Annotated in this window: 101 protein-coding genes and 1 pseudogene; 45 read left to right on the top strand and 57 right to left on the bottom strand. The window is 47.9% G+C overall.

Going from position 1 to position 104,834, the window contains the following annotated elements; translation table 11 throughout:
* The 6 genes and pseudogenes from BIZ37_RS01020 to BIZ37_RS00995 form a co-directional block, all read left to right on the top strand.
* A pseudogene (locus tag BIZ37_RS01020) lies at positions 1–265 on the top strand (3D-(3,5/4)-trihydroxycyclohexane-1,2-dione acylhydrolase (decyclizing)); the annotation flags it as partial.
* A gap of 124 nt (positions 266–389) precedes the next feature.
* A complete protein-coding gene (locus BIZ37_RS01015; protein WP_107298719.1) occupies positions 390–1,565 on the top strand; it encodes a Gfo/Idh/MocA family protein in 1,176 nt (391 codons plus the stop codon).
* A gap of 12 nt (positions 1,566–1,577) precedes the next feature.
* The gene (gene iolC / locus BIZ37_RS01010) at positions 1,578–2,573 is read left to right on the top strand and encodes a 5-dehydro-2-deoxygluconokinase (RefSeq protein WP_187459939.1); all 996 of its coding nucleotides are present in this window, start codon (positions 1,578–1,580) and stop codon (positions 2,571–2,573) included.
* A gap of 205 nt (positions 2,574–2,778) precedes the next feature.
* Positions 2,779–3,648, top strand: a complete 870-nt coding sequence (locus BIZ37_RS01005; RefSeq protein WP_187459938.1) for a 5-deoxy-glucuronate isomerase — start codon at positions 2,779–2,781, stop codon at positions 3,646–3,648.
* 17 nt (positions 3,649–3,665) lie between these two features.
* The gene (locus BIZ37_RS01000) at positions 3,666–4,493 is read left to right on the top strand and encodes a class II fructose-bisphosphate aldolase (RefSeq protein WP_187459937.1); all 828 of its coding nucleotides are present in this window, start codon (positions 3,666–3,668) and stop codon (positions 4,491–4,493) included.
* Between the two features lie 63 nt (positions 4,494–4,556).
* Positions 4,557–5,390 (top strand): MurR/RpiR family transcriptional regulator, encoded by an 834-nt coding sequence (locus tag BIZ37_RS00995; protein ID WP_187459936.1) that lies wholly within the window; start codon positions 4,557–4,559, stop codon positions 5,388–5,390.
* A 41-nt stretch (positions 5,391–5,431) separates the two neighbouring features.
* Here BIZ37_RS00995 and BIZ37_RS00990 read toward each other — a convergent pair whose 3' ends face one another.
* Positions 5,432–6,226: an aminoglycoside 6-adenylyltransferase gene (locus BIZ37_RS00990; protein WP_187459935.1), complete on the bottom strand. Its 795-nt coding sequence runs from the start codon at positions 6,224–6,226 to the stop codon at positions 5,432–5,434.
* A 291-nt stretch (positions 6,227–6,517) separates the two neighbouring features.
* Here BIZ37_RS00990 and BIZ37_RS00985 point away from each other — a divergent pair, with 291 nt between their 5' ends.
* The 3 genes from BIZ37_RS00985 (at position 6,518) to BIZ37_RS00975 (ending at position 9,591) form a co-directional block, all read left to right on the top strand.
* Complete coding sequence (locus BIZ37_RS00985; protein ID WP_187459934.1) at positions 6,518–7,180, top strand: CatB-related O-acetyltransferase; 663 nt, start codon at positions 6,518–6,520, stop codon at positions 7,178–7,180.
* 350 nt (positions 7,181–7,530) lie between these two features.
* Entirely contained in the window at positions 7,531–9,144 is a 1,614-nt protein-coding gene (locus BIZ37_RS00980) for an ATP-binding cassette domain-containing protein (RefSeq protein ID WP_187459933.1), read from the top strand.
* A gap of 147 nt (positions 9,145–9,291) precedes the next feature.
* The gene (locus tag BIZ37_RS00975; RefSeq protein ID WP_107298711.1) at positions 9,292–9,591 is read left to right on the top strand and encodes a hypothetical protein; all 300 of its coding nucleotides are present in this window, start codon (positions 9,292–9,294) and stop codon (positions 9,589–9,591) included.
* Positions 9,592–9,792: 201 nt separating this feature from the next.
* Here BIZ37_RS00975 and BIZ37_RS00970 read toward each other — a convergent pair whose 3' ends face one another.
* A complete protein-coding gene (locus BIZ37_RS00970; RefSeq protein WP_370577283.1) occupies positions 9,793–10,470 on the bottom strand; it encodes an IclR family transcriptional regulator in 678 nt (225 codons plus the stop codon).
* A 109-nt stretch (positions 10,471–10,579) separates the two neighbouring features.
* A complete protein-coding gene (locus BIZ37_RS00965; protein WP_187459932.1) occupies positions 10,580–11,482 on the bottom strand; it encodes a LysR family transcriptional regulator in 903 nt (300 codons plus the stop codon).
* A gap of 133 nt (positions 11,483–11,615) precedes the next feature.
* On the opposite strand from BIZ37_RS00965, the gene BIZ37_RS00960 reads away from it, so the two are divergent.
* Positions 11,616–12,566 (top strand): ankyrin repeat domain-containing protein, encoded by a 951-nt coding sequence (locus BIZ37_RS00960; protein ID WP_187459931.1) that lies wholly within the window; start codon positions 11,616–11,618, stop codon positions 12,564–12,566.
* Positions 12,563–13,231: an NAD(P)H-dependent oxidoreductase gene (locus tag BIZ37_RS00955; RefSeq protein WP_187459930.1), complete on the top strand. Its 669-nt coding sequence runs from the start codon at positions 12,563–12,565 to the stop codon at positions 13,229–13,231. Before BIZ37_RS00960 ends, BIZ37_RS00955 begins: the two co-directional genes overlap by 4 nt.
* A gap of 156 nt (positions 13,232–13,387) precedes the next feature.
* Here the strand turns inward: BIZ37_RS00955 and BIZ37_RS00950 are convergent, their stop codons facing one another.
* Complete coding sequence (locus BIZ37_RS00950; protein ID WP_187459929.1) at positions 13,388–13,762, bottom strand: helix-turn-helix domain-containing protein; 375 nt, start codon at positions 13,760–13,762, stop codon at positions 13,388–13,390.
* Positions 13,763–14,336: 574 nt separating this feature from the next.
* Here BIZ37_RS00950 and BIZ37_RS00945 point away from each other — a divergent pair.
* The gene (locus BIZ37_RS00945; RefSeq protein WP_255526639.1) at positions 14,337–15,212 is read left to right on the top strand and encodes a YadA-like family protein; all 876 of its coding nucleotides are present in this window, start codon (positions 14,337–14,339) and stop codon (positions 15,210–15,212) included.
* A 146-nt stretch (positions 15,213–15,358) separates the two neighbouring features.
* Here BIZ37_RS00945 and BIZ37_RS00940 read toward each other — a convergent pair whose 3' ends face one another.
* Genes BIZ37_RS00940 through BIZ37_RS00915 form a run of 6 tightly spaced genes read right to left on the bottom strand, consistent with a single transcriptional unit; the run spans position 15,359 to position 20,645 of the window.
* A complete protein-coding gene (locus BIZ37_RS00940; RefSeq protein ID WP_187459928.1) occupies positions 15,359–16,105 on the bottom strand; it encodes a phosphatase in 747 nt (248 codons plus the stop codon).
* 38 nt (positions 16,106–16,143) lie between these two features.
* Positions 16,144–16,878, bottom strand: coding sequence for a nucleoside/nucleotide kinase family protein (locus BIZ37_RS00935; protein WP_187459927.1), 735 nt, complete (start codon positions 16,876–16,878; stop codon positions 16,144–16,146).
* Between the two features lie 9 nt (positions 16,879–16,887).
* On the bottom strand, positions 16,888–17,406 hold the full coding sequence (locus BIZ37_RS00930; RefSeq protein ID WP_187459926.1) for an MltR family transcriptional regulator: 519 nt from the start codon (positions 17,404–17,406) through the stop codon (positions 16,888–16,890).
* A gap of 58 nt (positions 17,407–17,464) precedes the next feature.
* Positions 17,465–18,736 (bottom strand): zinc-binding dehydrogenase, encoded by a 1,272-nt coding sequence (locus tag BIZ37_RS00925; protein ID WP_187459925.1) that lies wholly within the window; start codon positions 18,734–18,736, stop codon positions 17,465–17,467.
* A 45-nt stretch (positions 18,737–18,781) separates the two neighbouring features.
* Positions 18,782–20,188: a PTS mannitol transporter subunit IICB gene (locus BIZ37_RS00920; RefSeq protein WP_370577282.1), complete on the bottom strand. Its 1,407-nt coding sequence runs from the start codon at positions 20,186–20,188 to the stop codon at positions 18,782–18,784.
* A 13-nt stretch (positions 20,189–20,201) separates the two neighbouring features.
* Complete coding sequence (locus BIZ37_RS00915) at positions 20,202–20,645, bottom strand: PTS sugar transporter subunit IIA (protein ID WP_187459924.1); 444 nt, start codon at positions 20,643–20,645, stop codon at positions 20,202–20,204.
* Positions 20,646–21,194: 549 nt separating this feature from the next.
* Between BIZ37_RS00915 and BIZ37_RS00910 the strand changes: the two genes are divergently transcribed.
* Positions 21,195–21,929 (top strand): glutathione S-transferase family protein, encoded by a 735-nt coding sequence (locus tag BIZ37_RS00910; protein WP_187459923.1) that lies wholly within the window; start codon positions 21,195–21,197, stop codon positions 21,927–21,929.
* A 62-nt stretch (positions 21,930–21,991) separates the two neighbouring features.
* Here the strand turns inward: BIZ37_RS00910 and BIZ37_RS00905 are convergent, their stop codons facing one another.
* A complete protein-coding gene (locus BIZ37_RS00905; protein WP_187459922.1) occupies positions 21,992–22,864 on the bottom strand; it encodes a LysR family transcriptional regulator in 873 nt (290 codons plus the stop codon).
* A gap of 310 nt (positions 22,865–23,174) precedes the next feature.
* Between BIZ37_RS00905 and BIZ37_RS00900 the strand changes: the two genes are divergently transcribed.
* Together BIZ37_RS00900 and BIZ37_RS00895 are read left to right on the top strand one after the other, a co-directional pair.
* Positions 23,175–24,782, top strand: coding sequence for a BCCT family transporter (locus tag BIZ37_RS00900; RefSeq protein WP_187459921.1), 1,608 nt, complete (start codon positions 23,175–23,177; stop codon positions 24,780–24,782).
* Positions 24,782–26,218: a lyase family protein gene (locus BIZ37_RS00895; protein WP_187459920.1), complete on the top strand. Its 1,437-nt coding sequence runs from the start codon at positions 24,782–24,784 to the stop codon at positions 26,216–26,218. Before BIZ37_RS00900 ends, BIZ37_RS00895 begins: the two co-directional genes overlap by 1 nt.
* 127 nt (positions 26,219–26,345) lie before the next feature.
* Here BIZ37_RS00895 and BIZ37_RS00890 read toward each other — a convergent pair whose 3' ends face one another.
* Complete coding sequence (locus tag BIZ37_RS00890; protein WP_222939536.1) at positions 26,346–27,200, bottom strand: patatin-like phospholipase family protein; 855 nt, start codon at positions 27,198–27,200, stop codon at positions 26,346–26,348.
* Between the two features lie 381 nt (positions 27,201–27,581).
* On the opposite strand from BIZ37_RS00890, the gene BIZ37_RS00885 reads away from it, so the two are divergent.
* The gene (locus BIZ37_RS00885; protein WP_187459918.1) at positions 27,582–28,190 is read left to right on the top strand and encodes a GNAT family N-acetyltransferase; all 609 of its coding nucleotides are present in this window, start codon (positions 27,582–27,584) and stop codon (positions 28,188–28,190) included.
* Between the two features lie 110 nt (positions 28,191–28,300).
* On the opposite strand, the gene BIZ37_RS00880 is transcribed toward BIZ37_RS00885, so the two are convergent.
* Positions 28,301–28,801, bottom strand: a complete 501-nt coding sequence (locus tag BIZ37_RS00880; RefSeq protein WP_187459917.1) for a GNAT family N-acetyltransferase — start codon at positions 28,799–28,801, stop codon at positions 28,301–28,303.
* Between the two features lie 90 nt (positions 28,802–28,891).
* Complete coding sequence (locus tag BIZ37_RS00875) at positions 28,892–29,977, bottom strand: aminotransferase class I/II-fold pyridoxal phosphate-dependent enzyme (RefSeq protein ID WP_187459916.1); 1,086 nt, start codon at positions 29,975–29,977, stop codon at positions 28,892–28,894.
* 401 nt (positions 29,978–30,378) lie between these two features.
* On the opposite strand from BIZ37_RS00875, the gene BIZ37_RS00870 reads away from it, so the two are divergent.
* The 4 genes from BIZ37_RS00870 (at position 30,379) to BIZ37_RS00855 (ending at position 33,800) form a co-directional block, all read left to right on the top strand.
* Positions 30,379–31,050: a hypothetical protein gene (locus tag BIZ37_RS00870; protein WP_187459915.1), complete on the top strand. Its 672-nt coding sequence runs from the start codon at positions 30,379–30,381 to the stop codon at positions 31,048–31,050.
* 59 nt (positions 31,051–31,109) lie between these two features.
* Positions 31,110–32,483, top strand: coding sequence for a serine hydrolase (locus tag BIZ37_RS00865; protein WP_187459914.1), 1,374 nt, complete (start codon positions 31,110–31,112; stop codon positions 32,481–32,483).
* Positions 32,484–32,688: 205 nt separating this feature from the next.
* Positions 32,689–32,943, top strand: a complete 255-nt coding sequence (locus BIZ37_RS00860) for a hypothetical protein (RefSeq protein ID WP_187459913.1) — start codon at positions 32,689–32,691, stop codon at positions 32,941–32,943.
* 224 nt (positions 32,944–33,167) lie between these two features.
* On the top strand, positions 33,168–33,800 hold the full coding sequence (locus BIZ37_RS00855; protein ID WP_187459912.1) for a LysE family translocator: 633 nt from the start codon (positions 33,168–33,170) through the stop codon (positions 33,798–33,800).
* 20 nt (positions 33,801–33,820) lie between these two features.
* Here the strand turns inward: BIZ37_RS00855 and BIZ37_RS00850 are convergent, their stop codons facing one another.
* The gene (locus tag BIZ37_RS00850; RefSeq protein ID WP_187459911.1) at positions 33,821–34,336 is read right to left on the bottom strand and encodes a hypothetical protein; all 516 of its coding nucleotides are present in this window, start codon (positions 34,334–34,336) and stop codon (positions 33,821–33,823) included.
* A 242-nt stretch (positions 34,337–34,578) separates the two neighbouring features.
* Between BIZ37_RS00850 and BIZ37_RS00840 the strand changes: the two genes are divergently transcribed.
* Positions 34,579–34,896, top strand: coding sequence for a DUF4144 family protein (locus BIZ37_RS00840; RefSeq protein WP_187459910.1), 318 nt, complete (start codon positions 34,579–34,581; stop codon positions 34,894–34,896).
* A gap of 104 nt (positions 34,897–35,000) precedes the next feature.
* Positions 35,001–35,336: a hypothetical protein gene (locus BIZ37_RS00835; RefSeq protein WP_187459909.1), complete on the top strand. Its 336-nt coding sequence runs from the start codon at positions 35,001–35,003 to the stop codon at positions 35,334–35,336.
* Between the two features lie 232 nt (positions 35,337–35,568).
* Here BIZ37_RS00835 and BIZ37_RS00830 read toward each other — a convergent pair whose 3' ends face one another.
* The 4 genes from BIZ37_RS00830 to BIZ37_RS00815 are packed head-to-tail and all read right to left on the bottom strand — an operon-like array spanning position 35,569 to position 38,844.
* Positions 35,569–36,198, bottom strand: a complete 630-nt coding sequence (locus tag BIZ37_RS00830; protein ID WP_187459908.1) for a bifunctional 4-hydroxy-2-oxoglutarate aldolase/2-dehydro-3-deoxy-phosphogluconate aldolase — start codon at positions 36,196–36,198, stop codon at positions 35,569–35,571.
* 1 nt (position 36,199) lies between these two features.
* Entirely contained in the window at positions 36,200–37,129 is a 930-nt protein-coding gene (locus BIZ37_RS00825) for a sugar kinase (RefSeq protein WP_107300704.1), read from the bottom strand.
* A gap of 56 nt (positions 37,130–37,185) precedes the next feature.
* Positions 37,186–37,842 carry an RraA family protein gene (locus BIZ37_RS00820; RefSeq protein WP_187459907.1) on the bottom strand — a complete coding sequence of 219 codons (657 nt, stop codon included), beginning with the start codon at positions 37,840–37,842 and terminating at the stop codon, positions 37,186–37,188.
* Between the two features lie 42 nt (positions 37,843–37,884).
* Positions 37,885–38,844: a C-terminal binding protein gene (locus BIZ37_RS00815; RefSeq protein WP_187459906.1), complete on the bottom strand. Its 960-nt coding sequence runs from the start codon at positions 38,842–38,844 to the stop codon at positions 37,885–37,887.
* Between the two features lie 214 nt (positions 38,845–39,058).
* Between BIZ37_RS00815 and BIZ37_RS00810 the strand changes: the two genes are divergently transcribed.
* From BIZ37_RS00810 to BIZ37_RS00795, 4 genes are all read left to right on the top strand, one after another.
* Positions 39,059–40,030, top strand: a complete 972-nt coding sequence (locus BIZ37_RS00810) for a TRAP transporter substrate-binding protein (RefSeq protein WP_187459905.1) — start codon at positions 39,059–39,061, stop codon at positions 40,028–40,030.
* A gap of 48 nt (positions 40,031–40,078) precedes the next feature.
* A complete protein-coding gene (locus BIZ37_RS00805; protein ID WP_187459904.1) occupies positions 40,079–40,651 on the top strand; it encodes a TRAP transporter small permease in 573 nt (190 codons plus the stop codon).
* A 1-nt stretch (position 40,652) separates the two neighbouring features.
* The gene (locus BIZ37_RS00800; protein WP_187459903.1) at positions 40,653–41,963 is read left to right on the top strand and encodes a TRAP transporter large permease; all 1,311 of its coding nucleotides are present in this window, start codon (positions 40,653–40,655) and stop codon (positions 41,961–41,963) included.
* A gap of 103 nt (positions 41,964–42,066) precedes the next feature.
* Positions 42,067–42,714 (top strand): GntR family transcriptional regulator, encoded by a 648-nt coding sequence (locus tag BIZ37_RS00795; RefSeq protein WP_187459902.1) that lies wholly within the window; start codon positions 42,067–42,069, stop codon positions 42,712–42,714.
* A gap of 86 nt (positions 42,715–42,800) precedes the next feature.
* Here the strand turns inward: BIZ37_RS00795 and tcuB are convergent, their stop codons facing one another.
* Genes tcuB through BIZ37_RS00775 form a run of 4 tightly spaced genes read right to left on the bottom strand, consistent with a single transcriptional unit; the run spans position 42,801 to position 48,384 of the window.
* Positions 42,801–43,940 (bottom strand): tricarballylate utilization 4Fe-4S protein TcuB, encoded by a 1,140-nt coding sequence (gene tcuB, locus BIZ37_RS00790; protein WP_187459901.1) that lies wholly within the window; start codon positions 43,938–43,940, stop codon positions 42,801–42,803.
* Entirely contained in the window at positions 43,924–45,321 is a 1,398-nt protein-coding gene (gene tcuA, locus BIZ37_RS00785; RefSeq protein ID WP_187459900.1) for an FAD-dependent tricarballylate dehydrogenase TcuA, read from the bottom strand. Before tcuA ends, tcuB begins: the two co-directional genes overlap by 17 nt.
* A 12-nt stretch (positions 45,322–45,333) precedes the next feature.
* On the bottom strand, positions 45,334–47,289 hold the full coding sequence (locus BIZ37_RS00780) for a tripartite tricarboxylate transporter permease (protein ID WP_187459899.1): 1,956 nt from the start codon (positions 47,287–47,289) through the stop codon (positions 45,334–45,336).
* A gap of 9 nt (positions 47,290–47,298) precedes the next feature.
* Entirely contained in the window at positions 47,299–48,384 is a 1,086-nt protein-coding gene (locus BIZ37_RS00775) for a tripartite tricarboxylate transporter substrate binding protein (RefSeq protein ID WP_187459898.1), read from the bottom strand.
* Positions 48,385–48,642: 258 nt separating this feature from the next.
* On the opposite strand from BIZ37_RS00775, the gene BIZ37_RS00770 reads away from it, so the two are divergent.
* Positions 48,643–49,404 (top strand): sulfite exporter TauE/SafE family protein, encoded by a 762-nt coding sequence (locus BIZ37_RS00770; RefSeq protein WP_107300693.1) that lies wholly within the window; start codon positions 48,643–48,645, stop codon positions 49,402–49,404.
* Between the two features lie 44 nt (positions 49,405–49,448).
* Positions 49,449–50,156, top strand: a complete 708-nt coding sequence (locus tag BIZ37_RS00765; protein WP_187459897.1) for a GntR family transcriptional regulator — start codon at positions 49,449–49,451, stop codon at positions 50,154–50,156.
* A 68-nt stretch (positions 50,157–50,224) separates the two neighbouring features.
* On the opposite strand, the gene BIZ37_RS00760 is transcribed toward BIZ37_RS00765, so the two are convergent.
* Positions 50,225–51,190 (bottom strand): NAD(P)H-dependent oxidoreductase, encoded by a 966-nt coding sequence (locus tag BIZ37_RS00760; protein ID WP_187459896.1) that lies wholly within the window; start codon positions 51,188–51,190, stop codon positions 50,225–50,227.
* A gap of 145 nt (positions 51,191–51,335) precedes the next feature.
* Between BIZ37_RS00760 and BIZ37_RS00755 the strand changes: the two genes are divergently transcribed.
* The gene (locus tag BIZ37_RS00755; protein ID WP_187459895.1) at positions 51,336–52,238 is read left to right on the top strand and encodes a LysR family transcriptional regulator; all 903 of its coding nucleotides are present in this window, start codon (positions 51,336–51,338) and stop codon (positions 52,236–52,238) included.
* 10 nt (positions 52,239–52,248) lie between these two features.
* Here BIZ37_RS00755 and BIZ37_RS00750 read toward each other — a convergent pair whose 3' ends face one another.
* The gene (locus BIZ37_RS00750; protein ID WP_187459944.1) at positions 52,249–52,581 is read right to left on the bottom strand and encodes a DUF4156 domain-containing protein; all 333 of its coding nucleotides are present in this window, start codon (positions 52,579–52,581) and stop codon (positions 52,249–52,251) included.
* A gap of 247 nt (positions 52,582–52,828) precedes the next feature.
* Between BIZ37_RS00750 and BIZ37_RS00745 the strand changes: the two genes are divergently transcribed.
* Positions 52,829–53,047: a hypothetical protein gene (locus BIZ37_RS00745; protein ID WP_255526638.1), complete on the top strand. Its 219-nt coding sequence runs from the start codon at positions 52,829–52,831 to the stop codon at positions 53,045–53,047.
* A 3-nt stretch (positions 53,048–53,050) separates the two neighbouring features.
* Here BIZ37_RS00745 and BIZ37_RS00740 read toward each other — a convergent pair whose 3' ends face one another.
* The gene (locus BIZ37_RS00740) at positions 53,051–53,773 is read right to left on the bottom strand and encodes a sulfite exporter TauE/SafE family protein (protein WP_370577281.1); all 723 of its coding nucleotides are present in this window, start codon (positions 53,771–53,773) and stop codon (positions 53,051–53,053) included.
* Positions 53,774–54,086: 313 nt separating this feature from the next.
* Between BIZ37_RS00740 and BIZ37_RS00735 the strand changes: the two genes are divergently transcribed.
* Complete coding sequence (locus BIZ37_RS00735) at positions 54,087–56,573, top strand: response regulator (RefSeq protein WP_187459893.1); 2,487 nt, start codon at positions 54,087–54,089, stop codon at positions 56,571–56,573.
* Positions 56,574–56,633: 60 nt separating this feature from the next.
* On the opposite strand, the gene BIZ37_RS00730 is transcribed toward BIZ37_RS00735, so the two are convergent.
* Together BIZ37_RS00730 and BIZ37_RS00725 are read right to left on the bottom strand one after the other, a co-directional pair.
* Positions 56,634–57,152 carry a MerR family transcriptional regulator gene (locus BIZ37_RS00730; protein WP_187459892.1) on the bottom strand — a complete coding sequence of 173 codons (519 nt, stop codon included), beginning with the start codon at positions 57,150–57,152 and terminating at the stop codon, positions 56,634–56,636.
* 14 nt (positions 57,153–57,166) lie between these two features.
* Entirely contained in the window at positions 57,167–58,102 is a 936-nt protein-coding gene (locus BIZ37_RS00725) for a DMT family transporter (protein ID WP_187459891.1), read from the bottom strand.
* Positions 58,103–58,257: 155 nt separating this feature from the next.
* On the opposite strand from BIZ37_RS00725, the gene BIZ37_RS00720 reads away from it, so the two are divergent.
* On the top strand, positions 58,258–59,082 hold the full coding sequence (locus tag BIZ37_RS00720; RefSeq protein ID WP_187459890.1) for a class I SAM-dependent methyltransferase: 825 nt from the start codon (positions 58,258–58,260) through the stop codon (positions 59,080–59,082).
* On the opposite strand, the gene BIZ37_RS00715 is transcribed toward BIZ37_RS00720, so the two are convergent.
* The 3 genes from BIZ37_RS00715 to BIZ37_RS00705 form a co-directional block, all read right to left on the bottom strand.
* Positions 59,075–59,971 (bottom strand): GNAT family N-acetyltransferase, encoded by an 897-nt coding sequence (locus tag BIZ37_RS00715; RefSeq protein WP_187459889.1) that lies wholly within the window; start codon positions 59,969–59,971, stop codon positions 59,075–59,077. The genes BIZ37_RS00720 and BIZ37_RS00715 overlap by 8 nt on opposite strands.
* A gap of 86 nt (positions 59,972–60,057) precedes the next feature.
* Positions 60,058–61,020, bottom strand: a complete 963-nt coding sequence (yidZ, locus tag BIZ37_RS00710) for an HTH-type transcriptional regulator YidZ (protein WP_187459888.1) — start codon at positions 61,018–61,020, stop codon at positions 60,058–60,060.
* Entirely contained in the window at positions 60,995–62,236 is a 1,242-nt protein-coding gene (locus BIZ37_RS00705; RefSeq protein WP_187459887.1) for an MFS transporter, read from the bottom strand. The genes yidZ and BIZ37_RS00705 overlap by 26 nt, the downstream gene beginning before the upstream one ends.
* A gap of 257 nt (positions 62,237–62,493) precedes the next feature.
* Here BIZ37_RS00705 and BIZ37_RS00700 point away from each other — a divergent pair, with 257 nt between their 5' ends.
* A complete protein-coding gene (locus BIZ37_RS00700) occupies positions 62,494–64,260 on the top strand; it encodes an alkyl sulfatase dimerization domain-containing protein (RefSeq protein WP_187459886.1) in 1,767 nt (588 codons plus the stop codon).
* A gap of 54 nt (positions 64,261–64,314) precedes the next feature.
* Here BIZ37_RS00700 and BIZ37_RS00695 read toward each other — a convergent pair whose 3' ends face one another.
* Complete coding sequence (locus BIZ37_RS00695; protein WP_187459885.1) at positions 64,315–65,238, bottom strand: LysR family transcriptional regulator; 924 nt, start codon at positions 65,236–65,238, stop codon at positions 64,315–64,317.
* A 78-nt stretch (positions 65,239–65,316) separates the two neighbouring features.
* The gene (locus BIZ37_RS00690; RefSeq protein ID WP_187459884.1) at positions 65,317–66,165 is read right to left on the bottom strand and encodes an SIS domain-containing protein; all 849 of its coding nucleotides are present in this window, start codon (positions 66,163–66,165) and stop codon (positions 65,317–65,319) included.
* 301 nt (positions 66,166–66,466) lie between these two features.
* Between BIZ37_RS00690 and murQ the strand changes: the two genes are divergently transcribed.
* Positions 66,467–67,372 carry an N-acetylmuramic acid 6-phosphate etherase gene (gene murQ, locus BIZ37_RS00685; protein WP_187459883.1) on the top strand — a complete coding sequence of 302 codons (906 nt, stop codon included), beginning with the start codon at positions 66,467–66,469 and terminating at the stop codon, positions 67,370–67,372.
* A gap of 26 nt (positions 67,373–67,398) precedes the next feature.
* Entirely contained in the window at positions 67,399–68,841 is a 1,443-nt protein-coding gene (murP, locus tag BIZ37_RS00680; RefSeq protein ID WP_187459942.1) for a PTS N-acetylmuramic acid transporter subunit IIBC, read from the top strand.
* A 133-nt stretch (positions 68,842–68,974) separates the two neighbouring features.
* On the opposite strand, the gene BIZ37_RS00675 is transcribed toward murP, so the two are convergent.
* Entirely contained in the window at positions 68,975–69,970 is a 996-nt protein-coding gene (locus BIZ37_RS00675) for a sugar-binding transcriptional regulator (protein WP_187459882.1), read from the bottom strand.
* 132 nt (positions 69,971–70,102) lie between these two features.
* Between BIZ37_RS00675 and BIZ37_RS00670 the strand changes: the two genes are divergently transcribed.
* The 7 genes from BIZ37_RS00670 to BIZ37_RS00640 all read left to right on the top strand — a co-directional run bounded on the left by BIZ37_RS00670 (position 70,103) and on the right by BIZ37_RS00640 (position 77,380).
* Positions 70,103–70,534: an RbsD/FucU family protein gene (locus BIZ37_RS00670; protein ID WP_187459881.1), complete on the top strand. Its 432-nt coding sequence runs from the start codon at positions 70,103–70,105 to the stop codon at positions 70,532–70,534.
* Positions 70,535–70,665: 131 nt separating this feature from the next.
* Positions 70,666–72,219, top strand: coding sequence for a sugar ABC transporter ATP-binding protein (locus BIZ37_RS00665; RefSeq protein ID WP_187459880.1), 1,554 nt, complete (start codon positions 70,666–70,668; stop codon positions 72,217–72,219).
* Entirely contained in the window at positions 72,203–73,186 is a 984-nt protein-coding gene (locus tag BIZ37_RS00660) for an ABC transporter permease (RefSeq protein ID WP_187459879.1), read from the top strand. Before BIZ37_RS00665 ends, BIZ37_RS00660 begins: the two co-directional genes overlap by 17 nt.
* An 18-nt stretch (positions 73,187–73,204) precedes the next feature.
* Positions 73,205–74,233, top strand: coding sequence for a substrate-binding domain-containing protein (locus BIZ37_RS00655; RefSeq protein WP_222939534.1), 1,029 nt, complete (start codon positions 73,205–73,207; stop codon positions 74,231–74,233).
* 75 nt (positions 74,234–74,308) lie between these two features.
* On the top strand, positions 74,309–75,577 hold the full coding sequence (gene mtnK, locus BIZ37_RS00650) for an S-methyl-5-thioribose kinase (RefSeq protein WP_187459878.1): 1,269 nt from the start codon (positions 74,309–74,311) through the stop codon (positions 75,575–75,577).
* Between the two features lie 9 nt (positions 75,578–75,586).
* Positions 75,587–76,693, top strand: coding sequence for an S-methyl-5-thioribose-1-phosphate isomerase (gene mtnA, locus BIZ37_RS00645; RefSeq protein WP_187459877.1), 1,107 nt, complete (start codon positions 75,587–75,589; stop codon positions 76,691–76,693).
* Positions 76,694–76,735: 42 nt separating this feature from the next.
* Entirely contained in the window at positions 76,736–77,380 is a 645-nt protein-coding gene (locus BIZ37_RS00640; protein ID WP_187459876.1) for an L-fuculose-phosphate aldolase, read from the top strand.
* Positions 77,381–77,439: 59 nt separating this feature from the next.
* On the opposite strand, the gene BIZ37_RS00635 is transcribed toward BIZ37_RS00640, so the two are convergent.
* From BIZ37_RS00635 to norV, 8 genes are all read right to left on the bottom strand, one after another.
* Positions 77,440–78,522: a permease gene (locus BIZ37_RS00635; RefSeq protein ID WP_187459875.1), complete on the bottom strand. Its 1,083-nt coding sequence runs from the start codon at positions 78,520–78,522 to the stop codon at positions 77,440–77,442.
* A gap of 241 nt (positions 78,523–78,763) precedes the next feature.
* On the bottom strand, positions 78,764–79,507 hold the full coding sequence (locus BIZ37_RS00630; RefSeq protein ID WP_187459874.1) for a GntR family transcriptional regulator: 744 nt from the start codon (positions 79,505–79,507) through the stop codon (positions 78,764–78,766).
* Complete coding sequence (locus BIZ37_RS00625) at positions 79,508–80,776, bottom strand: OFA family MFS transporter (protein ID WP_187459873.1); 1,269 nt, start codon at positions 80,774–80,776, stop codon at positions 79,508–79,510.
* Between the two features lie 98 nt (positions 80,777–80,874).
* Positions 80,875–81,828, bottom strand: coding sequence for a PfkB family carbohydrate kinase (locus BIZ37_RS00620; RefSeq protein WP_187459872.1), 954 nt, complete (start codon positions 81,826–81,828; stop codon positions 80,875–80,877).
* Positions 81,818–82,840: an ADP-ribosylglycohydrolase family protein gene (locus BIZ37_RS00615; RefSeq protein WP_187459871.1), complete on the bottom strand. Its 1,023-nt coding sequence runs from the start codon at positions 82,838–82,840 to the stop codon at positions 81,818–81,820. The genes BIZ37_RS00620 and BIZ37_RS00615 overlap by 11 nt, the downstream gene beginning before the upstream one ends.
* Before the next feature lie 62 nt (positions 82,841–82,902).
* The gene (locus BIZ37_RS00610) at positions 82,903–84,183 is read right to left on the bottom strand and encodes a nucleoside permease (RefSeq protein ID WP_187459870.1); all 1,281 of its coding nucleotides are present in this window, start codon (positions 84,181–84,183) and stop codon (positions 82,903–82,905) included.
* A gap of 417 nt (positions 84,184–84,600) precedes the next feature.
* A complete protein-coding gene (gene norW / locus BIZ37_RS00605; protein WP_187459869.1) occupies positions 84,601–85,749 on the bottom strand; it encodes an NADH:flavorubredoxin reductase NorW in 1,149 nt (382 codons plus the stop codon).
* A complete protein-coding gene (gene norV / locus BIZ37_RS00600; RefSeq protein WP_187459868.1) occupies positions 85,749–87,263 on the bottom strand; it encodes an anaerobic nitric oxide reductase flavorubredoxin in 1,515 nt (504 codons plus the stop codon). Before norV ends, norW begins: the two co-directional genes overlap by 1 nt.
* Positions 87,264–87,676: 413 nt before the next feature.
* On the opposite strand from norV, the gene BIZ37_RS00595 reads away from it, so the two are divergent.
* Positions 87,677–88,117, top strand: coding sequence for a hypothetical protein (locus BIZ37_RS00595; RefSeq protein WP_187459867.1), 441 nt, complete (start codon positions 87,677–87,679; stop codon positions 88,115–88,117).
* Positions 88,118–88,302: 185 nt separating this feature from the next.
* Here BIZ37_RS00595 and BIZ37_RS00590 read toward each other — a convergent pair whose 3' ends face one another.
* Positions 88,303–88,782 (bottom strand): hypothetical protein, encoded by a 480-nt coding sequence (locus BIZ37_RS00590; protein WP_187459866.1) that lies wholly within the window; start codon positions 88,780–88,782, stop codon positions 88,303–88,305.
* 126 nt (positions 88,783–88,908) lie between these two features.
* On the opposite strand from BIZ37_RS00590, the gene BIZ37_RS30235 reads away from it, so the two are divergent.
* Positions 88,909–89,103, top strand: a complete 195-nt coding sequence (locus BIZ37_RS30235; RefSeq protein WP_222939533.1) for a hypothetical protein — start codon at positions 88,909–88,911, stop codon at positions 89,101–89,103.
* 484 nt (positions 89,104–89,587) lie between these two features.
* A complete protein-coding gene (locus BIZ37_RS00585; RefSeq protein WP_187459865.1) occupies positions 89,588–91,021 on the top strand; it encodes a cytochrome-c peroxidase in 1,434 nt (477 codons plus the stop codon).
* Positions 91,022–91,223: 202 nt separating this feature from the next.
* Here the strand turns inward: BIZ37_RS00585 and BIZ37_RS00580 are convergent, their stop codons facing one another.
* The 14 genes from BIZ37_RS00580 to BIZ37_RS00515 all read right to left on the bottom strand — a co-directional run bounded on the left by BIZ37_RS00580 (position 91,224) and on the right by BIZ37_RS00515 (position 104,296).
* Positions 91,224–91,862, bottom strand: coding sequence for a DUF1190 family protein (locus BIZ37_RS00580; RefSeq protein WP_187459864.1), 639 nt, complete (start codon positions 91,860–91,862; stop codon positions 91,224–91,226).
* A 10-nt stretch (positions 91,863–91,872) separates the two neighbouring features.
* Positions 91,873–92,289 (bottom strand): DUF350 domain-containing protein, encoded by a 417-nt coding sequence (locus BIZ37_RS00575; protein ID WP_187459863.1) that lies wholly within the window; start codon positions 92,287–92,289, stop codon positions 91,873–91,875.
* Positions 92,290–92,322: 33 nt separating this feature from the next.
* The gene (locus BIZ37_RS00570) at positions 92,323–92,955 is read right to left on the bottom strand and encodes a YjfK family protein (RefSeq protein ID WP_187459862.1); all 633 of its coding nucleotides are present in this window, start codon (positions 92,953–92,955) and stop codon (positions 92,323–92,325) included.
* Positions 92,956–93,003: 48 nt separating this feature from the next.
* On the bottom strand, positions 93,004–94,038 hold the full coding sequence (locus BIZ37_RS00565) for a potassium channel family protein (protein WP_187459861.1): 1,035 nt from the start codon (positions 94,036–94,038) through the stop codon (positions 93,004–93,006).
* A gap of 23 nt (positions 94,039–94,061) precedes the next feature.
* On the bottom strand, positions 94,062–94,748 hold the full coding sequence (locus BIZ37_RS00560) for a PspA/IM30 family protein (protein WP_187459860.1): 687 nt from the start codon (positions 94,746–94,748) through the stop codon (positions 94,062–94,064).
* Positions 94,748–95,146: a DUF2170 family protein gene (locus BIZ37_RS00555; RefSeq protein ID WP_187459859.1), complete on the bottom strand. Its 399-nt coding sequence runs from the start codon at positions 95,144–95,146 to the stop codon at positions 94,748–94,750. The genes BIZ37_RS00560 and BIZ37_RS00555 overlap by 1 nt, the downstream gene beginning before the upstream one ends.
* 287 nt (positions 95,147–95,433) lie before the next feature.
* A complete protein-coding gene (locus BIZ37_RS00550; RefSeq protein ID WP_187459858.1) occupies positions 95,434–96,180 on the bottom strand; it encodes an ABC transporter ATP-binding protein in 747 nt (248 codons plus the stop codon).
* Entirely contained in the window at positions 96,180–97,271 is a 1,092-nt protein-coding gene (locus BIZ37_RS00545) for a FecCD family ABC transporter permease (protein ID WP_370577280.1), read from the bottom strand. Before BIZ37_RS00545 ends, BIZ37_RS00550 begins: the two co-directional genes overlap by 1 nt.
* The gene (locus BIZ37_RS00540; protein WP_187459857.1) at positions 97,268–98,476 is read right to left on the bottom strand and encodes an ABC transporter substrate-binding protein; all 1,209 of its coding nucleotides are present in this window, start codon (positions 98,474–98,476) and stop codon (positions 97,268–97,270) included. Before BIZ37_RS00540 ends, BIZ37_RS00545 begins: the two co-directional genes overlap by 4 nt.
* A 220-nt stretch (positions 98,477–98,696) precedes the next feature.
* The gene (gene ptsP / locus BIZ37_RS00535; protein ID WP_187459856.1) at positions 98,697–101,198 is read right to left on the bottom strand and encodes a phosphoenolpyruvate--protein phosphotransferase; all 2,502 of its coding nucleotides are present in this window, start codon (positions 101,196–101,198) and stop codon (positions 98,697–98,699) included.
* A gap of 19 nt (positions 101,199–101,217) precedes the next feature.
* Entirely contained in the window at positions 101,218–101,529 is a 312-nt protein-coding gene (locus tag BIZ37_RS00530; RefSeq protein WP_107300651.1) for a PTS fructose transporter subunit IIB, read from the bottom strand.
* A gap of 286 nt (positions 101,530–101,815) precedes the next feature.
* Positions 101,816–102,658, bottom strand: coding sequence for a helix-turn-helix transcriptional regulator (locus BIZ37_RS00525; protein WP_187459855.1), 843 nt, complete (start codon positions 102,656–102,658; stop codon positions 101,816–101,818).
* 239 nt (positions 102,659–102,897) lie between these two features.
* Positions 102,898–103,212, bottom strand: coding sequence for a PTS fructose-like transporter subunit IIB (locus BIZ37_RS00520; RefSeq protein ID WP_044620522.1), 315 nt, complete (start codon positions 103,210–103,212; stop codon positions 102,898–102,900).
* Between the two features lie 22 nt (positions 103,213–103,234).
* Complete coding sequence (locus tag BIZ37_RS00515; protein WP_107300649.1) at positions 103,235–104,296, bottom strand: PTS fructose transporter subunit EIIC; 1,062 nt, start codon at positions 104,294–104,296, stop codon at positions 103,235–103,237.
* Between the last annotated feature and the right edge of the window lie 538 nt (positions 104,297–104,834).

The raw sequence follows: 104,834 nt of genomic DNA, 5'->3' as shown, positions 1-104,834 counted from the left end.
TTTTGCCAAGCACGCAGAAGCACAAGGTGCGATTTCCGAGAAGCTGACGTCTGTCGACGAGTTTGATGCAGCATTCGCCCGTGCCAAAGAAGCTGACCGTACTTACGTGATTGTGGTTGATATCGACCCAGTATCACCAGCGGCATGGTCTAAGTGTGACTGCTGGTGGGAAGTCGGGCTACCTGAAGTGACTCGCAATGAGCACACCGCGAAGAAAGTCGCGGATTGGGAAGAAGGCCGAGCAACCCAGCGACGCGGTGTATAGGGACGTGGCGTTTAATACCGGTTCCTAACATAAACGAATTCCGAACATTTAAATCTTAATATTTCCAATAATTTATCCGCAGGTATCACATTCTGATGTTGTGATGCCTGCCAAGGAGTGAACCATGTTTAATGAAGAACGTCATTTTGACCAACCAATCCGCTGGGCAATGGTAGGCGGCGGCCGTGGTAGCCAGATCGGTTACTCACACCGCAATGCTGCACAGCGCGATGGTTTGTTCAAGCTGGTAGCCGGTGCTTTCGACCTAGACCCAGCACGTTGCCGTGATTTCGGTGAGAACCTAGGCCTTGACGGCGACCGTTGCTACGCCAACTACAAAGAGATGTTCGAGCAAGAAGCCCAGCGCGAAGACGGTATTCAAGCTGTATCTATCGCAACGCCAAACTCTACCCACTACGAAATCTGTAAGGCAGCGCTAGAAGCCAACCTTCATGTGGTGTGTGAAAAGCCAATCACGTTCACTACGGAAGAAGCGGAAGAGCTAAAAACAATCGCTGCGCAGAACAACCGTGTTATCGGCGTGATGTATGGCTACAGCGGTTTCCCAATGGTCCAGCAGGCGCGTGAAATGGTTCAGCGTGGTGACCTAGGTGAAGTTCGTGTGATCAACATGCAGTTTGCCCACGGCTTCCACAACGAAGAGTATGAGCTAAACGATCCGGGCCTGAAGTGGCGTGTAAGCCCAGAAGTTTCTGGTCCAACTTACGTGCTAGGTGATATCGGTACTCACGCCTTCTACCTATGTGAAGTGATGACAGGTCTTGAGGTTGACCGTCTATCTTGTATGCGCCAGAGCTTCATCAAGTCTCGTACGCCGCTAGAAGATAATGCTCACGTGATGATGGAATTCAAAGGCGGTGCAGTCGGTACGCTATGGGCATCAGCGGTTAACTCTGGCTCTATGCACCAACAGAAGATCCGCATCGTGGGTTCTAAAGCGTCTATCGAGTGGTGGGACGAGCAGCCAAACCAGCTTCGCTACGAAGTTCAGGGTGAAGCACCACGCATTCTAGAGCGCGGTATGGGCTACCTGCACCAGGACGCACCGGGTGTTGCCGCTAACCGTGTTGGTGGTGGCCACGCAGAAGGTTACTTCGAGTCTTGGGCAAACCTATACCACCGTTTTGCACTGGCATTCGACGCGGCTGACCGCGACGACCAGGCAGCGCTGGCTGATATCTGGTTCCCAGGTATCGATGCCGGTATCGAAGGTGTACGCCTGTGTGAGAAGTGCGTTGAGTCAGCAGACCAAAACGCAGCTTGGGTTGATTACGAGTAATAGGAACGGACCATGACAAAGATTGCACTTCAGCAAGACCGCAAGCTGGATGCCATCGTGTTGGGACGTGCGGGCGTAGACCTCTACGCCCGTGAATCAAACACGGACATGGCTGATATTTCAGGCTTTGAAAAATTCGTCGGTGGCTCGGCTGCCAATATCGCAGTCGCAGTGAGCAAATTGGGTGGCAAGGTCGGCTTTATCGGCTGTGTTGCGGATGATGCCTTCGGCGGCTACGTGAAACAGTACATGTCAGGCCAGGGCATCAACCTGGACGGCATGATGACAGACAACTCGGGCTCTCGCACTTCTGTCGCGTTTACCGAGATGAAGCCAAGTGATTGTACGGTTTTGATTTACCGTAACAACGCTTCTGACTTGACCATCAAGCCAGAGCAGGTAGACCCAGAGTACATCGCGAGCTCGAAAGTGTTGGTGGTAACCGGAACGGCGCTTTCTGAAAGCCCAAGCCGTGAAGCAACATTGATTGCGATGGAACATGCGCGCCGCAGCAACACACTGGTTGTGCTTGACGTTGACTACCGTCCTTACTCTTGGCGTACCGATGTCGATGCCTCTATCTACTACGGCATCGCAGCAGGCTTGTCCGACATCGTTATCGGCAACCGCGAAGAGTTCGACATGATGGAAACCGTGCTGGCACCGGGTAACAAGGATGACGATGCAACGGCAGAGCGCTTCCTGCGTGCCAATACCCAGGTTGTCGTGATTAAGGCCGGTGAGTTTGGCTCTAAAGTCTACTGCCGCGACGGTCACAAGTTCCAGCAAGGTATCTTCCGCGTTGAGGTTCAGAAGCCATTTGGCTCGGGCGACTCATTCGCTGGCGGCCTGATTTGGACACTGGTAAATGGCGGCGAATTGGAAGATGGCGTCAAGCATGGTTCAGCGGCTGCAGCGATTAACGTTAGCGGCAACAGCTGTACCGAAGCGATGCCAACCAAAGAGCAGTTATTCGACTTTATTGAGACCAGAGAGCAAAGCCTTTAACTAGCGCCAAGCGTTAAGGAAGGGTCATTTTGGTCAGCCGGGCCAGTATCGTATGGCTTATCAGTCTTCCATCGGTACAAACCATCGAGGTCCGGCTTTTTTATTCCCCCAAGCCTATAGCGATAGGCGCCGATTAACAGAATCAGATAATTAAAAGGCTGCACTGACTAATCAAAATAATAGGTCGGGCAGTGAGGAGAGAGCCATGGGTAAGCATATCCCGCCGTTTGATAACAAGAACCAACCAATCATCGATATTAACGACGAAGTGACACCACTATGTTACTTCAACCAAGTTCGCCTAGCGCAGGGCGAACAACACCAGCATGTTGTCGAGGGCTATGAATCTGTCATCGTCCTGGCTGGCGGTACCTGTTCAATCACAGTGACCAATGGCGAGAAGACCGAAGTATACGACAACATCGGTAAGCGTAAATCGGTGTGGGATGGTAATCCTGAAGCGGTATATGTCCCGCTTGGCTATAGTGCAACCGTTGATTGTGTCAGCGACACCGCTGATGTGATGATTGCGGGCGGTAAGTTCGAGCAGTCTCTGGAACCTTTCTGCATCCGCGAAGAGAATGTCGATATTGTTCAGTACGGTTCCGACGACACCAAAACCCACCGTAAGATCAAACACGTACTGGGCCAGTCAAACTCTGACAACCGTGGCCGCCTATTGGTGAGCGAGTTGTTCACAGTCGGTGCCGGTGGTTGGTCGGGTTTCCCTCCTCACAAGCATGATGAAGACCGCGTTAAGCCTGACGGCAGCAAAGAAACCTTGTACGAAGAAGTATACCAGTTCCGTTTCAACCCAGGCTTCGGCTTCGGTGCCCAGTTCCTGTACGAGCACGAAGACGACTTCGGCCCGGTTTACCACGTACGTACCGGCTCTGTGATTGCTATCGACAAAGGCTATCACCCAAGCGTCGCGGCACCTGGCTATGAAATGTATTACTTCACCATCATTGTGGGCAAAACAGAAAAGTCGTTGATCCAGCACTTTGACCCGCACCACGAATACCAAGTAGAGACGATCCCTGGCATCAAGGACATGATCGCCAAGTTTAAATAACACGGAGGCTTACTAATATGCTCGTTAATCTAAAAGACCTTTTGCCTGAGGCTGCAGCCTCCGATTATGCCGTACCTTGCTTCAACGTGTTCGGCTACGAAGATGCCCGTGCCGTGGTAGAAGCGGCAGAAGAAGTGAACAAGCCGGTGATCCTCGCTTGCAACAAAGATGTGGCTGATTTCTACGGTGTTGAGACCGCTGCGGCGATGTTCCTGACCTTGGCGAAAAACAGCACGGTACCAGTGTGCTTGCACCTAGATCATACCTACGAAGAAGAGATCGTCTACCGCGCCCTGAAAGCAGGCTTCAGCTCAGTGATGTTCGATGGCTCGCAGCTATCGCTGGAAGAAAACATTGCCCGTACCCGTGCGGTGGCAGATGTAGCCCACGCAATGGGCGCATCGGTTGAAGGTGAGATTGGTTCAGTGCCTTACGATGAGGGTCGTGACCACATCAAATCTATTTATACCGAAGCAGAAGAAGCGGCCCGTTTTGCCAAAGAAAGTGGCGCTGACTGTGTGGCTGTCTCTGTAGGTAACGTACACCGTCTGACCGAGCCGACTTGTACTATCGACTTTGGCCGTCTGGACAAGATCGCCAGTATGGTAGATGTGCCATTGGTTATCCACGGTACCAGCGGGATCCGTAACGAAGACATGGAAGTGCTCAAGCGCACCCGTGTATCGAAATTCAATATCGGTACTTGTCTGCGCCAAGCGCTAGGCCATGGCTTGCGTGATTTCATGAATGAAGAGCCTGAGAAATTTGACCGCATTTACTTCATGAAGAAGGCCATGCCGGCGGTGAAGGAAGAGGCGATTCGCAATTTCAAACTACTGTCGTAATAAATGTCGTGACCATTTGCCCTGTTAATACAGGGCATTTTTTTCCCAGGAGAGCATCAATATATGGAAGTAGCCGAGCTTGTTCCCACTGATTTAGACACCCTCAAAGATCACATTGTCCGCCGCTATGACGACTTGAGTCCACGCCTGCAACAGGTGGCTGACTTTGCCATGGCGCAGCCAATGTTAGTTGCGGTCGAGACCATGGTGACGATTGCCGAGCAGGCCAATGTGCCGCTGTCTACCCTTAGCCGTTTCTCCAATGCTATGGGTTTCTCTGGATTCAGTTCGATGCAAGCGGTCTTCCGTAATCACTACTTCAACCGCCCTCGGGATTATAAAGAGCGGGTACGTAGGGCAAAAAACGAGGCTGAATTTGGTCCCGATTCCGCTGCAGCTATCTTCCATGATTTTGGCGCGGCAAATATCGAAGCCATGGAGCAGCTGCAAATTACGGTTTCACCACAAAAGTTGGATAGGGCTGTCGCTTTGCTTGAAGGGGCCGAGACGATATATATCCAGGGAATGCGCCGTGCGTACCCTGTCGCCTTTTATCTCTGGTATGCCTTGATGAAATCAAACAACGACGTGGTGTTGGTTGATGACAATGGCGGCATGCTCTCGCCAATGACTCGCATGATGAGCGAGAAAGATGTCTTGGTCACTTTCACCTTCAGCCCTTATGCGGCGGAGACCACAGACGTTATAGAAATGGCTCACCAGAAGAATGTGCCGATTATTGCCATTACCGATAACCAGATGATGGAGCAGGGCAATAAGCTGGATGTCTGCTTCGAGGTACAGGAAGGGGATAATTTAGGTTTCCGCTCACTGAGTTGTTCGGTCTATCTGGCCCAGACCCTTGCGGTTAGCCTGATGTGTAAAGATACACAATAGAGCCTCGCTTGAGGCTCTATTTCATTTCAAGGGTTTTACCCTTACTCGCCACATTCTTTGTTGAGGTAGGCCATGGCAACCGCTTGGGCTTCGCTGTTGGTGTTCACTGTTTCTTTCTTACGTAGCTCTAGGTAGAGCTCGACACACTTTCTCACCGCTTTGGTTAGCGCGACCGGTTCAGGTATCGCTACCGTTTCTTCGAGTTGCTTGGCAAACTCCGGTAAATACTTTTCAACTTTGCGCACCCCGAATGGGGTAAAGCCACCTTGTCTTAACGCCAATGGCGACAACACGACCTGACGGATAAAGGAAATAAACTCCAAGGTTTCAAAATACTCACCCCGGGCAATTTTGGTTGCCGCATAGTGGGTCCAGATCCAGAAACGATCCTCGATCCATTGTGGATCCGGCTGCGGAAAATGATGCTGGGAGTTTTGGAATACATCCGAGAGGTAACTTTCCCGTTCCCACACTACTTTGGTCTCATCAACACGGGTAGCGGCATCCGGCAGGGCAACGAATTTGAAGTCGACATGTATCGTATTTGGCTCGAACAGGGCGATAACCAAGCGGGGTTCACCGACGTGTTCACCGGTAAAGGCGGCGAGTTTGCCTTCAACGCGGTCAATGATCTCGAAACGTTCTGTCATGATGGTGTCGAAAGCTGATGGTTCAACCGCAATAACCAGGTCGAGATCGCTGTACTTGTCCATGGAGTCAGAAGCAAACGAGCCACTGGCACCAATGCCGAGAATGCGGGGATCCTGCGAGAAAGCCGCAATGATTTTGTCTAGAAGCTGCTGATGAGTGCTTGGAAGTGTTTGTGGAAACTTCATATTTTACCTATTTAATTTATTGAAACTGCTGGCGCAGCCACTGCGGTAAAATGAGCGCAGCATTACAGAATGCCAAAGAATAAAAGATTTTACTAGTGGTGAGATAGCCTGATTAATAGGCAATGAAAAAAAGCTCGCAACAGCAAAGTGTTACGAGCTAAACAACGGACTAATAGTGGTTATGATTTTCCGAATGCGCGAATAATCATGCCCGCGTTATATGACAAATCCACTAAGGCATGATGACGTTTTGGGTTATGATCGAGTGACTTAATTTGATTGCGAGCAAATATGAATCCAGAAAAGCTGTATCCCATTGAAGGTTTTACCAACACACTACTCCTCAAACCGCTATTGGCCCAGAGTGATATCGACAACATAACGGTTGGCGATTACACCTATTACAGTGACTTTGACGACCCGAGCAAGTTCTTTGCTGAAAATGTGTTGTATAACTTTGGCTTTTCTGGCACTTCCCTACATATCGGCAAGTTTTGTGCGATTGCCCACGGCACCAAGTTCATCATGGCCGATGCCAATCATGCTACGTCTGGGGTGACCACCTTTCCCTTTGCGGTATTCGGTGGAAAGTGGGCCGACTCATTGCCACTTGGGGAGTACCCGTTCAAGCATTACAAGGATATTCAGGTTGGCAATGATGTCTGGTTTGGGAACGAAACCACTGTGATGCCCGGTGTGACCATTGGCAATGGCGCTATTATTGGCTCGAAAGCCGTCGTTACCAAAGACGTACCGGCCTATGCCATTGTGGGAGGCAATCCAGCCAAAGTGATCCGCCAGCGTTACTCCGCTGACGAAGTCGCCAAACTAGAGCAACTTGCCTGGTGGGACTGGCCTATCGAACACATCGAGCAGGCTATCCCTCTGTTGGTAAAAGGCGGTGTTGCAGAGCTGTCAGACTATGCTGAGCAACATAACCTGTCGTCTTTATAGTCATTGCCAATAGTTGAAGTGACCCGACACTTTTGGCGCTAGGCATGTGATTCGCTTGCTAAGCGCCAACTACTATGTGTAAAATTTATCCAACATTTCTTTAGGAGCTAACGCCGACATGAACAACTAACTTCCTGACAGCCAGTTTTTATTATCTTGGACTCTCGGGGTTAGTGGGCGTTACCTCGTCGTACCTTCTCTATCAACATATCTATTTGCGCTTGTTCACCTGGCTTTTTGCCAGCACTTGAGTATTCAATCGAGCGTACAGTAGGATCAAAGTAACTGCCTAGTCACTCTATTGGCGTAGAAAGACATAACCCCTTTATTCGTTTTAAAGGGAGGTATTTATGCCTGCATTAATCGCCCATCAATTAGCTTTTCAGTTAGATACTGGAGAGTGGCTATTTCAACACATAAACATTAGCTTGAATGACGACCTGACCGGCTTGATAGGCCGCAACGGTGTAGGTAAGTCGGTCTTGTTATCGCTCCTGCTTGGTAAATTAACGCCGACAATAGGCAGTGTGTCCTGTCAGGGGCAGGTCGGTCATTATTCCCAGCAACCTTCCGAGTTGCTGGGAGGCACTCAGACTGTTGCTGATTTTCTAGGTGTCAGCGAAAAACTGGCCGCAATTAATGCCGTTGAGCAAGGCCGGTGTGATGCCCAGTATTTTGACATCATCGCTGATGACTGGGAGGTCGCTACGCGGACCCAGCAGGTGCTGGTCGATCTCGGGCTACCTGAGTCACCAGATGTTTTGTGCCGTGACCTGAGTGGTGGGCAATTGGCACTGCTGCAGCTATATCAGCTGTTTAATTCAGGAGCTGATATCTTGCTGCTTGATGAACCCTCCAACCACCTGGATGCAAGAGGGCGCCAGTGGCTTATCAGTCAATTACGGCAATTCGCCGGGAAAGTGTTAATAGTCAGCCATGACCGGGCATTGCTCCGTTATGTGGGGGGAGTTTACCACCTGACCAGTTTAGGAATGCAGTATTACCAAGGGAACTATGATGAGTTTTTTAGTCAGCATACCCTGAAGGAAAACGCTCTCGAGAGACAGATCACCCAGCTCAAATCAGAGCAGAAAAAAATCGAGCGCCAACAGCAAGCGAGCAAGGAAAAGGCCCAGCAGCGCAGGGCGCAAGGTGCTCGGCTCAGAAAGTCAGGTAGTCAGCCCAAAATTCTACTTGATGCGATGAAAAACAAAGCGGAGCAAAGCCAATCTGCGGCTGCAATCAACCAACAGAATCAGCTTAGGCGTAACCAGCAAAAGCTCTCTGCCATGCGGCAGCAGCAGGAAGCAATCAAACCACGCCATTTACATTTGGCGGAGTTCGGACAGGCGAAAAAGAATACCGTATTGAGGCTTGAAGGTTATAAGTTGCCATATGGTAGCAAGGAGCCTATCAACCTATTGCTGATGCAATCTGAACGTTGCTATCTAACGGGTGGCAATGGCTGCGGGAAATCAACCCTGCTCAAGAGCATTCACCAGCAGGCGATAAAGCCAGCGAGTTCAAATGTTTCAAGCCCATTATCGTCAACCAAGATGTTGGCCAATGTAATGACAGAGTATCTCGATCAGCACTTCAGCCTACTCAGCCCTGACAGCAACATGCTGGACTGCTTGATGGAATACTGTAAAGGGCTAAGTGAGAGTGATGCCAGAACCTTGCTCGCGGGGATTGGTTTTCGCCGTGGCAGTGTCTACCGCCAAGTCACACATCTTAGCGGCGGGGAAAAGATGAAGCTGGCGATATTGATGGTGAGCCATCTTCCCGATCAGCCTTTGCTGCTGCTCGACGAGCCTGACAATCATTTGGACATCGATGCCAAGCTGCAACTCGCTAAGGCGCTGAATCAATATAGAGGGGCATTTATTTTGGTGAGCCATGACGAGGATTTTGCTGGGGCCATTCAATTTGATCGCCAGCTGAGTTTATCTGTAAGTCAATAAATCGGAATTTTTAAAAAAGTGCGTTGACTCTAGCATTGTTCCAGAGTCTATATTGCATCTGTCAAAGGACATAGTGGGATAGAGGGTAATTTAACTCTCACACCATAATTATTTGGGGGGATGTGAGAGTCAAATTGAAGGGTATATATGGATTTTGATTTTGCAGTTGAACAAATTAAGTTAGTCGGCCTCGAGCAAGGCTATGAGGTCGGCGAAGGTGAACGGACTTTCGAGTTGTTCATCGATAACCACCATGCTGTGGCATATAAAATTGTTGCCAATAACTCATCGGGATATATCCAGGTCCACCAGTGGGAATGTGGTGAAGACGGCAGTGGTGGCAAATATGGCCGTGGTGTCTATTCATTGCGTAGCTATAGCGATGTTGCCCATTTTTGCCAAATTTTAGTTGCCAGTGCATTTATTCGTGCACGGCGCAGAGACTAGTGTTTTTTTAACCTTGTAAACCTTGTAAACCTTGTAAACCTTGTAAACCTTGTAAACCTTGTAAACCTTGTAAACCTTGAACTTTTTACTCCTTGTAAGTTCATCCAGTAAACATTCACTTTTTCAGATTTTGTCATTAGCAATTAGCCGGCACCCTGACTATTTCATTAGGAAGGTAGTGCCGGTATTTTTTTATTTAAATCAATGCTTCAAAAATATCCCTGCAAAATGCACCAGCCGCGCTTGGTTTAGCTCATTGGCTGCACCGCTGACCCCTGCCACCGCCGTCAGTTTACCCTCGAGGTACAAAGGAATAGCAAGGCAGTTGAGGTTGGGCTCTGCTTGCTCCAAATCCAAGGCATAGCCTTGTTCTTTCACTTGGTTAAGCTCTTGTTCCAATGCCGGGCTGATTTGTCCGCCCAAACGCTGCGAGCGTTTTAGTTCCTCATCAAAAGCGAGGAATACCTTGCCAATTGCCGAGGTCGCCAGACCCTCCCTACGACCTCGAGGACTGCGGATCGTCAGGGGGTTGGCACGTTCAATCGCATCAATATAGAGGTATTCCTGGCTCCCGCTTTGTACGGCGAGGTAAGCGGTATTATCGGTCAGTAGGGCCATGTGTTTGAGCAAAGGGGCGAAGTGCTGGCGGATAGATTCGTCATTTTGTTCTAGCGGTTTGGATAACTCCCTCAAGCGTAACCCTAGGGTATACCCTTGCTTGCTGCGGTTGATATAACCAAGGTGGCTCATGGTGGCAAGGATGCCGTGGGCTGTGCTTTTGCTCAGTGCCAAGCCCTCGCTGATTTCTTGCAGGGATAAGGGTTTGCCTGCTAGTGAGAGCAATTCAAGCATAGCAAAACCACGCTCAATAGATTGAATCGTCTTGGGCTCTTTAGCATTTCGCTCTTTTGTTTTGGTTTTTTGGGTACTAGCTTCTTTGGTTTTAGCTTTTTTGGTATTAGCTTCTTGGGCCAAAATGTGTCCTTAGCTACAGCACTTTATCTATATTGCTGACCAGATAATCGATCAGTGTCCTGACTCTGGTTGGGAGGTACTCCCTTGATGAGTAATAAACCCAAACTTGGATAGGCTCCCCCCAGTAACTTTCTAGCAGAGGCACTACTTGGTTTTGCTCCAGCTCTTGATTGAACATCCAACTCCCCAAGCAACTGATGCCTGCGCTGGCCAATGTCGCCTGCTTAGCAGCTCGGAAGTGGTTGACGATTAGCTTGCCTTTGGGCTCGTAGAGCTTGTTTCCTTCACCATCGTTTAACCGCCAACCATGAAACCGCCCTGAGGTGGTAGAGCGCACAGGAATACACTTGTGCTCATCCAAGGCTTTGATGGTGGTGGGCTTGCCATAGCGTGCCAGATAATCGGGGGTTGCATATACCCCGATACCCACTTCAAAAAGCCGTCTAGCTATAAGGCGTGAATCTTGGTTGATAGCGGTACCGATACCCAAATCAAAGCCGTGTTCAACCAGATCCACCACACGATCATCAAAATGAAGATCACAGGTGATCTCCGGATAGGCTTCCATGAAGTCCAAGATCAACGGCAGGATATGTTCTTGACCGATGGAGCTTGATGGCAGGTTGATCTTAAGTTTGCCACTGAGGCTTTGCGAGTCATCGGTGATCCGCTCTATGGTGTGCTGGATAGACTCGACAGAAGGCGTGAGGCTATCAAACAGCTGTTCGCCCATTTGGGTCAGGCTCAGTGAGTGGGATGAGCGGTGGAAAAGCTTGACCTGCCATTCTTCCTCCAATTTACCGATGGCCTTGCTGACGGCAGGTGCGGAGATCCCCAACGCCCGTGCAGCCTTGGCAAAGCTGCCTGTTTTGGCAACCTGAATAAAGATAGGAAGTTGGGTGGGTAATGCTTTCATTAACTTATGGTTACCTTGCTAATAACTCAACAAACACTACAGGTTAATAAGGTTTTGTTCAATACTGTACCTAACGCAGCGAAATCCAACACAGCATAGTTCAACGTAACAGCCAAGATGAGCGAGATAGATTATGACCATGCCAACCCTACACCAACTTATTATAAACGGCGATCTTGACGGTTTTCGTCAAGCTATCGAGATGAAAGCTGATGTCAACCAGCTTGACCCAGTAATGGGCAACTCACCGATGCATATTGCCGCGCAGCAAGATTCTCCAAGTTGGGTAGAGGCACTGTTAAAGGCAGGGGCATTTATCAACTTGCAAACACCTAAGCATGGTGTGACCCCGCTGATGGTCGCGGTGTGGCACCGCAAGCCAGTTGTGGTCGAGGCATTGCTCAAGCAAGCAGAGGTGAATATTGAGATTGTTTCTACTTTTGGCCTCAAAGCCGAACAGCTGGTGGACTTTGGTGCTTCGGAGAAAGATGCTTTCGGCCTGCAGCAGGCCGATCAGCTTCGCCAGCTATTTGATGCCTACCGCGATCAGCTATCTCGTTCTCAAACTCAGTTAAGTGCCTACCAGATAGTCACGGATAGTAGTTTGGATGATGGGGAAAAGGCACGCCAGCTCAAGGAAATAGCAGAAAACGCCATGCTCAACACCCCTTCGGCGATTACTAGCTCGGGTAATGATGAGCATACCGCGGTGATGGTCGCTGCCCGTGACGGTTTGGTGGTAAGCCTCAAGGTGTTGATGGAACAAGGTGGCGATCAGACAGTACCGGATCATTACATGAAAGCTATTCCGCTGCATAAAGCTGCCTATAACGGCAGGCCTGATGTAATTGAACTGCTGTCGCACTACCCTGGCTTCAAGGAGACCCTCGATGCACAAGGGCCAAACAATGGGTATACCCCGCTGCATGATGCTATTTGGCACGGCCATACTGAAGCAGCAGCGAAGCTCATTGCATTTGGTGCAAGAACAGATTTAACCGGTTTTGACGGTAAAACGCCGCTCGAGCTGGCAAGAGAATATCAGTATTCATCTATTGTTGAGATGTTGGAGAAGAAAGCATGAAAGTCCTCGTTGTTTACTGGCACCCAGAGCCAAAAAGTTTTAACGGTGCAATGTTCAACCAAGCGGTGTCAGCATTGGAAGCGGCTGGTCACGAGGTTAAAACTTCTGATCTTCATGCCATGGACTTTAATCCGGTTTCTGGTCGCCATAACTTCCAGACGGTTAGAGATCCCGAGTTCTTCAAACAACAACTTGAAGAGATGCACGCAAGCGATAACGATAGCTTTGTGCCTGAACTTGAGACGGAAATTCAGAAGGTCGAGTGGTGTGATTTGCTAATTTTCCAATTCCCGCTGTGGTGGTTCAGCATGCCGGCGGTGATGAAGGGCTGGGTAGAGCGCGTATTTGCCATGGGGCGGACTTATGGTGGTGGCCGCTTCTATGATAACGGGGTGTTCAAGGGCAAGAAAGCCATGCTGAGCCTGACCATGGGCGGTGGTGAAGACATTTACGTCAAAGGTGGCTGGAACGGTGATCTGGAAGGTATCCTCCGTCCGATCCATCGCGGTATTCTGGAATTCAATGGCTTTGAGGTGCTGGAGCCTTTCTCGGTATTCGGCCCTGCCCGAATGAGCCAAGAAGAACGTATCGCTGAACTTGATAGGTACAGTAGCAGATTACAAAACGTCTTTACTGAATCAGCAATGGTGGTGGGTGAGTATTAGGCAGAAAGTGTCTAAAGAAGGTTGCTGCAGAGCTGGCACACAAGAGATATTTGTTGGTATCTAATAAAATTAAAGGCTTAGTCGTTTTGTGACTAAGCCTTTTTAATTCATATCAATTACAGAAAGGCTCTTCTAAACACTCACCATTGAACTGTTTTACCTTCTTCCACGTTCAATTAGCCTTGATGTAATTTCATAAATGTCGCCGTTATTACTAATAAACTTACCATTTAAGACACCCGGCATCAGTTGCCCATCAGTGCCATCTTCGGGGTAAGGCCTTACCTCTACATTATCTGGATTGTCAGTTATACCAACGATCCATAAAGGGGAAACATTAAAAAAATTGGCAATTGTGACGATGGAGTCGAGCTTTGGAAAGCGATAACCGTTTTCGTATTTGGCCCAGGTTGTAAGTGGAATATTTATCGAACGACAAAGTTCAGGTTGCGATTTATAGCCTGCATTGATTCGAAGATGCTTAATCCGAGCTCCGAAAGTTTCCATGTTGGGCATTTGATAAGTAGACATTGGTTATGGCCTGAAAGTAATTGATTTGAAAATAATGCCCTAAAAGGGTTGGATGTTCAAATTTGGTGAGCTTTTTTTCTTAGTATAGGTGAATACTATGAGGTTAATCTGTCTTTTTTGGTTTTAGGTATTTGATTTATAAGTTTTTTGAGCATTTGCGGCCTATTGTTACCTAGCCTTGTACTGTTCTCTGATTTGGAGAAGTGAGAAGCAGTCAAATGAATCCCCCTTCGTATTGATACTCGCCTTGCTGTTATATCGCAACAAAGATAAGTGATAAGTCCTATTTGTGATTGATTTTCTTTTTTGGGTTTTTATTTGGTTTGTTTTTGTACGTTAAGTGTGTGAAAAAGCTATTTTTTGCTTCTTGCATATGACTTACGGCTGTTTTTCATTTCGCTTTTGGGGTTGTCATTCCTTTTTAGGGCTTGTATAGTGCGCCCCCGTTGAGACGAGTGCCGTCATAAAACGACTTCGTTTCGACAATAAAAAAGCGGTTTCCCCGTCCGTCAAAACAAAGGAAACCGCCCCTACGCCCCAAGGGGCATAACAAACTTATTGTAATGGTCAAAACATGAAAAAATCAATTATTGCTTTATCACTTGTTTCGGTATTTTCTACACAAGCCTTTGCTGGTGAGCCAATTAATCTAGATGATGTACAGATTATGGGTAATGGTGACATTATGGTTAAAGGCGATCACGAGTACCGAGAAATTGGTAACGTGAAAAATGGTGTCATTCGAAACAGTAAAGGTGACGTTGTAGGTACGGCATTTAAACAAGAAGACGGTTCTTACAAGATCCACTACTCAAAGAAAGTTGATGGAAAAGGTTCGGCAAAAGTCCATGTTGGTAATGATGGTTCTGTAACTACTGCTGAAATGGACAACGAACTACCAAACCAAGGCAAACTTCCTTCGAATGAGATTGAAGCGCCAAAACTAGGTGGTAGTGAAGATTCTCCGATTCAAGATCCGGGATCTGAAGACAGCGAAATTTCAAACGACAGCGGTAACAAGATCAACGGTAAAGTTGATGATAACCGTGACGCTATCAAATCTATTGGTGGACGTGTAATCAAAGCGGAAGATAACATCGTTAGTAACACTTCTCGCATTGAAGAGAACTCTGAGCGTATTGATACGCTAGAGCAGGATCTTTTTAACTTCCAAACGCAAGCAGAACAGCAGCTTCGTGAATTAGACGACCGCCTTGATATGACTAACGCAAGTCTACACGCTGTGACTAACGCACGCCCAATGGTTGCAAGTGGTCAAACGGCATTCGGTGCCGGTGTTGGTTTTGCTGGTGGTGCAGAAGCAGTGGCGGTTGGTGTTGCTCACTCTTTTGAAGACAGCAACTGGAGCGCAAGCGCGACTATGAACTACGCAAACGGCGATTACTCCAACGATTTCTCGGCGGGTGCGGGTGTTCAATACGCATTCTAAGTAATGACCATTACTAGGATAAGGGCGGCCGGGACGGGTCGCCCTTTTTTGTAGACTTGTGTGTCTAACAGATAAGATCCAATAAAATTGTATAGTCTTTAGTTTTTCAATTTGTTGCTGCTAGTAGTTTGTACTAAGAATCAGCATTAATACAAAGCGGCGAATTCTGTGATTTCTGGTTTGCCGCGAAGCAATAGGAAGTTGAGGAAGCGGCTTGTCGATGTAGTCAGTACCTTGTCTTCACTGACACCGTGTTTTTCCAGCAAGGCGATGGCGAGATCAAGCCGGGCAATTTCTTCGCTAAAGTGGGCATCAGAGCCGGTGGTGAAATACACGCCGATTTCTTTGCCGATTTCGACGATTTTGCTGCAACGCACATCGCTGCCTTTGCGGCTCTTGCCGGTCAGCGAGGTGTTGTTGACCTCAACCGCCACGTTATGCTCTTTGGCACAACTTAGCACCTGCTCAATATCGAACGGGTAATTGGGGTTGCCCAAGTGCCCTAGGACATCGACCCGGCCACTCTTGATGACATTGACCAGTGCTGCTGTATGCTCTGCTTCTGTTGCAGGCTTGAATACGGGCTCATGGAAACTGGCGATAACCCAATCCAAGTGTTGGTCTGTCGAAGGCGGTAGGTCGATTTCACCCTTCACATTGAGGGTATTGGCTTCGACACCACGCAAGATGCCGACATCATGCAGGAAGCGGGGCAAAATCCGCTGGTTATTGAAATGCCAATAGTGGGGAGCACCTGGCATCTCTGGGGCATGGTCGGTGGTGCAAAGTAATTTCAAATTTTTGCTTTTTGCGGCCTGGGCATTTTCGATAATGGTGCTGTAAGCATGTCCACTGGCGATGGTGTGGGTGTGGGTATCTATCACGATATCCATAGTGATCTCCTAATTCAGATCCTTCAGAAGTGGACAGCTTATTGGATTTCAAATGATCCGTCGCGGTTCATAAACAAATTCAAATCGGCTTTGATGGAATGGTTGAGGACTTTCTCGACGTTGACCGCATCAGACTTGTGGTAAAACGCCAATGCGTCTTCTGATGAACTGCCGCCTCGGATCTTCCTATTGACCAAGCGCTCTTGGAGGAACTCAGCCTCTGTGTCGAGGAAAACAGAGAAGTCGGCGAGCTTGTGCAGCCCTTGCCATACCGGCTCATCGAGTAATAACCAGTTCCCTTCCACCACTACGATATTTCGTTTGACCTCAATGGCATCATCAACCGGATCATGCAGGTTCCTGTCGTAGTAGGGCCACTTGGGATCTTTGATTTTGAGCTGTTTCAATTTGGCAATAAGCTCAGTCAAATTGAAGGTTTCGTATGAGCCTTTAATACTGCGTAGGGAAATGGTTTCTCCATTTCGTTCGGTGGTGTTGCTGTCGAGGATCTCATTGGGGTAATGAAAGCCATCAAAAGGCAAAACTTGCAAGGGTTCCAGGTATTCATCCTGTTCTGATAAATATTCCCAAAAGGCGGCAAGTGTTGATTTCCCACTGCCAGGAGGCGCACTGAGAAAAATAACCACGCGTTGTTGCGTCTCTTTATAAAGGCGGGTGAATTTTTCAACCAGTGGCTGGTGGATAGTTTCGATATCTTTATCGGGAAATATGGCTTCGCTATCAAATCCACTGATATTTAAATTAACTCTCATCGTGAGGCCTCACTGTTTTATCTCTTTTTCGATATTTTCAATCAACAGCTCACAAGAAAGGTTAAGCACTGTTTTAATCAGAGACTCATATCTCATCTGTGAAAACGCTTCGAAAGAAGAAAACTTTAATTTGTTTATGGACTCAAGATAAAAGCCATCTTGCTGGGTTGAAATCACCGATTGGCTTTTTATGAAGTCGTAAATGACATCATCACCGTAAGAGATCTTGTCTGAAACAGACGCGGCATACTCTAAAGTTTGGTTGTACAAACCAATATCAGCATAGGTTTCCATCGAGATTTTACCCATAGCGAACATCAGTTTAGAGACGACATCAGTGGTTACCAACGGGCCGTCTTCCCGTAGTAATGGCTCCACAGCATACTCCATCACTAGTTCGTCCTGGACGAAGACTTTAGGAAGTAATGCTTTTAACTTGAGGTTTATTATTTTGTTCGAAATCTGAAGAAACGAAGTGGCGTTATCGCACTCTTCCAGTTTCTTCAGTAATTCATGTTCACGTGACAACGTTTGTGACCTCTTCATCATGTGGCAGCGCAAAGGCTACCACACAATTTCGTTGTAACTAAACCGCTAAGCTCACGTCATAAAACTCTAGTAACGCTTTTTCTGCGTCTACGTTCCACACATAGTTGTTGGCTTTCAAAATAGCGTCCAACTCAGCGAAGAACGGGTCTTGATCAGCAAGTGACATAAAGTCATCAATAGCAGTCAGGGGAAGATCAATGTGCGGGTAAATCAGCTTCTTGCCGCCAGGGATCTCCAGTTGGTTCAAAATCGTATGCGGTGCCGCTTGCAGGCCGCCCACATGGGTGATCATGTAGGATGGGTTGATAAGGTGATCAGATGACAAGTCGAGTGACTCGATCATATCGCCAGTCGAACCGCCCGAGGTACCTACAATGTGGGTTGCTTCATAGTGCACGTTGTAGAAGTTGAACGGCACTTTGAATTTCTTGTCGGTAGGACCGGCAAAAAAGTTCAGGCAGCCATCGTTGCCCAAAAGCTCATCGGCTTGTTCCAGTACTTGTGAAACGGCGGCATATACCATCACATCATCATAGCCCTGGCCTTCGTTAAGAGATTTCAGGTACTCAACCGGAGAGTCTACTTTTGCCGTGTTCACATAGTGCAGCGCAATGCCTTTTTCGTGCGCTACGCTTACAGGGATCAGGCTCTCTGCGCGGTCAAGACGGGCTTGGTCAATGTCGGTCACGACAATGATGCGTGGTTTAACCGGGCCATTGATGGCGTAATCAATCGCACCGATACCCATAGGGCCGGCACAGGCTAGCAGGGCAAGTGAACCGCCTTCTTTGATACCCATCTCGTGTTCGTAAACATACGGTGTGGTGTGGTAGCTGGCGTGGTAGGCACCGATGATGCAGGACATAGGCTCAGCCAGGGAAGCATCGGCAAAGTACTCGCCTTTGTAAGGCAGTACACAGCCTAGGTCGATAGCGATTTTAGGGATGATAGAGTAGGTGGCGTTGCCGCCGAAAGTCTCGTAGCTGTAACCGGCAGAGTAGCCTGATGGTAGGCCCATCGCAGGTTGCAGAACAAAGGACTCACCGGCAGTAAATTTGTCTTTCAGGTTCTCACCCACTTCAACAATGATGCCTGCGTATTCGTGGCCTGTCATGACGGGTACTTCAGCAATATTTTCTGGTACACGCTTGTGCTTAGTACCTAGTAGCGCCGCTTTGTAAGTGGATAGACAGATGCTGTTTGAGATGTTCTTCACCAGTAGTTCGTCTGGTGAAATTTTTGGCAGTTCGAAGGTTCTTAATTGAACATCTTTCTCGCCACAGATAACCGCTGCCGTTGTTTGTACCATGATTTCTCTCCAAAGTAGGGCGGCGGACCGCCCTATAATGCAATTTTAAGCTTGTTGTTCGATAGTTACCATCAGCTCATCAAGAGCAGGGTCGTGCAGGAAGTTTTTGATAGTGATGACCGGTAGTCCTGTTGCGTTCACCGCTCGGTTCTCGAGGCTCTCGTGGGTCACCACGATGTCAGCGTCACTTGGGACTTTTTCTATGGCGAAGTTCTTCACTTCAATATCAATCCCCGCTTTGGTCAGTTTGCGTTTGAAGGTTGAGGCACCCATCGCGCTGGAACCCATTCCCGCATCACAAGCGAAGGCTACGAATTGGATTGGTTTAGCATTTGCTTCAGTGGTTGCCGCTGTTGCTGCTGGTTTTACAGTACCCTCAGCTTTCATGTCTTTCATATCAGTCACAGATTGCTCGAATTCGGTTTCTTTATCCTCTGACTTGCTCATCTTCAGAATCGCACTGGCGACAAGGAAGGATACGACTGTTGCTGATACCACACCGGCAATAGTTGCGATGAAGCTGCCTTTTGGTGTTAGTGCCAAGTAAGAGAAGATAGAGCCAGGGCTAGGACCCGCTACCAGACCTGCATCTAGTAGGTTGAAGGTTGCGATACCGGTTGCCGCACCTGCAATCATCGCCACAATCATGATTGGCTTCATCAGCACGTACGGGAAGTAAAGCTCATGGATACCACCGAAGAAGTGGATGATGATGGCACTTGGTGCTGAGCGCTTACTTAGACCTTGGCCGAATTTTGCGTAAGCCAGTAGCATACCAAGACCCGGACCAGGGTTAGATGCCACCATGAAGAAGATAGACTTACCGGTTTCAGCGGCTGCCTGCAGACCTAGCGGGTAGTAGATCCCTTGGTCGATAGCGTTGTTCAGGAACAGTACCTTGGCAGGTTCGTTGATAATTGCCAGTAGCGGTAGGAAGCCAGTAGCAACCAATGCTTCGATGCCTGACTTAACGAACAAGTTGGCTGCGGTTACTGCTGGGCCAACAACCTCGTAGGCAAACAAGCACAGGATCATGCCGACAATACCTAGCGAGAAGTTGTTTACCACCATCTCGAAGCCAGAAGGAATACGGTGCTGGATACGCTTATCCATCTGCACCACCACCCATGCACTCAGTGGACCCATGATCATCGCACCGACAAACATTGGGATATCTGCGCCGACGATAACACCCATGGTACCGATAGCACCGGCTACCGCGCCTCGCTTGTCACCGATAATTTGACCACCGGTGTAACCAATCAGTAGGGGAAGCAGGTAGGTGATCATTGGGCCAACAAGTTCACCAAAAGCTTCGTTTGGCATCCAACCTGTCGGGATAAAGAGGGCGGTAATAAAGCCCCAGGCAATAAAGGCCCCGATGTTCGGCAGTACCATGGCGGTCAAGTGACCCCCAAAGGCCTGCACATTTGCTCGCATGTTTGCTTTCACGTTATATTCCTTCTTAGTATGCTTTTATTATCTCTAGCACTTGTTCTTTAGAAGATGCTTGGGCTAGTTTTTCAATGTTCTCTTCGTCCACAAACATCTCGCTCAAGGCTTGAATCACTTCAATGTGGGTATCAGAGTCTTTTGCAGCTAAAGTGATAAGGACATTGGCTGGACCGAGGTCAGAGCCAAAATCAACAGGGGATGGGAAGACATGAATACCAAGGCCAGTTTTCAATACCCCTGTTTCTGGTCGTGCATGAGGCATAGCAAGGCCTGGGCATAATACGTAGTAAGGGCCATTTTCTTCGGTTGATTGGATAATGGCGTCGGCATATTTATTCGATACGTAGCCACGTTGCTCAAGGTAGTCAGTTGTTTTTCTTACTGCTTCTTGCCACTGGTATGTTCCGTCATTGATGACATCTACTAAATCGTGATCAATTAACTCGTATAGCATGTCTTTAACCCTGTTGTTCGTTGTTGGGGTTATTATCAATACAAGCGGAATAAAGAAGCAAATGGCCAATTTTTGTGATCAAAATCTAATTAAAAATGCTGTCAAGCGGGCTTTTAGCTGTTGGATCTCAATTTAACTAAGTAACTTTTTTTCATTATTCTTCTAAATTACAAATCAATAGGTGAAATTAGAAGTTGATCAAATTAATGGAAATTTAATTTATTTTGCTTAGTGTGATTGATATCTATTTTTGCTAATTGCATGGGTTAAAAGTATGAGGTAGATCGATTTGTATTTTGGCGGATTTCACAAGCTATCAACGGCTTTCATATGGCGTTTAGCTCAGGTTCAGCGGGGAAATTATCACCTGTAATTTAGTAACGGTATGGGTGAAATTTACTGAGTGTTTGGTTGATGAGAAACGGTTGAATCATTACTGAGCGACATTGCTTGACTTGAAGGGCTTATCCTATGATTCTGTAATGCTGCGTTAATTTTACCGCACTAACTGCGCATGCAGTTTTCACTTAGAAAAGAGAAAAGGTAAAAATGAGCAAGCCTACAATTTTCCATGACCCAACATCTGAGCCTAGCCGCGCAGTTCACTGGCTGTGTCTTGAGGCTGATCTTCCCGTCGATATTCGCCTTACTTGGTTAACCCGAGGGCAGCATGTCTCGCCTGAGTTCATGCAGGTAAACCCTTTCCATCAAGTCCCAGCCTTGCAGCATGATGATTTCTGCTTGTCGGAAGCAACAGCGATGATGAACTACTTAACCGACATCAACGGGTGTAGCGATAATTGGTTTGGCGGTGATATCAAAACCAAGGCACAAATCAACAAGCACCTGTCTTGGTATCACACCAACTTAAGGCGGCTGTTGACCTTGGATTACTTCCTTCCTGTTCTGCTGATGCCGGTGTACTTAGGCTTTGCCAAACCATCAGATGATGATATTGCGCAAAGGAAAGAAGCAATGGATGGCATGTTCAAGCAGTTGGATAGTCTGCTGGTGGAAGGGCCTTTCCTATGCGGTGATCAGATCACAGCCGCCGATATTCTGTATGCATCAGAGATAGTTTCCCTGAAAATCGACCCAGATTACGCCAGTTATATTGCCAGCTATCCTCATATGGCCCGCTGGCTGGAGATATTACAATCCCGCCCGGCCTACCAAGACTCCCATAAGGCATGGGATCATGTTTACCCAATGATCGTAGCGGCTGGTGGCGAGCAACAAGGCAGCCCTGATTGGGTGGCTGCTGCGTGTGAGCAGGTTATTTAATCGCTCATTCATTCTATCGAAGCCGTAAACCAAGAAGAGTGGGTTATGGCTTCGATCCAAGTTTATTTGGTTAAAGCCGTAAGGCTTTGGTTGAAAAGCTGGCTGAATTTGTCGGCAAACTGATAATGGCTGTCGTTGAAATACATAGACCTACCGAGCTCACGTTCTTCAACGCCTATGTCTAGATAGACCAAGTCGCCAGAGAGGATATATTGGCTAAGTAGCAATTCACTGGCGTAACAGATGCCGTTGCCAAATTTGGCTGATTCAATGGCAGGATAGCTAAGGTCATAATGGACAAAGTCACCATCGATATCGGGAAAATCGGTGCGGATTTTGGGGTAGGAGTCGCCTTTGAGCCTTAGCGTTCCGTCGATAAAGGAATGGCCGTTGAGGTCTGCAAGGCATGTAATGGGCGCTGACTTTCTGAGGTATTCTTTTGATGCCGCGAAGAAAAAACGTTCTTTGACTAAGGCGACCCTATGCTTGAACATCGTTAGGGAGTCGTCATAGGTAATCACAATATCTGCATTGGAATAGGATTCTCCCTCCATCAACCCCTTGGCGAGAATATTGATTTGGTATTCATTGCTATCTTGTATGAAAGAGCGGATCTTTTTCTCTAAATATAAGATGTTGAATGAAATATCCGCACAGAGATTAATACTGGGTTTGGCATTGGTTAATTGAGAGAAATCATTCTCTATACCGGCCATTTTATTGCATAAACTCTGAATTAATTCAGTGTATTTAGGTTTAACCTGCAGCTTGCCATCCAACTTAAATAGAACCGGCTCTGAAAGCTGGCTGTCAATTTTTTTAAGGTGAAAATTCACGTTGCTAATTGTCGTACAGAGGTCGTCGGCAGCATCTTTTATGTCACCGTGCCTAACGACATGTGAAAGAACCAAAATGCTCTGAAAGGGGATTTTCACGCTGTCCTCGGTGCTGATGGCAAAAAATTATTGTGACGAATATAACAGATTGCATTTTTGACAAAAACACACCCTACCTGTATTGCATATCAAATATTTTATGAACTTTGATACCTGTCACTGAGAATGTTCAAAATGATAAAAATAAGGTGAAACAGCTCAAGTTTGACATTGTGCCGGTGAAAGTTTTTTTGTGAAAAAACGAAAAATTTTTCAAAAACACTTTATTGTCGGCTTGGCTTTCTTTCCTAATAATTGCTTCGTCAGTAGTACTTCCAATAGTGTTACGAATGAATGTATGGAGAGGTTTATGAAAACAAAAGCGACACTAAGGATGTCCGTGTTCATTCCTGCCGTTGTGCTGGTGAGCGTATTTATGCTCCTTATCAGTCTCGGTGGGGATGTTTATGTTGATGTTATCACACGTTCATACCGCGCAGTAATGGACAAGATAGGGTGGACCTTTGGACCAGCAACCCTCGTCTTTGTCGGCATTATGTTTTATTCCATTTTTGGCAAAGTCGGTAAAATTGTCATTGGCGGGAAAGGTGCCGAACGTATCTTGGACCCGGTTAGTTTCTATGGTGTGGTCGTAACCGGCTTAACCGCAACCGGCTTGATTTTCTATGGTGCTACTGAGCCGGTCTATCACTTCATGAACCCACCGGCTCACCTTGGGGTAGAAGCTGGAACGGCGGAAGCTATCCGGGCAAGTATGGGGATCACTTTCCTGCACTGGACCATCAATGTCTTCTCCATTTATTCCGTGCTGGCACTGGCCGTAGCGCTGGGTGTCTACAACTTGGGCTATAACTTCTCCGTCAGCTCAATCCTAAGGCCGGTGTTTGGCAAGTGGATGGATGGTGCCCTAGGTAGTGTTCTTGATGTTTTCATTTTGTTCTCCATGGTACTTGGCAATATTTATTCGCTGGGCCAGTTGATGATCTCAGTGAGCTCAGGCGTCAATACATTATTTGATATCCCACGCAGCGGATTGATTTATATGTTAATTGCCGTTTTGGTTATTGTCGCGAGCTTAATCTGTATCAATGGTGGTATTGCTAAAGCCGTGAAGAAGATTGCCAACCTGAATATGTATGTCTTCTATTTCATGGTGGCCTTCTTTGTCCTGCTCGGCCCTATGGCTTTTTCTTTCGGGATAGCAATGGATGGCCTGTCTTATTTCTTCGATAACTACCTGACACTGTCTCTAGCAAACGGTCAGGCAGGGTCTGATTCTTGGCCAAGCATGTGGACGATTGCTTACATCGGTGGCTGGGCGGGCATTGGTCCGATTATGGCTTTGTTCTTAGGTAAAATTGCTAGGGGTTACACAGTCCGCCAATTTGTAAATTGTATCTTTGTTGGTGGTAGCCTGTTCTATTTCTTCTGGTTCGTGATTTTCGGCGGCAACGGTATTGCAACTGAAATGGCACATGGCGATATCTTCTCGACGATTTCCGAGAACGGTTTTGAAAGTGGCATTTATGTGTTCTTCGAGCATTATCCTTTGGCTACGCTCATGAGCTTGACCTATATCTTTGTTTCCCTGCTTTCATTTGTCACGACCATGGTTGCCAAGCTGGATGGCCTCTCGTCACTATGCTGCCAGAACGTCAATGCCGAGCAAATGAGTACACCTTTCTGGCTGAAGCTGATGTGGGGTGTGGTTGCTGGCGTGCTTGGATGGGCATGTGCCACCTATTTAGGATTCCAGGGCGTACGGATGTTTGCAGGTTTCTCTGGCTTAACCGGAATGATTGTCACCGTGCTGTCGAGCATTAGCTTGATTTGGATGTTCATGCATGTGCAGGAAGATGAAAACGGAGAGCCAATTTTATCTCAAGAAACAATGAAACAAACTTTGATTGAAAGAATATCCACGGTAAGGCGAATTAAGCGTGAGGAGGTTGCTTAATGTTAGAGCGTGATGCCATCGGCGAATTATATGTAGACGATAATGTTTATTACGGAATTAATGCGGAAAGAAATAAACAGCTCAGAGTCTCGAACTACCAATTGATGCAAACATCAAAAGAGTATGTTCATTACTTCTTCAAGTTTAAAAAAGCGGCCGCCAGCGCTAACCTGCAGCTCGATGCTTTGCCGAAGGAATATCATGATGCCATTCACCAAGCGTTAGACGAGTGCTTGGAAGGTCAGTTCGATCAGCATTTTGTTGTTGACCCAATCCAAGGCAATGGTGATGTAGCCTTGAATATGAACATCAACGAAGTTGTCGCCAAACGAGCCAGTGAAATATTGACAGGCGACAAGAATAGCGGACTGGTAGCGGCAAATGATCATGTTAGCTGCAACTACTCAACAACGGATATTGGCCTAACAGCGATCAGACTTGCCTGTTACGACAAGCTTGAGCAATTTGAACGTCGCTTACAGTACTTCTCTAACGCGTTAGGAGATGTCGCAGCTAAATATTGTGATGATGTGAAGCTGGCAAGGCCGGTCATGCGTGACTCTCTGCCGATAACCTTTGGCCAGGTCTTTGGCGCTATGCAGGCAAACATTGAGCGCTTGCTTAAGCAAATCCCAGCGATTAAAGATAATTTATTAGTTGTGCCTATTGGTGCCACCATGTTCGGAAGTGGTATTGGCACTATACGTGGTTTCAAGCAAGGTTGCTTGAATGAACTGGGTAAGTTGAGTGATAAAACCCTACGCGAACCTGAAAACATGTTTGATATTGTCCAGAACCAAGACGATATGTTAACTGTTGCTAATTTCCAGGCCAGTGCCAGCTCCTGTATCCAGAAGATGGTGAGGGATATTCGCTTGTTCTGCTCTGGGCCTAAGTCAGGTTTTAATGAGCTGTTTTATCAGCCTGTAACTCCAGGCTCGTCAATTATGCCGGGTAAAACCAACCCTGTGATTGAAGAGTTGGTGATCATGGTCAATATGAAAGTGCTGGCGAATCAGCAATTGGCAATTCTGGCTGTCTCTGAAGGTGAACTGGAATGCAATCCATGGACAGGTATGATGGGGCTCGGCATATTTGAGTCCTTCCAGCTGATGGATAATGCATATCGCATCTTTAGCGATAAAATCCTGGCGACACTGGATGTTAACCGAGAGCAATGTCAATACTATACCGAATCCAGCCTAGGGTATGCGGTGATGCTGAGCTCAATCTTCGGCTACAAGAAAGCCTCAGAGGTATCACTTCGCAGTAAGGCCAACGATGTTTCAATTTGCCACACCGTGATTGAAATGGGGCTGATGGAAGAAAGTGATGCCAAGCAGTATTTTGAGCCAATTAACTTTACCAGCGAAGAACGTTACTACACGGTGCTTGAAACAGCCCAAAACAAATACGGTAAGCGTAACTTTGGCTAGATGGTATTGATAAACAACTAAATACACTGATTAGGTTACCGGACTAAACGAGTCAGGTGTTTAAGATAAAGAAAAAGGGCCAGAGTGATTCTGGCCCTTTTACGTTTATCGCGGCTTTAGAAAAGCGCTATCCGGTCAAATTATCCAAAAATGACTTCTTACTTAGATCTTTCTTTAGCTCCTGCAGCCACTCGGCGCCTTCACCTTCGAAGTAATCCCGGGTCGTTTCGTAGCCCAAGGTAAACATAGTATTCAGGCTGTCATTGTTGACGTTGAATGCGCCCCATTGGTCGATACCTTCCGGCGCAAGGCTGATATCGGGTAGCTTGATGCTTTTTAGCAGGTGGGCGGAGCTATAGATCTCAAATACCCGGTCGAGTACATCGAAAGCATCGGAGAACTCATGGTTGGCTTTGTGCTCCAGTGGGCTGAGGTACATACCTAGATGGGCACGGCACTGTTCGTGGATCAAGTCGGTCGGGTAGTTATTGGTGATCCCTCCATCGGCAAACAGCTTGTCGCCGATTTTTACTGGTGTGAACATGCCCGGATAAGCGGCAGAGGCCAGTAGCGGCTGAATGAGCTCTCCCTCATGGAACACGACTTGCTGTGCGGTATTGAGATCGGTAGCTGCAACAAAGAGCGGGATCTCAAGGGCATCGAAGTTGTCTCGCTTTAGCCAGCCGTGGAAATGGCGGTTGAGCTTTTCCGAATTAATCAATCCCAGTTTGTTGAAAGAGAAGTTACTGGCCTTGAACATCTGACTGTCAATGAAAAAGGAAAGGATATTTTCTGGGCTATGGCCTGCCGCATAAAGCGCCCCAACCAGTGCGCCGCCACTTGCACCAGAAATGACATCCGGCTTCACACCTTGCTCATCAAGGTATTGCAGCATGCCGATTTGCGCCATGCACTTAGCGCCACCCCCAGAAAGGGTAAGGCCAAATTTATAGGGTTTTGGGTTGAAGAATGATGATGGCAAAGCGTCTATCCTATAATCGCTCATTTCATGAGGTTCAATATACCACTAAGTACCCTTGATAGATGCTGGCTACTAATCAAAAAAAATCATTTTTAGTAACTGCGTATGTATTCAGGTGTTTGAGGGATAAATATCAAGCTGATATAAAAATGACATAGCGCATCCTCGTACCTAAATTGAATGGTTTAAAAATAATTATTGATTGATTTTGTATCAGACTTACGAGCAGGTTTTTAAAACACGTCAATAAAATCAACATGTAAAGTGTGAGTTATTATGGTTAGCAATTTCAATTGCTAACAAAAACTGAAAAAAGTCAATAATTGACATATATCAGTGTGCTGAATAATATTTTATCTCTCTTGTTTATGGGTATGATCAATGAGTGACATAACGCTTGATAAAATACAAAACTCTGATGTTGAAGACATTGCGATGCTTATTTCATCCGAGTTTATGAATAGGCAGGTTTCTACCATTGAACCTGAATCTGATGACGGCTTCGTTTATACGGCTCAGCAGTGTGTTGCATCAGGGTTGGGCTTTGTTGCCAAATCGGATGGGAATATTGTTGGTGGCCTGTTATGCGTTGATCTTCAAGAGAGCTTCGGCTCTGAAGAGTTTATCGAATCAGCGAAGCATGAACCTATGTTGGCAATGATTTATGCTCTTAACCAAAAGTACTTTCCTTCAATGCAAGTGAACACTGGAGAGTACCTTAACTTTAAGTTTATTGCTGTTCATGAAGACTATTCTGGCAAAGGTATTTCTCAGTCGTTGATCCAGTTAGCATTGAAAGAAGCTGAGCTTAATGGTTTTAGCTATGTGCATACAGAATCAGCAGGGTTTGCTTCACAACATATATTTAAAAAAGCAGGCCTAACAAAAAGAGCAGAAATAAAATATGATGAATTCACTTTTGGTGGTAAGGAGTATTTCAAGCCATCAAGTGAGCATCAATCTATCCAGTTACTGATTGCAGAGCTTTAATAGAAAAAATATAACAACGAGCTGAATGTAAGAATAAGATAAGCAGGCGAAACTATTTGTAAATGGAGACGCCTGACTCTTGCTGCTCAGTCTCTTTTATTGCGTTTCGATTACAAAAACTTCTCAATCAGCACTTCGTCAACATACTCACCGCGTACTTTGGCATGCTTTTTCGCTGTGCCGATCACTTCAAAGCCTTGGCTCAAGTAGGTAGCCAACGCCCTTTCATTATCGCTGCGCACATAAGCAAATAGCTTCTCGTAACCTTTGGTTTTTGCTATCTCGAAGGTTGTCTCGAACAAACGCTTGGCGACCCCTTGGCGGCGGAAACTGGCATCGACAAATGTACCGATAATGCCGACATGGTCAAACACACGGGTGTAGTTGGCAAAAGGCTCGACAGCCTGGAATCCAGCAATCTGAAGGCTTTCGTCATGCTGGGCAACTGTAAGGATGCCTTGTTCAGGGAAGTTACAGATAAACTCTTGTTCTTCCTCTGGGGTGAAGGTGGTGTCCAATACAGTGTATAAACCTTCTTCCACTATTGGGTTGAGGACATGGGTCATGCCCTCGGCATCATCAATACGGGCTAGGCGAACATTAAAACTCATTGCTGGTTACTCTTTTTTGCTTTTAGTGCAAGATGTTACATCAAGCAATAACCAGTTGATATAGCGTAATTTTGATCGTGGTGAGAAAAATCACTGGGTGCTCTGCAGCCTAATATCTAACTGGTGCAGATCCCTTTCATTTCCCACAATACGTAATCGAGCATATTCTTCGTCCATGGTTGGACTGGTAATGTCAAAGTGCTTACCACAGCATGACAGAATACCTATCTGCTTAAGTGCTTCTGCCATTTTAACCCCAGATTTATGGACCAGCATGATTGGGGTCTGCTCTGATGTCGGCACGATATTGAAGCCATGGGAGTGGAGAATATCCATTATGGCGTGCTTGAAAGCGATGGTCTTTGCTTGGTTTTCAGCAACAAAGGCATTGGCTTTTGGCAAAATATGGCAGGCGATCTTTAACGCAGGCAACGACGGGGTAAATACCGTAACCGCAGTTTGAAGGTAGGGGGTAAGCGTAGGCGACGAGACAATATAGCCAAGACGCAATCCAGCCAAACCAAGCCCTTTGGAGAAGGTTCTGAGCACCACCAGATGGCTGTAGTGTTTGCACTCCTTTACCATCGATTGTTCTTGGGTTAGGAACTCGCCGTATGCCTCGTCGATGATCAGCAAGCTGCCAGCTTGTTCGCACACCTGGCATAGCGACAGTAAATGCTTTTTGTCGTAAATCCGGCCTGTGGGATTGTTCGGGTTGTCGATGTACACCAAGGTTGGCTTCTCGCGCAGGATCTTATTCTCTACCGCGCCAAACAAGTCATTGTCGCTGTTAAAATCAAACATGTTCAGGGCTTGGTAACTTCCGCCTACCAGTTGGAACTCAGACACAGCTTCGACGAATTGGGGGCCGATACCCATCATTGTTCTATGTTGGTGGTCGATCAGTTTATTGAATATCAACTCCAAACCGCCCAACGATCCAGTCGTGAAGGTGAGATCATCACTGCTTACCCCAAGGTATCGTCCAACCAAATGGCTTAATTGCGCGAGATTGCTGAAGTTATAGTACTCGTTGATTTCATCGAGGATCTCAAGCATTTGATCGGGCGAAATATCCGGTGCGCCGAAAGGGTTTGAACCCAGTGCACAATCAATGGTGTATATCGGGGTGACATACGAAGCCTGATCGCTTTCCAACTTGTTGTTTAAATTCACGCTCAATGTCCTTGGTTTTCCAGCGCAGTGATACCTGCCCGGTACCGCTGCCGATTAGCATTCACAAAATCTAGCCTTAGGGTGTCCATTCTTACGTCTTATCAATAGGTCAATTGGCGACAAATGATCTATTTTTTCGCCATGTTGTTATGTCGCGAAATGACCTATTTGTGCCGATGAGCGGTGGGTAATATCTGCGCAGAATTTCAAATGCCTGTTTTGTCCAGTACCTGCAAGAGCTGGATATTTACCATCTTAGCCACCTCAAGAGGTGGCCCTTTTTTTGTTGTTGCCGTTGTTCTTGTGACTGGCTTTGGCCATAGGCATTGAGCAATGGCAAATCGAAGGGTATGTGGCAATAAGCATTTGGAGATGGGTGTTTTTTACCTCTGGAACCTTGAATGAAAAAAATATTGCTAGCTGCGGTCACTATTGCAGCTACTGCCACTGCCCACGCTGATGTAACCGGCGGTGAAGAAAAGAATGCTGAAGACCCAACTAAGATCATCACCCGAGTCGGTGCTGGCTGGACCAATTCTGGTATTCGATTTAACGGATCACTCGGCCTTGATGAAGCACGAATGATCAATGTCTCCATTACCGATGACGGTGATGAGTGGAGTGTTGGCGGATCTTGGCTGTTCGATATCGGCATCTTAAATGTCGATGTGCGCAAGTCGGACTTCGGCGATGGCAACATCAACACTTCCTACAGCGCGGGCACTTACCTACCGCTTGAGAGCCAACCCTGGGGCTGGATGCCGTTTGTTACTTTTGGCTATAGCTACAACGACGGTGAAACCACAGAAGATGGCGTGAAAGAGAAAGTTCGCAGCCACGCGGGGTATCTCGGCATGTTTGCGATTAAGCCGATAAACGAGAAATGGACCGGTATCGCAGTGGTCGGTACAACCCAGGGTCAAAACAACTATTCGTCTTACTGGGGTGGAGCGGGGATCAGTCACCAACTCACCCAATCTCAATCGATCAATCTGGTGGGGATCGCCGTTGATAGTTCGCTTTATGGCAGTGATCAGCGGCTTAATTTGAATTATCGCTATGAGTTCAAGTAGCGAGTAATTACCTATATCCATCTTTTTTCTTGTATCAATAATCCAATACGGAGCCCTTTATGAAGCTGAAAAATATTGCATTGTTCTTAGCGCTAGCGACTTCAACCAATGCTTCTGCCGATATTCCAGCCCCAATGAAAGAGGCGTTGAAAGTACCCGGTGCCGATGTGACTTTCAATGTTGATCGCGCGAAGCAGCCATTTAGCCCTCAGTTTGCCAGCGAGGCCAAGCAGGCATTTAACAATTTCCACCTGCAGATGGGGGGCGATCACGCGGTGTATTACAACGGTTATATGACAGAAGTGCTGCCTTCTGCCCTTTCGCGCCCGAACGAAGACTACAAACCACTGGCACGAAATATCAATAGCCGCATTGGCGACCTTAAAGCCGAGACCGGTCAAGGCATGTTGTCGCTAGACGAGTACATGGAAAACCCAATGTTCCGTACTCAGGCGATGATAATGGTTCACAAAGGTCAGGTGGTTTATGAAGCCTATCCGGGCATGAACAAGAATGACCGCCATGTCTGGTATTCGACGGCGAAAACAACCGTGGGTCTGGTGATGGCCAAATTGGTTCAGCAAGGAAAAGTAGATACCGACAAGTTGGTACCAGAGTATATTCCTGAGCTGAAAGGAACGGCGTGGGATGACATTAGGGTAGAAAGTGTGCTCAATATGACAACAGGTCTGGATAATGAAGAAGTCCTTGAGTCTATCTTGCAGCCAGATTCCCCTGTAGTGCGCTACTTTGCCGCGATGACAGGGTCTCCAAGGGCGTCGACAGGCGAGTTTGAAGACTGGTTAACCGATGTTGCGGTCGATCAGGAAAAGCTGGAAGGCGAAAAGCAGGGCGATCTGTTCCGTTACGCCTCAATTAACACCAGTATCTTGGTGCAGATTATTGAAAATGTCGAAGACAAGACTTGGTCAAAGGTCTTTGAAGAGAAAGTGTGGTCCAAACTCTACGCAAGGGAGCCTGCTGCTTTTGGCCTAACGCCTGCAGGCCATGCTTTGGCTGTAGGTTTCTTGCAAACTACCCCGGAAGACATGGTGCGCTTTGCTACGCTATTTACCCCTAGCTGGAAAGCGGTGGCTTCCGAGCAAGTGGTAACGCCTGAACTGATCGATATTATCCGTAACGAAGCTGATCCCGAGCGTTATGTCGGCACTGCCAAGGAAGCTCAATCTGTATCGGCCTTCCAAGACAAAGCACAAGGTAACGGATTCCAGTTTGATTACATTTGGGAAGATGGTGGAATGGCGAAAAGCGGTAACATGAACCAGATGATCTACATGGATCCTGAGCGTGACTTTGCTGCGATGGTGGTATCAACTAGCCCTTACCATTCGGGCTATGGTGAAACCAAAGCACCTGCTTATATGCGATTGGCAGCCAAGTATCTAAATGGTGAGCTAGCAATTACTCAGTAACTTCTTCTAGCTATTAGAAAATGAAAGATAACCCCGCATTATTTTGTTATTAAATGATGCGGGGTTTTTTAATGCTCGCAGCACTAGGATGTTATTATGATAAGGCGTTGATATTAAATGTGATTTGACAGTTATATAACAGACAGATTTGTCAGCAGTGATATTGTTGGCTTATCAATAAGCTCTATATAAATCAAAGCAATCAATGAAAAAATATCTACTTGTCGCTTCATTTGCGCTATTAACCAGTTTTGCCAGTTATGCAAAACCTACTGTTATTGTTAAGCCAGGCAATGGTCATAAGCACCCTCCACATCGAGTTGCTAAGCAGTACATGCCACCAAAAGGCAAATGTCGTTTGTGGTATACCAATAAGCCTGCCCATAAGCAGCCGAAAGTGGGTAGCTGTAAAAAGCTTGGCAAGAAAATTCCACGTGGTGCGGTGCTGATCCGCGGCTAAGTGGGAACAAGGCAAGCCAAAATTTAAAAATCGCTGGTGAGGATAATGTCCGCCAGCGTTTTTCTTTTCTTATATAACAATAATCCGTGGAGGGTATTTGGCGAAAGTGATAAAGACTTATGATCGGACTACGGCTTTGCAGATCAATATGTTGCCTTTATCATCAATATAGTGATACTGGCAGGATAGTCGGCTCTTACTTTGCTTTATAGGGATGGTTGGAAATGGAAGTTCTATGGGTGCTTGCTCATGTAGCCTTGATTTGGATTCTTGCTGTGGCGACACCGGGAGCCAATGTACTTTTAACCATTAATACCGCGCTGCAATACAACCGAACACTGGCGATGTTTTCTGCCTTAGGGGTCAGTACTGCCATCTTGCTATGGGCATTTTTCGGTGGCTCAGGCTTGGTTATCTTACTGATGACTTTCCCTGAACTGTTTAGCGTGATGAAAGTGGTCGGCGGTAGTTACTTATTGTATTTGGGGCTTCGTCAGATTTACCAAACCCGAAAAACGAAAAGGTTAGGTGAGTTGCCGCAGGGTCAATCACTGAATTCTCCATCGAACTGCAAGGTATTCATCACCGCATTCTTTACCAGTATCCTCAACCCGAAAACAGGTTTCTTTGTGGTCAGCTTGTTTAGTGTGTCTATTCCGGGTGCTATGACCATTTCGATGATTTTGGCTACCATGCTAACCATGTCAGCGATTACACTTTGCTGGCACGCTTTTCTCGCCGTGGCCTTCTCACACCAATCAGCGAAAGGTGTTTATGCGCGCATTTCTGGGGTGATGGACTATGTTACCGGCGGGCTATTTACCTTATTTGGCATTAAGGTAATGGCATCATCATGATAGCGACTTAGCCTCTAAGGCTAAGCTACTCGCCGTAGTTTGCTCTTGGCCTTATCGAACATAAGTGGAATAAGGAAAATCGCGAAACAGACCAACCAAGGTCGCACATCATCTTTGACATATAGGCCATACCCAGCTGCAGCCAGCAGGAAGATAAAGGGGATAGTTTTGCTGTGCATTTTGAGTAAACGTAAAGCGAGCAAATACCCCACAATTGCATTCAAGCCCAGCCATACCAATGATTCTGTAGCGCCAATAGAGGAACTGAGCGGTGCCGGAAGATATACCTGAGAATAGCTGCTCATCGGTGTCATCAGGCTAGCAGCTAAATGAATGCTGATCCCCGCACTCAGTCCAGCAGCAATCGGCTTGGCATAGTTTGAGCGTACGATCACCATTACTATCAAGGGCAGTAACACACTGTGGGTGAGGATAGAGCGATGGTGCAGCAGAGACAATAGTTGCTGATCAACATCAGGCCAGTACAGGCCCAAATACAGAAACAGCGTGAAAACCACCAACAGTAAGTGCTTCATTAAACGTCCCTTTTAAAAAGAAAATCATAACTTAGCTTGGCATTGTCAGCAAACTGCTGGAAAAGGCAAAAGGTTTAGCGGTAGAGTTAGGCATTAAACAGCTGTACCTACAGTGTGAAAGCTTCAATGTTCGCTTGTATGAAAAGCGTGGCTTTACTTCGCTGCATCAAGCGAAACACCACAACGTTGATACGACAATCATGGTATGGCACGCAGCCGTATAAGCAATAAAGAGAAAATCGATGATCCAATGGCCTTGTATATTCAAACTCGACGGCGACGATGAACTGCTTTACTTAGCCTCAGAAGCGAGCCTCATCGCTGAGTTCGAGTCACTCATCTGGAGTGATGACGACTATCTCATAGATAGCCAAGGGCAAGGTTACAAGGTGCGAGAAGTTCAAGCGGGAGCATATATCTATGAGCCATTCGGCAACCTTCTTCCTGTCTCGGAGGTAACCGATCTGATTCAGGCTCACGAGTTTACGAAAGCGGAAGTCTGCATAACCAAGATTCAGTTTTTGTCTGTGGGTGAGGCGATAAGGGCTTTGGCGGTTTAGGTGAAACCCCTCCACCAAATCCAACACATTGCTCAGAAGGCAACGTTGTTAACTACGATAGTGAACGCAAAGGGTACTCTTTTGTAATTGAAAATTGCTTTGGTATGACCTACTTCAGTGAGAATTATGGCCCATATAAAAGTGATTGGATTGCTGCATATGGGATGGATTTCCGCTATTGGAGTGAAACCTATCAGTATCCAAAATACTATATGGAAGAAGCTGATGAAAATGGTAAACATTATTATCGAATGATCCCATCTGGTTCATGGGCGGGGATGGTTGCAATTACAACAAGCTACTACGATGGTTCTGAATACACAGATTATTACTCTCGTGGGTCAGAAGAGTATGAGCACTATAAAAAAATGACTGAAAGAGCTCCACATGAAGAGAAATTCAACATTGCGTTAAAGCATGCCACCATTAATAAAATTTAATGTTGAGCTAGTGGAGGGTAAATTATTCCCTGATACAGAAGCACTCTTCTAAGCTCTACTCACTTTAATCTTTGCTTGGGTGTTTTTTAAATATGCATCTTCAAAGATAAATATACAACAAGTGCATGTGATCAAATTATTATACTGAAAGTAGTCGCATTAATACTAGGCCGAACAAACAAAGCCGGCATTGTGCCGGCTTGGGTCATAGTTAGTTATCTTCACTTTGAAATTATGCTGTAGCTGTTGATACTGCCGAGCGGATCAGTTGACCGAGTTCGTCCCATTTGCCTTGGGCAATGAGGGATTTATCGATCATCCAAGAGCCGCCGCAACAGATTACGTTTGGCTGGGCAAGGTAGCTGTGGAGATTTTCTGGATTCACCCCTCCTGTTGGCATGAATTTCAGTTGTTGGTATGGCGCTGCAATGGCCTTGAGGGTCTTTACGCCACCGTTGGCTTCGGCAGGGAAAAACTTCAGCGTATTCAAGGCAAAGTTCATTGCCTGCTCCACTTCACCGGGCGTTGCGACACCGGGAATAATGTCAATGTCGTTCTCGACGCAGTACTTCACGGTTACCGGGTTGAAACCTGGGGAAACCACCATGTGCGCGCCAGCATCGATAGCTTGCTGTGCTTGTTTGGGCGAGGTAACAGTACCGGCAATGACCAGTAAGTTTGGATACTGCTGGCTCATTATTCGTATCGCATCCAGTGCTACAGGACTGCGCAGGGTGACTTCGGCGATCGGCAAGCCATTATCAACCAGTGCCTTGGCAAGTGGAGCAGCGTCTTCCAGTCGGTCGATTTGGATAACCGGGACGACTTTCATCTCTTCGAGGATCTGCCGTGCGTTGTCCATGCTATTTTACCTCTGCAATGAAGGCTTCCACCTGGGCTTGGGTTGGGATCGGAGCTACCGCACCATAGCCTGTGGTGGTAAGTGCTGCTGCTGAGTTGGCGTAAAATAGCGCATCTTCCAAAGACTTGTCTTTGACGACTTGGCTAAGGAACGCACCCGAGAAACAGTCACCAGCACCTGTTGCGTCAACAGTATTTACCTTGTGGCCTCCGGTAGTGAAGCGGCGATCAGCGGTTGCGACCATAGCCCCGTCTGCACCCATTTTAAGGATCACATTCTTTGCCCCTAGATTTAGGTAGAAGTCGGCAACTGCGTTGGCATCTTCAAGCCCTGTCAGCATACGGGCTTCATCAAGGCTCGGCATACAGAAATCAACCAGCCGAGCGGTTTCATGGATCACTGCGCGGGCTCGTGATAGCGGCCATAACTTCAGGCGAAGGTTGGTATCGAAAGAAACAAGAGTATTGTTCTCTTTGGCTATTTCAATTGCCTTGAAAACGGCATCACTGGAGCTGTCGCTGATAGCATGGGTAATTGCCGAAGTATGGAGGAGTTTGGCTTGGGCAATAGCTTGCTCTGGAAGTTTCTCTGGGTTGACCAATGATGCCGCTGAACCTTTTCGGTAAAAGGTAAAGTGATGGCCACGCTCGTCGTGGCTGATGAAGTAGATTCCCGTTGGGGCATCTGGGTGACGCTCAACCCATTGGGTATCGACGCCTTCCTGCTGCCATAAATCAACGAACTGATCACCGAAAACATCATTACCTAGGTGTGCGAGCATAGCAACTTTGGCACCCTGCCGTGAGGCACTGACTGCGAAGTTGGAAGTGTCGCCACCGAAACCACTTAGGTATGAAATAGGGCCTTGCTGATCCGGCAGTTGGCTGAACTCAAAAAGTGGTTCACCGAAAGAAAGAATGTCGATGCTCATAATATTTGTCCTTTTTCAGGCGGCTTGCGCCGCCTATGATTAATACTGGATGTGAATTAGATGCGGCCGTATTTCGCTAGGCCTTCACGGAGTGAGCCAGATTGAATAATTAGACGGGCCTGCTCCAGTTCGCGATCGTCGATTGACTTTGCAACTTCCAGTACGTCCAATACCTTGTCTTTCGGTACACATACCACGCCGTCGATATCACCGATGATCAAGTCGCCCGGATAGATAGTGACTTCGCCGATGGTTACAGGTTTGTTGGAGCTAACCGTTTTAAAGCGGCCCAGTGTTGTCCCCGGTGAAACTGTCTTTGCGTAAACAGGGAAGTCGTAGTCGCGGCGGATTTCAGCCAAGTCCCGTAAACCACCGTTCAATACAGCTCCTTCGTGCTTGTTGGCTACTGCGCCAGCCGTCATCAGGCCACCCCATACCGCCACAGTCTCTAGTGCTGCACAGCCAGAAATAACGATTACCGATCCTTCTTCTGATTCGTCGATAGCATCCAGTGCGTGCTGTGGAGGAAGGTTTTCTTCAGCAATGTCTTCAAGAATGGTTACTGCAGGACCAACGATTTTCTTGTCGTTGATACGGTTTTTGATCTCAAATGGAAGGAACGTCGTTTCGCCAATAATTTGATCACAGGCATCTGCGATAGAAGCGGTTGAGAAAATAGAGCGGTAACCTTCGATGATATCTTTGCTAAACATAGTCTTGTCCTGTTTGAATAAAGTTTGAAATAGTGAAATTAATTAACGGTTAACCCAGTTTTGTGGTGCCTGTCCGTCGAAGACGCGAAGGACTTCTTTGGCACCTTTGTGCTGGAGTTCAATAACGGATTCTTCGGTGAACCACGCGGTGTGGTCGGTACAAATCGCATTTGGCAGCGATAACAATGGGTGGTCGTGGGCAACAGGCTCTTGTTCGAATACATCGATACCTGCAGCAAAAATCTGGTTTTCTTTCAATGCGTGGTACAGGGCGGTTTCATCCACCAAACCGCCGCGCCCGGTGTTTACCAAAATGGCGCTTGGCTTCATGGTCGCCAGAACGTCGGCATTTATCATGTGGCGGGTATGCTGGTTTAGCGGTGCATGTAGGGAGATGAAATCAGCTTCCTGGCATAGGGTTTCTAAGCTTACGCTGACAACACCCGCTTCTTTGGCTTGTTCCGGTGTCAGTGCTGGGTCTGAAACCAACACTGATTTAAAACCAAGGCCCGATGCTTTTTCGGCAAAGCTGCGGGCGATACGACCAAAGCCAACCACACCGAGCACTTTGCCCCCTAGGCGGAACATTGGTTCGCTTTGTCCCATCCCCCATTTTCCTTGGCGGACATCAGCATCGCGGGTTGGGACTCGGCGCGTTGCAGCCAGCATAAGTGCGACAGCATGTTCAGCCACATCTTCTGAACCGTAGTCCGGTACGTTCGCGACATACACTCCCTTCGCTTTTGCTGCCTTCAGGTCAATGTTGTCAACGCCTACGCCATAGCGGACGATGACCTTACATTTCGCCATCACCTCAATCATTTCGGCATCTACTAGCGCTTCGCGAACCATCACGGCATCTGCATCTGCAATTTCGTTCATGACAACAGCTTTGTCTGTGCCGATAGGTAATGCGGTGAAGTGTGCGTCATGGGCTTTTAGCACTCGTTCTTCTTCTTGGTAGTGCAGGTATCCAGGTTCTATTACAACGACCTTTTTCATTGTCTCATCCTTAAATCTGACATGTTAGTTTTGATTTATTCTTGTTTCCGTGTCCGATAAAAGACAAGCATATTGGTTAAAAAGTGTGACGAGATGCAATAAAAAATAGATAAAAAACGCCAGATTTGGACGAAATAAGACCGTGATCACTTGTTGTAATATAAAAATTGAACAACAATGACCTTGAAAACTAAAATGTCAAAAGGATCGACTGATGAGAAAAAGTACCCTATGTCTTACCCTCTCTCTTGCCCTGGCGGGAATCAGTGCCCAGGCCTATGCCGAAACCACCATTCGTGTGGGGCATGGCGCGGCGGATACCTACCACATGCATAAAGCGTGGGTAAAATTCAAAGAAATCGTGGAGCAAGAATCGAACAACGAAATTACTGTCGACATTTACCCCAACGGCCAGGTGGGAGGAGACCGGGAGCTGACAGAAGCGGTGCAGGCTGGCATCGTTGATATGACGGCACCGGTAGTAGAAGTCATGGCCGGTTGGGACCCTGCTTTTACCGTGCCGGGCCTTCCTTACACTTTCGCCAACCGTGAAGCGGCTTTGGAAGCACTCAATGGTGACTTTGGCAACAAGTTGCTGGCCAAGATGGATGACTTTGGCATTAAAGGTGTGGGCTGGATGGAAAATGGCATCCGTAACATCACCAGCAACAAAACAGTCACTGAGCCAAATGACTTACGTGGCGTGAAGATCCGCACCATGCAGGTGGAAGCCCACATGGATGCCTTCAAGTCGATGGGTGCCAACCCGACACCGATGTCGTTCAATGAGGTTTACTCGGCCCTGCAGCAAGGGGTAGTGGATGCGCAGGAAAACCCGCTCGGGCACATTTACTCGTCACGCTTCTATGAGGTCCAGAGCAACCTGACGCTTTCAGGCCACGTATATTCGACCCATATGGTGCTGGCAAACCCTGACTTCTATTACAACCTTTCAGATGAAGACCGCACCTTGGTGGAGTCGGCATTGTCTCGCGCCATTGATTATCAACAGGAAGTCATCGCCGATGAGGAGCAATTACAACTGGCTGCAATGAAGGCGGCGGGAGTGAAAATTACCCAGCTAACGCCAGAGCAAGTTGGTGCCTTCCAGGATGTAACAGCGCCTATCCGCGAAAAGTACTTCAAGATGGTTGAGCCTGAGCTGATCAACAGCTTGCCGCAGTAATGTGATGCGGCTTGGCAGCGCGGTGGCTGCCAAGCCAGGAGAACAAAAATGAAATGGTTGAGAGCTATCAACACAAACCTGGAAGCTTGGCTGATTAATTTCTTACTGGCCAATATTGTTTTTTGGATTTTTTTACAGGTGGTGATGCGCTACATATTCAGTAACTCTATCCCTTGGAGTGAAGAATTCGTTCGCTGGTGTTTTATTTGGTTTATCTGGATTGGGGTGAGTTACGGCTTTAAAACCCGAAAACATATTTCGGTGACTGCATTGGTGAATATTTTGCCGCAGACAGTGCAGAGGGTGATCAGTCTGCTGGTCAATATGGTTGTACTTTGGTGCATGGTGAAATTGTTCATCTACGGCTGGGATCAAATCATGAGCCCGATCATCGCCCGCCAGTCATCCATCGTGCTGTATTGGCCATTGACAGAAACCCGTGTCAGCATGCAATGGCTTTACGCTTCGCTACCGGCAGGGGCATTGCTGAGTGCCTTCCGTTTGGCACAAAATCTCCTTGAAGATATTCGAGATATGTTTGCTACCAAACAACAAGTAACTGAACAGAAATCAGAGAAAACAATAACGACTGGCCAAATGCAGCAGCAGGGAGGGAATTAAAATGGTTTCAACTACCTTATTCGGGGTCTTCTTATTGCTGGTTTTGCTCGGGGCACCGGTGGCCATTTGTCTTGGGGTTTCGTCGCTTATTGTCTTGGAATACTTGCCGGGCACACCCAATATCACTTTGCTTGCAAAAAGCGCTGTGATGGGGGGGAATTCATTCCCACTGGTGGCAATCCCGTTGTTTGTTCTGGCGGGTGAAGTGATGCAGCGCGGTGGCCTATCGACCCGTATTGTTGGCGCAGCCTATAGCTTGGTCGGCCATTTCAAAGCGGGTTTGGCATATGTGAATGTATTGGCGAGTATGTTTTTTGCGGCCATTTCGGGCTCTTCTCCTGCCACCGTTGCGGCTATCGGTTCGAATATGATCCCCGAGATGGAGCGGGTGGGGTATAAGCGGCCTTTCTCGGCGGCATTGACTGCAGCTGCTGGAATTACTGGGGTGATGATCCCACCTTCTATCCCGCTCATCATATACGGTGTTACTGCCAACCAGTCGATTGGTAAGTTGTTCCTGGCCGGGATCATTCCGGGTTTGATGTTTGGTCTTGGCTATATGCTGGTGGCTAAGATGACTATTAATAATCACCTTACGCCGGCTAGCCGTGTTTCTCAAAAGATGGTGCAAGCAATTGAGGGGAACCAAAAACAACAGCAAGGTGGCTGGCGGCAACATTCCATTTGGGCCTTGATTGTACCGGTGATCATCCTTGGTGGTATTTATGGGGGTATTTTCACTCCGACTGAGGCCGCAGGTGTTGCCGTTGTCTATGCCTTGTTTGTTAGCCTGTTTATTTACCGTGACTTGAAGATATCTGATTTAAATAGTGTGTTCCTGAAAGCGGGCCTGACTTCGGCGACAGTGCTTGTCATGGTTGTAATGGCGTCTTCGTTTGGCCGCTTGCTTACCCTTGAGCGGGTTCCGATGGAAGTGGCTAACTTCATTACCACGGTGTCGGAAAACCCATTGCTGGTATTGCTGCTAATTAACATTATGCTATTGATTGTTGGCATGTTTATGGAAACAATCGCTTCGATTATTATCCTAACGCCGATTTTGCTACCTATTGTGCAGACAATGGGGATTGATCCGGTGCACTTTGGGGTAATAATGACAGTCAATTTGGCGATTGGTTTCTGTACGCCGCCATTAGGGGCTAACCTGTTCGTTGCCACCGGGGTTGCCAACGTCAGTTTGGAAGAGTTGGTGAAGTCAATCTTGCCGTTCTTGCTGGCGATGGTGGTGATGCTGATGATGGTGACTTTCATACCACAACTGTCTTTGTTCCTACCGTCCATCCTTCTATAAGCTGTTGATTGCTTTTTGGAAAGGAAGAAAAGTAACTGGTATAATCACGCAGTACTCAATACGGGCAGCGGCAGGTTGCCCGTTTCATTGATAGTGAGCTTTTATGAAACAAGACCTTCTCAAAGACATAATTTACCGTCGAATCAGAGACATGATTGTTGTCGGTACACTACCGATGGGCATGAAGATATCGGAAACTGTGCTCGCAAACCGTTTGAATGCGACCAAAGCACCGATCCGAGACGCAATTAAACGTCTGCAAAGCGAAGGTCTGGTTCAAGTAAAACCGAAAAGTGGCACCTTTGTGTTTCACTTTACGGCTGAAGAGTTCCATGAGCTGCTTGAGTTCCGCTACCATATTGAATCTCAGGGTTTGAAGCTGTCATTCCAAAAGAACCCCAAGCAACTTATCCAAGAGATGTGCTTTATTCTCGATAAGATGGAAGTGTGCATTAATTCGGGCAGTACCCTGGAATATTTGAACCTTGATAACGAGTATCACCAGATAATGATTTCATTGTGTGATAACCGTTACTTTCAAGAATCCTACGATTTGATTTCGGCCCGTATGGCAACAGTTCGAAACCATCTTGGTAACAGCGAATCACATATGTTGCGATCGTTTGTTCAGCACAAAGAGATTATCGAGTCGCTGAAGAATAAAGATATCGAACATGCCCAGCACCAGTTGTTGTGCCACATTCTTCCAGAACACGGCGCATTCTGGGATATGAAAAATATCAGTACCTGATTGGAAAAACGCGGAACCTGTTAAGTGTTTTTAAAAATAAAAAAGCCCGGTCTCTGCCGGGCTTTGTTGTAATAGGTGGGGAACGGCTATTTCGCCTTAGCCTCTATCGCATTGCGGTTCAGTGCCGCGAAGCGGTAGATAATATGGACAAACTTGCTAAACGGCATCGCGACAAACAAGGTGAACACGGTGCCGAGGTGGATAGCCAAGGTCATGCCCATTAACGAAGTGTCCCTGACGGCCAGTAGCAAGAGCCCGGTGATGCTGACCAGCATCAGCAATACCAAGAAGGCGACATCCATACCGAACATGCTTCTTACTGACGGTTGCTCGGCGAAGTTGATTTTGGTCCACAGCAACCCGGCAGGACCGATGATCAGGCCTATACCTCCCACTGTTCCCAGCACAACCGGCAGGCTGAAGTAAGGGTAGGGGGCCGGCCAGCCAAAGCCATAATCATAGACGGTGGCGACCGATGTTGCGGCAAAGCACAACAGGAAACCGTACATCATGAAGTGGTGGAACATCCTACGTGTATTGGAGAAGGACTCGTTACGGGTGTTACAGCCTTCGCCGTTGCCGCCAAGGTGGCGTAGGGTCAGGGCGTCTTTCAACGCCGGGATCAGGTTATCCCGCGAGAAAAATTGTTTGAGGCTGTAGCCTGTCTTGCGCCAAAATCCGATGAAGGACATCACCAAGGCGGCAATGACAAACAGCATGGCTCCTCCCATCAGAGCTACCATCGCATTGTGAGGCATAATGGCATAGAAATCGCCTTGGTGTTCGCCGAACAGGATTTCCGGCGATTGGATGGCAATGGCTATTAAGATAGCCAACGACACACTGACCAAGGTGAGCATCGAAACAAACAAGCCGTTATGGGCGATCAAACCAGACAGTTTGCCCGGCCAGGCATATTTCTTGTAAGTTTCGTTCCTCAAATCTCCCAGCGCTTTGGGGACATTGAGGTTGAACGGATGCGGCGCGGTGTACTGGCAGGCGTGGTAACAACCTGTACAGTTGTGGCAGAGGTTAGAGAGGTAATCCAAGTCCTCGTCGCTGAACTCACGCCGTTGCTGCATCGCCGGAAAAACCGCGCAGAAGCCTTCGCAATAGCGGCAGGCATTACATACTTCCATCACCCTGCGGGCTTCCTGAACCTTGTCCTTGTATTGGGTATTTCCCTTGTCGATGAAGATGATGTCTTCCTCAAGAATTTGCGCCATGGCTTGCCTCCTTGCCTGCAATGCGTCCAAATACGGTACCGATAGTCATGCCTAGTCCGGCGAGGTAGCCTTTGCCCAATACGTTACCGGCCATCACTTCACCGGCAGCAAATACATTTTTCGATGGTTGGCCGTCGGCCATCAGTGCCCTCGCATTTTCATCCACTTTGACACCCAAATAGGTGAAGGTAATGCCGGGACGAAGCGGGTAGCCATAAAATGGCGGCTCGACGATTTTACGTGCCCAGTGCGTTTTGGGCGGGGTTAACCCCTCGGTACAACAGTCATCCAAGACGGTATTGTCGAATGTCCCCGGGCTGACGTGGGCGTTGAACTCGTCCACGGTCTGCTGCAACTTGGCTGGGTCTAGTTTGAGTTTGGTGGCTAGCTCCTCGATAGAGTTGGCCTTGACCGGCGGAAATACCGAAGGCATGAAGTTGTTGATAGATTGGCTGTCAATAATGACATACCCAATCTGATCAGGCTGTGCGGCAACTAGGCGTCCCCAAATCGCATAGCGTTTGGGCCAGAAGTCTTCCCCCTCATCATAGAAGCGCTCGCACTGGTTGTTGACCACAATGCCAAAAGAGACGCAGTCGAGCCGGGTGACAATCCCACCATCGAACTTGGGTGAGCGGGCATCGATAGCCACCGCATGGCATTGGTCAGGTTCGCCGACAGGCTGGAATCCGTTGTTGATCAGCTCTTTGAGCAAACGGCCTTTGTTGTAGGGGGTACCGCGGATAATAAAGTTCTCCGCCGCCGGTCCCCAAGCTTCTTTCAGCCAGTCGATATTGGCCTGGAAACCACCTGCCGCGACCACTAGGCTATTGGCGCGGATTTCATAGGGGAAGCCTTTGGCATTGACCACCGCTTTTTTGAACACGCCGTCTTCGATGACCAGTTCTTCGACTTCGGTGTCGTATTCGATCTCTACCCCCATCTTCTCTGCCGACAGGTAATAGGCGTTCACCAAGGCTTTGCCGCCGCCAAGGAAAAAGGCATTGGTTCGTGAAAGGCTCAAGGTGCCGCTCAGTGACGGTTGGAAGCGGACGCCGTGGGATTTCATCCACTCACGGACACTTTCAGACTCGCGGATAGCCATGCGGGCAAGTTTTTCATCGGTATTGCCGCCGGTGACCCGCATCAGGTCTTCCCAGTATTCGTCTTCCGAATAACTGTCACTCAATACGTCCTGCGGCTTGCTGTGCATGCAGCGCAGGTTTCGGGTATGGCGGCTGTTGCCACCGCGAAATACCTTGGGGGCGTGTTCGATCACCAGAACCGACGCGCCTTGCTCCCTGGCACTGATGGCAGCACAGAGTGCGGCATTGCCACCTCCCACAACCAATACATCCCAGTGTTTTGATAAATCAGCCATTGATTTGCTCCGTTACCAGCCCATAGAGTGCTGGACCAGTGTTAATAATTGTTCGCCAACTACGCCGCTTGGGTATTCCAGTACCATGACGTAAGACATGGTCTCCAATACCCCGAGCGTCAGCCCCGTCAGCACAGCAGTCCGTGTCCAGCTGGCGTTGGCTTCTTTGCGAAGGAAAGTGATATAGAAAAGGGTTACGGCAGGGAGGAAACCAGCCAGGATCACCGTGCCGGCGAAACCACCGAACCACCACAGGTAGTAGTAGAAAGAGCGCTGGTATTGGTTGTCATTTTCCAGATCCTGCAGTTCGACAGCCGCTGTTTGGCTTCGACCAAGTCGCCATAGGTGCCAGGCCATAGCAATGATCATGGCTATGCTCACGATTCCGCCAAACACACCACCGAGTAAGCTCAACTGAAGCGCTTCGTAGCCAGCCCAGATAAAGAAAGCCAGTATCACTGCGGTAAATAGCTTTTGCTCGGTTGAAACCTTGGTTGATGCTTGTGAAATATCCGGCTTGGGTTGTTTTTTGAAACTAAACCAAAGTGACGCTGCCGTTAGCAGGGCAATAATGATAGTGCCGGGGCGCAGGAACATCTCAGCACCATAAAATTGCATCGCTTGGTAAAGATAGGTTTCGATGTTTCCTGCCAGGACAAACCCAATCAGGAATGCCGGGCGGGGCCACTCGAACCGCTTCATAGCCAAACCAAGGATACCGACAGCAAACAAGGTCAGTAGGTCGCTGATATCCCTTGTCGCTTGGAAGGCGGCAAAACTGATCACGACTAGCATGAACGGTGCCATCAGGGCGTAGGGAATCGTAGTGAGCTTGGCGACTTGGCGCGAGAACAGCAAACACAGTCCGGCACCGAAAATGTTGGCGATGGCCAGAGACCAGACGATGGTATAGGTAAGCCCGAGGTTGTCACTGACCATGGAAGGGCCGGGTTCAATACCAATTAGCACCATACCGCCGAGGAATACCGCCATACTGCCAGAGCCGGGGATGCCGAATAACAGTGTCGGGATCAGGCCACCCCCTTCCTTGGCGTTATTGGCCGATTCAGGAGCCAATACACCCCGTACGTCGCCCTTACCAAACTCGCTATTGTCTTTGGCACTTTGTTTGACGTGGCCGTAGGCGATCCAATCCACTACGTTGCCACCCAAACCCGGAATGGCTCCAATCATGGCACCGATAGAGGCACACCTGACACATAACCAGCGGTAGAGCCACATATCGCGGATCCCCTGCACCCAACCAGAGCGCAACTCGCCCTGTGATATAGCACCGCCCTGGCGCAACAGGTAGATGATTTCGGGAAAGGCGAAAATGCCCAGTGCCACTACCACCAACGGCAAGCCATCGTAGAGGTAGAACATGCCAAGTGTCATGCGCTCTTCACCGGTTGCAGGCGCACTGCCCACACTGCCAAGCAGTAGGCCAAGGCCACATGCCATCAGGCCCTTGCTAATACTGTTGCCCGCCAACACCCCAACCATACTGAGTCCCAATATAGCCAGCATGAATAACTCTGCTGAGCCGAGGCTGAGGATCAGTGGCCTTGCGACCAAGACAAACACGGTTAAGATCAGGGCGCCGAATACGCCGCCGAATAGCGATGCGGAAAAGGCAGCGCCAAGTGCCCGAGCAGCCTGGCCTTTTTTGGCCATCGGGAAGCCATCGAGTACGGTGGCCTGCGAGGCACTGGAGCCAGGGATCCCCATCAAAACCGAAGTGAAGGTATCGGAGGTTGGGATCACCGCAACCAACCCAATCAGCATTGCCAATGCCGGTACGGTGTCCATTCCGTAGAGAAACGGTAACAATAGCGAAAGGCCAACGATGCCGCCGAGGCCAGGGAAGACCCCGACCGCGAGCCCCATTAGTACCCCAGCCAGCATGTACAGCATGCTTTGGGGCTGGAATACTTCAGCTAGTGCTAAAAAGAGAGTATCGAACATACATCACCTCTAGAATCGGGCGTTGAATCGTTCTTTCAACCAAGCTTGGACCCAAGCCTGATCGTCCTTGCTGATTGCTGTCGCTTGTTTGTAGAGCGTGCCAATATTGTCACCTGTCGCAGGGGTATAAGCTCCCAAAGCCAGTTTTGATGCTTGGATGAACTCAGGGTTGTTGGCGATTTTCTCAAAGGCAGCCTTATAGGTAGCAATCACCTCGGGATCGGCATTTTTAGGTAGCAAGACCAGTTTTTGGGCAGGGAAGCCGGGGATGAAAAAGGCTTTCCAGGCTTCAAAGGCAGGGCCAGACGGTGCTTTGCCATGGATAGATTCATAAACTTCGGCAAAGTGAGGTAGGCCTGGGAAAGACGGGTCACGAATAAGGTTGCCTTGTGAGTCAAGCGCCCCCCAACTCATCAATGGAACAGCTTTGCCTTCTTCGACGAGAGGAGTCACTTTCGACAAATAGGCTGACGATGTCTGGTAATCCAGATTCACTTCGCCACGCTCGAATGCCAATCGCGCTGCACCTTTCCCGGTCATACCAAATACCGGTTTGACGTCCATACCGAGTAGTTCGAAAGCCAGAAGGGGAATAAGATCGAGAGAGGTTGGGCCTTGGCTACCGTAGGTGAGTGCCGACTGGGTATTTGCTAACTTTTCAGCCGTATCAATATTCAATTCTGGGTTTACGTATACCACCCCACCAGATGGCGAGGCAAAAACGGCTTCCCAGTCAAGGTAGTCATAACGAACACGCTTGTCATCCAAAAGCCAAGGTAGCTGGGTTGTCCCAGAAGTACCCAGTAGCATCAATCCGTCTTTACGGGCCCTTTTCTGGAAGAAATTGGCGCCTTTTATCGAGCTTCCTCCCGGCATGTTCTTAATAACAATAGCTGGCTGACCGGGTAGGGCATCTGTGAGGTAAGGAGCGATAAAGCGTGCCCAGCGGTCAGTACCGCCTCCTTCTTTAAATGGGATCACCCACTCGATGCGCTTGCCGCTGAAGTCTGTCTTAGCCACCGCAGGGGCAGAGACACTGATGATGGAGATGGCGGCAATAAACACACCGGAAATAAGCCGTTTGAATTTGTTCATGTTCGCTTCCTGTATATCCGTTCGGGTAGGAGGTGTTGTTGTTTTTATTTTGTATTGCATTGTATACAATGCAATACAATAATTAACAATATATCAACATCGGTCAATAAGTGAGCGCCAAAGTATGAGCTGAATCGACTTTTTTATTTGGTATCTGTGGTGTCATCAAGTGTTGGAAATGATGTGTTAGTACATTTAAATTTATTTAAAACAACACCTTAATTGTTGTTGTGAGTAAGAGGGAGCAAGGGTAGGCTGATGGAGCAGTTTTACGAGTGGTTCAAACCTTCAGTGTTAACAGAATTGCAATTCGCCATTCTGATCTCATTGAGTTTTGTAACATCGGCGATAACGGCAATCATGGGTGTTGGCGGCGGGGCGGCCTTGATTGCGGTTATGGCGAGTTTTATGCCGGCAGCGGCGATCATTCCGGTTCATGCAATGGTACAGCTCGGCAGCAATGGCGGCCGTTTGCTACTGATGCGCCGGCATGTTGTCCGCCATTTCGTGTTGTGGTTTGTGGTCGGAACAACCATTGGGGCCATGATTGGCGGCAATATCGCCGTGTCTTTGGAGCCGGCCTATATCCAGTTGATCTTGGGTGGATTTATCCTTTTCAGTTGCTGGGTACCCATTGCCTCTGCGCTCAATGGCAAAAAGAGCCTGACCTTGCTCGGTTCGCTGACTTCATTCTTGACTATGTTCGTCGGGGCAACGGGACCGTTCGTCATGGCTTCTATGCGTCATGTCATCAATGACAAGCAGAAGCTGGTTGGCACGATGGCTGCGCTAATGACTGCGCAGCATTTGATCAAGGCGGTGGTCTTCGGTGTGCTGGGCTTTGCGTTTGCCGAATGGCTTGGCGTTATTTTGCTTATGATCTGTAGTGGTTTTTTTGGCACAATGGCAGGCAAAGCATTACTTGAGCGGGTTTCAAACGAAAGGTTCCAGCTAGCGTTGCGAATTATGCTGACCTTGCTGGCGTTGAGGATGCTGTGGTCTGCGTTCGGGCAACTGTAGTTGCCAGAGCGTTGAGCGACTCGCTGATTTGAAAAGGAAGATAGATGAATACGATAGCTGCCTTAACTGCTGAGGATTTTAGCTTCGAGCTTGAAGCAGAGGAACAAAGTGCTATTGAGGGTACTTCGCGGTCGGAGTTTGCTTATCATATGCTGCGAATGGCGCTGCAGCGAGGGGTGTTCAAGCCGGGTCAGCGCTTGAGGGAAGTCGAATTATCAACGGCACTGAATGTAAGCCGTACCCCTATCCGCGAAGCACTGCACCGCCTTGCCAATGATGGCCTGCTGACTATCAGTGCAAATAAGGGGGTGGCCGTAGCGCAGTTGGATATCCAGCAGGTAATGGAGCTCTATACCATGCGCGAAATCCTGGAAGGGGCTGCTGCAGGGCTAGCCGCGACGCGGGCGTCGGAGATGGAAGTGATGTTAATGCAGCAGTTGCTGGACGAAGACCGGCAGTCGGCGGCAGATGACTATGCCCGACATGCCCTGATGAACCGCCGGTTCCACCGTACTATTTATCAAGCGGCTCATAACCCGTATTTGCTCCGTTCACTCGATGGCCTGCGTGATGCGATGGCCCTGCTTGGCAAAACAACCTTGAGCGACCCAACCCGTTGGCACACTGCCCTTGAAGAGCATCAGGCGATGGTTGATGCAATTAAAAACCGTGATGCCTCCGAGGCTGAAAAGCTCGCTCGATCCCATGTTCAAAATGCTCTCAAAGAGCGTATGAAGCAGTTTATGCTGTAACTATTACTGACAAGCAGAATAAAAATAGCGCCACCTTCGTCAGAAAGCGGCGCAGCGTCATTTCACTATCAGTCGTTGTTTACCGGCTCAACAAGATAGTTATGGATAGTGACATCCCCGGCATCATCCAGGCTCACTGACCATGTTTCATTGACCAGCAGGTTGACACTTTGGCCCTTGAGCGCTGAATTTTCAAAGCTCTTGGCTTGCAGGCGGACGCGCAGTTCGACCTGGTACTTGTCACCCTCGGCTTTGATTTCAACTTGCTCGACTTGGTGGTCGCAACCCGGCTTGAAGGTGGCACGGGCAATAGCATACCAATCGCGGAAACCTTCGTGGCCGATAAAGGTGCCTTCCGGCATTTCAATGTTCACATCCTCAGCCAGAAACCCGGTGAAGAAGGCATTTTCTTCAGGCAGTTTGTCGAATTCGGCGAACCAGTTGGCGACGAACTTCTGGATTTTGTTGTCGGCAGAGCCAGTGATGCTTTCAATCTGTGCCATTAACTGGTCAGCATGGGTGCGGGCACGGCCTTCTACTTCTTGTTGTGTGTTGTACACACCCGGAATATAGACCATGCGGTGGCTATATACCGGCTTGTGGTACACCATACCTGCAAGGTACGCAGTCTGCTGAAGCGGGTACATGAACTGCTCAACGGTAAAGTGGTTGTAGCCCAGCGGATCGTATGACTCTTCTGGCCCACCGATAGTGAAAGACAAGATGAAGTCTTTGCCTTTTAGCTTGTCACCTTTTGAGCCATAGGCGAAGTTATATGAGAACACGTCGTCGATATATTTTTTCAACAGTGCAGGCATTGAGTACCAGTAGAACGGGAATTGCAGCACAACAACATCAGCGCCCAGCAGTGCCTGTTGCTCTGCTTCTACATCGATTTGGTAGTCTGGGTAGAGGCTATCTAGGCGACGAACTTCAACGCTGTCCAAGCCTTGCTGAAGTGATTCTAAAATCACAGTGTTGGTGTATGACTCGTTTAGGTTAGGGTGGCCTGAAATTACCAGTACTTTGCTCATTGTCTTACTCCCGGTGGTGTCGCTCTCGATTTGATGGGATAAGTCTACCTAGCCTTATTGCTAATTTTTAGATGACGTTTTCTTAATTTATTATTAGGCTCAAACTAATAGTTGAAACTCATTCGAAGAATACAGAGAGGCCAGCTTGAACGGTGCAACCTATAATCAATTGATGATGTTCCACACCATTGTCAACGAGGGCAGTATTTCCAGTGCAGCACGCAAGCTTGAGATCGCCCCGCCTTCGGTCAGCCAGGCACTCAAAACCCTTGAGCAGCAGATGGGACTGCCGCTGTTTACCCGGACGACCAGACGGATGGAATTGACAGAAGCGGGGCAGCTTTTGTTTGAGCGTACTCAAGGCGCAATATCTGAACTCAACTTTGCCGTCGAGAGTGTGAAAGATTTAAGCGAGGATCCGTCCGGCAAGGTGCGGATCACTACTCCGCGATTTGCCTACCAGTATCTGCTCAAACCCATCTATGTCGAGTTCTGCCAGCGCTACCCCAATATCCAGCTGGAAATCTCTATCAATGATGCCGCGGTCAATATCATCAGTGATGGCTTTGATATGGGAATCCGCTTTGGCGACAGGGTTGAAGAGGGGATGGTGGCCCGTCAACTGACCCCGCCAACTAAGGAAGCCTTATTTGCCTCTCTGAGCTATATCGAAAAACACGGCATGCCCAACTCGCCAGATGATCTGAAACAGCACAAACTGATCCAATACCGTTTTATTGCCTCCAACCAGTTGGCCCCACTGAGGCTCAATAATGAAGGGCAGGATATTACGGTGGATATGCCGCTGGGGCTCATCGTCAACGATACCGATGTGATGGTGGATGCCGCGGTTAATGGCTTGGGAATTGGCCGCGTTATCGAGCCGATGATTGATGACTTGCTGGTGGATAGCCAGCTTGTGCCGGTGTTGCAGCCTTATTGGTATCCGTATTCTGGCCTTTATGTCTACTTCCATCAGAACACACAGAAGGCCAAGCGGGTGCGGGTACTTATCGACTTCTTGGTCGAGAAGCTGGCTGGAAAATAATAGCTCTTGATTATCGGCAGTCGTAGGCAGTGCCGAGTAAAGACACCGAGGTGGTGAAGTTGTGCGGGCTCATGGTGACCACAGTATCGGCACCCATACGGAAAGCGTTGTTTTTCAGCTCATTAACCGCGCCTTGAATGAGCGCATCATTGCTGTAGAACAGGTAGGAGTACCAGTGGCCTTCGTTGCCGGTCACTTCACCGACCCAGTTGCATTGGTCGAGGCTGGGTAGGCTGGTGGTAAGCACACGGACTTGGTTGGCTTGCGGAATTAGCTCTTCACTGGGTGTGGCACAGCCGAATAGAAACAGGCTGAACAAACCTGCCAATAGTGTTTTTCTCATGTCGCTTTCAAATAGCCCGATGGTGATACCTAAAATCGGCGCTAGGTTACCACCATAATGAGCAATGGCTAAATGATTTTTATGTAAAGGTTTTTCTCCGCTCATCCCCTAGCAACCTAGTGCTAGCAAGGGATTGGATGTGTTTTCCAATTTGCTTTTTCATTGTGCAAAAAGCCACCTATGATCATCTTGGGTGACTTTTTTTTTTCAAAAGAACGTTGTATTTCCACAGAGCGGTGAATTGATAATGGACGAGAAACAAAAAGTAAAAGATCTGCTGGTCGCTACCCGGTTTGGTGTGTCTGCACTGGAGATGGAGACCATCATCAATGTGAACCGAGATATTGCCTTGGCGGTTATTGCTGAGCTGAAAGCTGAAGGAGAGGATATCCAAACATTCGGCGAGGATCAGAACCCCGCCGAGTTGGTGCTGTATTCTATTGGGGCAATAGAAGAAGGGATTTAAACGTTAAAAACCAGAAATGCCCTGATAGATGGCCGTCAAGCCACTGGCCAGACATAGTAACAAGGCAAATTTCCTCACTACACCTTGCGATAGGTTGCCAACAACCTTGTTCGCTAGCCAATAGCCCAAGATTGCCGCTGGTAATAGTGGCAGGGTGATTTTAATGTGCTCTACGTTGAAGTGACCGTAAAATGACAGCACAACCAGCGACATTATCGATGTGATCACAAAGAATGCCGACAGGTTGCCACGAAGCTTGGCGGCTTCCTCGTGTTGCATCAAAAGCGCCATTGGAGGCCCGCCGATTGAAGAACTGGTTCCCATTACGCCAGACAAAAAGCCAGCGACCAGCATTCTGTTCGGTGTCGGCTTCAAGCGATAGGGCAGGGCGCTGATACCTACGGCAATGAGTACCATGGCACCCAACCATAACGAAAGCGTTGCGCCGGATGCCACGGTTAATAGGAAACCACCGAGTAATGAGCCAGGCACTCGGCCAATAATGGCTGATTTCAACCCGCCAATAGACACACTGCTTCGTAGCTTGAACGCATTGATCAAGGAAATAACTAATGCAACCAAACAGATAGGGGCTGGTACGTACTGCGGTGAAAGCTGAAACAGTAATGGGGCCGCGACGATCGCTAGCCCAAAGCCGATAGCGGTTTGAACAAAAGAGCCAAGAAAGATAAGGGTGGCAGCAAAAATGACTGTCGACTCATACATCAAGGGACACCTAAAAAGTCAATAATAACAGCACCTTATTGCTGTCATTCTAAAGAGGCGGTAAGCATACCATGCCGAGCCGAGTAGCCTGAAGCCCTATTGTCAGGAGGTGAGAATTTCGCGGTATTTCGATGATACCTTTACCTGAAATGTTGATATATCCGCAAAAAACACTTTTACAGTTATAAGTGTGATCTGGTTATCAATTATTCGCTGAAGTATGGTGGTGTTTTTTTGCGCAGTTGTTTTTGGGTATTTTTATCTAATCCTTATTCTAAACTGGAGGTTACATTGGTTTGCTTATGAAGATCCTATGCCTATTCTCAGCCGTTGGTTTGATGATATTGCTATTCAGAAAAAACTCCTGTTGATCTTTGCTGTGCCATTGCTGTTGATGGTGTCGGTCTCCGTTGCCGTTTATCAAAACACCCAGTCTATGGTTGAAGACAACCACTGGGTAGCCCATACCCACAAAGCCATTGCTAGAGTTCAGGAATTGTTGACCCTGATTGTTGATATGGAAACCGGAAAGCGGGGGTTTTTGATCACAGGGACTGAAGAGTTCCTCGAACCGTATCACCTTTCCCTGTCGTTATGGCAAGAAAAAATACAGACCCTTTCAACACAGGTGAGTGATAACCCGGTTCAAGTTGAGCGGCTGCAGGTCATTGATGATTTGCACAAGCAGTGGCTCAGAGAGGCGGGAGAAAACGAAATTGCCCTTCGGCGTCAGGTCCGGGAGGGTGAAGCTTCCATGCAATCTGTGATGGCCCTCATCCAGCAGCGCAACGGTAAAATAATTATTGATACTGTGCGTGAGCATATTGCGCAATTTATTGCGATGGAAGAGGATCTGATCGCTGTTCGCATTGTGGCGTCTGAGCGCTCAGCACAGCAAACCCAACTTGTCTTGCTCGTAGGTACATTTCTTGCCGCGTTAATTTCCATCCTGGCCGTTATTTGGTCTTCGAGCCGTCTTAAACAGCGTATACATTCATTGCTTACCGCAACTCAGTTTGTCTCTAAGGGGGAGTTGAGGCGAGGGATAGCTGTCTTGAATGCCAACCAGAAGAGCAAGGCCAAGGATGAGGTTGCCATTCTTAGCCATGGTCTGAAGGATATGGCTGAGAGCTTAGAGACCAGTAATAGAAAGATGCAGATCTACAACCAACAGCTTGTGAAAGAGAGTAAGAAAGCACAAGCGGCGGTTGTGGCAAAAAGTGAATTTCTTTCAACCATGAGCCATGAGATTCGCACCCCCATGAATGGGGTAATAGGTATGACTAACCTCCTGCTCGATACCAAACTGGATGAGCAACAGCAGAAAATAACCGAAACTGCCAAGAACAGTGCTGAGTCGTTATTGGCAATCATCAACGACATCCTTGATTTCTCCAAAATCGAAGCCGGAAAAATTGATTTGGAAATCATTGATTTTGACTTGGGTGAGTTAGTCGAAGATGTGGGCGGCATGTTGTACTTTGCTGCTGAAAATAAGGGTATACAGCTGATTTGTCCGGCATCTCCAGTGATGGGCTTATGCTACCGAGGCGATCCGGGGCGGATTCGCCAGATCCTCAATAACCTCGTGAACAATGCCATTAAATTCACTTCCGAAGGGGAAGTGGCTGTTTATGTCAATGTTGATCAGAAGCGGGATAAAGACAGCCTTGTCCGGTTTGAAATAAAGGATACCGGTATCGGCATTAGCGAAGAGCAACAACAAAAACTGTTCTCGCGATTTTCACAAGCAGACAGCTCAACCACGAGGAAATACGGTGGAACGGGTTTGGGCCTGTCTATCAGCAAAAAACTCTCCGAAATCATGGGAGGGGAAATCGGGGTTCGCAGTGTGCAGGGGGAAGGCTCAACATTCTGGTTTACCCTCAGGTTGGAAAACTCTTCCGATAAAGCGATTTCGTATTTGCCTACAGGGGATCTCCAACAGCAGCGGGTGCTCGTTGTCGACGACATTGCCACCAACCGTAACCTGATGGATCAGATATTACAGCGTTGGAATATTGACCATGAAACGGCGGTTAGCGGAGAGGATGCACTTGCTAAATTGGCAGGTGGCTATAAGAGCAACCGGCCATTTACGATTGCGATCCTGGACTACCAAATGCCGAATATGGACGGTATCGAGTTGGCGGAACGTATTTTGGCATCCAATGAGTTGAAAAATACCCGGTTGGTGATGTTTTCTTCTGTGGTTCAGCGAGGAGATGCCAAGCGGTTGCAACATGCCGGCTTTAGTGGCTATCTAACCAAGCCGATGCAGCAGTCCGATTTGCTCAGTGTGCTTGAGAAAGTATCGGGTATTGGTGATCACAATGCCAGTGAAGCTTTTGTCACCCGTCACACCCCGTCCAAGAAGGTGCAATACAAGGCTCATATTCTTATTGTCGATGATGTGTCGACAAACCTGTTTGTACTGCAGTCGTTGCTGGCCAAGCATGGTGTGCGGGTAGATATGGCCAAAAATGGCCTCGAAGCTCTGGCAGCATTGCGAACCGGGGCCGATTTTGATTTGGTTTTCATGGATTGCCAAATGCCCGAGATGGATGGCTATGAAGCGACTCGTCAAATCCGCAATAAGGATAACAAGAATATAAACCATGCTATTCCTGTTATTGCCATGACAGCCAACGCCATGCAGGGTGACAAAGATAAATGCTTGGAGGCTGGCATGGATGATTATCTCACTAAACCAATAAACAAAAAATCAATTGAGGGTGCACTGGCCAAGTGGTTAGCTGATTCCGTTGTCGAAGCCGAGCCCTCGGAAGCCTCCCAATGAGGTGAATCGTTTTCAGCTTAATTCTTTTCTCTATGTTGAGTGTCGTGCCGCTCAATATAGCTAACGTGAGTTTAAGCGAATTGCTTCAATCTCGTCAGCATCGATATGGAGTGATTCCAAGAACTCCTGATGGGCGTCGGGCTCCATTTTTTCAAACTGCTTATGCCAGTTCATCATTTCTTCTTCATTGAATCCGGCACTGCGCATGATCTCGACCCAACGCGCTTTGGTGAGTTGGTCTTGTTCGAGCAATTCAGGCTCTTCCAACAGCATTAAGATGGCTTTTTGCTGCTGGCGCAAGGTCTGGATTTCTTGCTCCAATGCGTTGAATTGATTGCGTAAGGTTTGTTCTTGCTTGACGGTTTTATTGCGCTCAAGCATCGGGCCAATCTCCTGCACAGGCAGGCCAAACGAGCGGTATGACAGAATACTTTTTAGCCTAGCCAGTTCCTTGTCGCCGTACCAGCGGTAACCGTTACCTGAGCGGCTTGCCGGATGCAGCAGGCCCACACGCTCGTAATAGAGTACGGTGGTGCGAGATATATTGCAGGCCTTGGCCAGCTGCGTCACAGTGAGCATGCGGTACATTTCCTCTAGCGGTTTTCAACAAGTGGTTGGTTTATTTTCTTTTTATAAAGCATAGGTAGGATTGCGCTTAAAATGATCACCAAGGTTCCTGTGATTGCCAGTCCGTTTGGTGCCTCGGCAAACAACCAATACCCTAAGATCAGGGAATAAATGATTTTGACATATTCCACATTGGCTATCACGTTGGCCTCGCCATATTTGTAGGCAGTAACGCCAACCCACTGGGCGATGGAGGAGAGCACACCTACGCAGACCAGTAGCAATAGTTGTTCACCTGTTGGCCATGTCCAATTTAGCAGGCTTGGCAGCAACGCCATTAAACCGACAAATATAGCTTGGTAGGCCAGCAAGGTAATTTTGGACTCAACCTGGGCGACCTTTCGAACGCAAATCACTGCCACTGCCGCACCAAAAGCGGCCAATAAACCGAGTAAGGTATAGGTCATAGAGGTTTGCTCAAAGCTTGGTTGTACCACCATCATCACACCAATGAAGCCTGTAATGATAGTAAACAGACGTAAGACACTGACCGCTTCTGACAGGAAAAGATAAGACACTGCAGCAACAAACAGCACTTGGGTAAAGCCCAGCGCAGTGGCATCCGCTAGCGGAATATGGCTAACGGTGACAAAGCCCAGAGACAACGCAGTAAATGCGCCCAAGATCCGAAAAGTATGTAATTTGAGATGTTTGGGTTTAAGCAATAAGTCGATATTTTTCACCATCGCAGGTGTCAGCAATGCCACGAATACTAACTGGCGGAAATGTAGGATTTGGAAAACCCCAATATCATCACTCAGTATCCTGACCAGGACGCCGACCAGGGTAAATAAGGCGGTCGATACCAAGGCAAGTAATACCCCTTTGAGTGTGGGAGAGAGTCCGGCGGCGGTATGTTGCAGATATTGTGAAACCGAAAGGCGGAGAGAGTTGGCAGACATAGACGTTGACCTCTGTTGTGTGACAGGGGGCGAAGGTTAAAGCCTACACCGGTAGACGGGTCAATGGATATTATTCATTTTATTTGAAGGTGGATGATTATTGTGTGTGGTGATATTTTAAATTCATAATTCTATTGAATTTTATGAGGCCAAGGATGGAAGAGCTGATTGATCAATACACCAATGCTGACGAGGATACACGCCTAACTCGCCAGTATATTACCCGGATGGAATTTGATACCACCATGCATGCCTTACATGGTTGGCTAACACCGGGGGCTAGAGTCACTGAACTCGGTGCTGCGACTGGACGATATTCGCTGACGTTCGCCCAGATGGGCTGCAAGGTCACAGCGGTTGAACTGGTACCGGATCAGGTCAGGATCTTAAGGGAGAAAGCCGCGGAGTCTGATATTGATATAGATATCCATCAAGGCTCTGCCTGCGAGGTCCCTTTCATTGCCGACAACTCGCAAGATCTGTGTGTGATCCTTGGGCCGCTTTACCATTTGCAAACGGAGCAAGCGCGTAAGCAGGTGATGGAAGAGGCGATGCGGATCCTCAAACCGGGCGGGGTGATGGCGGTCGCTTATATTTCGCGCTTTTTTGTTGCAGGTTTATTTGCCCAACACTTTCCGCACTTGATCACTCCCCAAATTCTTGACCAGTTGCAAGGGGAAGGTTTGGTGTCATCACCTGAAGCCGCACAGTTTTTCAATGTGGGTTATTTTGCGACGCCGAATGAGATGGAGCAACTTGTCGATACGCATGGTTTTGCTATTGAGCGTCATATTGCCACCGATGGTTTTGGCCGCTATTTGGCAAGTGGGATAAACCACTTCAGCCCTGATCAATATGACGCTTGGTTGGCTTATCACCTTAAGTCCTGTGATGAACCAAGCTTGTTAGGTGCCAGCAACCATGGCTTGGTGATCGCTAGGAAGAGCCTTGATGATGGTTTGCCGCAGAATATTAACTAACGGCGAGAAAATCTTGTTTCATTAGCTTCATCGGCGTGACCGGCGAGCCATAAAAATCGATGGTTTCGCCTGTTACTTCCGCTCCGAATTGGTTAAGTATGGCTACTGTGGTGTCTCTGGCATCGATGACAATGGAGTCTGTGATATTGGTGAAGATATCGCTCAGTGACTCAGTTGCCAGCTTTTTACCAATGCCATAACCGCGAAAGTTGGCGTCGATAAAATAGCGACCCCAGTGCCATTCCCCATCAACTTCCCAGCATGCTACTGCACCTATGACATATTCTCCGCAGCGGGCTACCCACCAAACATAAGGCTGGTTAGGATCAAGAGGGATTAGCTCCTCGGGAATCCCCTGTTCGCCATTGAAAACATGTTTGTTCAGGGTATCGACTTCATGTTGGTAGTTGGGGGTTAGCCTTTCTACTTTGACCCGGAAAGTGTTGGGCTGGAAGTTGTTCTTGAACGCGTTTAAGCGCAGTGTTCGTAATCCATTTTCTATGGTGTCGAGCTGGTCGTCGGCCAGGCCATCAAGAAAAGCCGCGAATGCGCTATCAGCCGACTGGTTGGCATGTTGCAGTGCTGTTTCGCCATCAGGCAGAAGTCGGTAGATTTTCTGACGCTTGTCAGCAGGATCGAGCTCAGCGCCGAGGAATCCTTTATCGATCAAGGTCGTCAATGTTCGGCTTAACGACGCCTTTTGGACATTGAGTTGGGTAGTTAGCTCATGGAAAGACGTACTGCCATTGCGGTTTACATAGGTCAGGATATGGGCCTGTGACAGGGATAAATTGGAGTTCAGGCAGTTTTTATCGAGCAGTCCCAGTTCCCTAATGAGATAGCGCAATTCGCTACGGATATTACTGATAGCGGTGGTTGACTCAGACATTGGGCATTTCCTTATGCTTGAATATTTATTCACGCTACCGCTATTTGTTGATAGTGTCAACAAATCACCGTTTGGTGTAATTACCGCTATGCTTTTTGATTGCCATACAGCGCTTTAATGGTCTCTTTTAGCCACGCGACTTTGGGGTTTTGACCGTTGCGCTTGTGCCAAATCATCGTAAAGGGGATCAGCAGGGTATCTAGTTGCTGTTTTTCCATCGGGATAGGCAATGCCGTTAAATCAGGATGCATTTGCTGGCAATAGCGCTGACAGTATTGCGGCGCGGTGGTGATCATCTGGTGGCCCGGTTGGGCAGCCATAAACAGGGATTGTTCGAAACTTGCCATGGTAAGGGCGACATGGCGGGTTAGCCCTTGTTCAGCGAGGACTTCATCCAGTGCCCAGCTTTCGCTTTTCTCCCACACGATATTGATATGTGAGTATTTGAGGAAGGCCTCCATATTCCACTCATGTTGCAGAGCTGGGTGATCCTTGCGCAGGTAAACTTGCGGCAAATCAGCAAATAACACCTCATAGTCGATGAAGTAGGGCAGAAGATCCAACGACTCTTTCGAGCGGGGGTGACTCTCCCTGCCGGTAAAGCCAATATCGGCCTCACCTCGGGTAATGGCTTCCAATGAGTCGTAGTCCCAGTTACTCACCTTTACTTTGGCATCCGGATAACGTTGGTAGATGTGCTGTGACAGTTCATTGAACATGATCAGTAGCAGCGGGGATTCCATCGTGAGGTTGAACTGCACGCCTTTTGGAGTTTCATCACCGCGCTTGGCCAGTAACTGGCTGCCGATTTGCAGCCAGTCGGAGAGATCGTTTGCCATGCTAAGTGCCAACGGTGTAGGCCTGAGGCCTTGCGGTGTTTTGACGAACAGGGGATCGTCAAACCACTCCCGCAGTTTATTGAGGGATTTACTCACCGTGGGAGGCGTAACGTTTAGCTTCTTGGCCGCCTTAGTGACGCTCTGTTCCTGCAGCAACAGCTGCAGGGTGAAGAGCAAGTTAAGATCAAGACGCGCGAGTGATTTCTTCATTGGCTTTACAACAGGTTGGCAGTGCAGGCAGTGGTATCAATAATATTAGAGCGGCTGAAATAACACCACCCAAAGCCAGTACGGTAATGAGCATATTGAGCGCAGAGACCCCCATTAGCCCCATCAACCAGATATAAAACGCCGAGGCACACACTTGCGCAATGCCCAAGATAGAGCTTGCCACGCCAGCCCTTTGTGAATAAGGGCTCAATGCTTGGCTCATGGTGACACCGAAGCCGATTGAAAAGCCGGCACAGATAAGGCTAAAACCAATTAGGTTTGCAACCTGATCCAATAGGCTAAGGCCTGAGGCCATCAGCACGATTGCCGCTGCAGCAAAAAGCCCTTGTGAGAACAGCATCAGGCTTCGCTGCTTGAAGATACTCAGCAAGAAAGGGGCTGAAAAAGAGGCGAGCATGCTGACCAGAGCCGTCAGGGCCATAGTGGTCGAGTACCCACCGCGATCAAAGCCCATTGCATCCATCACCAACATGGGCGAGACATTCACATAGGTCAGGATTGTTGTTACTCCGATAGAGGTGATGACAACACGGCTGACAAAGAAACGGTCGAGAAAGCGCTCGTTAGTGAACTGGCTATGTTGCGTTTCACCCGGCGCAAAAGGGTCTGGCACGAGCGTGGTGTGATTGCTGCGGCCTAGACGGTTCGTATTACTTTCCTTTAGCACCAATACCGACAACAGACATACCAATACCCCCATTCCTGCCATCGTGCTGAACAGGCTCGGCCAAGGGAACTTGAGCATAATCAGGTGGCCGATCACCGGCGCAATGACCGGCACAATGCAAATAATACCGTTGAGCATCGACAGTACCTTGGCTCGGCGTTGGTCATCGAGTGTATCGCGCAGGATGGCAAAGGCGACCACATAGCAAGATCCGGCGCCAATACCCTGGGCAAAACGGGCAACCAAAAAGACAGTGCTGTTTTCTGCCTGTCCGCCGAGCAAAGAGGCAAAGATGAAGATGATGGCCCCTGCAATAGCGATTGGCTTGCGGCCAATGGTATCGGACAGTCTTCCGGCAAAAAGCATGGTCGTTGCCATGCCGGCCAAATAGATAGAAAAAGCGATGTGGAGCTGTGACTCTGTCGCCCCGAGATCGTGGGCAATTTGTGGCAAACCGACCAGATAAAGGTCAATCGCTGTCGGGTAGAGAAGAACCAGCGCAAAGCTGCAGATAAGAAAACGGATCATACATACCTCGTTATTGTGTCGTGAGGAGTGTAGTGGTGATCCGGTTAGCTAACGAGTTGCCATTTTGACAACAGGTATTTCCATTGGCGACACACGGTGCCGAATATTTTTCATTAACAGCTTGTGATTAGGTGTTTAGCTTTTGATAACACTGAATTCAAATCTTGCAAATTCTCAGGCACCTCCTGTCGCCATAAACTTTTGCCTATCACTAGAACAATTCGTTTTGACAGCGATATCCAATTTGGGAAGCAAACATGAAAAAAACGATTCTTACCCTTGTCATCTCTGGTTTGGCCGCAACGGCTACAGCTGGCGTTAATTACACCCACTATAATGGTTCACCGTCGAAAGCCGGAAGCCCAGTCGAATTACCCAATGGCATTGTGGCCAATGTTGAAGACGTAAATAAGTTCTTTCAGTCAGTAAAAGTATCTCATGAGCTTCGCCATGAAGAAGTCATTCCAGGCGTCTATCAGATGTATGGCCCTTTCTATGCGCCGGTTGTGATGGTACGTGAAGAAGGACTGATTGTTTGGAACTCGGGTGAATCGGCCGAGGACGGTAAGATGTTTCGCGACTACATTCGCAAGAACATCTCTGATAAACCAATTATTGCCGTCACTTATGATCATGCTCACTACCAATACGGTACTGAAACACTTCTTGATGGCGACGAGGCCATGATCATCGGCCATGAAATTTCAAACGAGCTAGAAGCGGCTAAAGGTGACGGTGCCATCGCTTCTACCCCCATTCCTGAGTTATTGAACACCCTAAATGCGCGGGCGAAAAACCACTTTGGTGTGAATATTTCACCAGAACATAACCTAACAGATATGTCTCCTACGGGCGCAGAGCACGTCATCAAAGACTCTGCTCATATGGAGGTAACTCATCCATTAGGCCATGGTGATTCAATCACGGTTGGTGGGCTGGAAATCATCGGCTACCACGCGATCACAGATGCAGAAGACACCGTGACTTACCACATTCCTGAGCTGGATATGGTTATCGATAATGTGGTGTGGCCAACCCAAAACTCTTACACACTGCGTGGCGATATGTATCGCTCGCCAACACAGTGGATGGATGATCTTAAGCTAATTCGTGATTTAGAACCGTCTATCCTTCTATCATCCGGTGCCGGTGCTAAACCGTTGATTGGCAAAAAGGCAATCAACGAAGCTATCGGTGCGGCTTACGATTCTATGGCTTTCACTTACGATCAAGCTATTCGCCACACCAACAATGGTATTCGACCGGATCAACTCAAGCATGTCATCAAACTGCCGGACCAGTTAAAAGAGCACCCATATGTCAATAATATGTATGGTCAGCGAGAGCACTTTTATCAAGCGACACCAACAAAGAATGCCGGTTGGTATTCTGGCTACGCAGAAGATATGCACAATTTACCGAATGCGGTGTACGCGGAGAACATGATCAAGCTCGCTGGTGGTATTGATGCTATCTATGCCGAATACCAGCGTGCCTATGATGCTGGTGAGTTCCTGTGGGCGAAGGAATTGGCAGCAATGATGTACCATAATGCGCCATCGAACGATGCTGCCCGTCAAGCGCTAGCTGATAGCTTCAGGGAGTTGGGCCGTTTATCGCCTGGTTTGATTGCCCGTAACATGTACCTTTCTGCCGCGCAGTCGCTAGAGGGAAATGAGGCAATTACCATGACAGCAGTAGAATCGGCTGAGTGGGCTGAAAAAGATAGCCTTACGGCTGTAAACTACCTGCGTACTCGTATCGTTCCTGAAAAAGCGGAGGGGATCTCTGGCTTCCTTGTATTGGATATTGATGGTAACAAGCGCGGTCTTGATATTCGAAATGGTATTGCAGAGTTTGTTGCTGACATCGAAAATAATTATCGTGAGCCTACAGAGATCCTGAGCATCAGTGCAAAGGACTTTGGCAAATACTACGCTGGTGAACTGAAAGTCTCGCAGGTTGCACCGCAAGACTCGCTGCTGAATGTCTTTGAAGAGTTTTCGGTCAGACCTATGTACTAAATTATAAGTCTGTCACTACGTAAAGCACTAAGCCACTTGTTACCAAGTGGCTTTTTACTGTGGCATTTCTTTTTTTAGCAGTTCCAGCAGCCAGTTTATTTTCTTGCTGTGGCGATGCTTCTGATGGATATAGGCATTGACGGGAAGAGTTCTCATCTCCGGACAGTCTTTGACCTTGATGACTCTAAAATCCGTATCGTTGTTTTCGATAAGGTTGACGGCCGCGGGTAGTACCATATCGGTGGTTTTCAATATTTCAAAAATAGCCATCATCGAAGGGCTGCGGAATTTGATATTGAGGTCAATATTGCGTTGCTTCATTGCCTGGAGAAAAGGGCCACCCAGTCCCAAGCCATGGAAGGTTTGCTCAACGAAGATATAGTCATACTTTACTATCTGCTCAAGAGTGGCTTCTTGCCCTTTGAAGGGATGATCGTTGCGAACAATGGCGCCGGTCTCCAAGTGGCCGAGGGGGATCTCAATGATATCTTTCGGGACATCAAAGGCGCTGACCTGCAATCCCATTTGAATCTCTTCTTTGCGCAGCCTGTCGATAGATGAATTGGTAAAGTAGTTAGCAATTAAGTGGCTGTTTGGGCAGGCTGAAAATATCTGGGCATGCATTTTGGGCGCTAGCCAAGGGATAAGGTTTTGGCCAATATCCATGATGATCGGCCGCTCGATAGTCGAAGGATCAAAACGGTCGAGGTTGTCGACGGATTCATACAGGCCACTTATTAATGGATCGACACGCTGAAATAACCTGTCAGCGAGTTCTGTTGGCTCGAAGCCATCCTTCGTTTTATAAAACAATTCACCGCCAACTCTATCTTTGAGTTTACTTAATTTCACGCTCACCGAGGGCGCAGATGTGGATAGCCGTTTGGCGGCACGCTTGAGGTTTTTTTCATGATAGGTAATCACAAACACCCTAAGCAGGTTCAAATCCAGATTTTGAAGGGGGCGGTGTAGATTCATATCACTCCATGACTTTTCATCACTTTATCTTTGTAATGATAATGGTATTAGCCAAACAGAGATTGACTAAATGTACCCTTAAAGTTGGCTTATGGCCGTGCTTGCTGAGTCGATTAGCTCAATCGCCTCTTCGTTTCGGGTTTGGATCAGAGCCATAAACAATAGGTCGGTAATACAGTTCTGTGCCGTTCTGGAGTATATGGCCGAGGTACGGGCTTGCGCTTCATCGGCAATGGTATCGAGCTGGATATCTGCCATACGCCTGATTGGACTGTCGTTGAGCCCTGTAATAGCGATTAACGTCGCGCCACGCTGCTTAGCGATTTCTGCTGCAATTACGACTTCTTTCCTGTTTCCAGTAAATGAACACACCACCATGGCATCAATGGCATTGAGGGTTTGCGCTATGGTGATCTGAACATGGCTGTCCAGTTCACATAGTGCAGTGATGCCGATCTTCATCAGTTTGTAGGACAGATCTTTCATGACGATGGCTGAACCACCCAGTCCGACAAGATGCACCTTGTTGGCCTTATTGAGCACTGTTACTGCCTGATCCAGATTTTCGTAGTCCAGGGCATTGGTAGTTTCTACAATGGCAGAGAGCTTACTTTGCGAAAGCTTCTGCGCCATCACCTTGGCGGTGTCATTTTGCTGGATATCGCCATGTAGGGTACCTGATACATCGAGCACCTTTTTGCGGGTCAATTCTTCGTTCAGGGCTTGTTTGAGGGCTGGAAACCCTTTGAACCCCAGCTTCTGGGCCAGTTTGATAATGCTGGACTGGCTGACACCGGCCTGTTCGGCAAATGCCGAGGACGATAGGCCGACGACACTCTCTGGGGCGTCAAGGATCAGCTGCGCAATCTTCTGTTCATTGTTGGACAAGCGGTCAAATTGATTGGAGATTTTTGCAATTATCGCCATGGTTGTTCCTTAGCCGATCATTTTGATGAGCTGTTGTTGTTCTGCTCGGTGTATTTTCCCCTATTGGAATAAACTATTCCACTTTGGTTGTTTTGATATTATTCCAAATTAAACCTGTCTATTCTTCATTTTAACTTGCTTAATTGTATTAAAATCAGTGCTTTGAGTTGTCAAGTTTATTTTGGGTTGTCGATGTATTCTCATTTTTGTTGATGTTTGGAATAGATTATTCTGTGATATTGGTAACAAATTAAGAATACTTTATTCAATATTATCTCCGCATTGATTTTGGGAGAACACCATGACTATTAACTTAAACACCCTAATTACGGAAAGCCGCAACCCAGCCAGTGCAAGTATTGATGAGCTGAGCACCTTCGAGATGCTGGAAGTGATCAACGGGGAAGATAAACAAGTCGCGCTTGCGGTGGAGGAGACCTTGCCGCAGGTTGCCAAAATGGTTGATGCCATCGTCTTGGCGTTCGAGCAGGGCGGTCGTTTGATTTACACCGGGGCAGGGACATCGGGCCGTTTGGGTATTTTGGATGCCAGTGAGTGCCCGCCAACCTATGGCACCCCAGCTGAACAGGTTGTTGGCCTGATTGCCGGCGGTCACAAAGCGATTTTGAAAGCGGTCGAGAATGCTGAAGATAATGTCGAGCTTGGCCGACAGGATCTGGTTGATCTGAACTTTGGCCCGAAGGATGTGCTGGTGGGCATTGCCGCAAGTGGCCGAACGCCTTATGTCATGGGGGCCATGCAGTACGCCAAATCGGTCGGGGCAACGGTGGGCTGTATCTGTTGCAACCCCAATGCCCCTATGGTCGATGAGGCCGATATTGCTATCACGCCGATTGTTGGCCCCGAAGTCGTTACGGGTTCATCACGAATGAAAGCCGGTACGGCGCAGAAACTGGTGCTGAACATGCTGACAACCGGGGCGATGATCCGCTCCGGCAAGGTGTATGGCAACCTGATGGTCGATGTTGAAGCGACCAATGCCAAACTGGTGGAACGCCAGAAGAAGATTGTAATGGAAGCGACAGAATGCAGCCGTGAAGAGGCTGTCGAGGCGCTGGATGCGGCAAAAGGCCATTGTAAAACGGCCATTGTCATGATCCTCGCTGGCGTTTCTGCACTAGAGGCCCATGAACTACTTGGGTCCAGTAATGGATTTACCCGCAGAGCAATTAATAACGCACAATAACGAACAGTAATGACAAGGAACGAATGATGGCAAAAATTACCTCTGGGATGATAGACAGCATCCTGTCGGCAATCGGCGGTCAGAACAACGTTGCCCGTTGTGGCAACTGTATGACCCGACTGCGTCTGGCTTTGCATGACGAGATGCTGGCTGACCACGATGAAATCAAGCGTATCGCCGGTGTGATGGGCGTGGTCGAAAGCGACAGCCAACTGCAAATTATCCTGGGTCCCGGTAAGGCGCAAACTGCGGCTGAAATGATGAATGCGATGCTTGGCAGTGTCTCTGCCGCCAGTGCAGATGCCGGGTCGCTGAAAGACATCGCTTCGGCCAACAAAAAGCAGATGAAAGAAAAACAGACCAGCGCCATCCAGCGTTTTCTGTCAAAGTTTGCCACCATCTTCACTCCCTTGATCCCCGGCTTTATTGCCGTGGGCTTATTGCTGGGCTTTGCTACCCTGCTCGAGCAAGTCTTTATCCTGGGTAACGAAGCGCCAAATGCCCAACTGGTCGAGTTTACCAGTTATATGAAGGTGTTCAGTAAGGGCATGTTTGCCTTCCTGAGTATCTTGATTGGTTACAATGCCCAGCAGGCATTTGGTGGCTCCGGGGTGAATGGTGCCATTATCGCTTCGCTGTTCGTACTGGGCTATGACCCGGAAGCGGCCGCTGGCATTTATTCGGGTATGGATAACTTTTTCGGCATGGCGATTGACCCTCGCGGTAACATTATCGGGGTATTGATTGCGGCAAGCCTCGGCGCTAGCGTTGAGCGTCAGGTACGAAAATTCATGCCGGATAACCTCGATATGATCCTGACTTCTGCTGTGACCCTGTTGATCATGGGCGCGGTAACATTCGTTATCATCATGCCGCTCGGCGGCGTGCTGTTTAGCGGCATGTCGTGGTTGTTTGTCAACCTCAACGGCAACCCGATCGGCAGTGCGATTTTGGCCGGGTTGTTCCTGTTGTCTGTGATGTTCGGTATTCACCAGGGATTTGTACCGGTATATTTTGCCCTGATGGATGTGCAAGGCTTCAATTCACTGTTCCCTATCCTTGCAATGGCCGGTGGTGGCCAAGTCGGTGCGGCGTTTGCCTTATATATGCGTGCCAAGAAAGACTCTATGCTGCGCACCCAGGTCAAGGGCTCCATTGTCCCGGGCATCCTTGGTATCGGCGAGCCATTGATTTACGGTGTTACCTTGCCACGAGTTAAACCATTCGTGACCGCTTGCTTGGGTGGTGCTGTCGGTGGCTTCTTTGTCGGGTTGGTTGCTTACCTTGGTTTGCCAGTGGGCCTAAATACGGTCTTTGGTCCTTCGGGCGTGGTGGCTTTGCCGCTGATGACCTCGAATGTGGGTATCTTTGCCGGGATGGCAGTGTACGCGGCGGGCCTAGCGATTTCTTATATTGCCGGATTTATCCTGACCTGGATGTTTGGCTCTAAGGATGTTGATCTTTCATAGTCGAATGGAGGGATAAAGGTCCTCTGATTGCCCCCTACGAAAATTATCGATAGAAAAAGCTGACTTGAATGAGTCAGCTTTTTCTTTTGTCTACGATGATGAGATAGCTTTATTAAGGGCAATTTCAGTGAAGCTAATCAAGGGAAGGAATGCTGCAGTCAGCCAAAAATTCTGCAGTGCTTTCATCAATGATTAAATCGGACACATACCCGCCAAGGATAGCACCAAGGGTGGCGTCAAAATTGCGCTCACCTCCTGCAATGAATATTCTGCGTTTAACTTGGCGTAGTTGTGCCAAGCTAATGCCGAGTATTCTTAAATCGACTTCAGCTACCACAGGTTGCCCTAACTTGTCGTAAAATCGGCCACAAATTACACCAACAGCGCCTAAATCACGATAAGTTTGCATCTCTTTTTTGGAAATGACACCAACACGGATGAGAGGGTTTTCGTCTAGCGCATTGCCCACGACAAAAAATGCTTTATTGCACTTGGTCAGTGCATCGAAATTAGCCCGGATAATGGGCTCAGCCTGTAACTCAATGGCCAAACGTGAACTGGATACGACGGCAGGAACGTGCAAAGACATAACCCGGCCAGACAGTTTGTTGGCTATTTGGGATGACGATTCGATAGTTGTGAAGTCAGGTTGGGCTGGCATGGAACCGAGCATTTGCATGACCGTTACGTCCTTGCATGACTTTGGCGTCATGATATTGCCCATCTGATGGATGGTTCGCCCCCAGGCAACACCAAGGGTGTCTCCATTTTCAATGACCTGGTTTAAATAGGCCCCCCCGGCATTTGCAAGCCTTTCCCTCATTAACGCGGAGTCCTGCCGCTGTTTGGCATGTTCTCCATCAGGAACGATAATCACTCGTTCCAAATCAAACTTCTCTTTTATGAGCAGTGATACGCTTATCGATGAAAATGCAGTGAAATCAAGGTTAATTTGTACCAACCCTTTTTCCCGGGCGGTTTGCAAGTATTTTACAACTGTGACTCGCGATACCCCCATCAATTTAGCGACTTCGGTCTGGCTCAGTCCCTCGTGGTAATACAACCATGTCGCATGCAGCACTGGGTCATTATTAAATGCACTGATATTGTCTAATACTGTTGCTTTCATCAGTAGCCTTCCTTTTGCATACACCTAGCCTTATGTGTGATCGGTTATTCACAATCTTTATTGTAATCTTGTCACCTCGGACAATACAGATACTATACTTTTGTGTTTTTAAAAATACAAAGGTTTAAGCTTATGTTGAAACATATCGATCCCTTACTCAATGCCGATTTGCTCTACTCACTTCAGAATATGGGTCATGGCGACACACTGGCCATTGTTGATGCTAATTTCCCAGCGTTTTCGCATTCTCGTTCTACCATGCTTTCTTTCCCAGGTGTGGATTGCTCACAATTGTTGAAAAGTGTTCTGAAACACTTCCCCCTTGATAGCTTTACAGATAATCCTATGTTGATTATGGCAGCAGATAACAGCGATCAATATACTGAATCAGCAATAGATTTTATTGATATTAAGAACCAATCTGACGAAAGGGAGTGTTCCGAGATATTGATTGATAGGCAGGATTTTTATCGTAAAGCTCGGGAATGTGAATTGATAATTAGTACTAATGACACTCGGGCTTATGCTTGTTTAATCTTACAGAAAGGCGTGATTTTTGACTGAAGTCATAATTTTCACCAATTCGTCAAGCGCTAAGCTGTACATTTTTTAAACTGCTACACCAGTCACATACCTGTTAACTATTGATCACCTAGTATTACACTTGTAAAGGTTGGGGCGTTTATGGAGTGGTTATGTCAGGTGTAGCAAATACGATTGAGATACGATCCATCAGGAAAGCCTTCGGGAGTAATACAGTCTTACATGATGTAAGCCTAACGATCGAAGGTGGAAGTGTTCTTGCGTTGATGGGAGCAAATGGTGCCGGCAAATCAACACTGGTGAAAATTTTGAGCGGTGTATATGCCGCTGATGAAGGAATGATCTTCATTAACAATGAGCTTGCTGATGTTTCGACCCCACAGGCAGCTCGGAATGCCGGCATTATCACGGTACACCAAATTATCAATGATGGTGTTATCCAAGATTTGAATGTGGCAGAGAACTTGTTACTTGATCGGATTTGTGAAGGTAGCCTGGGTACTTTTCTCTCCCAGTCTGAGTTAGAAAAAATGGCTCAGCCCCTCGCTGATAAAATTGGCTTGTCCCTAGCGCTAGATACTCAGGTTTCAGAACTCTCCCAAGCTGACAGGCAGTTGGTTGCTATTGCTCGTGCAATTTCGAATAAACCTAAGTTGCTGATTCTTGATGAACCCACTTCTTCCCTTTCAGATACTGAATCCCTCAAGTTATTTGATGCGGTGGAAACAATGCGCAACCAAGGGGTTGCCGTTGTGTATATTTCCCACCGGATGTCAGATATCCGCAAATTGGCTGACAAAATAGCCTCTCTTCGAGAAGGGAGGATTGTGGGTTGGTTTGAACCTCCGCTTGACTATGACGCAGCGGTAGACTCGATGCTTGGCCATGCGGTCGGTGCTGTTAGTCATAGTTATGAGGAAGGCCATCAAACCCTTCTCGAGCTGAAAGAAGTCAGGTTAACAACAGAGTCAGAACCTTTTGATCTGAAGTTAAAATCCGGTGAGGTTGTGGTCCTTACTGGTTTGCTTTCATCAGGGTGTACATCCGTGGTGGAAGGAATTTTCGGCATGTCTGACTTTGTATCAGGTCAGATTATTTTAGAAGGGCATCAATGGTCTGCAAGTACGCCTTTACATGCCATTGAAAGCGGTATTTACATGGTCCAGGAGGACCGGGGTAATAATGCGTTGATACCTGCTTTTTCCATTGAACAGAATATAAGTTTGCCTTTCCTAAAACATTTTTCCCAGTTTGGTTTTATTGATCAGAAACTTGAAAAAGACCGGGTTAAGACGGCCATCCAAACAACCAAAGTCAAATATACCGACCAAGAAGATTTAATGACAACATTGTCTGGCGGTAACCAACAAAAGGCGATGGTGGCAAGGTGGATGCTTGAAGACTGTAAAGTCCTTCTGCTCAACGAACCATTCCAAGGGGTAGATATCTCTTCGAGGAGGCAAATCGGGGAGTTACTGAGAAAAACTGCCAGAGATCGCGCCACGATAGCTGTTTGTACAGATGTTGAGGAGGCGCTCGAGATTGCTGATCGTATTGTGGTGTTTAACCACAATAACCTATCCGGCATACATCAAATAGATAAGATTCACATGCCAACACTTATCAATCAAATTGCGGCTGCTCCCAAAAAACGAGAAGAAACAATCATTTCAACAGAGGATGTGACTGATGAAAGATATGCGTGAATTTGCCATTAAGTATGGATTACTGATTTTACTCGCCTTGATGCTGGTGTTGTTTTCGATTGCTGAACCAGCATTCCTCAGCACGATAAATATGATGATTATCCTTCAGTCGGTATCGATTGTTGCCATCTTGGCACTCGGTGTGACGGCAACATTGGCGGTAAATGGTTTCGATTTATCCATAGGTTCCACTGCCGCATTTTCAATGATGACGGCAAGCTATGTGATGGTTGTATTCGATGGTGGCACAACGATGGCAATTTTGGCTGCTATTTCTGTTGGTGTGATTGTTGGCCTTATCAATGGATTCATGACGGTTCAAATGAAAGTGCCGGATTTGTTGACGACCCTTGGTATGATGTTTTTGCTGTTGGGCTTGCAATTGATTCCTACCCAGGGGCGCTCCATTTCGGCAGGGATGAGTTTAGCAAATGGTGAGACAGCAACTGGGACCTTCTCCGAGAGCTTTCTTTTCTTGGGTCGAGCAAGGATCTTCGACCTGATACCTGTACCCGTCATCATTATGCTGGTACTTGCTGTGATTACTTATCTCTTCCTGGAAAAAACACGCCATGGCCGGGTCATGTACGCCATTGGTTCCAATGAGCAAGCGGCCAAATTGGCCGGTGCCCGCACGAAATTATACCGTTATGTTGCCTATGTTATGTCTGGCGTTTACGCGTCGATTGGTGGCATCTTGCTGGCAGCTCGAATTGGTCGGGGTGATGTCAGTTCAGGCAATTCTCTCTTGATGGATGGTGTAGCTGGTGCATTGATCGGTTTTGCAGTACTGGGGGCCGCGCGGCCTAACGCCCAAGGGTCGGCAATAGGGGCATTATTCGTTGGTGTGCTCTTAAATGGCCTGACGATGATGAATACCCCCTATTACACCCAAGATTTTATTAAGGGCTTGGTGTTGGTTGCAGCCCTGATGTTTACCTTTGGCTTATCCAATAAACGTGCATAACAAATAAGGAAATTAATAATGAAGAGCTTAATGACACTTGCTCTCTGTGCTTCTATGGTTGGCGCAGTCGCTTCAACAAATGCCATCGCAGACAGCACATCTCCATTTGAGGGAAAAAATCTCAGGATCGCCCATGTTAGATACTTATCCCAGGGAGACTTTCCTGAATTATACCTAATGGGTGTTCGACGCCAAGCTGCAGCGTTGGGTTTTAAGCTTGATGTTTATGATGCTCGTCAGGATGCATCTTTACAACGCAACCAACTCGAGCAAGCCATAATGAAAGGCTATGATGGTATTGTTCTACAGCATGGCTTTACCGACTCAATTAAAGATGTCGCAGATATGGCTGTCAAGAATGGTATTAAGGTAGTGGCATTTGATGTTAATGCAGAAAACCCTCAAATTCCCCAAATAAACCAAGATGACCATTTAATTGCAAGAATGTCACTGGATCAGGCAGTAAAAGAAAATGGCACGGATTGGAAGGCAGCCTATGTCTATGTTCCGGGGATTCCTCCACTAGATCGCCGTGATGAAGTCTTTACTGAGTTCAAAGGCAAATATCCAAATATTCAGGAAATAGCGCGTTTTGGGACAATGAATAACCCAATACCTAACCAAGTGGCCGACCAAGCCGCAGCCGTATTTAGGGCAAATCCTGATATTACAGTTGCCTTTTCTCCTTATGATGAATTTGCCAAAGGGATAAAAATAGCCGTTGATGAGGCAGGGTTATCGCAAAAAGTGAAAATATACAGTGCAGACATCTCTAACTCTGATATTCAAGCCATGCGTGAACCTAATAGTGCGTGGGTAGCAACAGTGGCAACCAATCCATCTATTATGGGCGAGGTTAGTGTGCGTGCACTTGCAATGTTGATGAATGGGGATGAGGTTGACTCACAAGTAACGGTTCCTCCTGTAATGATCACACAAGATATGTTGAATGAGCAAGATATCAAAAACATGGATGACCTTATTAATAAAATTCCATCTTTCTCACAATCAACGGTATTAGTTCCTAAATGGATGCCTATGCCATAAATGAAATAATTTCCCTATTTGAGGGTAAGTTGACTTGCCCTCCCTCAAGAATAAAAAAGATTAAGGATGGTTATTATGTCAAATACCGTTCCAACTAGTTATGCGCCATTGAATAGCGAATCACTACCTGCATATCTTGTCAATAAATTACCTGATCAATTAAAACTCGGAGGAAATCCTGAAGATTGGAAAGTTTCTGAAGTTGGTGATGGTAATTTAAATTTAGTTTTTATTGTTGAAGGAATAGATAAAACGATTGTTGTAAAACAAGCTCTGCCTTATGTACGTGCTGCGGGCGAAAGTTGGCAGTTATCATTAACTCGTGCTTATTTTGAGTATAACGTACTAGATGTTGAGGCAAGGTTTGCAGGCCATGGACTTGTTCCTGAAGTGTATTTCTATGATAAGAATATGGCTATTTTTGCAATGGAGTTTTTACATCCTCATATTATTTTGAGAAAAGAATTGATAGCCGGGAATAAGTTTTCAGGCCTTGCTGAGGATGTGGGTTTGTTTCTTGCCAAGACGTTATTTAATACATCAGATATTGGTATGAATGCCGAAGATAAAAAGGCGTTGGTATCAATGTTTGCGGCTAACCATGAGTTGTGCAAGATCACTGAAGACTTGATTTTTACAGAGCCATATTTTGATGCCGAGCGAAATAATTGGACATCTCCACAACTGGATGAAGACGTTAAAAGAGTTTGGCAGGATCAAGAAATGATTCAGGTCGCTATGAAGTATAAGTTTAAGTTTATGACTGAAGCTCAAGCTTTACTTCACGGTGATCTCCACTCTGGGTCAATTATGGTGACTGAAACTGACACTAAAGTGATCGACCCAGAATTTGGCTTTATGGGGCCAATGGCTTTTGATATCGGAAACTATATCGGCAATTTAATGATGGCGTATTATTCCCGTCCTGGCTGGGAGAGTGATGAAATAAAATGCCGTGATTACCAAGAATACTTACTTGAGCAAGTAACTACCACATGGAAGGTGTTTGTTTCCCACTTTAGGCAACTGTGGGATGAAAAAGAAGTAGGTGAGGCTTATCCCGTTGAGCTTTATCAAAATGGGTTGGGGAGTGAAGCTCTTGCACAGGCGCAAGAAGCTTTTTTTGCCACTTTGCTTGAAGACTCTTTGGTCAATGCCGGCCTAGAAATGAACCGACGCATTATTGGTTTTGCCGGTGTGGCTGACTTCAAAGACATCGAGGATGTTGAACTTAGGGCTAGCTGTGAAAGGAAGGCTCTGAAATTGGCCAGGGAGCTTATTGTCAATGCCGCCCAATATAGAAATATTGCTGATATTGGCAAGCTTGCCAACACCTATTTGTGAGGTAATGTTATGAAAATAAATGGAAAACATCAACGTACGGTTTGGCTGGCTGAAGATGGTTTTACAGTGGAAATCCTAGATCAAACTAAGCTTCCATTCTCTGTCGAAGTGATTCAGTTAACCTCAATGAAGTTAGCGGCGACGGCAATTAGAGAAATGTGGGTGAGGGGAGCCCCGCTGATTGGGGCTGTGGCTGCATATGGTATGGCATTGGGGATGCGTGAAGATCCGAGCGATGCCAATTTACAACATTGCTACGATGTATTGATTGCGACCCGGCCAACAGCAATTAACTTGAAATGGGCATTGGATCGCACTTATTCAGAATTGAGGGCGCAGCCAAGCGACCAACGACAGAAAGTTGCATACGAAAAGGCAGTGGAAATTGCTGATGAAGATGTCGAACTCTGTGAAAGTATTGGGGAGCATGGGCTATCAATAATTAAACAAATTGCCGCGAGTAAACCTCAAGGCCAGCCAGTGAATATCTTGACTCACTGTAATGCCGGTTGGCTGGCAACGGTTGACTGGGGAACAGCTATCTCTCCGATCTATAAGGCTCATGAAGCTGGTATTAATGTCCATGTATGGGTGGATGAAACCCGTCCCCGTAACCAAGGCTTACTAACTGCATTCGAGTTAGGCTCCCATGGGGTTCCTCATACTTTAATTGCTGATAATGCTGGTGGTCACTTGATGCAGCATGGTGAGGTTGACCTCTGCATTGTTGGGACTGACCGTACAACGGCGAAAGGCGATGTGTGTAATAAAATAGGTACCTACCTGAAAGCTTTGGCCGCCTATGACAATAAGGTCCCATTTTACGTTGCCCTACCTTCACCGACTATCGATTGGACCGTGTATGACGGAGTGAAAGAAATCCCCATTGAGCAGCGCTCTGGCGAAGAGCAATCCCATGTTAACGGTATCGATCCACAGGGTAAGTTGAGTTGGGTGAATACTGCACCGTCTGGGACTGAGTGTGGGAATTATGCTTTTGATGTAACACCGGCCAAATATGTAACAGGCTTGATTACCGAGCGCGGTATTTGCTCTGCAACTGAAGAGGCCTTGGCTGAGATGTTTGCTGATTTGCAGCAGCCTGAAATGGCATAAAAAGACTGGTGGGGCCTTTGGGCCCCACTTGAGGATATAAATATGAATCGTGAACAATATGCACAGCAAATTATTGATACTTGCCTGAGGATGAATGCGCAGGGGTTGAATCAAGGCACCTCGGGCAATGTCAGCGTTAGGTATCAAGATGGCATGCTCATCACGCCTAGCGGCATTGCTTATGAAAAACTGACGCCCGCAATGATTGTCTATGTTGACCGATTAGGTCAATTCGAAGAAGGGAAAGTCCCTTCCAGCGAGTGGCACTTTCATTTAGCTTGTTACTCAGCAAGGCCTGAACTGAACGCAGTCATCCATACTCATGCAGTCAGTGCGACAGCCGTGTCTGTTTTGAATCGGAGTATTCCAGCTATTCATTACATGGTGGCTGTTACCGGTATTGACCATGTGCCTTGTATTCCCTACGCCACTTTTGGTTCGCAATTGTTGGCGGATAGTGTGGAAAATGGCATCAAGGAAAGCAAAGCCATCTTGATGCAACACCATGGCATGATCGCGATGGAAAAAAACCTTGAGAAGGCCCTATGGTTGGCTAATGAAGTCGAAGTACTCGCTAAGCTTTATCTGCAGGTAGCTGCGGTCCAGAGAGAGATTCCAACGTTATCAGCGGAAGAGATGGTGACGGTAATAGAAAAGTTTAAAACCTACGGCTTAAAGTCAGATTGATTGTTGATGTGACCTCACTTAGAAAGAGGGCTGGATAGAATATCCAGCCCTCAACGGATTTACCCAAACAGGTAGGTGTACATGTAGCCTGCGCCAATCGCCATGCCTAGGATGACGGCCAGGAAGGCGGCAATCATCTGGTTTTTGAAGATAGACTTGAGCAAGATAACTTCAGTCAAGCTTGCACCTGCACTACCGATGATCAGGGCCATCACTGAACCCATCGCCATGCCTTTTTTAACCAGTGCGGCACTCAATGGGATCACAGCTTCAGCACGGATATAAAGTGGAATACCAATCACTGCCGCCACTGGAATTGCATACCACATACCTTCGCCTGCATATTTTGCAATCAAGTCAGTCGGAATGAAACCGTAGATGAAAGAGCCAATCAAAATACCCAGCATCAGGTAAGGAAGTACTTGCTTAAAGTCTTTCCAAGTTGAGTGCCAGATACGTACCCAGCGGCTTTCTTCTTTCACTGTCATTATGGCTTCACCACAACCGCTGATTTCCACTTCTACCTCTTCTTTGCTGCCACAGCATGAGCTGGCAACTGGCTCTGGCTTAGGTGCCGTCGCACAGCATGAAGCCGCTACAGGTTCAGGTTTGCTACCACAAGTTGACGCTGCTTTTGGCTTAGAGTCGCCACACGAAGTACCACAGCTAGAACCGCTATCGGCAACTTGATAAGCCTCTTCACGGACATAGCGTTCGAAGCCCAACTTCTCTAGTACGTAACCAGCAATGACGGAAACTGCCAGAGCGACCACGAAGTAGAACACAGCCACTTTGATCCCGAAGGTCACAACAAACAGGCCGATGATCACAGGGTTTAGCAACGGACTAGCGAATAAAAATACCATCATTGGGCCAAAACCAGCACGGGCACGAAGCAGACCTTTCAGGAAAGGAATGGTCGAGCACGAACAAAATGGTGTGATGGAACCAAGCAGGGCAGCAATAAAGTAACCCTTGCCGTTACGTGAGCTCAAGATCGACTGGATCTTTTCGGGTGTCAGGAACTCCTGAAGCACGCCCACTAGGTAGCTGATGACTAAAAATAGAACGGTAAGTTCTGCAGCAAGGAATAGGAACATACCTGCGGCTTCTTTGAACATATTAACGAATTCAGGACTCATGGTTACTGCCTCATTTGGTAGTATATTTCGATATGTGTCGAAATATAGGCTCGAAGCGGGTTGGTGTCAATTAGTTATTTCTAATTTTATCGAAATAATTTTCTGGGAAAAATTAGATCCTGAAGTAAATGCAGGTAAACTCATGAATTGAAAGGATTTATTGTGAAGGGTGACAAGAGGCCTGATTGGCCTCTTGTGTTGTCAGTAGCGAGAGTGAGTCGCAGGAGGGGAGCTCGTCGCTTCAGTCTTCTGCGACAAAGACGTACATGTCACCACGACAGTGGTTGACGCTGTACTCAATGACTTTGCCGTTTGAGTCATGGGCGATTTGTTTTATCAGCAATACTGGGACGGCCTCGTCGAGGCTGAGGTGACCAAGAAATTCATCGGTGGGTAGCTGGGCACTGACCCAGCTCTTTGTCCCAGTTAGCGTGATATTCTGGCTGCGGAAGTAATCGTACAGCGAGAGTTGGATTTCGTCAGCGTCGGTGATCAGTCCGACAGGCACATAAGACTCTTCGACCGATACCGGCTTGTCATCGATATAGCGGATCCGCTTGAGTAGGAAGACATCTTCGCCCTCAGCCAAACTCAGTTGCTTGGCGACATCGTTGTTGCAGGGTACGATTTCTTTTTTGATCCATAGCGTATCGGGACGCTTGCCTTTCAGTACTACCTGCTGGGAAAAGCCCTTGGGCTCTTTGAGTGAGTACTCCAGGGTATCGCTGATCATGGTCCCCGATCCCCTTGAGCGGACGATGACGTTTTCTTTGTCCAGCACATCCAGTGCTTTGCGCACCGTAATGCGTGAAATACCCAACAGCTCGCTCAGTTCCCGCTCGGTGGGCAGGTAGTCGCCACCGACCAACAGTTTCTGCTGGATGGCCTGTTTGACGGTTTCAGCGACTTTCACGTAAAGCGGTGACTTGTCCTTTTGTTCGATACGCTCTTTGATGAGACTGATCAAGCTATTGTAATTATTCATTTATTCATGCTTTGCCTTAAGTACTGGTTTGATTATACCCAAGCCGCTAGGTTGTAGCCATAATGCTAAGCCAACTGTGATAGCCATCAACACGGCGCAGACTTGATAGGCGATCTGGTAGCTGCCAGTGGCATCGACAACAAATGCGGCAAGCATTGGACCGATAAAGCCACCCATGCCCCAGGCTGTATAGAGAATGCCGTAGTTGGTGCCGTAGTATTTCAGACCATAGAACTGGGCCATTAGGGAAGGGAATACAGCAAGCAGCGCGCCATAACCGATCCCGGCCAATCCGGCCCCGACAACCATTAAGGCCCCGCTTTGATAGTGCGAGAACAGTAGCATATTGAGACCCTGTAACACGAAGGCCAGTGTCAGAGTCGGCAAAGCACCGATACGGTCGGAAAGTACGCCCGTTGCCAGTCGTCCTCCGGAGTTGAAAAGGGCCAATGCGACGACCAAATAGGCGGCATCATGGATATCGGCCTGGATTGCCGCGATGGAGGTGATGTTGGCAATCACCATTAATCCTGCAGTTGAGGAAAAAGCATACATTATCCACAGCATGTAGAACCGTGGTTGGCGAACCATCGCGCGCCACGGTGTATCTTGAATTGGTGATATGCCATGAACATCGACAGTGCCAGTCCTCGGGCCAACTTTTTCAGGTCGGCTTTTCGTCGCTGGTAATGGTGGACAATAGCCTGACGGTGGATTGTCGATGGTAAAGGCAAGCGGTAGGGCGATCAGCAGGAGAGCGCTACCGAGTAGATAAAAACTGGTGCTGATCCCGTATTGGGTAATCATGAAACTCACTAAAGGTGCCAAGTAGACCGAGGCGATGCCAAAAGCGGTGGCGATCAGCCCATTAACCCAGCCCTTTCGTGACGGATGAAACCACTTCATTGCAACGGGGTTGAGGCAGGCATAGCCAAAGCCTATCCCGCATCCGGTCAAAAGGCCAAAGGTGAGGGTGAGCATCGTAGGCGTTAGGTGTAATCCCGACAGCAATAACCCAATGCCCGCCAAGAAGGTGCCTGTGATGAGTACCTTACGGGGGCCTATCTTGTCCTGGATTATGCCCGCAGCCAATACAGCCAGGGCCAGTACCCCAATTGATAGTGTATATGGCAGAGAAGCTTGGGTGTTGCTCCAACCAAGCTCGACGATGAAGGCGTTTTTAAACACGCTCCAGGCATAGAGGATACCGATACACAGATTGATACCGCAGCAGGCGGCAAGTACTCGGGTTGCTTTTGAATTGTTCATAAGCTTGCTGTCGTTTTAATTAAAGCCGTTTTGTAGGCAGGGGGAACCAACCAAAGGCGCACAGGCCCCTTTGGCTGGTGGATATAGGTGTTACAGAGTTAGTAGCGGGACAGGTAGTCTGCTAGCGACTGGCGGTCAGGCGCGCAATCGCCGCCGCGATGGCTGACGACAAAGGAAGCTACAGCATTGCCGAGTAAGACTGCATCTGGCAGTTCCCAGCCCGATGCGAGCCCGGCAAGTACCCCGCCAGCATGGGAATCACCGGCCCCGATGGTATCAACGACGGTTGCAGGGAATGGCGAAACATTTCCGATCTGGTTGGCATCGGCAAATAAAGCGCCGTCACTGTCAATTCGCAAGATAAGCGGACACTGGTATTGCTGGAACCATTGACGGGTAAAGGTATCAGCGCAGCCCATACCCAGAACTTCGGCTTCCTGGCGGTTGAGTGAGATGATAGGCTTCAACGCCAGTAAGCGTTGGAATAATGCATCGGGAATATCTGCGATACGCGGGCCGAAATCGACGAAGGTATCCACCGTTGCTGGCAGTGACTCCAGCCAAGTAACCAATTGCTCGCCGCTTGGTGAAGCCAACTGGTAGCCTGACAGGTAAATCAAAGCATCGTCGGCGAGTGGTAGGCCATTGAGGATATCCTCATCCCAATGGTTTTCTACCCCGCTAACTGAGATAAAAGTGCGTTCGCCGTCCGGCTCAACCAAAGCCATGCACCAACCATTGTCACCTTTGTCAGTTTTTAGCACGCTGGTAATGCCGTTTTGTTCCAGACTGCGGCTGACCAAGCTGGCCCAGTTACCTTGGCCAATAGGTAGGGCATTGAGCGAATCGATCTCTAGCCGTTTTAGCGCGATTGCGATATTCAGCGCGCAGCCGCCAATGTGCAGCCCCTTCTCAGTGACTTCCAAGTCGCCACCACGTACCGGTAAGGTTGCTGCCTCCGTAACAATATCAATCACCGCTGCACCGATCAGGCATAGCTGACGTTGGTTGTGCAAGCTGGGTAGCAAGGAGGTCAGGGCATTATGCGGCATAGGTTTTCTCCTTGTTTATCCGCATTTGGGTGAAGGCTTTGCTGTAGCGGGTGAAGTCCAGTTGGTTGGCATCATCCAGCTGGCGCTTTAGCTCAGGGTCGATGCCTTCGATGCCGGACAGTGCACCACAAATGGCGGTTGCCATGGCACCAATTGTATCGGTATCCCCGCCTAGGTTGGCACAAAGGATCGCACAACGGTTCGGATCGGTACCAGCCAGTTCAACCATGGCAATCGCTGCCGGTACGGACTCGATAGTGCTGGTACCGGCACCGACTACATCATAGATTTGCTGCATGGCACTCTCTACACCCAGATTGCTGCGGGTGATAGATAGGGCCAACTCGATACGTGCCCCCATAGAAGCGCTGAATGTGGTGGTCTTTTTCTCCTGGGCCGCTTTGGCAATGGCTGGCAGCTGATCGCTGATGGTCCTCCAGCTGTCACCATCGATAGCTTTGGAGACTGCCCACGCAATGGCCGTTGCACCGGCAATGGCAACATCAGATTTGTGGGTTGGGCTTGAAGCAAGCCATACCTGATCGATAAAGTTATCCAAGTTATTAGTTGGCAGCAGGCAACCTAGTGGCGAGACACGCATCGCTGCACCGTTGGTGACGCCATTGTTTTCCAGTTCGCTGATCGGCGTGCCGGCCTTGATGGCGGTCATCGCTGCTTTTGATGAAGGACCAAAGACATTCTTGTTGAAGGCATCGAAACCTTCAGCCCAGGTCATCACATTGCGGGCAATGATATCAGGGTTGATTTCGCCATCGCACTCAAGCAGGGCGTCAGCCAGCGCCAGTGCCATTGAGGTATCGTCGGTAAAATGGCAGGCATCAAAATAGCAAGCCGCATTGTTTTCCGCAGGACCCGGAAGAAAACGGTCAATCCAGCCGAAGTGGGCCTTAACACGGCTGCGCGGCCATAGCTCGGAAGGCATCCCCATTGCATCACCCAGTGCCTGACCGTAAAACGCCCCTAGAATGCGACTTTCTGTATTGTTATTCATTGACTACACCTTATCAAAATATTGTGTCATGCCCGCCGCAAGCATGGCGGGCGAAAAGTGATTTATGCGTTGGCCGGTCTGCTGTCGGCCGTGTTTTCATCCTTGATAGCGATTTCTTTGATTTCACCGTCAGATTCGCGGAAGAAGAACATGAAGGCTATCAGGATGATGGCAATCATGATGGCGCCGAAGCCCCACATTCCAGACCAGTTGAAGGTCAGGCCGTTTTGCGGCTCGGGGTAGGCGAACATCTTCTCCATCAGCACACCACCGATTCGGTAACCTAGTAGGCTACCCAGGCCTTGGCAGCACAGGGTGATCAAGCCTTGTGCGGCAGTACGCATGTGCTTCGGCGCTTTCTTGTCGACATAGATGTAGGCGGTGACGAAGTAGAAGTCGTAGCTGACACCGTGTAGCAGGATTCCGGCGAACAGTAGCGAGTACAGATACCATTGCTCGGCGCTGCCATAGACGAAGAAGCCATAGCGGATAGCTGCGGTGAACAGACCAAGTAGTAATACCTTTTTAATACCATAACGTTTGGTAAAGAAAGGAAGCGCCAGCATGAAGAAGATTTCAGAGAACTGGCCCAGGGTCATCCAGCCGGTGGCATTGCTCATACCCACTTCGGTGAGGTAGCCATTGGCAAAGATGTAATAGAAGGCCAGCGGCATGCTGAACATGAATGAGCAGACAAAGAAAGCTAGGAAGTTCTTGTCACGAAGTAGTACCAACGCATCCAGGCCCAGCATGACTTTTAGGCTCATTTTGCCAGTACTCTTTGGCGGCGTATTCGGTAGCGACAGGGCAAAGATACCCAGTAAAGCTGAACTTGCAGCGGTAACCAGTAGCGGAATATTCGTTGCCGAGATATCGCCGTAGCCCAACCAACCCGGTAGGAAGCCACAGACAATACCAGATGCGATCCAGCCAATGGTGCCCAACACGCGGATGCGCGGGAAGTCACGCTCCACATCATCGACGTTCGAGAACGCGATACTGTTGGTGAGGGCGATAGTCGGCATGTAGGTAAGCGAGTAAGCCAGCAGTAGCGGGAAGAATCCGGCAAAGGTGGTTTGCTGCGCGGCTAAGTACATCAGTCCTGCCCCTGCTAACAACATGACAGATAAAACTTTTTGGGCAGGGAAGAAACGGTCGGTAATAGAGCCGACTAAGATCGGCGAAATGATCGCAGCGATTGCGGTACAGGCATAAGACCAAGCGATCTCGGTCGGGGTAAATCCATTGGTGTTGAGAAACTGCCATAAAGGGACGAACCACGCCCCCCAGATGAACCATTCAATGAACATCATGAATGACAGTTTTGTATTTGTTTTTGTCATCGCTATTTTCCTTTAGTAGTAGGGCAAGACCAAATCTATTACTAAAGTAATACCAAAACAATACCAAGTGGTTTAAAAAGTGATCAGGTTAACTATTATTGATGAGCTGATAAATAGAATCAGTCACTTAGTTAAACCCCCCGAACAGACGTGTACGGAGCCATATCTATAGCCTAGCGGAGACGGTTAACGAGTGGCGGTTAAATGCCGTTGCAGTGCGGTGGAAAGTAGGTGGATTGGAGGAGTTCGCATGCTAGGTACAATGGCACACAACATGGTTTTTGGATACCTGATTCTACGCATTATGATGTTGATACAATGACTTCGTTGGCCGTGGCTTGTGTCTGTTTGTCAGGACTGTTAGATAAAAAAGCCAGCCTATTAAGGCTGGCTAGGGTACAGGTAATCTTTACATACCTAGTTGTTTGCAGTATTTAGCTCCCTCAACATAGGGAAAGCTTGACTGGCTTGTTCACCCGTACAGATAAAGCCAGTAAGCTTATCTTCCTTGTCATAGCTCTTCACGAGCATTCCACCAACTTGAATATCAGCAGTCCATTTCGCCGCTCCTTGCACAGAATTGCCTGCTAGCTGAATTGGATATTCGGGTGTCTTTACCTTCACCATCATGTTTGGCAGGCGAAGAGTGGATGAGCCACCACCTATCTGGTTAGCGATGACACTAGCAGACATAACTGCCGGTTGGAGGAATGCTAAAACACGCCCGTTAATCTCGGCACAATCCCCAATTGCGAATACATCTGGTGCACTCGTCTTCATCTCTTCATTAACGACAATCCCCTGATTTGTTGCAATCCCTGACTCTGTAGCCAGGGAGATATTAGGGCGAACGCCAGCCGCGCTAAGAACGACGTCACTATAAACAGCTACGTCTTGGTTGGTGAATAGCATTGTACCGTTGCCGTTACTCAGTGCTTTTTCTACCAGGCTGTTTGTTAGTACCTTAATGTCAAACTCTGACAATGATTTCTGTAGCTCTGCCGCTACGAAATCAGGAATCAAAGAAGATAATAGATGAGATGATGGCTCAATAATGGTTACTTTCTTACCGACCTTCGCAAGGTCTAAAGCAAGTTCAACGCCAATAAGGCCGCCACCGATAACGGAGACATGATCTGCCTCGTCTATCTTTAGCTTGTTTGCTTTGAACTCTTCAAGGCTATTCAGGGTTGCAACGATGCTTTCATCAATTCCCTTAATAGGTGGAACGAATGTGCTTGCCCCTGTGGCAATGACAAGCTTCGAATAAGTATAGAACTGGTCATTAGCCTTGATAGTGTGTGCTTCGTGATTAATATTTTGCACATAAGTATTGGTGTGAACCTTGATACCATGCTCTTCTTCCAATTCACGGGCAGTGCTGGAAGCTAGCTCTTCAGGCCACTGATCTTTGCTAAATACATGGCTTAAGTCAGGCTTGCTGTATTCGCAGCCATTACCGGCTGTGAAGAGTTCAATGCTCTCGGTGCAGCCAGTACGACGTAGCATTTTGACTGTCTGTAGGGCAGCAAAGCCGCTCCCGATGATGATAATTGGGTAGGCCATTACTTGACCTCCACAAAGACTTCTTTGCCGATACCGCACTCAGGGCATAGGAACCAATCAGGAACATCTTGCCATGGAGTACCTGGAGCTACATTTTGATTCGGTTCACCAAGTTTCGGATCATAGATCCAATTGCAGACGGTGCAGAGAAAGCAAGTACAGTCATCACCGTGTTCGCCCTCCTTGGCTTCTTCTTTAGGCTCTACGGGTGCAGGTTCTGCAACAGTAGCTGCTTTAGATTGCGGTTCTTCAACGGTTTGGCTAGTAACGACCTCCGCATCTTGAGGCTTCTCACCCATGTCAGCAGCGACAACATTCTGGTCGTTCCAGGCTTTAGCGAGGGCCACACCATATTCTACGCAGGCTTCAATGCCGTTTGTATCTGGCTTCCAGTGTAGGTGAAGAGGCTCCTCCACGTTAAAACCGGCTTCATGAAGGCGGGCATCAATACGTTTAACAGCACCACCTGTCCAGCCAGATGAACCAAATGCAGCAGCAGCTTTCTCTTTAAAGCGAAGGCCGTGCACTTCCTCAAGCAGGGCTGCTACTTTAGGCATCATAACGTTGTTCATGGTTGAACTACCCACTAACACACCCTTAGAACGGAATATGCTAGCTAGAACTACGTTTTTATCGCTGCGAGATACGTTGTAGATCTTAATGGCGGTGTTAGGGCTTTCACTACGAATACCCTTAGCAACAGCATCTGCCATCATTCGTGTGTTACCACTCATGCTGTCATAAACAATTGTGATGTGATCTTCTTTATATGCCTGTGACCACTCGTAGTATTTCTCAACGATTTGCGTTGCGTTTTCACGCCAGATACAACCATGGGAGGTAGCAATGATGTCGATTGGCACGCCAAGGGCTAGCACCTCTTCGATTTTTGCCTTAACCAGCGGCGCGAATGGAGTCAGGATGTTTGAGAAGTAACGCTGGCATTCGTCAAATAGCTCGGTTTGGTTCATCTCATCATTGAAGAGGTGTTCATCACAGTAATGCTGACCGAATGCATCGTTTGAGAATAGGATGTTGTCGCCAGTCATATAGGTAGCCATAGAGTCAGGCCAGTGCAGCATCTTCATTTCTACAAAGACAAGTGCCTTGCCGTTACCAATATCCAGTGTGTCACCAGTCTTAACGACACGGAAATCCCAGTCTGGCTGGTGGTGATGACCAATGATGCTGTTAACGCCGGCTTCAGTACAGTAGATAGGTGTGTTTGGAATCTTCGCCATTAGCGTAGAGAGCGCGCCAGCGTGGTCATGCTCTGCGTGTTGGGTGATGATGTAATCAATTTGGTTGAGATCAATTTCTTGTTCCAGGTTAGCAATGAATTGCTCATCGAACTTATGATCTACAGTGTCGATTAGAACAGTCTTTTCTTCTTGGATCAGGTAGCTGTTGTAAGAAGTACCACGACCCATCTTGTACTCAGTACCGTGGAAGTATTCTGTTTCCCAGTCTTTGATACCAACCCACTTAACATTGTTTTTAACTTGAATGTTCATAACGACTTTTACCTTGATGATTCTGATATGTGTAAATCTGCTCAGGGTATTGCATCAGCCGTGCCAACTTTTAAAAACGCAAACGCAAAGGTTTGCGTGTGTGTTTTATAAGCATTTCAGCAGGTTAGATAAAAAATGATAGTCATTATAACAATAAGAAAAACTGTTAAAATGACAGTTAGATTGTCAAATTGACACTGTGTAGTAAAAAAACAATACCAACGGTTTTCGGCAGATACCAACACGCACACGCGAATATCACAGCTTTAGATGAGAACCATTCACAAATGCTGAAAACATAAGTTTCAAATGCCTGTGTTGCGGTGCCTGGTACTCAGGCCTAAGATGGCTCTGCACTTGACGCTGAGACGTGAAGTTCGACATATATCCAAACGGAAAGGAAGACTTGATACTTGGGGTATTTCTATTGCAACCCGAAATCTACGCTTGTATCTCGTCAGGCATTAGCCCTAGCCAGTGATGGTTGGGGCTTTTGTTTTTCTTTAGGGGGGAAAGAAATGCTAAATGAATTTAATGGCCATGGTTTAGAGCTACTTCGCCTACATGTGATCTCGCTGATAAATGGTTCTCATGAAGTGACCAAAGAAGGTAACGATGAACTTGTTGATGCTATTGGTAGATGGATGCTATCAACAGACTTGGGGTGGATCACGGATGAATATTTAACAAAAACATTCCACCTAGATTCCATAACTGCTGGTGGCTTAGTGGTTAGCCTGCTGAACTCGAATAAGTTCGTCGTAGACGGTAGATTATTAAATGGCTCAAGAAACAAAACATTAATAGCCATCAACGTTTCAAGGAGCGCTATCATTAAGTTTATAAGTCGGTGAAACACTTAAGAGGGTGTTATTTCTGGCGTTAACTATGTAGCTAATGATTCAATGACGGCCACATGTTTTAAATGTGACCAATTCATCAGTTTAACTGTAATCGTCGATACAAAAAATAAACCACGAGCGCTACAAACGTTGCGATTTATTTGTCAACTGGGTACATCTAATGGACTTTGCTAGTATCAGTTCAGCTTTTCAAGAGAAGCTTTTTGATTTTTATCTAGCTGATTAATTGATACCATTTTTACTTCACCTTCAGATAGAGCAGGCAGTGTCGCACTGTCTTCTGCCGGTAGCTTCCACATCGCGCCGGTTGCAGGGTCAACGACTAACCAACCAATCAGACCACCAAAGAGAATATTGCCGCCAGCGTACCAACCATCCACTGAACTAGTGATAGTCTGGGTAACAGGTTCGAAGCCATCCTTGTCATAAATAATGGTATAGTCAGCGCCATCAAAATAGCCATTAGACGCATTCAAGGTGATGGTTGCTGGTGTGCGACCTTCATGAATGATGCGACCATTTTCATTTTTGATAACAAAGTGAGCTGAACTTGGAGAGCTACCTACAGAGACAGGGTATTTGCTATCACTAACAATAGATGCGCAACCAGTAAGAATGACTGCTGACAATGAGGCAGCAACAAGTAGTTTTTTCATTATTTATTCTCAATAAGTTATATATTGCAAGCATTATATTGATCGTGCTTGTTATTGCCAGAAACGTTAGTTTTCAATATTGGCAGATTAATTTTCTAACAGTGATGGAACTTCACTCGCTAGCCTGTGTCACCTAGATTATCCACTGACCATAAAGCCATGTTTGCTGGCGGTAAGAATACTCTACTCATTGAAGACATCGTTCGACCTGATAAGCCAGTTGTTCATTTTGATGATAATGGTGCCCACAGGGTAACGTTTGATACCTCTGGGTTGCTAAAAGAACTGCCAAAAGTCCAAGAGCACTGTCATTGGAGCTAACTTACTGGTTGGATTTTAACCTTCGTACAGGTGCGTAGATATTGTGGAGATAGATTTAAGAGGTTAAATGAAAAGTGCCTCGAACTTGATTTAATTCATATTGGCGTCTGTTGATAATTGTTTTGAGTTAAAAAAGTTGCTATTTAACACAATAATATCAATGTATTTTCACATGCCTGCTATTACCTATACATTGTTATTAACTTCTTATTTAGGCGAATAAGTGTCTTTTAGCGATTGTATTTATTTGCTTAAACTGCTCGAATTTATTGCGCTTATTTGAACTGGCCTATATTGGATTTGTCATTAACTTACTGCTGTCATTGGTTTTTTCTCACGTGTCAGAAACAAGAACCTTCTAGGGTGTTAGGCTTTTAGATAATTGATGTGAATGGAATCTCCATTCTCACAAATAACGGCAGTCAAAAAATAAAAAGAAGCTGCCCATAAAAAAATAAACCATTTGGCTAGGTTGGAGTGTTATATGAATACCTCCCGTTACTTATTGGCTGTTGCATTGATTGCGACGGTCACTGCTTGTCGTGAAGATTCTGATGATGAGGGTTCATTAGGGTCAAGTTCTGCGGGGACTGAAGGGACCGAGGTGGTCCAAGGCCCAGCAGAGACACCACCTTCTGAAGATTCTCCTACGGAAGGATCACCAGAAGACGGTAACCCTGTAAATCCGCCTTCAGGCGAGGATGATGGGGCGGTTAACGAACCACCGCCGCCGCCCCCTCCGGAAGCTAAACTGGACATCGATGGTTTGCCGTTACCTGATTTATCGGCGAGTCATGACTATGAAGCATACTTAACGGCACAGCCGAAGTATTACACCCGAATTACTTCGCCGTTTGGTAATGTTGACTCGCAGAATAACACCCCATTTGATAACAAGGTTTCCAATGCTGGGGCGAACTTAGGGCGGGTTATTTTTTACGATGTCCGTCTTTCGGCGAACAATTCCGTGTCTTGTGCATCTTGTCATATCCAAGAAAATGGTTTTACCGATCCCAAAGTCTTTAGTGATGGTTTCGATGGCGGCAAGACCGGTCGTCATTCCATGAGCCTGACTAATGCTACTTACTACCGGAATGGCAAGTTTTTTTGGGATGAGCGGGCCGATACCCTTGAAGAACAAGTGCTGATGCCCATTCAGGATCCTATCGAAATGGGGATGAACTTGTTCGATCTGGAAGTGAAAATGGCGGCAACGAGCTTCTACGCCGATTTGTTTACCGAGGCATTTGGTGATGAGGCGATCACCAGTGATAGGATTTCCAGGGCCTTAGCCCAGTTTATCCGTACTATGGTTTCCTATGAATCAAAATATGATCAGGCTTTCACTGCGGGTGAATGGGATGAGCCGGATTTTGAAGCGGTGTTCAATGAGAAGGAAATGCTTGGGCTGAGGTTATTCTCTGGGTTCCCCGGCCCTGAGCGTAGTTCATTGGGTTGTATAGCTTGCCACCAAACGAGTGCACATTCTATGGATCAGGCTCACGTCAATGGCTTGGATTCGGATACCAGCAGCGATCAAGGGGCAGGTAATGGCTTCTTTAAGTCGCCCTCACTACGCAATATTGGCGTAGGTGCGCCTTACATGCACGATGGACGGTTTGCCACCCTGATGGATGTGGTTGAGTTCTACAACAGTGGTATCCAACGCCATCGTATATTGAGCCCTGATCTGACTAGTAATGGTCAGGTTGGTGGCCGGCCAATAAGAATGAATTTGACCCAGGAAGAAAAAGAAGCGCTAGTGGCCTTCATGGAAGCTTTGACGGATGAGGGATTCCTTAGTAATCCGATTTATCACGATCCATTTTTCCCGAATACGGTGGAAGGGCAGCTTCAGGCATTAGAAGAGAAAGCCGCTGAAGCGAAGGCTGACGATGGTGATCAGCCTGCACCATAGGAAAAAGGAAGCAACGTCTAGACAAAAAAAACCTGCAACAAGGATGTGCAGGTTGTAATGAAAGGAACAAATTGACGAGATATGAACTTGTCATTGTTAACTACGCGGGAGGCGAGTTAGTCGATCAGATCGTATTTCACTTTTTGATGAGAATTGATTGGCTTCTTTTCAAAAAGTGATGTTGTGATGAGAGATAGGCTGCTTAGCCTCCCCACCCTTTGCTTCCACTCGAAGAGCGGCTGCTGCTCCAACCTGATTTTGCTGACACTGTTGAACCAAAACCACCGCGAGAAATCGTGCGACTGACAGTGGGCTTAGGTTTCATCTGATCTTTGCCTACCCGTACCTTGGTGTTCTTGTAACCGCTTTTGCCGTAGTCATAGCCATCGGCAGTGGTCCAGCGGTCGTAAAAAATACTGCCGGGGTAGTAGGAGCGGAACATTGGCTGCGAATAATAGCCACCGCGATCCCTGTCTAACATTCTTGCAAACATGAACCCCGCCATAGCAGGCATAAACCAGTTATTTCCTTGCGGCTGCATACAGGCATTGGTACCGAACTCTGCTTCGCAATCGTAGCGGGAGTTGTACTTTGGCGCAGTGCGGGACGCTTCCTGCAAGGCAAATTGGTATGCGGCTTTGCACTCTTCGGTGTAGTTCGGGTTGTCATCCACACAATCATTGAGCGATTCATAGATAACTGCATCTTCGTTGCTGTCGCTGCAACCGGAGAGCACAGCTGTTGCAAACACTGCGGTCATGGGAGCAGCCATTGAGCCAATTGAGATCGGACGCCAGTTCTTCTTCATACTGGCGAGAACGACATGTTTACTGCGTTTCATGGCGTCCCCCTTAGTATGTCATACAGGCGGCATTGAGCAGGCCAACAGACACCGATGTGGCCGCCATGACGATACCAGCAGGGATCTCGCCCGCTTCGATACGCTCGACAATTTTAGGCATGAAGCCGAAACGTAAAATCGCAAAGGCAATTAACTGGGCGAACAGGGCTACGATACCCCAAATCGCGAAATCAATCAGGTTAACCGAATTACTGGCAGCACCGGCGATAGCGAGACAGTAGCCAATGATAGAACCGGACAGGCCTATTGCTGCTGCGATATTCTGCTCTTCTTTAACCAGCTTCCACTCATCATGTGGGGTGAAGCGGACGTAGACGAATTTGAATACCATTAGGAACGCCAGCGATAGGGCAAAGTAAAGAAGAAATGCGCCTAGGCCGGCAAGTGAGTTAGTAAATACTTCCATGTTAATCCTATTCTTTGTCTAAACAATTGAATGTTAGCCTATTAGCTTGAAATCTGTGGGTGATAAGTCGAACCCGGTACTGATAGCGACGCAGCGCTCGGCTTGGTTGCGGTAGATTTTCTCCTCGCCGGCAACAAGAAGGGATTCGAACTGCCCGTTACCGGTGTCGCGCTCGTATATCATGACAAACTGATCGGTTTCACTGATGCTGCCGTTCTCAAGCCAGGTTTTCTCTGTCATAGCAACGGGACGGGAGTTCTCCCAGACTTTGTCGAACTGAAAGCCTTCTAGCTCCCAATTCGGTTTGACGATTTCATGATCGAGCAAATGCTGCCACTGGCTCTGGGTATCGATAGGGCGCGATTCGTAAAAGTAATAGAGCTTAACCTCGCTGACATCGGCTTCGGTTGTACCGTGGGTCAAGACTTGGATAAAGCCATCATCATCGGTGTAATAGCGCAGCAGGCGGGTTTGCTCGTCGAGGTGGACTTCACCAACGGCTTTGATGAGTTGGGTACGCGAGGCGCCTTCGATAATCAGGTCTGGCTCGATTAACCGCAATTTAAGGTCATCGAGTTCGAAAGCGCCGCCGAGCCTTAATCCTAGGATTTCTGGACTGCTCGGGGCCGCAGCCTGTGGTTGTTTTTTCTTGAACCAGTCAAACATAAACACTCCCGTGTTGTCTGGTGCTGTTAATTGATGCCTTGATGCTTGCTAGGTGCACTTTGACCAGTCAATTTGATCTACACGCTCGTCGGCAATATAAAACAGCTTGGCACCGGGCGGGACGTCACGCTCAAGTGGCGGATTTAACTCCACGCCTTTGCCTGTATCGATGGCAATAAGGATAGCTTCATATTGCTGTTTGAAGCCGTTGAACAGTGGAGCAACCTTGCTTGGTTTTGAGTCTGTCGGGAATTGCACTGCGTACTGGGTCATCCCTTTGTGGGTGCTAAGTAGTTCGTGGTGCAGTTCACTTGAGCCAGGGTCGATTGCAGCTTTCGCCAGCATCTCGACAGCCACTGACGGAATACATTCCACGTTAGGGCAGTGATGCTTGAGCAAATCACTCAATGACTCATCGTTGAAGTAAGCCAAGATATGGGCGTTGGGGTTTTGGTTGGCACAGAACAAAGCCGCCGACAAGGTAACGTCATCTTCGCTGTTGTCGATGACAATGCAACTGGCAGTGTCGACCCCAGCTCTTACCATTGACTGGCTGTCGGTAAAGCTGGGTGTGCGGACGAATTCTATCTCGCCGGGAAGCGGGTTTTCGATATCCGGGCGAACACAGAGCACGATGGCGCGGTGGCCTTTTTCTTCGTATTGCAGCATTTTAATCAGGTGCAGGGTACGCTGCTCGTTCCACCCTAGCACCAGAATGTGGTTTTCCACCGATACTTTCCTCCGGCCTAACAGCCCCTGTTTCCAGTAATCAATAAATACACTGGCGACTCGGCCAACCGCCAAGGCAAATAGACCCAAACCGCCTGGGATCACAAACAGCATCACGATCCATTTTCCGGCCACAGTTGTTGGCGACATATCGCCGTAACCTACTGTAGAGGCACTGACCACCAGGTAATACAAGAAGTCGGTTGGGCTTTGTATGAGTGCGGACTCACCTACAGCAAAGAGCAGGATATAACTGACAACGGTATAGCCAATTACTAACAGGAGGAGGTTTCTGCCACTTAGCGCATGGAAATGCTGAGCTGCCCAGCGCCGGAATACAAGCCACAATGACATACAACCTCCTTATCAAACTGCGATTACTGGCCCAAGATACGCTTTAGTTCATCTTCTGCAGAAGACTGCTTGCCTGCAGTGATCCCCGCGTCGGCCAGTTTTTTGTCGAGGCTACTGCCCGATTGTTCTTCTGCCATTTCAGCAGCAGCTTCAAGTTGTGCCGATTTTTCGGCCTGACGTTGCTTGATACGCTCAAGTGATTCGACTGCTGTGTGCATCTTGGCATTGGCACCAACATTGGTTGCCGATACCGCAGACTGGGCTTTTTGCACCGCTTCGTTGGCCTTGACCACATCTACTTGCTGCTCTAGTTGGCGCAACTTGTCTTTGGCTTGGCTGATATTGGTACGCATCTTTTGTTCAGAGGCAACAAACTGGTCGAGGTAGGTTTGTTCTGCTTGCTGTTCGTTGCGCAGCTCAGCAACCTTTTGTGCGCACTCAAGGGCAAGATCTTGCTGGCCTTTCTCCATCGCCCCCCGGGCATGGCCCTCGTACTCTTCGATACCCTGCTGGAAACCATCGACTTTCTGCTGTGACATCTTGCGCTTGGCAACGATGCTGACCAAGGCTTCGTCAGAGCGGCGTAGTTCCTGTTTGGCTTCGCGGATCTCCTGATCGAGGATACGTAGAGCTTGGTTGTCGGCAACCGCTTCAGCGGTTTCATTTACCCCGCCTTTGATAGCGGTGAACAGTTTCTTCCAGACACTCATTACGCAACCTCCTTGAGGTGATCTTGGTATAGCTCGATAAAGGCTTCGACATTGCGGAAAAGAGTAGCAACCTCAATCACAATGCTTTCTGCTTTGGACTGGGAAGACAGCGAACCGAATGCAACATAGTAGTCGTTGCCAGCAATCTCATTGATGCCGATAGTCGATAGCGGGAACATCTTGTGGGTACGCAAGATGTCGTTGTTGAGCGAGGCAATGTCGTTTACCTGCTCTGCCGGGAACAGCAGCACCTCAACCAGAATTTGCTCGCCGGAAACAGCCAGAAAAGCTTCGATATTGTCTTCGTTGCGAAGGACCAACGTTTGGTCATTTTGTTCTACTTCCCAGCCTTCGTGCTCACTGAGAAGTGGGATCAGTTCAGAAACTTGCCACGTCATAGTTGCTACCTTTTGGTTTAGGTGTCAGCGAATAGAATGAAAAATCTACTCTTATTATGAGGTTAAATTGTTCAATTACCATGAAATGCTGTTTTTTTGTTGTGTTTTTGTGAGCTGATTTATGCCGCTGCGGTCGCTGTGTTAGTGAGTAAAAACTCGGTAAGGTGAAGAACTATGGCGCAACATTCCCCGGTTTATCTCCATCTTAGAGAGAGTAAAACCGGGGATAGATAACGGTCATTAGGAAGGAATATTCACAATAACCGAGGTTCGAGTATTTTGATTGGCTAGGGCTGTACCACCACCACCGGGGTTTCATTGAGTTCAATGATGGCTGAGTTGACATCAAACACATCGCGGATCAACTGTTGGTCGATAATCTGCTGCGGGTCGCCAAAGGTGAAGAGTTTGCCTTGATGCAGCGCCGCCACTTTATCGGAATATTGGATTGCCAGGTTCAGGTCGTGTACCACCATCAGGACGCATGCAGCATGATGGCGGGTGTAGCCCTTAACATATTCCAAGAACTTCAGTTGGTTATTCATATCCAAAGCGGCAGTTGGTTCATCGAGAACAAGCACTTTGGGTTGATTGATCACCGCCTGGGCCAAACCAACCATCTGGCTTTCGCCCCCTGATAATTCAGTGCAGACTTTATTGGCCAAGTGCAAAACCCCAATATTGTCGAGCAAAGCCAGTGCTTTTTCGGCACTGTTGGCGCGGGTAAACAGCGAACTGACGCCGACGTGCATGGTGGTGATGAGCAGTTCAACCACGGTAATACAGGCATTGATCCTATGATCCTGTGGTAGATACCCGATATCGTCCAATGCAAGGGGGTTACCCTGCCAAGAAAAACAGTGGGGATCTCGCTTGATGAGCTTGGTCATCTGCTTGAGCACGGTGGATTTTCCTGCACCGTTTTTTCCGATCAAAGACACCATTTCGCCGGGTTCTATTGTTGGCAACGACAAGTCATCTAACACTTTCTGCTGACCATATGATACAGACAGATTATTGATATTTAATGCCATCAGAACTTTCCGCCTTTTTTGATGATCAAGAAGATGAAGAACGGAATACCCACCATCGACATCACGACAGTGAGTGGCAGGATGATCCCCGGCATGATGGTTTTGCTAGCAATAGACGCCAAGCCCAACAGCACAGAGCCGAGTAAAAAAGAGGCGGGTAGGAAGAAGCGTTGATCTTCACCCAGAACCATGCGGGCAATATGAGGCGCAACCAAGCCGACAAAACCGACTGCACCGACGAATGATACAGATAGGGAAGTGATTAGCGAGACCAGCAGTAAGGTTTTGATCCTTAGGCGATTGACATTGATACCCATCGATTCAGCCCGCTCTTGGCCAATTTTAAGCGATGATAGCTGCCAGGCATCTTTCATCATGATGCCAAGCACCACAGGAAGTACAATCGCTAACACGGTGATCTTTTCCCAGCTACCCCGGTCGAGTGAGCCCATTTGCCAGAAGACCAAGGTTTGCAACTGTGTTTCGGTCGCGATGTACTGCATCATGGTCAGCATACTGTCGTAGGCAAACATGATAGCTACACCAAACAGCATGACACCTTCGATAGAAACCCGTTTTACCGAGGAAATTCCGGCAATCATAAAGGTGGTCAGTAAGCACATGACAAAGGCCATCACTGCGACCTGATATTCAACCGGGATAAACGGAATTGCGACGATATTGGTGATTACTAGCGATGCGCCAAATCCTGCGGCTGCGGACACACCAAAAGTGTAGGGATCGGCAAGTGGGTTGCTTAGGGTTGTCTGCATCTGTGCACCGGCCAATGCCAATGCTCCACCAACCAATGGGGCCATTAGCGACATTGGCATTCGGATATCCCAGATAATCACCCTGCTGGCAATATCGCTAGCGGCTGGATGGAAGATCCCAGCCAATACTTGGGTTAATGTCAGGCCTTGTGAGCCTATTAGGATGTCGGCAACCACACATACCAGACTGAGGATAAAAAAGCCGGCCAGTGCGATTTTCTTCTTTTGGTTACGCGCCCGGTGTTGATGCAGGGCAGCCGCAATGGGGCTGCCTGCTTTTTCGACGGACGTAGCTTGAGAAAAGGCTACCTCACTCACTTCGCCGCTCCTTTTGACTCTGAAGCGCCCTTGGAAATAGCCTCAAAGTTGTTTTGGCCAAAAGTGCCGCTGGCTTGGCGGTTGGCAAAACGGAGGTTCATCTCTTCGAAGGTTTTCTCGGGATCCAAAGAAGCAAATTGATCCGGATGGATCCACTTGGCGAAGTATTCCATTGCAACTAGGTTATACGGCGAGTTGTAAAATGGCATATAGATGGAATACACATCCTTGCTCTGGTAGCCGTTGACGGCTTCCAGCCAAGATCTACCCATGAGGGATTGGGTAGCCTTGCTGATTGCTTCCTCATTGATAGGGGAGTAACCCAGAGGTATCCCGGCGGTTGCATTGCCTTTTTTATCAATCCATCCGGTTGTTTGCATAATGTAGACATCAGGCCTCGCGGCGATGACGCTCTCCGGTGACATCTTACCGGTGATGGCCCCTTTCAGTGGCTTATCAGCAATATTGGTCGCCTTCAGGAAAGGGATATAGGCACCCATGTTACCGGTTGCAAATGTCTGGCAGCATGACCCGTCGTAACCGGCTGCGCGTTCGATAAATACCGTTTTGCTTGATTCGCTATTTGGCAAGTTAGCAACAGTTTGCTCTATTGCTTTTACGTGCTGTTGGTAATAATCGGCAAAGGCCTCACCTTGGTCTTCTCTGCCTAGTGCTTTAGCCAAACTGGTGACAGATTTGACAGTGTTTTTGATCGGATCTTCACGGAAATCAATGGCAATCACCTTGATGCCAGCCGTTTCGAGTTTGTCGAGTAGGCCTTTTTCCCTGGCAAGGGCAATGTTGGAGATATCAACCACGAACACATCGGGTTTGTTATCCATATTGATAAAGCGTTCGGCATCAAATTCCCCAGATTTGATTTTGCCGATTTTCATCGCCTCGGCCAGTTCCGGATAATCCTTGATATAGTTGGCATACATGCTCGGCGCAGAGAGGCGCATGTCATCGCGCCAAGCGACGAGATGATCAGCCGCATCTTGCTGGTAAATGATTTCCAACAACGGAAATACACGGCCGGTAGAGAGGGCGACATGCTGTGGTTGCTGCTCAATGGTAACGGTTCGGCCTGCAACATCAGTCACAGTAACTGGGAAGGTATCAGCGAATGAAGCAGATGAAACACATGCCGAAGCAAGCACAACGGAAGAAGTGAGCAAGGTTCTCAAAAAGGGTGACTTATTCATTGGTGATTATTATGTGTTAGAAACATGAATCGCCATGCTAATGATAATACTTATCACTTTATATATCGTTTATTGGAATATAATTTTCCCTAATTGTAAATAATGTAAATGTGTCAGCTATTTACCATTTTTATTGTAGGGGTAATGGTCAATAAAAAGCCCCCTGATCGTCCGAACGAATCAGGGGGAAGCTAAGGTTTTTCCTTGGGGAAAAGTGATGTTATAAGGCGAGCTCTTGTTCAAGCATCTGGATCATCGCTGCCTCATCACCGCAGTTTCTCAACTTATCGCGAAAATCCTGGTGGATCAGCTTGCGGGCCAAGCCGGAGAAGATCCGCATATGCTGGCCACCTTGTTCTTTGTTGAGGGTAAGCATGATGATGAAATCAACATCGCCGGCATCGGATTGCCAGTCAATTGGTGAATTGAGTTGGGCAATGCTGATGCTTGAATGGCGGATATTGTCGGATTTAGTATGCGGGATGGCAAAACCGTGTCCGAGCCCGGTTGAGAATACTGCTTCACGGGCCCAGATATCGTCTTCTAACGCATAGGTGTTGTCAGTACGCCCTTGTACGCCTAAATTGCCGACCAATGCCTGTACCGCCTCTTCTTTGTTGGCAAAATCCGCATGTTTGAATACACAATCGATACCCAATAGTGGCTTGTCTTGCCCGGTTGCTGATGCTTTATCGAGTAGCGCGGTGACATCTGCGATAGTCGGGCATTGGCAGGCTTGTTCGAACAACTGCTGGCAATGGGCAAGTGTTAAGCCATTAAGGGTAGCTTTTGTCGTGGGGATTTTAGGTGCGCTCATGCTGATCTCATCAAGCCCGGCGCCGACCAGCAGCGGCAATACGTGCGTATCTGCACCTAGCTCACCGCATAGGCCGACCCAGCGCCCGTGATCGTGTGCTGTTTTAACAACTTGTCCTAGCATCCGTAAGAAGGCGGGCGCCAGGCTGTTGTAGAGGTGGGAAACTTGGTTGTTATCCCGATCAACAGCCAATAAGTACTGGGTCATATCATTGGAGCCGATACTGAAGAAATCGACCTCTTGGCAGAACTGATCAATGATAAAAGCCACTGAAGGCACCTCGACCATGATCCCCAACTGTACAGAGGAAGAGTACGTGGTGTTGTCGCTATCAAGTTCGGCTTTGACATACTCCAGTTGCTGCTTAACCCAGCGGATCTCCTCGATGCTCTGGATCATCGGGATCATGATCTTGGTGTTGCCAAAGACGGATGCGCGCAGTATTGCCCGGAGTTGGGTGCGGAACAATTGCGCGAACTGTGGGTATATCCTAACCGCACGGTAGCCTAAGAACGGGTTGGTTTCATCGGGCAGATTGAGGTAATCAATCGGTTTGTCGCCGCCGATATCCATAGTACGGATGATCACAGGCTTTCCGTTAGCGGCTTTTAGTACTTCGCTGTAGTGTTCGAATTGTTCATTTTCATCAGGGGCCGATTGGCGATCCATAAACAGCATTTCGGTTCTGAATAGGCCAATGCCCTCTGCGCCATTGGCAAACGCAGCAGAGGCTTCTACCGAGCAAGCAATGTTTGCGGCAATTTCCACATGATGGCCATCATTGGTGATGGCTGGCTGGTGGATAAACTGCTGTTTCTGCTTATGTTCCTGCTGGTTAAGCATGATTGCGCGTTGGAAGTAGCGCTGGACAGGCTCGGTGCAATCAGTCGCAAGCACGCTTAACTGGGCGTCAATATATACGGGTGTATTCAAGGCTGATCGGCACTGCTCGGCGGTAATTCCTGATAGGGTCGGGATGCCAAAAGCCCGCGCAAGGATCACTGTGTGTGAGGTGCTACCTGCATGAGTAAGTACCAACCCCTGCAAATAGTGTTTATCCAAACCGATAAACTGGCTCGGAGTCAGGTCTTTGGCAAAGAGGATGCAAGGCTCGGTCAGTTCAAAATCGCGCTGACATTGTGCTTCAGGATAGGCCGCTATCAGCACCTGCTCTGCCACATCCTTTATATCCAAAACCCTTTCACGTAAGTAGGTACTTGTTGATTGCTCCAGCTGCGCACTCAGCTTATCGACTGTCGCCAAGATGGCATTGGCTGTGGTGTGGCTGCCCAGTAGCTCGGTGATGCCTCCGGTAAAGTTGCTGTCGTTTAAGATAGCAAGGTGGGCGGTCAGTATTTCTTTTTGCTGTAGGGATGCTGTTGCTGCAGTTTCAGAGAGGTGTTTGGTAACTTGCCGGTGGGCATTGGAGAAGCGTTCTGCCTCGCTGTTGCAGCTCGTATTGTCTGTTATTGTGGCGAATCGGTTGAGGTCGCTGTGGGTAAATTTAACGAGTTTTCCTTGGCCTAACCCAGAAGCAAGCCGCTTACCTTGCAGTAATGTAGGCTGGTGGCGCATTAGTGATTGGGGCAGTGGAAACGCTTCGTTATTGTCTTCGGTTGCGAGGGCTTCATCACAATGGGGAAATTCGTTGTGAATAAACCCTTCAAGCACGTGACTGGCTTGTTCGCTGTCTGAGCCCTCGAAGATTAGTATGCAGTTATCATTGAACAACGTATCTGTGCCGACAAGAGACAACATACTTTTGGCATCACCTTGGTGATTGTTGCGGTGGTTCACTAGTGTAATTTGGCAATCAAACCGGCCGCAGGCTTTTTCGAGATGTGTTGCCGGGCGGGCATGGATACCATTGGGTAGTTCACAACGGAAAGCAAATTGGTGTTTCATGGGTACGACTGCCTTGTAATTAATGCGCTAACAGCTGCTGACATTGAGAGAATACCCGGCGAGGACGCTGTAGGGCATCTTGGATAGTGACTTCGAGGCAACGATGGTTCTTGAATCGGGCACTCTGTTCGATATTAATATCGGCGGCGAGTACGACGACATCGGCCCGCGCGATATCTTGTTCGCTGAGGCGGTTTTCAATCCCCATGGCGCCCTGGGTTTCAACTTTGATGCTAATGCCGAGTTTCTTGGCGGTTTCGATCAATTTGTCGGCGGCCATGTAGGTATGGGCAATACCGGTTGGGCAAGCTGTAATTGCGACCACTCTCATCATTTTCTCCAATCGTTTTAACTCTTTATGTCATTACTATAAGGAGAGGCAAGTGATGGCGGTAGAAGAGAAAACAACCCTTTACTGGACTTTTGTAGCGCCCATTTATAAGCGTGATAAGTCTCTCATTTTGCAGTCGATCTTATTTGATTACCGTGTAATAACGGTCGGGAGCGGTTTGTGTAACCGATAGGGAGCAGTAATACATGGTCCACTCCCTATTGGGATTAGCATTTTTAAGGCTACCTTGCCTAGGGGCATTGTTTGGCATAGCTTTCTGCTGTCATTAATGGCAGCGATATTCTGTCGGGGTTTTCCCTGTTTTGCGCTTGAATACCCGGCAGAAATAATTGGGGTCGTGGTAGCCGCAGCGCTGGGCCACTTCTTCAAGGCGGAAGTTGTAGCGCTTGAGCATGAATTTGGCGCGCTCCAGCCTTACCCAGGATATGTAATCGGCAAATCGCATGTGCCCCTCCTGCCGGAAAAGCCGCGACAAATGGTTCGGTGAGATATTGAAACGCGCCGCCACGGTATTACGGTTGATATTGCGGTGGAAGTTCTCCTGCACGTAAATACAGATCCCCTTGAACATGTCTTCGCTGCGACGGCTTGTATCTTCTGACGGTTGGGCCAGCATGTCTTTGCAATAACTGAGCAGTGCAAGCAATAGGAACTTATCGGCAGGCTGCTTTTGCTTCTCGTAGGCGAGGGTAGATAGCGCAGTCAGAATATGGTCGATAGCCCGGCCGGTTCTTTGCGGCACACTGTATTTGACCACGTCGTAGAAGCCTTCCTCGTTTTCATGCTTGCTGACAAGGCTGAAGCCGAGTTGGCTTTTGCCAAAGAGCAGGCTGAGTACCGAACACTCTTTGTCCCAACTCGGCTTGTTCCAGGCGTTGGCCGGGATAAAAAGTGCATCACCAGGTCCGAGTAGGATATTTTCAATTTGATGCTGTGGGCTTTCCAGTAAGTTTTCGTACTGGCCATTGAAGACCAGTTCCAAACGCGGAAAGTTGACCTGGTAGCTGGCTTCGGGAGGTGGGATATCATCGCCGGCAAACCAGATGGTATTAAAAGAAGTACTGTCGGAAATGACATTGTCGAGGAGATCAGCGAAGGTTTGCTTCATGGTTTACATCTACCCAATCACTCGCCACTGGCGTAGTGTTATCAAAAAAGAAAGGCTAGCTCTGAAAACGCATTATCTGAAGACGTATAAGATGCTGAAGACTAACCGTTTATATGATACCACTCTAATATCCACCTCCTCGAAATGATATTCTGTAAACTGTTGAGTAGGTATCATTTTTCGACGTCGTTATGTGCCAATGCCTTGGCTGTTTAAGGCCAAGGCATTGTTGTGAGGATTTAAGCCGAAGCGAGGTGCGCTTCGATTTTATCCATAATTTGCGGGGCTTTCTTCACGGCATCTGCCACTCCGACCCGAACGATTTTCTTGCCCTTGAAGCGCTCTTCATTTTTGATTGCGATATCTTTGGTCAGGATAACGATATCTGCATTCTCCACTTCGGCTGACAAGATTTCATTTTCAATTCCGATAGAGCCCTGGGTTTCGATTTTGACTTCCCAGCCTTTGGCTTTGGCGGCTGTTTCTAGAGCTTCTGCTGCCATGTAAGTGTGGGCAACGCCGGATGGGCAAGATGTTACGCCTAGTAGTTTCATGTTGTTTTCTCCCGAAATATCGTTATTCGAAATCTAATTCAAGGGTGTCTTCCGCCGAGTCATCTTCAACTTTGGCGTCTTGACGTTGTTCGATAGGTTTTTTCAAAGCGTTGACCATTAGGGCGGTGGTCAGGGCACCGGCGGCAATACCGACGATGTAGAACACGCGTCCGTCCACGACGGGTAGGACAATCAGGCCACCCCATGGCGCATGGTTAAGAACGTTGAACATGAAGCCGACGACGTTACCGACCATACCACCAACCACGATAGATGGAAGCACGCGCATCGGGTCGGCAGCGGCAAAAGGAATTGCCCCTTCGGTGATACCGATACAGCCCATAATGCCAGCGGCTTTACCCGCTTCGCGCTCTTCGTCGGTGTAGCGCTTCGGTGAAAGCAATGTTGCCAGGAACATACCCAATGGCGGCACACAGATAGCGATACCAACACCGCCCATCAGCCATGGCTGGGTTCCGACTTGGGTTTGGGCGAACAAGGTCGCGACTTTGTTGATTGGGCCACCCATGTCAAAGGCTGTCATGCCGCCGAGCACCATACCTAAGAAGGCTTTGGAGGCACCTGCCATACCCTGAAGCCATAGGTTCATGCTTTCCATCGCCATGGCGATGGGTGTGCCGATCACCCAGATCACCAAGCCAGAGACAATAAAGGTGCCGCCGATAGGCAGGATAAAGTAGGTTGAAATGGCTTTGAGCTTGTTGGACAACGGAATACGCTTAAGCTGCAGGACAACATAGCCTGCGATGAAACCAACGACTATGGCACCAAGGAAGCCAGCTTGTACTTGGTTGGCGAGGTAAGCGCCAATCATACCTGGCGCTAATGCTGGGCGGTCAGCAATCGAGTAGGCAATATAGCCGCCGAGTACCGGTACAAAAAGGGTAAAACCTGCGATACCCATATCCCATAGGCCTTCAAGGAATACGCCTTCCGGTACGGCACCTTTCCCCCCAAGCATCACTGACAGGGCAAGTAATACCCCACCGGCGACAACGAAGGGGAGCATGTGGCTGGTACCCGTCAATAAGTGTCTTTTTAACACTGACAGTTGGCTTTTCATTGTGAATTACTCCATGTTTTTATGGTTTATTTTTTTAGTTGGCTTGGCAGCCAACGCAATAGGGTTGAGCGATGTTCTAAGACATATTGTTGTCTGGTTGGCTGTAATTATGGGGCGGGCTATACAACGAAACTATTGGATAAATAGGCCATTAGCTGGACTTTTGTACCCTGCGAAATGAGATGTGATTTAGCTCTCAGGCTAATAGTGAGGGCGATCACTAAATCCTGTCTGTAAGGAGGTTAACGTGAGCGTGATGTATTAAAAATCCAGTTGGTGAGGGAAAATCCAGCCTGTGATTGGGTTATTGAGTTCAACTTCTGAGGTGAAGCGGAGAAAATCCTGTCAAACAGTCTGTTTTCTTGCTGGTATTTGCTGTTTTTGTTGAATATATAAGCACTTGAATCATTGGTGGGTTTACAAACCCAGCCCTTACGATTAATATACGCCGCACTTACGGAGAGATGGCTGAGTGGTTGAAAGCACCGGTCTTGAAAACCGGCATACGTTAATAGCGTATCTAGGGTTCAAATCCCTA

The sequence above is a fragment of the Photobacterium sp. BZF1 genome (assembly GCF_014349205.1).
In the GTDB taxonomy this organism is placed as follows: Bacteria; Pseudomonadota; Gammaproteobacteria; order Enterobacterales; family Vibrionaceae; genus Photobacterium.
Note: the sequence above shows the minus strand (reverse complement) of the source record. Positions and strands in the feature narration are given on the sequence as shown.

Coding starts and splice junctions, on each gene's coding strand:
- BIZ37_RS00990 (WP_187459935.1), bottom strand. CDS start 6,226: ATGAAGTTTCCACAAACACTTCCAAGCACTCATCAGCAGCTTCTAGAC.
- ptsP (WP_187459856.1), bottom strand. CDS start 101,198: ATGAAACACCAATTTGCTTTCCGTTGTGAACTACCCAATGGTATCCAT.
- BIZ37_RS00715 (WP_187459889.1), bottom strand. CDS start 59,971: ATGTCTGAGTCAACCACCGCTATCAGTAATATCCGTAGCGAATTGCGC.
- BIZ37_RS00855 (WP_187459912.1), top strand. CDS start 33,168: ATGGAAGTTCTATGGGTGCTTGCTCATGTAGCCTTGATTTGGATTCTT.
- yidZ (WP_187459888.1), bottom strand. CDS start 61,020: ATGAAGAAATCACTCGCGCGTCTTGATCTTAACTTGCTCTTCACCCTG.
- BIZ37_RS00895 (WP_187459920.1), top strand. CDS start 24,782: ATGTTAGAGCGTGATGCCATCGGCGAATTATATGTAGACGATAATGTT.
- BIZ37_RS00625 (WP_187459873.1), bottom strand. CDS start 80,776: ATGAACAATTCAAAAGCAACCCGAGTACTTGCCGCCTGCTGCGGTATC.
- BIZ37_RS00720 (WP_187459890.1), top strand. CDS start 58,258: ATGGAAGAGCTGATTGATCAATACACCAATGCTGACGAGGATACACGC.
- murQ (WP_187459883.1), top strand. CDS start 66,467: ATGACTATTAACTTAAACACCCTAATTACGGAAAGCCGCAACCCAGCC.
- BIZ37_RS00690 (WP_187459884.1), bottom strand. CDS start 66,165: ATGGCGATAATTGCAAAAATCTCCAATCAATTTGACCGCTTGTCCAAC.
- BIZ37_RS01005 (WP_187459938.1), top strand. CDS start 2,779: ATGGGTAAGCATATCCCGCCGTTTGATAACAAGAACCAACCAATCATC.
- BIZ37_RS00515 (WP_107300649.1), bottom strand. CDS start 104,296: ATGAAAAGCCAACTGTCAGTGTTAAAAAGACACTTATTGACGGGTACC.
- BIZ37_RS00670 (WP_187459881.1), top strand. CDS start 70,103: ATGTTGAAACATATCGATCCCTTACTCAATGCCGATTTGCTCTACTCA.
- BIZ37_RS00665 (WP_187459880.1), top strand. CDS start 70,666: ATGTCAGGTGTAGCAAATACGATTGAGATACGATCCATCAGGAAAGCC.
- BIZ37_RS00775 (WP_187459898.1), bottom strand. CDS start 48,384: ATGAACAAATTCAAACGGCTTATTTCCGGTGTGTTTATTGCCGCCATC.
- BIZ37_RS00780 (WP_187459899.1), bottom strand. CDS start 47,289: ATGTTCGATACTCTCTTTTTAGCACTAGCTGAAGTATTCCAGCCCCAA.
- BIZ37_RS00550 (WP_187459858.1), bottom strand. CDS start 96,180: ATGGCATTAAATATCAATAATCTGTCTGTATCATATGGTCAGCAGAAA.
- BIZ37_RS00520 (WP_044620522.1), bottom strand. CDS start 103,212: ATGAAACTACTAGGCGTAACATCTTGCCCATCCGGCGTTGCCCACACT.
- BIZ37_RS00630 (WP_187459874.1), bottom strand. CDS start 79,507: ATGAATAATTACAATAGCTTGATCAGTCTCATCAAAGAGCGTATCGAA.
- BIZ37_RS00870 (WP_187459915.1), top strand. CDS start 30,379: ATGAAAAAAATATTGCTAGCTGCGGTCACTATTGCAGCTACTGCCACT.
- BIZ37_RS00805 (WP_187459904.1), top strand. CDS start 40,079: ATGAAATGGTTGAGAGCTATCAACACAAACCTGGAAGCTTGGCTGATT.
- BIZ37_RS00765 (WP_187459897.1), top strand. CDS start 49,449: ATGAATACGATAGCTGCCTTAACTGCTGAGGATTTTAGCTTCGAGCTT.
- BIZ37_RS00800 (WP_187459903.1), top strand. CDS start 40,653: ATGGTTTCAACTACCTTATTCGGGGTCTTCTTATTGCTGGTTTTGCTC.
- BIZ37_RS00700 (WP_187459886.1), top strand. CDS start 62,494: ATGAAAAAAACGATTCTTACCCTTGTCATCTCTGGTTTGGCCGCAACG.
- BIZ37_RS00935 (WP_187459927.1), bottom strand. CDS start 16,878: ATGAGAGTTAATTTAAATATCAGTGGATTTGATAGCGAAGCCATATTT.
- BIZ37_RS00945 (WP_255526639.1), top strand. CDS start 14,337: ATGAAAAAATCAATTATTGCTTTATCACTTGTTTCGGTATTTTCTACA.
- BIZ37_RS00585 (WP_187459865.1), top strand. CDS start 89,588: ATGAATACCTCCCGTTACTTATTGGCTGTTGCATTGATTGCGACGGTC.
- BIZ37_RS00590 (WP_187459866.1), bottom strand. CDS start 88,782: ATGAAAAAACTACTTGTTGCTGCCTCATTGTCAGCAGTCATTCTTACT.
- BIZ37_RS00955 (WP_187459930.1), top strand. CDS start 12,563: ATGAAAGTCCTCGTTGTTTACTGGCACCCAGAGCCAAAAAGTTTTAAC.
- tcuB (WP_187459901.1), bottom strand. CDS start 43,940: ATGGCGCAAATTCTTGAGGAAGACATCATCTTCATCGACAAGGGAAAT.
- BIZ37_RS00860 (WP_187459913.1), top strand. CDS start 32,689: ATGAAAAAATATCTACTTGTCGCTTCATTTGCGCTATTAACCAGTTTT.
- BIZ37_RS01000 (WP_187459937.1), top strand. CDS start 3,666: ATGCTCGTTAATCTAAAAGACCTTTTGCCTGAGGCTGCAGCCTCCGAT.
- BIZ37_RS00745 (WP_255526638.1), top strand. CDS start 52,829: ATGGACGAGAAACAAAAAGTAAAAGATCTGCTGGTCGCTACCCGGTTT.
- BIZ37_RS00885 (WP_187459918.1), top strand. CDS start 27,582: ATGAGTGACATAACGCTTGATAAAATACAAAACTCTGATGTTGAAGAC.
- BIZ37_RS00740 (WP_370577281.1), bottom strand. CDS start 53,773: ATGTATGAGTCGACAGTCATTTTTGCTGCCACCCTTATCTTTCTTGGC.
- BIZ37_RS00730 (WP_187459892.1), bottom strand. CDS start 57,152: ATGCTCACTGTGACGCAGCTGGCCAAGGCCTGCAATATATCTCGCACC.
- BIZ37_RS00910 (WP_187459923.1), top strand. CDS start 21,195: ATGAGCAAGCCTACAATTTTCCATGACCCAACATCTGAGCCTAGCCGC.
- BIZ37_RS00575 (WP_187459863.1), bottom strand. CDS start 92,289: ATGGAAGTATTTACTAACTCACTTGCCGGCCTAGGCGCATTTCTTCTT.
- BIZ37_RS00620 (WP_187459872.1), bottom strand. CDS start 81,828: ATGCCGCATAATGCCCTGACCTCCTTGCTACCCAGCTTGCACAACCAA.
- BIZ37_RS00735 (WP_187459893.1), top strand. CDS start 54,087: ATGCCTATTCTCAGCCGTTGGTTTGATGATATTGCTATTCAGAAAAAA.
- BIZ37_RS01015 (WP_107298719.1), top strand. CDS start 390: ATGTTTAATGAAGAACGTCATTTTGACCAACCAATCCGCTGGGCAATG.
- BIZ37_RS00540 (WP_187459857.1), bottom strand. CDS start 98,476: ATGAATAAGTCACCCTTTTTGAGAACCTTGCTCACTTCTTCCGTTGTG.
- BIZ37_RS00950 (WP_187459929.1), bottom strand. CDS start 13,762: ATGTCTACTTATCAAATGCCCAACATGGAAACTTTCGGAGCTCGGATT.
- BIZ37_RS00900 (WP_187459921.1), top strand. CDS start 23,175: ATGAAAACAAAAGCGACACTAAGGATGTCCGTGTTCATTCCTGCCGTT.
- BIZ37_RS00840 (WP_187459910.1), top strand. CDS start 34,579: ATGATCCAATGGCCTTGTATATTCAAACTCGACGGCGACGATGAACTG.
- norW (WP_187459869.1), bottom strand. CDS start 85,749: ATGGCCTACCCAATTATCATCATCGGGAGCGGCTTTGCTGCCCTACAG.
- BIZ37_RS00940 (WP_187459928.1), bottom strand. CDS start 16,105: ATGGATATCGTGATAGATACCCACACCCACACCATCGCCAGTGGACAT.
- BIZ37_RS00770 (WP_107300693.1), top strand. CDS start 48,643: ATGGAGCAGTTTTACGAGTGGTTCAAACCTTCAGTGTTAACAGAATTG.
- BIZ37_RS00825 (WP_107300704.1), bottom strand. CDS start 37,129: ATGAGCATCGACATTCTTTCTTTCGGTGAACCACTTTTTGAGTTCAGC.
- BIZ37_RS00815 (WP_187459906.1), bottom strand. CDS start 38,844: ATGAAAAAGGTCGTTGTAATAGAACCTGGATACCTGCACTACCAAGAA.
- mtnA (WP_187459877.1), top strand. CDS start 75,587: ATGAAAATAAATGGAAAACATCAACGTACGGTTTGGCTGGCTGAAGAT.
- BIZ37_RS00635 (WP_187459875.1), bottom strand. CDS start 78,522: ATGAGTCCTGAATTCGTTAATATGTTCAAAGAAGCCGCAGGTATGTTC.
- BIZ37_RS00960 (WP_187459931.1), top strand. CDS start 11,616: ATGACCATGCCAACCCTACACCAACTTATTATAAACGGCGATCTTGAC.
- BIZ37_RS00850 (WP_187459911.1), bottom strand. CDS start 34,336: ATGAAGCACTTACTGTTGGTGGTTTTCACGCTGTTTCTGTATTTGGGC.
- BIZ37_RS00835 (WP_187459909.1), top strand. CDS start 35,001: ATGACCTACTTCAGTGAGAATTATGGCCCATATAAAAGTGATTGGATT.
- BIZ37_RS00555 (WP_187459859.1), bottom strand. CDS start 95,146: ATGACGTGGCAAGTTTCTGAACTGATCCCACTTCTCAGTGAGCACGAA.
- BIZ37_RS00640 (WP_187459876.1), top strand. CDS start 76,736: ATGAATCGTGAACAATATGCACAGCAAATTATTGATACTTGCCTGAGG.
- BIZ37_RS00580 (WP_187459864.1), bottom strand. CDS start 91,862: ATGAAACGCAGTAAACATGTCGTTCTCGCCAGTATGAAGAAGAACTGG.
- BIZ37_RS00925 (WP_187459925.1), bottom strand. CDS start 18,736: ATGGTACAAACAACGGCAGCGGTTATCTGTGGCGAGAAAGATGTTCAA.
- BIZ37_RS00980 (WP_187459933.1), top strand. CDS start 7,531: ATGCCTGCATTAATCGCCCATCAATTAGCTTTTCAGTTAGATACTGGA.
- BIZ37_RS00570 (WP_187459862.1), bottom strand. CDS start 92,955: ATGTTTGACTGGTTCAAGAAAAAACAACCACAGGCTGCGGCCCCGAGC.
- murP (WP_187459942.1), top strand. CDS start 67,399: ATGGCAAAAATTACCTCTGGGATGATAGACAGCATCCTGTCGGCAATC.
- BIZ37_RS00820 (WP_187459907.1), bottom strand. CDS start 37,842: ATGTTTAGCAAAGATATCATCGAAGGTTACCGCTCTATTTTCTCAACC.
- BIZ37_RS00530 (WP_107300651.1), bottom strand. CDS start 101,529: ATGAGAGTGGTCGCAATTACAGCTTGCCCAACCGGTATTGCCCATACC.
- tcuA (WP_187459900.1), bottom strand. CDS start 45,321: ATGGCTGATTTATCAAAACACTGGGATGTATTGGTTGTGGGAGGTGGC.
- BIZ37_RS00995 (WP_187459936.1), top strand. CDS start 4,557: ATGGAAGTAGCCGAGCTTGTTCCCACTGATTTAGACACCCTCAAAGAT.
- BIZ37_RS00915 (WP_187459924.1), bottom strand. CDS start 20,645: ATGCTATACGAGTTAATTGATCACGATTTAGTAGATGTCATCAATGAC.
- mtnK (WP_187459878.1), top strand. CDS start 74,309: ATGTCAAATACCGTTCCAACTAGTTATGCGCCATTGAATAGCGAATCA.
- BIZ37_RS00565 (WP_187459861.1), bottom strand. CDS start 94,038: ATGTCATTGTGGCTTGTATTCCGGCGCTGGGCAGCTCAGCATTTCCAT.
- BIZ37_RS00985 (WP_187459934.1), top strand. CDS start 6,518: ATGAATCCAGAAAAGCTGTATCCCATTGAAGGTTTTACCAACACACTA.
- BIZ37_RS00675 (WP_187459882.1), bottom strand. CDS start 69,970: ATGAAAGCAACAGTATTAGACAATATCAGTGCATTTAATAATGACCCA.
- BIZ37_RS00615 (WP_187459871.1), bottom strand. CDS start 82,840: ATGAATAACAATACAGAAAGTCGCATTCTAGGGGCGTTTTACGGTCAG.
- BIZ37_RS00865 (WP_187459914.1), top strand. CDS start 31,110: ATGAAGCTGAAAAATATTGCATTGTTCTTAGCGCTAGCGACTTCAACC.
- iolC (WP_187459939.1), top strand. CDS start 1,578: ATGACAAAGATTGCACTTCAGCAAGACCGCAAGCTGGATGCCATCGTG.
- BIZ37_RS00830 (WP_187459908.1), bottom strand. CDS start 36,198: ATGGACAACGCACGGCAGATCCTCGAAGAGATGAAAGTCGTCCCGGTT.
- BIZ37_RS00880 (WP_187459917.1), bottom strand. CDS start 28,801: ATGAGTTTTAATGTTCGCCTAGCCCGTATTGATGATGCCGAGGGCATG.
- BIZ37_RS00750 (WP_187459944.1), bottom strand. CDS start 52,581: ATGAGAAAAACACTATTGGCAGGTTTGTTCAGCCTGTTTCTATTCGGC.
- BIZ37_RS00965 (WP_187459932.1), bottom strand. CDS start 11,482: ATGAAAGCATTACCCACCCAACTTCCTATCTTTATTCAGGTTGCCAAA.
- BIZ37_RS00760 (WP_187459896.1), bottom strand. CDS start 51,190: ATGAGCAAAGTACTGGTAATTTCAGGCCACCCTAACCTAAACGAGTCA.
- BIZ37_RS00705 (WP_187459887.1), bottom strand. CDS start 62,236: ATGATCCGTTTTCTTATCTGCAGCTTTGCGCTGGTTCTTCTCTACCCG.
- norV (WP_187459868.1), bottom strand. CDS start 87,263: ATGAACATTCAAGTTAAAAACAATGTTAAGTGGGTTGGTATCAAAGAC.
- BIZ37_RS00660 (WP_187459879.1), top strand. CDS start 72,203: ATGAAAGATATGCGTGAATTTGCCATTAAGTATGGATTACTGATTTTA.
- BIZ37_RS00655 (WP_222939534.1), top strand. CDS start 73,205: ATGAAGAGCTTAATGACACTTGCTCTCTGTGCTTCTATGGTTGGCGCA.
- BIZ37_RS00610 (WP_187459870.1), bottom strand. CDS start 84,183: ATGACAAAAACAAATACAAAACTGTCATTCATGATGTTCATTGAATGG.
- BIZ37_RS00795 (WP_187459902.1), top strand. CDS start 42,067: ATGAAACAAGACCTTCTCAAAGACATAATTTACCGTCGAATCAGAGAC.
- BIZ37_RS00560 (WP_187459860.1), bottom strand. CDS start 94,748: ATGAGTGTCTGGAAGAAACTGTTCACCGCTATCAAAGGCGGGGTAAAT.
- BIZ37_RS00975 (WP_107298711.1), top strand. CDS start 9,292: ATGGATTTTGATTTTGCAGTTGAACAAATTAAGTTAGTCGGCCTCGAG.
- BIZ37_RS00525 (WP_187459855.1), bottom strand. CDS start 102,658: ATGAAGCAAACCTTCGCTGATCTCCTCGACAATGTCATTTCCGACAGT.
- BIZ37_RS00810 (WP_187459905.1), top strand. CDS start 39,059: ATGAGAAAAAGTACCCTATGTCTTACCCTCTCTCTTGCCCTGGCGGGA.
- BIZ37_RS00695 (WP_187459885.1), bottom strand. CDS start 65,238: ATGAATCTACACCGCCCCCTTCAAAATCTGGATTTGAACCTGCTTAGG.
- BIZ37_RS00725 (WP_187459891.1), bottom strand. CDS start 58,102: ATGTCTGCCAACTCTCTCCGCCTTTCGGTTTCACAATATCTGCAACAT.